Annotated in this window: 91 protein-coding genes, 4 pseudogenes and 1 riboswitch (2 of these 96 only partly in view); of the genes and pseudogenes, 62 read left to right on the top strand and 33 right to left on the bottom strand. The window is 71.6% G+C overall.

Annotated elements, in window-relative coordinates:
• Positions 1-669, bottom strand: the 5' portion of a protein-coding gene (locus SACTE_RS01915; protein WP_014044336.1) for an SAM-dependent methyltransferase. The gene continues 117 nt to the left of window position 1, outside the view; only the first 669 of its 786 coding nucleotides appear in the window; it begins with the start codon at positions 667-669; its stop codon lies off the left edge, out of view.
• Between the two features lie 361 nt (positions 670-1,030).
• Between SACTE_RS01915 and SACTE_RS01910 the strand changes: the two genes are divergently transcribed.
• The 12 genes from SACTE_RS01910 to SACTE_RS01855 all read left to right on the top strand — a co-directional run bounded on the left by SACTE_RS01910 (position 1,031) and on the right by SACTE_RS01855 (position 11,217).
• Complete coding sequence (locus SACTE_RS01910) at positions 1,031-1,792, top strand: DeoR/GlpR family DNA-binding transcription regulator (protein ID WP_014044335.1); 762 nt, start codon at positions 1,031-1,033, stop codon at positions 1,790-1,792.
• A gap of 125 nt (positions 1,793-1,917) precedes the next feature.
• Positions 1,918-3,276: a sugar ABC transporter substrate-binding protein gene (locus SACTE_RS01905; RefSeq protein ID WP_014044334.1), complete on the top strand. Its 1,359-nt coding sequence runs from the start codon at positions 1,918-1,920 to the stop codon at positions 3,274-3,276.
• A complete protein-coding gene (locus SACTE_RS01900; RefSeq protein WP_014044333.1) occupies positions 3,273-4,235 on the top strand; it encodes a sugar ABC transporter permease in 963 nt (320 codons plus the stop codon). The genes SACTE_RS01905 and SACTE_RS01900 overlap by 4 nt, the downstream gene beginning before the upstream one ends.
• Positions 4,232-5,110, top strand: coding sequence for a carbohydrate ABC transporter permease (locus SACTE_RS01895; protein WP_014044332.1), 879 nt, complete (start codon positions 4,232-4,234; stop codon positions 5,108-5,110). The genes SACTE_RS01900 and SACTE_RS01895 overlap by 4 nt, the downstream gene beginning before the upstream one ends.
• Positions 5,110-6,099 (top strand): zinc-dependent alcohol dehydrogenase family protein, encoded by a 990-nt coding sequence (locus tag SACTE_RS01890; protein WP_014044331.1) that lies wholly within the window; start codon positions 5,110-5,112, stop codon positions 6,097-6,099. The genes SACTE_RS01895 and SACTE_RS01890 overlap by 1 nt, the downstream gene beginning before the upstream one ends.
• The gene (locus SACTE_RS01885; RefSeq protein WP_014044330.1) at positions 6,096-7,010 is read left to right on the top strand and encodes a PfkB family carbohydrate kinase; all 915 of its coding nucleotides are present in this window, start codon (positions 6,096-6,098) and stop codon (positions 7,008-7,010) included. The genes SACTE_RS01890 and SACTE_RS01885 overlap by 4 nt, the downstream gene beginning before the upstream one ends.
• A 340-nt stretch (positions 7,011-7,350) precedes the next feature.
• A complete protein-coding gene (locus SACTE_RS01880; protein WP_026359056.1) occupies positions 7,351-7,857 on the top strand; it encodes a SpoIIE family protein phosphatase in 507 nt (168 codons plus the stop codon).
• A gap of 148 nt (positions 7,858-8,005) precedes the next feature.
• Entirely contained in the window at positions 8,006-8,431 is a 426-nt protein-coding gene (locus SACTE_RS01875; RefSeq protein WP_014044329.1) for a DUF6221 family protein, read from the top strand.
• 100 nt (positions 8,432-8,531) lie between these two features.
• Entirely contained in the window at positions 8,532-8,858 is a 327-nt protein-coding gene (locus tag SACTE_RS01870) for a hypothetical protein (protein ID WP_226995140.1), read from the top strand.
• Positions 8,859-8,961: 103 nt separating this feature from the next.
• A complete protein-coding gene (locus SACTE_RS01865; RefSeq protein ID WP_014044327.1) occupies positions 8,962-9,459 on the top strand; it encodes a peptidylprolyl isomerase in 498 nt (165 codons plus the stop codon).
• A gap of 236 nt (positions 9,460-9,695) precedes the next feature.
• Positions 9,696-10,490 carry an SDR family oxidoreductase gene (locus SACTE_RS01860; RefSeq protein WP_014044326.1) on the top strand — a complete coding sequence of 265 codons (795 nt, stop codon included), beginning with the start codon at positions 9,696-9,698 and terminating at the stop codon, positions 10,488-10,490.
• 25 nt (positions 10,491-10,515) lie between these two features.
• Positions 10,516-11,217: a ribonuclease H gene (locus SACTE_RS01855; RefSeq protein WP_014044325.1), complete on the top strand. Its 702-nt coding sequence runs from the start codon at positions 10,516-10,518 to the stop codon at positions 11,215-11,217.
• Positions 11,218-11,233: 16 nt separating this feature from the next.
• On the opposite strand, the gene SACTE_RS01850 is transcribed toward SACTE_RS01855, so the two are convergent.
• Positions 11,234-11,755: an ATP-binding protein gene (locus SACTE_RS01850; protein WP_309251013.1), complete on the bottom strand. Its 522-nt coding sequence runs from the start codon at positions 11,753-11,755 to the stop codon at positions 11,234-11,236.
• Positions 11,756-11,902: 147 nt separating this feature from the next.
• Between SACTE_RS01850 and SACTE_RS01845 the strand changes: the two genes are divergently transcribed.
• The 4 genes from SACTE_RS01845 (at position 11,903) to SACTE_RS01830 (ending at position 15,422) form a co-directional block, all read left to right on the top strand.
• Positions 11,903-12,751, top strand: coding sequence for a helix-turn-helix transcriptional regulator (locus SACTE_RS01845; protein ID WP_014044323.1), 849 nt, complete (start codon positions 11,903-11,905; stop codon positions 12,749-12,751).
• A 96-nt stretch (positions 12,752-12,847) separates the two neighbouring features.
• On the top strand, positions 12,848-13,102 hold the full coding sequence (locus SACTE_RS01840; RefSeq protein ID WP_014044322.1) for a WhiB family transcriptional regulator: 255 nt from the start codon (positions 12,848-12,850) through the stop codon (positions 13,100-13,102).
• Between the two features lie 41 nt (positions 13,103-13,143).
• A complete protein-coding gene (locus SACTE_RS01835; protein WP_014044321.1) occupies positions 13,144-13,494 on the top strand; it encodes a YkvA family protein in 351 nt (116 codons plus the stop codon).
• A 26-nt stretch (positions 13,495-13,520) separates the two neighbouring features.
• A complete protein-coding gene (locus SACTE_RS01830) occupies positions 13,521-15,422 on the top strand; it encodes a rhamnogalacturonan lyase (protein WP_014044320.1) in 1,902 nt (633 codons plus the stop codon).
• A gap of 20 nt (positions 15,423-15,442) precedes the next feature.
• Here the strand turns inward: SACTE_RS01830 and SACTE_RS01825 are convergent, their stop codons facing one another.
• Positions 15,443-16,174, bottom strand: a complete 732-nt coding sequence (locus SACTE_RS01825; protein WP_014044319.1) for a VOC family protein — start codon at positions 16,172-16,174, stop codon at positions 15,443-15,445.
• 212 nt (positions 16,175-16,386) lie between these two features.
• On the opposite strand from SACTE_RS01825, the gene SACTE_RS01820 reads away from it, so the two are divergent.
• A complete protein-coding gene (locus tag SACTE_RS01820) occupies positions 16,387-18,825 on the top strand; it encodes a GH92 family glycosyl hydrolase (RefSeq protein WP_014044318.1) in 2,439 nt (812 codons plus the stop codon).
• 235 nt (positions 18,826-19,060) lie between these two features.
• Positions 19,061-22,336, top strand: coding sequence for a LamG-like jellyroll fold domain-containing protein (locus tag SACTE_RS01815; protein WP_014044317.1), 3,276 nt, complete (start codon positions 19,061-19,063; stop codon positions 22,334-22,336).
• An 80-nt stretch (positions 22,337-22,416) separates the two neighbouring features.
• On the opposite strand, the gene SACTE_RS01810 is transcribed toward SACTE_RS01815, so the two are convergent.
• Positions 22,417-23,436: a LacI family DNA-binding transcriptional regulator gene (locus SACTE_RS01810; RefSeq protein ID WP_014044316.1), complete on the bottom strand. Its 1,020-nt coding sequence runs from the start codon at positions 23,434-23,436 to the stop codon at positions 22,417-22,419.
• A gap of 185 nt (positions 23,437-23,621) precedes the next feature.
• Here SACTE_RS01810 and SACTE_RS01805 point away from each other — a divergent pair, with 185 nt between their 5' ends.
• Positions 23,622-24,461, top strand: coding sequence for a phytanoyl-CoA dioxygenase family protein (locus SACTE_RS01805; RefSeq protein WP_014044315.1), 840 nt, complete (start codon positions 23,622-23,624; stop codon positions 24,459-24,461).
• Positions 24,462-24,534: 73 nt separating this feature from the next.
• Here the strand turns inward: SACTE_RS01805 and SACTE_RS01800 are convergent, their stop codons facing one another.
• A complete protein-coding gene (locus SACTE_RS01800; RefSeq protein WP_014044314.1) occupies positions 24,535-26,886 on the bottom strand; it encodes a glycoside hydrolase family 2 in 2,352 nt (783 codons plus the stop codon).
• Positions 26,887-26,918: 32 nt separating this feature from the next.
• Positions 26,919-29,360 carry an RICIN domain-containing protein gene (locus SACTE_RS01795; protein ID WP_014044313.1) on the bottom strand — a complete coding sequence of 814 codons (2,442 nt, stop codon included), beginning with the start codon at positions 29,358-29,360 and terminating at the stop codon, positions 26,919-26,921.
• 464 nt (positions 29,361-29,824) lie between these two features.
• Here SACTE_RS01795 and SACTE_RS01790 point away from each other — a divergent pair, with 464 nt between their 5' ends.
• From SACTE_RS01790 to SACTE_RS01765, 6 genes are all read left to right on the top strand, one after another.
• Entirely contained in the window at positions 29,825-30,910 is a 1,086-nt protein-coding gene (locus SACTE_RS01790) for an ABC transporter substrate-binding protein (RefSeq protein WP_014044312.1), read from the top strand.
• 108 nt (positions 30,911-31,018) lie between these two features.
• Positions 31,019-32,698: a sugar ABC transporter ATP-binding protein gene (locus SACTE_RS01785; protein WP_014044311.1), complete on the top strand. Its 1,680-nt coding sequence runs from the start codon at positions 31,019-31,021 to the stop codon at positions 32,696-32,698.
• Positions 32,695-33,711, top strand: a complete 1,017-nt coding sequence (locus tag SACTE_RS01780; protein WP_014044310.1) for an ABC transporter permease — start codon at positions 32,695-32,697, stop codon at positions 33,709-33,711. The genes SACTE_RS01785 and SACTE_RS01780 overlap by 4 nt, the downstream gene beginning before the upstream one ends.
• A complete protein-coding gene (locus tag SACTE_RS01775; RefSeq protein WP_014044309.1) occupies positions 33,708-34,772 on the top strand; it encodes an ABC transporter permease in 1,065 nt (354 codons plus the stop codon). The genes SACTE_RS01780 and SACTE_RS01775 overlap by 4 nt, the downstream gene beginning before the upstream one ends.
• 57 nt (positions 34,773-34,829) lie before the next feature.
• Positions 34,830-35,867, top strand: coding sequence for a LacI family DNA-binding transcriptional regulator (locus SACTE_RS01770; RefSeq protein WP_014044308.1), 1,038 nt, complete (start codon positions 34,830-34,832; stop codon positions 35,865-35,867).
• Complete coding sequence (locus SACTE_RS01765) at positions 35,867-36,943, top strand: aldose epimerase family protein (RefSeq protein ID WP_014044307.1); 1,077 nt, start codon at positions 35,867-35,869, stop codon at positions 36,941-36,943. Before SACTE_RS01770 ends, SACTE_RS01765 begins: the two co-directional genes overlap by 1 nt.
• A gap of 371 nt (positions 36,944-37,314) precedes the next feature.
• Here the strand turns inward: SACTE_RS01765 and SACTE_RS01760 are convergent, their stop codons facing one another.
• Positions 37,315-38,328 carry a LacI family DNA-binding transcriptional regulator gene (locus SACTE_RS01760; RefSeq protein WP_014044306.1) on the bottom strand — a complete coding sequence of 338 codons (1,014 nt, stop codon included), beginning with the start codon at positions 38,326-38,328 and terminating at the stop codon, positions 37,315-37,317.
• Positions 38,329-38,780: 452 nt separating this feature from the next.
• Here SACTE_RS01760 and SACTE_RS01755 point away from each other — a divergent pair, with 452 nt between their 5' ends.
• The 4 genes from SACTE_RS01755 (at position 38,781) to SACTE_RS01740 (ending at position 44,298) form a co-directional block, all read left to right on the top strand.
• Positions 38,781-39,701 (top strand): sugar ABC transporter permease, encoded by a 921-nt coding sequence (locus SACTE_RS01755; RefSeq protein WP_014044305.1) that lies wholly within the window; start codon positions 38,781-38,783, stop codon positions 39,699-39,701.
• 3 nt (positions 39,702-39,704) lie between these two features.
• Positions 39,705-40,643 (top strand): carbohydrate ABC transporter permease, encoded by a 939-nt coding sequence (locus SACTE_RS01750; protein ID WP_014044304.1) that lies wholly within the window; start codon positions 39,705-39,707, stop codon positions 40,641-40,643.
• A gap of 153 nt (positions 40,644-40,796) precedes the next feature.
• The gene (locus tag SACTE_RS01745) at positions 40,797-42,137 is read left to right on the top strand and encodes a sugar ABC transporter substrate-binding protein (RefSeq protein ID WP_014044303.1); all 1,341 of its coding nucleotides are present in this window, start codon (positions 40,797-40,799) and stop codon (positions 42,135-42,137) included.
• Between the two features lie 88 nt (positions 42,138-42,225).
• The gene (locus SACTE_RS01740) at positions 42,226-44,298 is read left to right on the top strand and encodes a beta-galactosidase (protein ID WP_014044302.1); all 2,073 of its coding nucleotides are present in this window, start codon (positions 42,226-42,228) and stop codon (positions 44,296-44,298) included.
• Positions 44,299-44,347: 49 nt separating this feature from the next.
• Here SACTE_RS01740 and SACTE_RS01735 read toward each other — a convergent pair whose 3' ends face one another.
• A complete protein-coding gene (locus SACTE_RS01735; RefSeq protein WP_014044301.1) occupies positions 44,348-47,545 on the bottom strand; it encodes an alpha-L-rhamnosidase in 3,198 nt (1,065 codons plus the stop codon).
• Between the two features lie 348 nt (positions 47,546-47,893).
• Here SACTE_RS01735 and SACTE_RS01730 point away from each other — a divergent pair, with 348 nt between their 5' ends.
• The 11 genes from SACTE_RS01730 to SACTE_RS01680 all read left to right on the top strand — a co-directional run bounded on the left by SACTE_RS01730 (position 47,894) and on the right by SACTE_RS01680 (position 63,873).
• Positions 47,894-49,078, top strand: a complete 1,185-nt coding sequence (locus SACTE_RS01730; protein WP_014044300.1) for a S8 family peptidase — start codon at positions 47,894-47,896, stop codon at positions 49,076-49,078.
• 379 nt (positions 49,079-49,457) lie between these two features.
• The gene (locus SACTE_RS01725; RefSeq protein WP_050986356.1) at positions 49,458-53,747 is read left to right on the top strand and encodes a discoidin domain-containing protein; all 4,290 of its coding nucleotides are present in this window, start codon (positions 49,458-49,460) and stop codon (positions 53,745-53,747) included.
• Between the two features lie 119 nt (positions 53,748-53,866).
• Positions 53,867-54,862 (top strand): LacI family DNA-binding transcriptional regulator, encoded by a 996-nt coding sequence (locus SACTE_RS01720; protein WP_014044298.1) that lies wholly within the window; start codon positions 53,867-53,869, stop codon positions 54,860-54,862.
• Between the two features lie 190 nt (positions 54,863-55,052).
• Positions 55,053-56,477, top strand: a complete 1,425-nt coding sequence (locus SACTE_RS01715; protein WP_014044297.1) for an extracellular solute-binding protein — start codon at positions 55,053-55,055, stop codon at positions 56,475-56,477.
• 89 nt (positions 56,478-56,566) lie between these two features.
• Positions 56,567-57,529 carry a sugar ABC transporter permease gene (locus tag SACTE_RS01710; RefSeq protein WP_014044296.1) on the top strand — a complete coding sequence of 321 codons (963 nt, stop codon included), beginning with the start codon at positions 56,567-56,569 and terminating at the stop codon, positions 57,527-57,529.
• Positions 57,530-57,544: 15 nt separating this feature from the next.
• On the top strand, positions 57,545-58,504 hold the full coding sequence (locus SACTE_RS01705) for a carbohydrate ABC transporter permease (protein ID WP_014044295.1): 960 nt from the start codon (positions 57,545-57,547) through the stop codon (positions 58,502-58,504).
• A 117-nt stretch (positions 58,505-58,621) separates the two neighbouring features.
• Positions 58,622-60,250 carry a glycoside hydrolase family 13 protein gene (locus SACTE_RS01700; protein WP_014044294.1) on the top strand — a complete coding sequence of 543 codons (1,629 nt, stop codon included), beginning with the start codon at positions 58,622-58,624 and terminating at the stop codon, positions 60,248-60,250.
• Between the two features lie 545 nt (positions 60,251-60,795).
• Complete coding sequence (locus SACTE_RS01695; protein ID WP_014044293.1) at positions 60,796-61,803, top strand: glycoside hydrolase family 11 protein; 1,008 nt, start codon at positions 60,796-60,798, stop codon at positions 61,801-61,803.
• A gap of 81 nt (positions 61,804-61,884) precedes the next feature.
• The gene (locus SACTE_RS01690) at positions 61,885-62,871 is read left to right on the top strand and encodes a polysaccharide deacetylase family protein (protein ID WP_014044292.1); all 987 of its coding nucleotides are present in this window, start codon (positions 61,885-61,887) and stop codon (positions 62,869-62,871) included.
• A 95-nt stretch (positions 62,872-62,966) separates the two neighbouring features.
• A complete protein-coding gene (locus SACTE_RS01685; RefSeq protein WP_019992917.1) occupies positions 62,967-63,284 on the top strand; it encodes a cupin in 318 nt (105 codons plus the stop codon).
• Positions 63,285-63,351: 67 nt separating this feature from the next.
• A complete protein-coding gene (locus tag SACTE_RS01680) occupies positions 63,352-63,873 on the top strand; it encodes a GNAT family N-acetyltransferase (protein WP_014044290.1) in 522 nt (173 codons plus the stop codon).
• A gap of 40 nt (positions 63,874-63,913) precedes the next feature.
• Here SACTE_RS01680 and SACTE_RS01675 read toward each other — a convergent pair.
• The 3 genes and pseudogenes from SACTE_RS01675 to SACTE_RS34805 all read right to left on the bottom strand — a co-directional run.
• A pseudogene (locus tag SACTE_RS01675) lies at positions 63,914-64,326 on the bottom strand (transposase); the annotation flags it as partial.
• 273 nt (positions 64,327-64,599) lie between these two features.
• Entirely contained in the window at positions 64,600-65,142 is a 543-nt protein-coding gene (locus SACTE_RS01670) for a hypothetical protein (protein ID WP_226995139.1), read from the bottom strand.
• Positions 65,143-65,568: 426 nt separating this feature from the next.
• Positions 65,569-65,694, bottom strand: a pseudogene (locus tag SACTE_RS34805) (ATP-binding protein); the annotation flags it as partial.
• 39 nt (positions 65,695-65,733) lie between these two features.
• Here SACTE_RS34805 and SACTE_RS01665 point away from each other — a divergent pair.
• From SACTE_RS01665 to SACTE_RS01635, 8 genes are all read left to right on the top strand, one after another.
• Positions 65,734-66,378 carry a GNAT family N-acetyltransferase gene (locus SACTE_RS01665; RefSeq protein ID WP_014044287.1) on the top strand — a complete coding sequence of 215 codons (645 nt, stop codon included), beginning with the start codon at positions 65,734-65,736 and terminating at the stop codon, positions 66,376-66,378.
• 55 nt (positions 66,379-66,433) lie between these two features.
• Positions 66,434-67,315: an ABC transporter substrate-binding protein gene (locus SACTE_RS01660; RefSeq protein ID WP_026359057.1), complete on the top strand. Its 882-nt coding sequence runs from the start codon at positions 66,434-66,436 to the stop codon at positions 67,313-67,315.
• Positions 67,316-67,549: 234 nt separating this feature from the next.
• Positions 67,550-67,816, top strand: a complete 267-nt coding sequence (locus tag SACTE_RS01655; RefSeq protein ID WP_014044285.1) for a type B 50S ribosomal protein L31 — start codon at positions 67,550-67,552, stop codon at positions 67,814-67,816.
• 303 nt (positions 67,817-68,119) lie between these two features.
• The gene (locus SACTE_RS01650; protein ID WP_019992920.1) at positions 68,120-69,979 is read left to right on the top strand and encodes an acyl-CoA dehydrogenase; all 1,860 of its coding nucleotides are present in this window, start codon (positions 68,120-68,122) and stop codon (positions 69,977-69,979) included.
• Positions 69,976-70,146, top strand: a complete 171-nt coding sequence (locus SACTE_RS34490) for a hypothetical protein (protein WP_019992921.1) — start codon at positions 69,976-69,978, stop codon at positions 70,144-70,146. The genes SACTE_RS01650 and SACTE_RS34490 overlap by 4 nt, the downstream gene beginning before the upstream one ends.
• 112 nt (positions 70,147-70,258) lie before the next feature.
• A riboswitch (cobalamin riboswitch) is annotated at positions 70,259-70,445 on the top strand.
• A 56-nt stretch (positions 70,446-70,501) separates the two neighbouring features.
• A complete protein-coding gene (locus SACTE_RS01645; RefSeq protein WP_014044284.1) occupies positions 70,502-71,551 on the top strand; it encodes an ABC transporter substrate-binding protein in 1,050 nt (349 codons plus the stop codon).
• 50 nt (positions 71,552-71,601) lie between these two features.
• Positions 71,602-72,624 (top strand): iron chelate uptake ABC transporter family permease subunit, encoded by a 1,023-nt coding sequence (locus tag SACTE_RS01640; RefSeq protein ID WP_226995209.1) that lies wholly within the window; start codon positions 71,602-71,604, stop codon positions 72,622-72,624.
• Entirely contained in the window at positions 72,621-73,436 is an 816-nt protein-coding gene (locus tag SACTE_RS01635) for an ABC transporter ATP-binding protein (RefSeq protein ID WP_014044282.1), read from the top strand. Before SACTE_RS01640 ends, SACTE_RS01635 begins: the two co-directional genes overlap by 4 nt.
• Before the next feature lie 97 nt (positions 73,437-73,533).
• On the opposite strand, the gene SACTE_RS01630 is transcribed toward SACTE_RS01635, so the two are convergent.
• On the bottom strand, positions 73,534-74,493 hold the full coding sequence (locus SACTE_RS01630) for a PRC and DUF2382 domain-containing protein (protein WP_014044281.1): 960 nt from the start codon (positions 74,491-74,493) through the stop codon (positions 73,534-73,536).
• Between the two features lie 278 nt (positions 74,494-74,771).
• Here SACTE_RS01630 and SACTE_RS01625 point away from each other — a divergent pair, with 278 nt between their 5' ends.
• Both SACTE_RS01625 and SACTE_RS01620 read left to right on the top strand, forming a co-directional pair.
• Entirely contained in the window at positions 74,772-75,491 is a 720-nt protein-coding gene (locus tag SACTE_RS01625) for an adenosylcobinamide amidohydrolase (protein ID WP_014044280.1), read from the top strand.
• A gap of 142 nt (positions 75,492-75,633) precedes the next feature.
• On the top strand, positions 75,634-76,530 hold the full coding sequence (locus SACTE_RS01620) for an NAD(P)-dependent oxidoreductase (RefSeq protein ID WP_014044279.1): 897 nt from the start codon (positions 75,634-75,636) through the stop codon (positions 76,528-76,530).
• A 24-nt stretch (positions 76,531-76,554) separates the two neighbouring features.
• Here the strand turns inward: SACTE_RS01620 and SACTE_RS01615 are convergent, their stop codons facing one another.
• A complete protein-coding gene (locus tag SACTE_RS01615; protein WP_014044278.1) occupies positions 76,555-77,814 on the bottom strand; it encodes a sulfite oxidase in 1,260 nt (419 codons plus the stop codon).
• 392 nt (positions 77,815-78,206) lie between these two features.
• Positions 78,207-79,079, bottom strand: coding sequence for an RNA polymerase sigma factor SigF (locus SACTE_RS01610; protein ID WP_014044277.1), 873 nt, complete (start codon positions 79,077-79,079; stop codon positions 78,207-78,209).
• Between the two features lie 619 nt (positions 79,080-79,698).
• Between SACTE_RS01610 and SACTE_RS01605 the strand changes: the two genes are divergently transcribed.
• From SACTE_RS01605 to abc-f, 3 genes are all read left to right on the top strand, one after another.
• Positions 79,699-80,487, top strand: coding sequence for a GNAT family N-acetyltransferase (locus SACTE_RS01605; RefSeq protein ID WP_014044276.1), 789 nt, complete (start codon positions 79,699-79,701; stop codon positions 80,485-80,487).
• A 23-nt stretch (positions 80,488-80,510) separates the two neighbouring features.
• Positions 80,511-81,704 carry a PP2C family protein-serine/threonine phosphatase gene (locus tag SACTE_RS01600; RefSeq protein ID WP_019992922.1) on the top strand — a complete coding sequence of 398 codons (1,194 nt, stop codon included), beginning with the start codon at positions 80,511-80,513 and terminating at the stop codon, positions 81,702-81,704.
• A gap of 258 nt (positions 81,705-81,962) precedes the next feature.
• Positions 81,963-83,648, top strand: coding sequence for a ribosomal protection-like ABC-F family protein (gene abc-f, locus SACTE_RS01595; RefSeq protein ID WP_014044274.1), 1,686 nt, complete (start codon positions 81,963-81,965; stop codon positions 83,646-83,648).
• On the opposite strand, the gene SACTE_RS01590 is transcribed toward abc-f, so the two are convergent.
• The 11 genes and pseudogenes from SACTE_RS01590 to SACTE_RS01545 all read right to left on the bottom strand — a co-directional run bounded on the left by SACTE_RS01590 (position 83,612) and on the right by SACTE_RS01545 (position 92,326).
• On the bottom strand, positions 83,612-84,118 hold the full coding sequence (locus SACTE_RS01590) for an NUDIX domain-containing protein (RefSeq protein WP_014044273.1): 507 nt from the start codon (positions 84,116-84,118) through the stop codon (positions 83,612-83,614). The genes abc-f and SACTE_RS01590 overlap by 37 nt on opposite strands.
• A gap of 38 nt (positions 84,119-84,156) precedes the next feature.
• Positions 84,157-85,557 carry a nucleobase:cation symporter-2 family protein gene (locus SACTE_RS01585; RefSeq protein ID WP_014044272.1) on the bottom strand — a complete coding sequence of 467 codons (1,401 nt, stop codon included), beginning with the start codon at positions 85,555-85,557 and terminating at the stop codon, positions 84,157-84,159.
• 231 nt (positions 85,558-85,788) lie between these two features.
• Positions 85,789-86,199 carry a PTS fructose transporter subunit IIA gene (locus SACTE_RS01580; RefSeq protein WP_014044271.1) on the bottom strand — a complete coding sequence of 137 codons (411 nt, stop codon included), beginning with the start codon at positions 86,197-86,199 and terminating at the stop codon, positions 85,789-85,791.
• Positions 86,196-86,813: a dihydroxyacetone kinase subunit DhaL gene (gene dhaL, locus SACTE_RS01575; RefSeq protein ID WP_014044270.1), complete on the bottom strand. Its 618-nt coding sequence runs from the start codon at positions 86,811-86,813 to the stop codon at positions 86,196-86,198. The genes SACTE_RS01580 and dhaL overlap by 4 nt, the downstream gene beginning before the upstream one ends.
• Before the next feature lie 32 nt (positions 86,814-86,845).
• Positions 86,846-87,838: a dihydroxyacetone kinase subunit DhaK gene (gene dhaK / locus SACTE_RS01570; protein ID WP_026359059.1), complete on the bottom strand. Its 993-nt coding sequence runs from the start codon at positions 87,836-87,838 to the stop codon at positions 86,846-86,848.
• A gap of 179 nt (positions 87,839-88,017) precedes the next feature.
• Entirely contained in the window at positions 88,018-88,866 is an 849-nt protein-coding gene (locus SACTE_RS01565; protein WP_014044268.1) for a cytochrome c oxidase assembly protein, read from the bottom strand.
• Positions 88,866-89,420, bottom strand: coding sequence for a DUF2243 domain-containing protein (locus SACTE_RS01560; RefSeq protein ID WP_014044267.1), 555 nt, complete (start codon positions 89,418-89,420; stop codon positions 88,866-88,868). Before SACTE_RS01560 ends, SACTE_RS01565 begins: the two co-directional genes overlap by 1 nt.
• Before the next feature lie 153 nt (positions 89,421-89,573).
• Positions 89,574-90,128, bottom strand: a complete 555-nt coding sequence (locus tag SACTE_RS01555) for a CGNR zinc finger domain-containing protein (protein WP_014044266.1) — start codon at positions 90,126-90,128, stop codon at positions 89,574-89,576.
• Between the two features lies 1 nt (position 90,129).
• A pseudogene (locus tag SACTE_RS34800) lies at positions 90,130-90,610 on the bottom strand (ATP-binding cassette domain-containing protein); the annotation flags it as partial.
• A gap of 330 nt (positions 90,611-90,940) precedes the next feature.
• Positions 90,941-91,132, bottom strand: coding sequence for a hypothetical protein (locus SACTE_RS01550; RefSeq protein WP_014044265.1), 192 nt, complete (start codon positions 91,130-91,132; stop codon positions 90,941-90,943).
• 112 nt (positions 91,133-91,244) lie between these two features.
• Positions 91,245-92,326 (bottom strand): annotated as a pseudogene (locus SACTE_RS01545) (alpha/beta hydrolase).
• 293 nt (positions 92,327-92,619) lie between these two features.
• On the opposite strand from SACTE_RS01545, the gene SACTE_RS01540 reads away from it, so the two are divergent.
• Complete coding sequence (locus tag SACTE_RS01540; protein WP_014044263.1) at positions 92,620-93,123, top strand: cupin domain-containing protein; 504 nt, start codon at positions 92,620-92,622, stop codon at positions 93,121-93,123.
• 278 nt (positions 93,124-93,401) lie between these two features.
• Here the strand turns inward: SACTE_RS01540 and SACTE_RS01535 are convergent, their stop codons facing one another.
• Positions 93,402-93,986, bottom strand: a complete 585-nt coding sequence (locus SACTE_RS01535; RefSeq protein WP_014044262.1) for a TerD family protein — start codon at positions 93,984-93,986, stop codon at positions 93,402-93,404.
• A gap of 472 nt (positions 93,987-94,458) precedes the next feature.
• Here SACTE_RS01535 and SACTE_RS01530 point away from each other — a divergent pair, with 472 nt between their 5' ends.
• Entirely contained in the window at positions 94,459-96,654 is a 2,196-nt protein-coding gene (locus SACTE_RS01530; protein WP_014044261.1) for a discoidin domain-containing protein, read from the top strand.
• A 298-nt stretch (positions 96,655-96,952) separates the two neighbouring features.
• A complete protein-coding gene (locus tag SACTE_RS01525) occupies positions 96,953-99,073 on the top strand; it encodes a discoidin domain-containing protein (RefSeq protein ID WP_019992925.1) in 2,121 nt (706 codons plus the stop codon).
• Positions 99,074-99,126: 53 nt separating this feature from the next.
• On the opposite strand, the gene SACTE_RS01520 is transcribed toward SACTE_RS01525, so the two are convergent.
• Positions 99,127-100,449 (bottom strand): ROK family protein, encoded by a 1,323-nt coding sequence (locus tag SACTE_RS01520; RefSeq protein ID WP_014044259.1) that lies wholly within the window; start codon positions 100,447-100,449, stop codon positions 99,127-99,129.
• Between the two features lie 188 nt (positions 100,450-100,637).
• Here SACTE_RS01520 and SACTE_RS01515 point away from each other — a divergent pair, with 188 nt between their 5' ends.
• From SACTE_RS01515 to SACTE_RS01500, 4 genes are read left to right on the top strand one after another with little or no spacing between them, the layout of a single operon-like run.
• Positions 100,638-101,954, top strand: a complete 1,317-nt coding sequence (locus tag SACTE_RS01515) for a sugar ABC transporter substrate-binding protein (protein WP_014044258.1) — start codon at positions 100,638-100,640, stop codon at positions 101,952-101,954.
• Positions 101,955-101,968: 14 nt separating this feature from the next.
• Entirely contained in the window at positions 101,969-102,967 is a 999-nt protein-coding gene (locus SACTE_RS01510) for a sugar ABC transporter permease (RefSeq protein ID WP_014044257.1), read from the top strand.
• A 28-nt stretch (positions 102,968-102,995) separates the two neighbouring features.
• Positions 102,996-103,835 (top strand): carbohydrate ABC transporter permease, encoded by an 840-nt coding sequence (locus SACTE_RS01505; RefSeq protein WP_019992927.1) that lies wholly within the window; start codon positions 102,996-102,998, stop codon positions 103,833-103,835.
• A 57-nt stretch (positions 103,836-103,892) separates the two neighbouring features.
• Complete coding sequence (locus SACTE_RS01500) at positions 103,893-105,248, top strand: GH1 family beta-glucosidase (protein ID WP_014044255.1); 1,356 nt, start codon at positions 103,893-103,895, stop codon at positions 105,246-105,248.
• Positions 105,249-105,303: 55 nt separating this feature from the next.
• Here the strand turns inward: SACTE_RS01500 and SACTE_RS01495 are convergent, their stop codons facing one another.
• Positions 105,304-106,767: a hypothetical protein gene (locus SACTE_RS01495; RefSeq protein WP_014044254.1), complete on the bottom strand. Its 1,464-nt coding sequence runs from the start codon at positions 106,765-106,767 to the stop codon at positions 105,304-105,306.
• Positions 106,768-107,265: 498 nt separating this feature from the next.
• On the opposite strand from SACTE_RS01495, the gene SACTE_RS01490 reads away from it, so the two are divergent.
• On the top strand, positions 107,266-108,909 hold the full coding sequence (locus SACTE_RS01490; protein WP_014044253.1) for a ubiquinol-cytochrome c reductase cytochrome b subunit: 1,644 nt from the start codon (positions 107,266-107,268) through the stop codon (positions 108,907-108,909).
• A gap of 13 nt (positions 108,910-108,922) precedes the next feature.
• On the opposite strand, the gene SACTE_RS01485 is transcribed toward SACTE_RS01490, so the two are convergent.
• From SACTE_RS01485 to SACTE_RS01475, 3 genes are all read right to left on the bottom strand, one after another.
• Positions 108,923-109,312, bottom strand: a complete 390-nt coding sequence (locus SACTE_RS01485) for a cytochrome c oxidase subunit 4 (RefSeq protein WP_014044252.1) — start codon at positions 109,310-109,312, stop codon at positions 108,923-108,925.
• Complete coding sequence (gene ctaD / locus SACTE_RS01480) at positions 109,309-111,003, bottom strand: cytochrome c oxidase subunit I (protein ID WP_019992929.1); 1,695 nt, start codon at positions 111,001-111,003, stop codon at positions 109,309-109,311. The genes SACTE_RS01485 and ctaD overlap by 4 nt, the downstream gene beginning before the upstream one ends.
• A gap of 266 nt (positions 111,004-111,269) precedes the next feature.
• The gene (locus tag SACTE_RS01475; RefSeq protein WP_014044250.1) at positions 111,270-111,464 is read right to left on the bottom strand and encodes a DUF2795 domain-containing protein; all 195 of its coding nucleotides are present in this window, start codon (positions 111,462-111,464) and stop codon (positions 111,270-111,272) included.
• Positions 111,465-111,864: 400 nt separating this feature from the next.
• Between SACTE_RS01475 and SACTE_RS01470 the strand changes: the two genes are divergently transcribed.
• Positions 111,865-113,682, top strand: coding sequence for a thiamine pyrophosphate-requiring protein (locus SACTE_RS01470; RefSeq protein ID WP_014044249.1), 1,818 nt, complete (start codon positions 111,865-111,867; stop codon positions 113,680-113,682).
• Positions 113,683-113,821: 139 nt separating this feature from the next.
• On the opposite strand, the gene SACTE_RS01465 is transcribed toward SACTE_RS01470, so the two are convergent.
• Positions 113,822-115,024 carry a glycosyl hydrolase gene (locus SACTE_RS01465; RefSeq protein ID WP_014044248.1) on the bottom strand — a complete coding sequence of 401 codons (1,203 nt, stop codon included), beginning with the start codon at positions 115,022-115,024 and terminating at the stop codon, positions 113,822-113,824.
• Between the two features lie 109 nt (positions 115,025-115,133).
• Positions 115,134-115,343, bottom strand: the end of a protein-coding gene (locus SACTE_RS01460) for a cytochrome P450 (protein WP_014044247.1). Its footprint extends 1,089 nt past the window's final position; 210 of the gene's 1,299 nt are visible here — the last part of the coding sequence; its start codon lies beyond the right edge, outside the window; it ends in the stop codon at positions 115,134-115,136.

The raw sequence follows: 115,343 nt of genomic DNA, 5'->3' as shown, positions 1-115,343 counted from the left end.
GAAGAAGCGGGCGAACTCGGCGCGGGTGCGCAGCGCCAGCCGGATGCCGCCCTTGCCGTACTCCTCCGTCCCCTGCTCGCCCCGCTCCGGGTTCACGTCCGACGCGCCCTGGGACAGGGCCACCCAGCTGCCGGGCGCCAGCGTTGCGGTCAGGGTGCGCACGATGCCGTACGGGTCCTCGTCGTCGGGCAGGAAGTGCAGCAGCCCCAGGAGCGACAGGGCGACGGGGCGGCCGAAGTCCAGGGTCCGGCGGGCGGCCTCGATGATCGTGCCGGGCGCGCGCACATCGGCGTGGACGTAGTCGGTGGCTCCCTCCGGGCGGCTGACCAGCAGGGCCTCGGCGTGCCGCAGGACGATCGGGTCGTTGTCGCAGTAGACGACCCGTGACGCCGGGACGATCTCCTGGGCGATCTGGTGGAGGTTCGGGGCCGTCGGGATGCCCGTACCGATGTCGAGGAACTGGTCCACGCCCTCGCCCGCCAGCCACGCGGTCGCCCGGTTCATGAACGCCCGCTGCTGGAACGCCCCGGTCCTCGCCTCGGCCGGCAGGTGCTCGGCTACCGCCTGGTCCACCGGGTAGTTGTCCTTGCCGCCCAGGAGCGCGTCGTAGACACGGGCCGGATGCGGCTTGCCGGTGTCGATCGGCGGCTGAGGTATCCCGGTCTTCATTACCGAACTCCGTTGCGGAAGTGGCGAATCGAAGCGTTACGCCCGCGAAGTCTGCCACAGCGCGCGCTTCGGCAAGAGCGGACACCGGCCACCCTCGTGCCCGTACCGGGCGGGCACCCGTGACCGCGAACCGGGCACCGAACGGGCAGGATACCGGCCGGAACAGGCGGTGCCCATGGTGCCCCGTCCACCGGAAAGCCCGTTGACCAGCGAGGTCCCCTCGGGCGGAACGGGCACGAACGGGCACAGTCCGTGGAGCGAAGGAGGTGGTCGAACACCCGTTACTGCTTGTACAAACTATGCGAGGGCCCGAACGGACACCGGACCCTGGCGAATTCGCACCTAGCACAGGGATGGTGTCGTGGGCACCGAGGAACGCCGGCGGGGAATTCTCGAGACGGCCCGACGGGACGGTTCGGTCGACGTGAACAGGCTGGCCGACGAGTTCCAGGTGGCCAAGGAGACCATCAGGCGTGATCTGCACACCCTCGAGGAACACGGCCTCGTACGCCGTACCCACGGCGGTGCGTACCCCGTGGAGAGCGCGGGCTTCGAGACCACCCTCGCGATGCGCACCACACGCCACGTACCGCAGAAGTCCCGGATCGCGGCGGCCGCCGCGGACCTGCTCCAGGACGCCGAGACGGTCTTCGTCGACGAGGGCTACACCCCGCAGCTCATCGCCGAGGCCCTGCCCCGGGACCGGCCGCTGACCGTGGTCACCGCGTCCCTGGCCGTGGCGACGGTCCTCGCGGACGCGGAGAAGACCGCCGTGCTCCTGCTCGGCGGACGGGTGCGCAGCAGCACGATGGCGACGGTCGACCACTGGACCACCCGCATGCTCGCCGACTTCGTCATCGACCTGGCGTTCGTCGGCGCGAACGGCATCTCCCGGCGGTACGGGCTCACCACCCCGGACCCGGCCGTCAGCGAGGTCAAGGCGCAGGCCATGCGCAGCGCCCGCCGCCGCGTCTTCGCCGGCGTCCACACGAAGTTCGGAGCGGTGAGCTTCTGCCGCTTCGCCGGGGTCGGCGACTTCGAGGCCGTCGTCACCGACACCGGGCTGCCCGCGGCCGAGGCCCAGCGCTACTCCCTCCTCGGCCCCAACGTCATCCGCGTCTGAACCACGAAGGACCCGCCCCCGACCTCCGCCGAGGAGGCCGGGGGCAGCCCCGCCGTGCCCGGAACCCACCGGACACGCGCCACGGGCACCGAAGGACGAGCCGCTACGACCGATCAGGAGAATCCATGCCCCACCAGCAACGACGCCGTGGAACCCGCGTGCGTGCGGTCGCGGGCACAGCAGCGATGGCACTTCTGGCAGCCGGGTGCGCCGGAGCCGGCGGCACCTCCTTCGGAGGAGGTGACGCGCTGAACGTACTGATGGTGAACAACCCGCAGATGCTCCAGTTGCAGAAGCTCACCGCGGAGCACTTCACCCGGGAGACCGGCATCAAGGTGAACTTCACCGTGCTCCCGGAGAACGACGTCCGCGACAAGATCAGCCAGGACTTCTCCAACCAGGCGGGTCAGTACGACGTCGGCACCATCAGCAACTTCGAGGTGCCCTTCTTCGCGAAGAACGACTGGCTGCACGCGCTGGACGACTACGCCGAGCAGGACGCCGACTTCGACCAGGAGGACATCCTCAAGCCCCTGCGGGACGCGCTCACCGCCGAGGGCAAGCTCTACGCCGAGCCCTTCTACGGCGAGTCGTCGTTCCTCATGTACCGCAAGGACGTCTTCGACGCCAAGGGCCTCACCATGCCCGATCACCCCACCTGGCAGCAGGTGGCCGGTCTCGCGGCACAGGCCGACGGTGCCGAGCCCGGCATGAAGGGCATCTGCCTGCGCGGACTGCCGGGCTGGGGCGAACTCATGGCCCCGCTCACCACCGTCGTCAACACCATGGGCGGCACTTGGTTCACCAAGGACTGGGAAGCGCGGCTCACCGCACCGGAGTTCAAGGAGGCCACCCGGTTCTACGTCGACCTCGTGCGCAAGCACGGGGAGCGCGGCGCCTCCCAGTCCGGGTACGCCGAGTGCCTCAACAACATGACGCAGGGCAAGACCGCCATGTGGTACGACGCCACGGCGGGCGCCGGATCGCTGGAGGCCTCCGGCTCCCCGGTGAAGGGCAAGATCGGTTACGTGCCCGCGCCGGTCGAGAAGACCAAGAGCTCCGGCTGGCTCTACACCTGGGCCTGGGGCATCCAGAAGGCCTCCAGGAAGGCCGACGACGCCTGGACGTTCGTCTCCTGGGCGTCGAGCAAGGAGTACGAGGAGCTCGTCGGCGAGACCAGCGGCTGGTCCGACGTACCCGCCGGCAAACGCGCCTCCACCTACGACAACCCCGCCTATCGCGAGGAGGCGGGCGCCTTCGCCGACGTCACCGAACAGGCCATCGCCGGTGCCGACTCGCTGAACCCGGGCACCCAGCCGCGCCCCGTCGCGGGCATCCAGTTCGTCGGCATCCCCGAGTTCACCGATCTCGGCACCAAGGTCGCCCAGGAGATCAGCGCCGCCATCGCCGGCCGCCAGTCCGTCGACAAGGCGCTCGCCACCTCCCAGAAGCTGGCCGAGCAGGTCGCCAAGGAGTACCGATGACCACAGCAGTCGGCACCACACCCGTCTCCACGCCCCAGCCACCCGCACCCGCGCCCCGCAAGGGCGGAGGCAAGGCCTGGGCCACCCGGGCGCCGCTCCTGCCCGCCCTGGTCTTCCTGATCGTCGTCACCCAGCTGCCGTTCGTGGCGACCCTGGTGATCTCGCTCTTCGACTGGAACTCCCTCAACCCCGACAAGCGCAGCTTCAACGGGCTCGGCAACTACGCCTCCGTCTTCACCGACGCCGCGCTGCGCGACTCGGTCGTCACCACGGTGCTGCTCACCGCGGGCGTCGTCATCGCCACGGTGGTCCTGGGGCTCGCCCTGGCACTCCTCCTGGACCGGACGTTCTTCGGCCGGGGCATGGTCCGCACGCTCCTGATCACGCCGTTCCTGCTCGTCCCCGTCTCCGCCGCACTGCTGTGGAAGCACGCCCTCTACAACCCGGAGTACGGGCTCTTCAACGGCGCCCTGAGCTGGATCGGCGACCTCTTCGGGGACACCTCGCCCAGCCAGCCCGACTGGATAGCCGACATGCCGCTGCTCGCGGTCATCGCCGCACTGGTCTGGCAGTGGACGCCGTTCATGATGCTGATCCTGCTCGCCGGACTCCAGAGCCGGCCCGCCGAGGTGATCGAGGCCGCGCGCCTCGACGGGGCGAGCGCCTGGCAGACCTTCCGCTACCTGACCCTGCCCCACCTGCGCCGGTACCTCGAACTCGGCGTCCTGCTCGGGGCCGTCTACATCGTGCAGAACTTCGACGCGGTGTTCACCCTCACCGCGGGCGGGCTCGGCACCGCCAACCTTCCGTACACGATCTACCAGACCTTCTACCAAGCCCACGAATACGGACTGGCGTCCGCCGCGGGAGTCGTCGTCGTGATCGGCACGATCATCATCGCCACCTTCGCGCTCCGGGTCGTCTCGTCCCTCTTCAGTGAGGAGGCGAACCGCGCATGACCGCCACCACCGCTCCCGCGTCCTCCCCGGCCGTGCCCCGCGCCGCGCGCAGGGCCAAGCGGCGCTCCACCGCACTGGGCCTGCTCGCCTGGGCGGCCGGGCTCGCCTTCTGCCTGCCCGCGCTGTGGATGTTCCTGACCTCGCTGCACGCCGAGTCGGACGCCGCCACCAACCCGCCCTCCCTCTTCGCACCGCTCACCCTCGACGGCTACCGGGCCTTCTTCGGCGCCGACACCGGCGTGACCCCCTGGCCGCCCCTGCTCAACTCCCTGGGCGCGTCCTTCTTCTCCACGCTCCTGGTGCTCCTGCTGGCGCTCCCGGCGGCGTACGCCCTCTCCATCCGGCGCGTGCGCAAGTGGACCGACGTGCTGTTCTTCTTCCTCTCCACGAAGATGCTGCCCGTCGTCGCGGGGCTGCTGCCCATCTACCTCTTCGCCAAGAACACGGGGATGCTGGACAACATCTGGCTCCTGGTCCTGCTCTACACCTCGATGAACCTGCCGATCGCGGTCTGGATGCTCCAGTCCTTCCTCGCGGACGTGCCCGTCTCCGTCATCGAGGCCGCCCAGGTCGACGGGGCCCGGCTGCCGACCGTCCTGGCCCGGGTGGTCGCCCCGATGGCAGCCCCCGGCATCGCCGCCACCGCGCTGATCTGCTTCATCTTCAGCTGGAACGAACTTCTCTTCGCCCGGGTGCTCACCGGCGTCGTCGCCCAGACGGCACCCGTCTTCCTCACCGGATTCGTCACCAGTCAGGGGCTGTTCCTCGCCCAGCTGTGCGCCGCGTCCGTCGTCGTGTCCCTGCCGGTGCTCGCCGCCGGCTACGCCGCCCAGGACAAACTCGTCCAGGGCCTCTCTCTTGGAGCAGTGAAATAATGCGGGCAGCGATCGTCGAAGCCCCCGGCAAGGTCTCCGTCACCACCGTCGCGGACCCCACCCCCGGCCCCCGCGAGGTCGTGGTGTCCGTCGCCTCCTGCGGGCTGTGCGGTACCGATCTGCACATCCTGCAGGGTGAGTTCGCCCCCACCCTGCCCATCGTCCCGGGGCACGAGTTCGCCGGCGAGATCGTGGGCATCGGCCGTGACGTCACGGAGCTGGCCGTCGGCGACCGGGTCGCCGTCGATCCGTCCCTGCACTGCCACGAGTGCCGCTACTGCCGCATCGGGCGGGGCAACCTCTGCGAGCGCTGGGCCGCCATCGGCGTCACCGTCGCCGGCGGCGCCGCGGAGTTCGCCGTGGCGCCCGTCGCCAACTGCGTCAAACTGCCCGAGCACATCGACGTCAAGGACGCCGCGCTCATCGAGCCGCTGTCCTGCGCGGTGCGGGGCTACGACGTCCTCAGCAGCACCCTCGGCGCCGAGGTGCTGATCTACGGCTCCGGCACGATGGGCCTCATGATGCTGGAGCTCGCCAAGCGCACCGGCGCGGCCTCCGTGGACGTGCTGGACGTCAACCCCGACCGCCTCGGCACCGCGGGCCTCCTCGGCTGCTCCCGGTCGGCGGCGGGCGCCGAGGAGCTGGAGCAGCCCGGCGGCTGGGACGTCGTCATCGACGCGACCGGCAACGCGGCCGCCATCCAGGACGGCCTGGGCCGTGTCGCCAAGGGCGGCACCTTCCTCCAGTTCGGGGTCGCCGACTACGCGACGACCGCGGTCATCGAGCCGTACCGCATCTACAACCAGGAGATCACCATCACCGGCTCGATGGCGGTGCTGCACAGCTACGAACGCGCCGCCGCGCTCTTCGCCACCGGTGTGCTCGACCCGTCGGTGTTCATCAGCGACCGGCTGCCGCTGGAGCAGTACCCGCAGGCCATCGACCGCTTCAAGGCGGGCATCGGGCGCAAGATCGTGGTCCAGCCGTGACGGGCGGCTCCGGCTCGGTCCTCGTCGTGGGCGAGGCCCTCGTCGACCTCGTCCCGAAGGACGGGGACGGTGACGTACGGGCCGCCCAGTTCGGCGGCGCGCCGGCCAACGTCGCCGTCGCCCTGGCCCGGCTCGGCACGCCGACCGTGTTCGCGGGCGGCCTCGGCGGCGACGGCTTCGCCCGCAGCGTCCAGGCACGGCTGCTGGCGGCCGGGGTCGGCCTCGATCTCTGCGCGCGCTCGGACCTGCCCACCGCGCTGGCCGTCGCCGACCCGGGCGCCGACGGCACGGGATACCACTTCCACCTCCAGGACACGGCGACGTTCCGGCTGCCGGACCTCTCGGCGCACGCCGCCGGGTTCGGCGCCGTGTACGTCGGCGGGCTCGCCGCCGTGGTGGACCCCGCGGCGAAGGCCGTGCGGGCGACGGCGCTCGCCGCCGCCGAGCGGTCCCTCCTCGTGGTGGACCCCAACGTCCGCCTGGACCGCACCCTGGACCCGGAGCGGGGCCGGGCGGCGCTGCGGAGACTCTGCGGCCTCGCGCACGTCGTCAAGGCGAGCGACGAGGATCTGGAGCGGCTGTGGCCCGAGGCCGCACCGGAGGACACCTGCCGGTCGCTGGCGGACGGCGGGCGGCTGGTCGTCCTGACCAGAGGCGCCCGGGGAAGTACGGCCTGGACCGAGGGCGCCCCGCCGGTGTCCGTCCCGGCCGTCCCCGTCGAGGTCGTCAACACGATCGGCGCGGGCGACGCCTTCGTCGCGGGTCTGCTCAACGCCATGGCCGCCCGGGGCGCCTTCACCGCACGGCCGGCCCCCCAGGAGCTGCGAGCCATGCTGGCCTTCGCCTCCGAGGTCGCCGCGTCGGTGTGTGCCCACGCGGGCACCGAGCCCTCGGTACCCGTGCGCGGCTGACGCACGAGGCCCACCGGGCGAAGGGTGGACGTGCGCGCCGGAGCGCGGCTGCGCACCCTGTCTGTGCGACCCCGAGACCGGACGGCAGCCGCGCCCCCGACGGGCTGTCCCCGGTGGCGGCTCGCGCGGTGATGAGCGCGGTGGATGCCGTCGGCGGATACGTCGGCGGCGTCCACCTGCGCTCCGGGAGCCCGGGATCCTGCTGATGGCGGTGCCCGCCGGGCTGCCGGGCCGACTGACGCGCCCCTGGTGGCGTCAACCCGCTCCTTTCCGGTCGCGGAGGCCTACCGCTCCGGCCGGCCGGTGTACCTAGGTGACGCCGAGGAGGCCATGCGCCGCCGTGGTCACCGAGGAGCTGCTGCCCGCGTTCGGCGGCCGGCAGCTCGCCATCTGCCTCCAGCGCGAGCGGCGCCTCCACCTCGCCCGGGAGACCGAGTCCATGGAGAAGCCGGCCGGGGCCTGCCCGGGCACCCCCATGGACACCGGCGTGGGGGCCCGCGCCTTCCCGGCCTCGACCCCGGGCAGTTCGCCAGCTGCTGCCACGTGCTGCTCGACCCCGGCAGCGGGCGGAGTCGAGCTCGGCGTCGACCCGAAGGCGTCGTACCCGCCCACCGAGCTGTGCCTCGCCCCGGGGGACGTGCTCGCGCCGTTCACCGACGGTCTGGTGGAACAGGCCGGGGAGTACATCGACGAGGGCACCGAACGGCTGCGCACGACCTTGGCCGGGGTGGGCGGGACGCCGCTCGCCGAGGCGGTCGGCCGGGTCGTCGCACAGGTGGGCCAGGACGAGAACCGCCCCGACGACATCGCGCTGCTGCCGGCCGCACGCCCCGCCGTACCGGGCTGACGCGGACGTGGCGGCACACGGACGGTGTCCGGTCCCGAGTGCGTCCGAGACACGCTCGTGAGGCATTCTCTGCTGGTCGGGCAGCGGCCCGCCGCCGGTGCGCGTATATCGTCGTGCCTGCCTGTGACGGAGAAGGGTTCGCAACCAGATGGCAGACAACTCGGACCTGCTGGCTTTCGTACGCGCGCGCCTCGCCGACGAGGAGCGCGTGGCGCAGGAGGCCGGAGGGGACGGATGGCGGTGCCCCGCAGAGGTACCCGGCGAGGTGCACGACCGGACCGGAGGCATCGCCTTCGTCGTGCGGTCCCGCGGCTACGACCGCCACATCGCCCTCCAGGACCCGGCGCGCACACTCCAGCGCATCGAGACGAACCGGGTCCTGCTGGACGAGTACGAGGAGATCGCGTCCCTGGACACGGACCGGCCGCGGCAGGACTTCTCCTCGGGCCGGGCAGTGGGGCTGGGATTCGTCGTCCGGCAGATGGCCGCCGAGCACGCCGGCCACCCCGACTACCGGGTGAAGTGGCTGCCCCGGTTCTCCCACTGGGGCCCGTCCGGCGACCCGGAGGACTGACCACCGCGCCGCCGTCGGGCGCCGGATGAGTATCCGGCCGCGGGCAGGCTGAGTACGTCGACCGGTCCCGTGCGGACCGGCCGCTGGTCGAATGGGACGCATGGCCCGTGAAGCAGAGCGGCATCCCCGCGTCCAGAACCTCACCTCCGCCGGCACGGCGCTCGCCGTGACCCTGCTGCCGCTGGCCGTGGGCGTCCTGCTCGCCAGGGCGGTGCCGGTCGACCCGATGGCATCCGTGAACGCCCTGGTCACCGGAGGGGGGCAGCGTGCCCGGATCGCGCCCTCGCGCCTCGTCCTGCGGGCCCGCACGCGTGCGCTGCTCGCCCGCGGCGGGACCGCGGGGGTCCAGAAGGGCGCGGTCCCGTTCGTACGGCGGGTCCGTGTGGTCCGGCCGGGGGCGAGCAGCGGCGGCGGGGCCGCCACCTGAGAGCTCCCGCGCGCGGCGGCGGAGCCCCGCGGCAGCGCGGCGGGGAGCCGCGTCGGGCGGGGTCCGTGCACGGGGAAGCGGCCGGTGATGTCAGGATGGACCCATGACCATCAAGGCGTATTTCGACATCACCATCGACGACAAGCCCGCCGGGCGGATCGTGTTCAACCTGTTCGACGACGTAGCACCCAAGACCGCGGAGAACTTCCGCGCGCTGGCCACCGGTGAGAAGGGCTTCGGCTACGCCGGATCCCCGTTCCACCGTGTCATCCCGGACTTCATGCTCCAGGGCGGCGACTTCACCCGCGGCAACGGCACCGGCGGCAAGAGCATCTACGGTGAGAAGTTCGCCGACGAGAACTTCACGCTGAAGCACACCAAGCCCGGCCTGCTGTCGATGGCCAACGCGGGCCCGAACACCAACGGTTCGCAGTTCTTCATCACCACCGTCGCCACCCCGTGGCTGGACGGCAAGCACGTCGTCTTCGGTGAGGTCGCCGACGAGGACAGCCTGGCGCTCGTCCGCAAGATCGAGTCCTACGGCTCCCAGTCGGGCCAGACCAAGGCACCGATCGCCGTCTCCGCGTCCGGCGTTCTCTGAGCGATCCGCTCCGAGCGACCCGCGACACCCGCCGCGGGGCCCCCTTGCCGGGGCCCCGCGGCGTCGGCGTCCACGGGCTCCACGCGTGTGCTCCGCGCGGCCCGGGGCACGCGGACCGAGGGGCTTCGGAGCCTCGGCCCGCGCGACGACGGTGCGGCGGAGAGCGCGTCGGCCCCCGGACTGCCAGGGTGGAGGACGACACCCGCACCGTGGACGTGGGACGAAAGGACCGTCGTATGCGCATCGATCTGGCCGGCAGGACCGCGGTCGTCACCGGCTCATCCCAGGGCATCGGCCTCGCCGTCGCCACCGGGCTCGCCGAGGCGGGGGCCCGGGTCGTACTGACCGGGCGCGGCAGGGAGCGGCTGGACGCCGCGGCCGACGGGCTGCGCGGGAACGTGCCCGGCGCCGACGTCCTCGCGGTTGCCTGCGACCTGACCACGGAGCGTGGTGAGGAGCAGCTGTACGAGGCCGTTCCGGCCGTGGACGTCCTCGTCAACAACCTCGGCGTCTTCGCCTCCCGTCCGCCTCTGGAGATCACGGACGAGGAGTGGCGCACCTACTTCGAGACGAACGTGCTCAGCGCGGTCCGGCTGATCCGCCGCTACCTTCCCGGCATGACGGATCGCGGCTGGGGCCGGGTGCTGAACGTCGCGAGCGACTCCGCGATCGGGATCCCCGCCGAGATGATCCACTACGGGATGTCGAAGACGGCGCTGCTGGCCGTCTCGCGCGGCTTCGCCAAGGAGGCCGCGGGCACCGGGGTGACGGTGAACTCGGTGATCGCCGGACCCACCCACACCGGCGGCGTCGAGGACTTCGTCCGGGAGCTGGTCGGGGACGACCTGCCCTGGGACGAGGCCCAGCGCGAGTTCATGCGCCGCCACCGCCCGCAGTCCCTGGTGCAGCGGCTCATCGAGCCCGAGGAGATCGCGCACATGATCGTCTACCTCAGCTCGCCGCAGGCGTCCGCCACCACGGGGGCCGCGGTGCGCGTGGACGGCGGCTACATCGACTCGATCGTGCCCTGACCCGCCGGGCTGGCATGATCGGGGCATGGAAGACCGCATCATCGCCGCGTGTGACGGCGCATCCAAGGGAAATCCGGGACCGGCCGCCTGGGCGTGGGTCGTGGCCGACGCGCAGGGGCGCCCGCAGCGCTGGGAGGCGGGGCCGCTCGGCAGCGCCACCAACAACATCGCCGAACTCACCGCGCTGCGGGAACTGCTGGCGTCCACCGACCCGACGGTGCCGGTCGAGGTGCGCATGGACTCCCAGTACGCGATGAACGCCGTCACCAAGTGGCTGCCCGGCTGGAAGCGCAACGGGTGGAAGACGTCGGGCGGCAAGCCGGTGGCCAACCGGGAGCTGGTGGTCGAGATCGACGGCCTGCTCGACGGCCGAGGCGTCAGCTTCCGCTACGTGCCGGCGCACCAGGTCGACGGCGACCCGCTCAACGCGCTCGCCGACCAGGCCGCGAGCGAGGCGGCCGTCTCGCAGCAGGCGGCCGGGACGGCGTACGGCTCGCCGGAGCCGGTGCCGGCGCCCGCGCGGGCGACCAAAGGCCGCCCGGCGAAGAGCCGGGCAGCGACCGCTCCGGGAGCCTCCGGTGCGGGCAGGGCCGCGCGTGCCGGGGCGACGATCCGCGCGAAGTTCGCGGGCCGGTGCCACTGCGGGAAGCCGTACGCGGCCAAGGACATGATCGCGAAGAACCCCAACGGCTGGGGTCACCCCGAGTGCCGGACGGCGCCCGTCTGATCCGCCGGGCCGGCCTTCACAGGTCGGCCCAGACCAGCCGCCCGGACAGGCTGGTGCGCGTCCCCCAGCGGACCGCCAGGGCGTCCACCAGCATCAGGCCCCGGCCGTCCTCGGAGAGGGAGGCGAGGTCGAAGGCGTCCACGTCCGCGGGGACGTGCGCGCCGTCGGCGGACAGGCGCCCCGGTGCCTCGGGCGTCCCGCCCCGGACCAGTCGCCCGGAGGGCGTCTCCGGACGGCGGGGGAGTGGCGCGCGGGGCCCCGGAGGGGCGGCACCGGCGTCCACGGAGCGCGACGGCGAGGGCACACGCGCCCGCCCGCGGTTCCACACGCAGACGCGCACCCCGTCGGCCGACCGCAGGAGACGGCACCTGATCCGCCGCCCCGCCGTGTGCTGCACCGCGTTCGTGACCAGTTCCGTCACGACCAGGGCGGCCGTCTCGACGCGGTCACCGGGTTCGCCCCAGCCCCGCATCGCCTCCTGCGCGCGGTGCCTCGCTTCGGGGACGCCTTCGGGGAGGCGGGGGACCCACCAGGTCAGTGCGCTCCGGCCGCCGGCGTCCCCCGGGGCGCGCCGAGCACACGTGGCTATTTCCGACATGTATGTACTCTCGGTGCAAAGCGCACACTTTGCAAGCGACAGAATGCTCCAGCTCCTCCGATTCCGCACCACCGGGAAGGCACCCGCATGAGGCCCCGATCCGGCCCCACGGTCGAGCACCGTGTCCTTGCCGCGCGGCTGCGCACACTGCGCGAACGCGCGGGTGTGAGCCTCCAGGCGGCGGCCCGCGCCCTGGACGCGCACCCGGCGACCGTACGGCGCATCGAACGCGCCGAGACCGGGCTGGACGCCCGCCAGGTGCGCACCCTCCTGGACCGTTACGGAGTCCCCGCCGCCGAGGCCGAACCGATCATGACGGGCCTGGGCGCCGCCAATCTGCCCGGCTGGTGGCACGACTGGCGGGACGCCATGGAGTCCTGGCAGCAGGAGGTCATCGGCATCGAGTCGTCCGCGAGCCTGGTGCGGACCTGGCACCCCGCCCTCGTACCCGAGCTGCTGCGCACCTCCGCCTACGCGGCGGCCCTCTGCCGGACCCGGTACCCCGCCGACACCCCCGCCCGGCGGGACCGGCGCGTGGAACTGCTCGGGCAGCGGCAGCGGCGCCTGGCGGAACGGGGCGCCACGCTGTGGGCCCTGCTGCCGGCCGCCGCCCTGCACACCCGGGTCGGCGACGCCGGGGTGATGGCCGAGCAGCGGGCGATGCTGGCCGAGGCCGCGGACCGGCCGCACCTCACCGTCCAGATCGTGCCCCTCGACGCCCCTCCGCACCCCATGACCGCGGTGCCGCCGCTGCACCTGCTGCGTGTACCCGTCCCGGAGGTCGGCGACCGCGCCGTCCTGGAGACCCCCGGCGGCCGGGCGGACGTCGTCGACGATCCCGCCACCGTCATGGAGCACCGCATCCGGCTCGACGGCGCGTGCGCCGCCGCCCCGCACCCCGGCGCGCCCCTGCCCTACGACCCGCCCGCGCCGTGAGTCCCGTGGCCCACGATGGTTTCGACGGCCCGATGACGGTCACCCGCACTGTGTACGACGTCCGGCACGACTTCGGCACACAGGATGTGAGAGACCATGGACAACTGGCGCATGCACGCGGCCTGCCGCGACGAGGACCCCGACCTCTTCTTCCCCATCGGCACCACCGGCCCCGCCCTCGTGCAGGCCGAGGAGGCCAAGGCCGTCTGCCGGACCTGCCCCGTCCGGGAGCAGTGCCTGGAATGGGCCCTGGAGAACGGCCAGGACTCCGGCGTCTGGGGCGGCCTCGGCGAGACGGAGCGCAGGGCCCTCAAGCGCCGCTCCCGCCGACAGGCCAGGAGCCACGGATGAGACCTGCGGGCCACAGAGACCGGACGGGAGGACGATGAGGCATGGACAACACCACGGTCTGGCTTCTTCTCGGCGCGCTCCTCGCCCTGCTCATGGCGGGCACCGCCGTCGTCCTCCTCGTCCGCGTCCTCAGGGCCAGGAAGCTGCTCGTCGACGCGGGGATCCCGCTCCGTGACAAGGCGCTGGTCTGGGCGGCGGTGATCTACACGGTCTCCCCGGTGGACCTGCTGCCGGACCCCGTCTACCTCGACGACATCGGCTTCCTGCTGCTCGCCCTGCGCTCGCTGCACGGCGCCGCGCGGGCGGCCGGAGTCGGTACCCGCTCCGCCGCCGGCGAAAAGCGGAATGCGGCGGCAACCTTTCGGCGACCGGGAGCGACTGACGGGGCGTAACCCGCCCCCGGCAGAAGGTGCCTCTCGTGGAGCCCGTGCTTCCCCACCCCGAACCCCCCTCGCGCCGCCGGCGCCGCCTCACCCGCCGCCGAGCGCTGATCGGCTCCCTCGCCGCCGCAGTGCTCGCCGCCACCGCGATCGTCACCCTCGGCCCCGCCTCACAGGCCGCCACCGCACGCCAGGCCGAGGCGCTGGACCGCGGCGTCGTGAGCGTCCACACCGACAGCGGGAACCTCGTCAGCTGGCGCTGGCTGGGCACCGACCCCGACAACGTGGCGTTCAACGTCTACCGGGCCGGTACCAAGGTCAACTCCTCGCCGGTCACCGCGTCGACCAACTACTTCCACGCGGACGCCCCCGCCACCGCCGACTACACCGTGCGCGCGGTCGTGAACGGCGTCGAGCAGGCCGACTCCGTGCACGCGGTCCAGTTCCGCGCGGGCTACAAGGACGTGCCCATCAGCCCGCCCGCGGGCGGCACCACCCCCGACGGGGTCGCCTACACCTACGAGGCCAACGACGCGTCCGTCGGCGATCTCGACGGCGACGGCGCCCTCGACTTCGTACTGAAGTGGCAGCCCACCAACGCCAAGGACAACTCGCAGTCCGGCTACACCGGCAACACGGTCCTCGACGGCATCAGACTCGACGGCACCCGGCTCTGGCGGATCGACCTCGGGCGCAACATCCGCTCCGGGGCGCACTACACGCAGTTCCAGGTGTACGACTACGACGGCGACGGCAGGGCCGAAGTGGCCGTGAAGACCGCCGACGGCAGCGTCGACGGCACCGGCAAGGTCATCGGCAGCGCCTCCGCCGACCACCGCAACTCCTCCGGTTACATCCTGTCCGGACCGGAGTACCTGACGATGTTCAACGGCCTCACCGGTGCGGCGATGGGCACCGTCGACTACGTCCCCGCACGCGGCACCGTCTCCTCGTGGGGCGACTCGTACGGCAACCGGGTCGACCGCTTCCTGGCCGGCACCGCCTATCTGGACGGCTCCCGGCCGTCGCTGATCATGGCGCGCGGCTACTACACCCGCAGCGTCGTCGCCGCCTGGGACTGGCGGGGCGGCGCCTTCACACGCCGCTGGACCTTCGACACCAACAGCTCGACCAACACCGGCAAGGGATACGACGGCCAGGGCAACCACCAGCTCTCGGTGGCCGACGTCGACGGCGACGGCAAGGACGAGATCGTGTACGGCGCGATGGCCGTGGACGACAACGGCAGCGCCCTGTGGACCACGAGGAACGGCCACGGCGACGCCCAGCACGTCGGCGACCTCGACCCGTCACGGCCCGGCCTGGAAGAGTTCAAGGTCGACGAGGACAGCTCGAAGCCGTCCTCCTGGATGGCCGACGCGAAGACCGGGCAGATCCTGTGGTCCACCCCGGCCGCCGGCGACAACGGGCGCGGGGTGTCCGGTGACATCTGGGCCGGAAGCCCCGGCGCCGAGTCCTGGTCGTCCGCCGTCTCCGGCGTACGCGACCCGAAGGGGACCGTGGTCAGCAGCCGCAAGCCCTCCAGTACCAACTTCCTGGCCTGGTGGGACGGCGACACCACCCGCGAGCTCCTCGACGGCACCCACATCGACAAGTACGGCACATCCGGCGACACCCGCCAGCTGACCGCGGCCTCGGTCCACTCCAACAACGGCACCAAGGCCACCCCGTCGCTCTCCGGCGACATACTCGGCGACTGGCGCGAGGAAGTGGTCTGGCCGACCACCAACAACACCGCGCTGAGGATCTACTCCACGCCGTACGAGACCGGCACGAAGATCACCACGCTGCTCCACGACACCCAGTACCGCACGGCGCTGGCCTGGCAGAACACCGCGTACAACCAGCCGCCGCACCCCAGCTTCGCCATCGGCAGCGGGGCGCCCACCGCGCCCCGGCCGGCCGTCACCACGCCGTAGCCGTCCCGGGACCGGCGACCCTACTCGCCGGTCTCCGGGTCACGCCGGGTGAGGCAGTAGACGCCGCCCGCGGGGTCCCGCATCACCAGCCAGGCGGGGCCCCGGCGGACGAACGCGGCGCCGTGGTCCTCGTGCCACCTCCGGCCGGCGTCGAGGTCCGGACAGGCCACGTCCAGGTGGGCCGACGCGGGACGCGGCGCGGTCAGGCGCTGGACGATCAGACGGACCGGCAGGTCGAGGGCCGGACGCAGTACCTGGAACTCCGCGCGCTCCCCGGGAGCCGAGTCCCAGCCGGTCAGCTCCGACCAGAAGGCGACCTCGGACTCGAACGCGTCCGGCGCCACGTCCAGGCTGAGCTGATCCGCCCGGCCGCGTACCCCGCCGGGGCCGGTGACCACCGGCGGCCTGGTCCGCTGGCCGCGCCAGGGCACCAGACAGAACGGCATACCGCCCGGCGAGCGCAGCACCGTCAGCTCCGGCCGGCGGGACTCGACGAGGGCGCCCAGTCCGGTCGCCCGCGAGGTCACGGCGGCCATGTCCTCCACCGCGAAGTCCGGGTGCGCCCCGCCCGCCCCGCCGACGGCCTGCGTGGCCAGGCACGCGTCGGCCCCCTCGGCGAGCAGCGTGGTGAACTCGCCACGCTCGCCCCACGGGGCGGAAGCGCGTGTCCCCGTGACGGCGGCCCAGAAGGCCGTCGCCCGCCCGGCGGCCGCGGCGGGCCGGTCGACGAAGGCGTACGTCCAGCGAATCACGGTGCTCTCCACGGTCCGGGGAGTCCTGGCCTCCCATCGTGTCAGGCGGTCTGCTCCGCGACCCCGTTCACCACTCGTTCACCGGGCGCCCGGCTCCGGGGCATTCCCCCGCACGCCCCGGCGATCTACGCTCGGCCGTACACGGTCAAGCACGGCGGAGCCGGTCCCGCCGCTGCTCCGACAACGTTGTCAACCAGGAGGAGTACCGCGACATGCCACCCAGACGCCCCGCTCTCCGGAGGCTCGCCACCCGAGCCGCCGCCGTAGCCCTCGCCGGCGCCCTCGCCGGCGCCGTCACCCCGCCGGCCGCCCAGGCCGCCGCCCCGCAGGTCACCCGCCCCACGGCGTACGTGGATCCGCTGATCGGCACCGCGAACGGGGGGAACACCTTCCCGGGCGCCGTCCTCCCGTACGGCATGATGGCCTGGTCACCGACCAGCACCACCGGCGACCAGACCGGCACCGGTGCGGCCAACGGCTACGAGTACGGGGCGACCCGGCTGCGGGGGCTGAGCCTCACCCATGTCAACGGCGCGGGGTGCAACCCGGGCGCCGCCGGTGACGTGCCGATCATGCCGTTCGTCGGGGACGTCACCTCGTCCCCGTCCGCCGACACCAAGGACGCCGTCTACGCGGCCGACTTCTCGCACGACGACGAGCGGGCCGTCCCCGGCCGCTACACGCTCGGCCTGGACTCCGGCGCCGGTGTCGACCTCGCGGTGAGCGAGCGCGCCGGGGTGGCCGACTTCCGCTTCCCGAAGGACCAGCCGGCCAATCTGCTCTTCCGGGTCTCCAACTCCCTCAACGGCAGCGAGGACGCCGAGATCCACATCGACACCGCCCACCGCAAGGTGACCGGCTCGGTGCTCACCGGCGCGTTCTGCGGCCGGCGTGCCAACGGCGGTACGAACAACCGCAAGAGCTACTACCGGCTCCACTTCAGCGCCACCTTCGACCGTGCCTTCAGCTCCACCGGCACCTGGAAGGACAGCACCCTCGCGCCGGGATCCACCCGCGCGAGCGGCGGCGAGGGCTACGCCACCGGAGCGGACCGGGCGGGACGCGGCTCGGGCGGCTGGGTCGGCTTCGACACCTCCTCGGACGAGGACGTGCGGATGCGGATCGGCATCTCCTACGTCAGCCAGGCCGGGGCCGAGGCCAACCTCCGCCAGGAGATAGCCCCGAGGGCGGGCGTGGACGACGTCGCACGCGCCGGGGCGCGTGCCTGGGACCGCGAACTGGGGTCCGTGCGCGTCGGCGGCGGCAGCGAGGCGCAGCGCACCACGTTCTACACCGCGCTGTACCACGCGCTCATGCAGCCCAACCTGATCAGCGACCGCGACGGCCGCTACCCCGGCATGGACGGGGCGGCGCACCGCCTGACCCGCGGTCAGCAGGCCCAGTACAGCAACTTCTCCGGCTGGGACCAGTACCGGGCGCAGATCCAGCTCCTCGCGCTCCTCAAACCGGAGATCGCCGGGGACTTCGCGCAGTCGCTGTACAACTTCGCCCGGCAGAACGGCGGCGTCTGGGACCGCTGGGTGCACGTCAACGGCGCGACCCACGTGATGACGGGCGACCCGTCGGCGGCGACACTGGCCACCTTCTACGCGATGGGTGTACGGAACTTCGACTACGAGGGCGCCTTCGAGTCCCTGGCCAGGCAGGCCACCGTCCCGCACCCCGACGGGCTGTCGGACGCCGGGTGCCCGGGCCAGTGCACCGGCCAGCGGCCCAACCTCGCGCAGTACCTGGAGTCCCACTACGCCGCCCAGGACGTCTGCCACTGCTGGGGCGGCGCCGCCGAGACGCTGGAGGACGCCGTGGCCGACGCGGCGCTGGGCCGCTGGGCCCGGCTGCTGGGCCGGGACGACGAGGCCGCCGCCTTCGAGGAGCGCGGCCGCTGGTGGCGTAACGTCTTCAACCCCGAGGCCACCGACGGCTCCGGCACCACCGGCTACGTCCAGGCCCGCAAGCTCGACGGTTCCTGGGTGACACCGTTCAGCCCCGGCAGCGAGAACGGCTTCGCGCAGGGCACCAGCGCCACCTACACCTGGATGGTCCCCCACGACGTGCAGGGGCTGGCCGAGGCGATGGGTGGCCGGGACGTCGCGGCCGGGCGGCTGGACGCCTTCTTCCACAAGCCGGACGGGTCCTGGTCGGTGAAGGGCGGCGACGCCCTGCGCTACGACCCCACCAACGAGCCGGGCATCCACGCCCCGTGGCTGTACAACGCGCTGGGCCGACCGTGGAAGACCCAGGAGACCGTGCGGGAGATCGTGGACACGGTGTACGGCACCGGCCCGCGCGGTCTGCCCGGCAACGACGACCTCGGCACCATGTCCGCCTGGTACGTCTTCTCCGCGCTCGGCCTCTTCCCGCAGTCGCCCGGCAGCGCCACCATGCTGCTCGGCGCGCCGCTCTTCCCGTCCGCGGTGCTGGAGCGTCCGCGGGGGAAGGACATCACCATCAGTGCCCCGGCGGCCGACGCGACACATTCGTACATCGACGCCGTCCGGGTCGGCGGGCGCCCGAGCGACCGGTCCTGGACGGATGCCTCCCTGGTCACCCGGGGAGGGTCGCTGAGCTACCGGCTCGCGGACCGGCCCAACCTCCGATGGGCCACCGGACCTGCGGGTCTGCCGCGGTAACCATCCCGTGGCGCCTGTCCCGGGCGCCGGTGCGCGGATGCCGTCCGCGCACCGGCGCCCGGTGCGCCAGGGCGGGGCGCCGGAAGGGAGGGTGGACGGCCGACGCTTTTCTATCGTTGAAAATTCTCCGTGCACGACCGTTGTCAGGTGTTTGGGGCTGTGGCTCAATGTTCGACTATGTGCAGTGCCTCGCGGTCAGGGGCACTACGGCTTCTTCGATGAGGACGACGCCTTGATGCGACAACCAGCCCGTCACCGCACCCTGCTGAGAACGCTTGTCTGTACGGCAGCCCTGCTGCTGCCCGTCGGGGCCACGCTGGTCCCGGCCGCCGCCGCCCCCGCCCCTGAGTCCGCGAGCGCCGCCGGTGCGGCCTTCGGGGCGAAGAACCCCGCCACCGAGGTGCACGGCCTGAAGGGCGAGTACTTCTCCATGTCGGCGCCCGGCGCCCGCGACTTCGCCGAACTCGGCGGCGTGGCGCTCGACCCCGACATCAACTTCCCCGGCCTGACCGGTGAGTTCCAGTCGACCACGGGGAAGACCGAGCACACCACCGCCCGCTGGACCGGCCGGATCGAGGCCCCGGAGACCGGGGACTACACGTTCTACGCCACCGGTGACAACGGCTTCCGGCTCTTCATCGACGGCAAGGCCGTCATCGACCACTGGGAGCCGGACTGGGACAAGGAGCAGACCAGCGCGCCCCTCACGCTGAAGGCGGGCGAACAGCACGACTTCAAGCTGGAGATGTTCCAGGACACCGGCGGGGCCAACATGTTCCTGCGCTGGTCGAGCCCGAAGCTCGCCAAGCAGATCGTGCCCGAGTCGGCGTTCACCCCGCCCGCCGACTTCGAGGTCTACCCGGTCGGTCTGCGGCTGGGCGAGGACGGGCGCAAGCTGCGCGCCACCTTCGACGGCCCCGTCCGTGACATCCGGGGCGTCGCGGACCACCTCACCGTCGAGGCCGACACCACGCCGATGCCCGTGAAGTCGGTCACGCAGGCCCCGGGTGACTCCAGGACGCTGCTCGTCACCCTGGGCGAGGCCGTCCAGAAGGACCAGCGGGTCCGCTTCGCGTACGACGGCGAGGGCGGCCTGAAGGCGGGCGGCGAGAAGGTCCCCGAGATCACCCGCCGCGCCGAGAACCGCTCCACCCAGCGCCTGCTCACCCCCTGGGGCGAGAAGGTGAACGCCAAGAAGCCGCTGCCCGAGTACCCGCGTCCGCAGCAGGTGCGCGACCGGTGGCAGAACCTCAACGGACCGTGGGAGTTCGCCGGGGCGAAGGCGGGCGAGAAGCCGGCCTTCGGCAAGAAGCTCGGCGAGCGCATCACCGTGCCCTACCCCGTGGAGTCCCAGCTCTCCGGGATCGAGCGCCACGAAGACCACATGTTCTACCGCAAGCTCGTCACCGTCCCCAAGGGCTGGAAGGTCGGCAAGCGCGACGGCGAGCGCCTGAAGCTCAACTTCGGCGCCGTCGACTACCAGGCGACGGTCTGGGTCAACGGCAAGCAGGTCGCCACGCACACCGGCGGCTACACCGCCTTCAGCGCCGACATCACCGACGCGCTCAAGGGCAGCGGCTCCCAGGAGATCGTCGTCGCGGTCACCGACACCACCGGCGACGACCAGCCCACCGGCAAGCAGTCCGCGAACCCCAGCGGCATCTTCTACACCGCCTCGTCCGGCATCTGGCAGACCGTCTGGATGGAGCCCGTCGCCCCCGCCGCCGTCGACTCCCTGACGACCACCCCCGACATCGACAAGGGCCGGCTCGCCCTGACCGTCAACTCCGAGGACGCCTCGAAGTCCGCCCGGATCACCGCCGTCGCCCGCGACAAGAAGGGCAAGGTCGTCGGCAAGGTCACCGGTGCGGCCAACCGCGAGCTCAGCCTGCCGGTCGCGAAGCAGCACCTGTGGACACCGGACGACCCGTACCTCTACGACCTGGAGGTCACGCTCCAGGACGGCCGCTCGAAGGACACCGTCGACAGCTACTTCGGGATGCGCTCCTTCGGCGTCGCCGAGGTCGGCGGTTACCAGAAGCTGGTGCTCAACGGGAAGCCGTTCTTCTCCCTCGCCCAGCTCGACCAGGGGTTCTACCCCGACGGCCTCAACACGGCGCCCAGCGACGCGGCCCTCGTCTTCGACCTGAAGGCGCAGAAGGACCTCGGCTTCAACTCCGTGCGCAAGCACATCAAGGTGGAGCCCGCCCGCTGGTACTACCACGCCGACAAGCTCGGACTGCTGGTCTGGCAGGACTTCGTCTCCGGGAACATCACCGGCGAGAAGGGCCAGAAGGCCTTCCTCGACCAGGGCGCCGAGATGATGGAGCAGCTGCACAACTATCCCTCGATCGGAGCCTGGATCGTCTTCAACGAGGGCTGGGGCGAGTGGGACCGCACCGAGACCGGGAAGATCACCGAGCAGGTCCAGGCCGCGGACCCGTCCCGGGTGGTCAACGCCCACAGCGGTGTCAACTGCTGCAACTCCAAGGGTGACTCCGGCAAGGGCGACATCATCGACCACCACGACTACAACAACACCGACCCGGCCTTCCCGGACGACAAGCGCGCCGCGATGGACGGGGAGCACGGCGGCTTCACCCTGCGGATGCCCGGACACATGTGGCCGGGCGCGCCCACCGCGATCTACAGCGGTGTGGCCGACAAGGACGCCCTGACCGCCAAGTACGTCGAGAACACCCGCACGTACTACCTGGAGGCGGCCGGCGCCGAACTCTCCGGCTCCATCTACACCCAGGTGACCGACCTGGAGAACGAGCTCAACGGCCTCTGGACGTACGACCGCCGTGAGATCAAGGTCGACCCGGCCAAGGTGCGCAAGATCAACCGCGAGGTCATCGCCGCCGGTGCCGCGGCCGGTGAGCGCGACGCCCTCAAGGGCGGCGGCTCCTGGTCCCTCGACGAGAACAAGGGCACCAAGGCCGCCGACAGCGGCCCGAACCGCAAGCACCTCACCCTGACCGAAGGGACGTCCTGGACGCCGGGCGTGCACGGCTCGGCGCTGAAGTTCGACGGCGCGGGCCGGTACGCCCAGACCGACGGGCCGGTCGTCGACACCACCGGCGACTACACCGTCTCGGCCTGGGCCTCGCTCGACGCCCTTCCGGGCAACTACGCCACCGTCGTCAGCCAGGACGGCCGGCGCCAGGAGAACCCCTTCTACCTCCAGTACGGGCAGGGCGCGTTCGCCTTCTCCACCCCCGGCGCCCACCGGGCCCGGCTGGAGATCACGCCCGAACTCGGCCGCTGGTACCACCTCGTCGGCGTCCGCAGCGGTGACCGGATCAAGCTCTACGTCGACGGCGCCCTCGCCGCGACCGAGACCGCCGGGTCCGCCGACGTCAGCAGCGGCCCGCTCTCCGTGGGCCGCGCCAAGTGGTCGGGTGGGAACACCGACTTCTGGAACGGATCCATTGATCAGGTGCGGGTCTACGACAAGGCGCTCACCGACCAGGAGGTGAAGACGCTCCACGACGGCGAGAAGCCGTAGGGCCCCCGGCCCAGGACCGCTCCCGGCGGCGCGCGTACGGACCGCGCCGCCGGGAGTTCCGGCCGCCCGGACACCGACGCTCACACGGGGGTGGCCGCGCCCCCGGTGCTCTCCCGCACCAGCAGACGGTGCGGAACGACGATCCGCCGGCCCGGCAGCGTGTCCAGCCGGCCGAGGACGCGCTCGGCCAGACACTGCACCGCCCGCTCGGCGATCTGCTCACGGTCGGGGGCGACGGTGCTGAGGGACGGGGTGCAGAACCGGCCGTCCTCGATGTCGTCGAACCCCATCAGCGACAGCTCCCGCGGCACGTGGACCCCCTGCTCGGCGGCCGCCCGCAGGGCCCCCAGGGCGAGTTCGTCACTGAAGCAGAACACCGCGTCGGGCCGCCCGGCCGTCGCGAGCAGCTCACGCATGGCCCGCGCTCCCTCCGCCCTGTGCAGATCGGTCACCTCCACCTCGGCCACCGGAGACAGACCGGCCTCGGCGAGCCCCTGCCGGAACCCCTCGGCGCGCAGCTCCGCCGTCCCGTGACCCAGCCCGGACTGCAGGCCGACGGCGGCGATCCGGCGGCGGCCGGCGGCCGTCAGATGCCGAGCGGCGGCCCGGGCGGCCGCCACGTTGTCCAGGGCGACGTGGTCGATCGAGCCGTGCGGTTCCAGCTCCCCGAGGACGACCAGCGGCAGGCCCCCCGCCAGCGAGGCGAGTTCGGCCGGGGAGGTCGACCACGGGCTGATGATCATCCCGTCGACCTGATGGCCCTGTGAGCCGTCCAGCAGCCGCCGCTCCAGCTCCGGCCGCCCTCCGGTCCGCTCCAGGAGGACCGTCCAGCCGCGCTGCTGGGCCGCGTCGATCAGATGACCGGCCAGCGCGCCGAAGTAGGGGGAGTGGATCTCGGGTACGGCCACGCCGACGAGCCCGGTGCGGCCCTGCCGCAGGTTGCGGGCGGCGAGATTGGGGCGGTAGCCCAGCTCCTCCACCGCGGCCATGACCCGGGCGCGGGTCGCCGGCGCGACGGTCGCGGTGTTGCTCACGACGTTGGAGACGGTCCGCACGGAGACGCCGGCCAGCGCGGCGACGTCCTTGAGTCTCGCAGCCATGGTGGATGTGCTCCCGTCCTTCTTCGGGATGCACCGTAACAGCCGCTGCGCACAGCAGGCCGCGCTCCCTCTTGCCACGTTGATTGCAACGTTGCAATATGGGCGCTGCGGGTGCCGGGACGAGGCGAGGTCCCCCTCTCCGGAGCCGGCCCGCCCCCGCGCCCACTCCTGGAAGGACTGTGACCATGCACGACTCCGCGACCGTTCCCGTCACCACCGCACACATCGAGACCGCCGTGCGCGACCTCCACACGGCCGGGATCACCGCGTGCCGTGGCGCGTTCGAGCCCGAGTGGGCCGACCGGATGCGCGAGGACATCGAGGCGGCCTTCGCCGAGGCACGCGGCCGGGAGGGCGGCGCGGTCGGGCGGGGCCCCCACCGGTACTACGTGGAGATCCACCCCGAGCAGCTGGGCGGCTTCGTGGAACTCGTCGACCATCCCTGGGTGCGGGCGGTCAGCGAAGCGGTCCTGGGGCCCGACTACCGCATCGTCGAGCTGGGCTTCGACATACCGCTGGCCGGTGCGGTGAACCAGCCCTGGCACCGGGACTTCCCGATGCCGGAGGAGACCCGCCGGGAGCGCCGGCTGACCTCCCTCGCCTTCAACCTGACAGCCGTCGACACCCGGGAGGACATGGGCCCGCTCGAGATCGCGCCCGGCACCCAGTGGGACGACGACGCGCGCTTCGGCCACGCGATGTTCCCGCCCCGCGAGGACTACCCGCGCTACGCCGCGCTCGCCGAGCGGAAGTACCCGCGGCGGGGTGACGTCTCGGCCCGCTCGGCGCTCACGATCCACCGGGGGACGGCCAACCACTCGCCCGACCCGCGGCCGGTCCTGGTCCTCGGCGTCGACGCGCCGGGCGCCGGGAACGACGGCCACCACGACATGGCGGTCACCCGGGCGTTCCGGTCGTCCCTGCCCGACCGGGTCCGGGCGCATCTGCACTGCCCGGTGGTGGAGGAACTGACCCCCATCGTCCAGAAGCACACGATCGAGGGCCTGGTCATGGGAGACGCCTGAAAACGCGGGACGCAGGCGGGAGCCCGGTGGCGGCCCGCTGTGCGCGGGGCCGCCACCGGGCCCGGGGTGGGTCTCAGGGCGCCCAGGGCGCTTCCACGGCCCAGGTGGTGTCCTCCGTGAACAGGGCCTGCTCGTCCCACGCGTGCGTGCCGCCGGGTGTGGCCAGCCATACCTCGGAGCCGATGTGACGCAGGTAGCTGCCCGGCAGGTTCGCGCTGGTCAGCCGTACGCCACCGGAACCGGCGACCGCGCACCAGGTCGCGTCCGCCTTGAAGAGGGCCGAGCCGTCGTTCGCGTCGCGGCGGACCCGGAAGTCCTTGTGGCGCAGATACTCACCGGGGTAGTTGCGCGACTCGAAGGAGTAGCAGGAGCCGTTGGCCAGCCCCGTCACGACCTTCCAGGTGGCGTCGCTCTTGAGGACGGCCGGACTGCTGCCGTCGACGACCGCGGTGAAGGCCAGCTGGTCGTAGTGGCGCACGTACTTGTCCGTGTGCCCGGGGGTGGTGACCCGGAGCGACCTGTACTGGCCGGTGGGCAGGGTGACCGGCGGTGCGGGGTTCTCCGACGCCTGGACGAGGGCCTGGTTGGCCGCCCTCACCCGGGCGGTGTCCACCTTGACCACCTGGCGGTCGTAGGTGAGCAGGCCGTTCACCTCGTTCTCGACATCGGTGATCTCCGTGTAGACCGAGGCCGAGAGCCCGGCGGGCAGCTGGCCTACGCGGATGGCGTCGATGAGCCCGGTGAACCGGTTGTTCAGGGCCGCGGTGCTCGCCTGGTCCTCGTAGCTGAAGCCGTTGCCCGGGGACCACTCGTGGCCCGGTACCTTGTAGCCGAGACCGCCGAACTCGCCGAGGACGGCGGCCCTGGTGGAGGTCGGGGCGGTGTTGCCGGGGCCGACGTAGACGTGGTTGTCGACCACGTCCCCGTTGCCACCGTCCACGGAACCGCAGCAGTTGACCCCGCTCATGTTGTTCACCAGCCGCGACGGGTCGTACGCCTTCACCTCGTTCGCGATCCGGGCCTGGTCGTACTGCCCCCAGCCCTCGTTCTGGTCGACCCACATGACCAGGGAGGGTGAGCTGCGGTGCTGGTCGATGACCGCGTGGTACTCGGCCTCCCACTGGGTGCGGGCCGGGCCGTCGGGCGTCTTGCCGGTGTCCATCGCCGGCATGTCCTGCCAGACCAGCAGGCCCAGTCTGTCCGCCCAGTAGAACCAGCGCTGCGGCTCGACCTTGATGTGCTTGCGGACCATGTTGAACCCCAGGTCCTTGTGGGCCTGGAGGTCGTACCTGAGCGCGGCGTCGGTCGGCGCCGTGTAGATGCCGTCGGGCCAGTAGCCCTGGTCGAGGGTGCCGGTCTGGAAGACGAACTTCCCGTTGAGGACGGGGCGCAGGACGTTGTCGACCTCGGCGACCGCGATGGACCGCATGCCCGCGTAGCCGCCCACCGTGTCCACGGCGGTCGTACCGTCCAGGAGTTCGGCGCGCACGTCGTACAGGAAGGGGTCGTCCGGGCTCCACAGGCGGGCGTTCGGGACGGGAACGGCAGTCTCCGCTCCCGGCGCCCCGGTCGCCGTGCCCACCACCGTGCCGCCGCTGGAGACGGTGATCCGGGCGGTGCGGCCGGCCGCACCGGCCGCCTGCACCTTGACGCGCAGGGTGCTGTCGCCGAGGTTCGGCGTCATGTCCAGGCGGGTGATGTGCGCGGCGGCGACCGGCTCCAGCCAGACGGTCTGCCAGATGCCGGAGGCCGCCGTGTAGAAGATTCCGCCGCCCGGGTGCGGGTCCACGTCGTTGATCCGCTGCTTGCCCACGGCCTGGCCGCCGGTCTGCGTCGGGTCGTACACCGAGACCACGACGGTGTTCGTGCCGCCGTTCAGCTGGGGCGTGATGTCGTACGAGAACGCGTCGAACCCGCCCTTGTGCGCGCCGACCTGGGTGCCGTTGACCCAGACAGTGGTCTGCCAGTCGGACGCGCCGAAGTTGAGCACCGTACGGCGGCCGTTCCAGTCGGACGGCACGGTGAAGGTGCGCTTGTACCAGAGCTTGTCGTTCTCGGTGATCTTCCGCTTGACGCCCGACAGGGCGGACTCGGCGACGAACGGGACCCGGATCTGCTCGGTGAACGCCGCCGGCTGACCGGCGTCCCGGCCCGTCACCGCGAAGTCCCAGATGCCGTTGAGGTTGGACCAGTCGGGGCGGGTGAGCTGCGGGCGCGGGTACTCGGGCAGCGGCTTGTCGACCGGGACCTGGTTCGTCCAGGGCGTGGTCATGGGGGAGGGCTTGGGCGACCAGGCGGCGGGGGCGGCCTGGGAGGCGGAGGCGCCGGCGCCGACCAGGGCGGTGGCGACGAGGGCCAGCAGCCCAGAAACGGCGGTCAGCCGTCTTGACCAGGGCCTGCGGCCGGGCGCGTGTGCGGGATTCATCGAACGGACTCCTTTGTCGGGTGACGAGCTGGTCACAGCAGCTTCCAGAGGTGGTCGTCCGTGCCGGAATCGGCGAATTGCACGACGTGGGCGCTGTCGGCGGTGGACATGAGGTCGACGCCGAGGACCTTGTCGGAGTGGCGGTTGAGGATGCGGTACCAGCCGTCGGCGTCGGGGACGAGGCGCCAGAGGTGGTCGGCGGTCCCGTTGTCGGTGAACTGCACGACGTGGGCGCTGTCGGCGGTGGACATGAGGTCGACGCCGAGGACCTTGTCGGAGTGGCGGTTGAGGATGCGGTACCAGCCGTCGGCGTCGGGGACGAGGCGCCAGAGGTGGTCGGCGGTCCCGTTGTCGGTGAACTGCACGACGTGGGCGCTGTCGGCGGTGGACATCAGGTCGACGCCGAGGACCTTGCCCGAGTGCCGGTTGCCGATCCGGTACCAGCGGTCGGCGAGCCACGCCGTGCCCCGCGGGTCCGCCGTGGGAAAGGAGGAGACGCGCAGCCGGGCCGCCCCCATCGGCACCAGCGTGACGTCCTCGACCGGCTCGGTGCTGCGCGCCGGGGAGGCCTGGAGCGGTGCGACCACGTGCTCGTCGTCGGCCGTCCACTCCGGGATCCTGCGGGCCCTGGCCGTCATGCTCAACGGGGTGCCGCCCAGCGTGAACGGGTTGGAGCCCACCGCCCGTTCGGTGCGGGGCCGGAAGGAGGCGGCCGGGTCGCGGGCGTCGAGCACGAGCCCGTAGTTCCACGGCCCGGTCGCGTGCACCTCGTACTCGGGGAACCGGTCGGTGCCGCCGATGCGCCGGTACTCCTCGCCGATCCGCAGGGAGTACGTCAGCGGGCCGCGGTCGACGCTCACCGAGCCGTGGTTGCCCTCCCAGGTGCGTACGGTGGTCCGCTGCGGGAAGCGCAGGACGACCCGGTCACCGTCCGCCCAGGTGCGCTCGATCCGGGTGAAGGCGGGGCCGGCGGGCGCGTCCACCCGGCTGCCGTCGACCTCGACGACCGGGTCGGCGCACCAGGCGGGGATCCGCAGCACGAGCGGGAAGCGGAGCGGCCCCGGTGCGCTCAGGGTCAGGGCGACCGTGTCCGTGAACGGGTAGTCCGTCTCCTCGGTGAAGGTGACCTCCGTGCCGTCGGCGACCTTCGCCGTGACCTCGCAGGCCGCGTACATCGCGGCGGCGAGCCCGCCGTCCGGGGTGGCCAGCCACAGCTCCTCGGTGAAGTAGGGCCAGCCCATGCCGTAGTTGTGCGGGCAGCAGCGGTACTGGTCGACGCCGGGGAGGTACGCCTGCATGGCGAAGCCGTTCTGGAACTGGCGCCGCCTCTTGGGCGCGTTGTCCAGGTCGACGCTGTTGGCGCTGGTGATGTAGTGGACCGCCCTGCCCGAGGGGTCCAGCGAGGCGGGCAGCGAGTTGAAGGCGAGCTCCTCGCAGCGGTCAGCCCACAGCGGGTCGCCGGTGATCCGGGTGAGCAGCTGATGGCTCGCCATGAACTCGACGATGCCGCAGGTCTCGAAGCCCTGCCGGGGGTCGCCGCGGCCGTCGCGGACGTTCTCGTCCCCGGCGAAGCCGCCGCCCGGGAACTGCCCGTAGGGGGTCATCGCCCTGGCGTACGTCCCGTAGGTGTCGCGGGTGTCCTGGGCGTAGCCGCTGCGCAGGGCGTACTGGGCGGGTTCACGGAAGCCCTGGGCGATGTTGACGTTGTGCGGGTCGACCAGGTTGTCGCCCCAGTCGGCGCCGTACCGGTGGATGGTGTCGGCGAGATCCAGCAGAAACGTCTCGCCGGTCCGGTTGAACAGCCAGAAGACGCTGTCCAGTCCGTCGCCCCAGCGCAGGGCGATCCAGCTGGTGTCGAAGGCCCCGCGCCCCTGCACGCTCATGAAGCGGAAGAACCGGCTGAGGAACGGGACGATCCGGGCGTCGCCGGTGTACTCCTGCCAGGAGCGCAGCGCCTGGACGAGCGGCAGGAACGGCCAGAAGTCGGGGCCGCCGTTCAGTGACGTGCGCAGGGACTTCGGGCCGAAGAACCCGTCGGGCTGCTGGGTGGCGAGGACCGCGTCCATCCAGCGGCGGGTGGCCGCCAGCGCCGTCGCGTCCCCGGTGACGATCGCCAGGTCGGTGTACCCCCGCAACCAGTAAGGGAGTTCCTCCCAGCCGTCGTTGTCCGGGTGCACCCAGCCGGAGGTGGTGAAGTCGAGGAAGTGCGAGAACTCCTCGTACCGGCCGCAGAGTCCGTCGAGCTGGAGCCGGAGCTGTCCCGCCAGCCAGCCGCGGGCGGTGACCCGGCCGGGGGGCAGTCGCAGGAACGCCGTCGGGTGCAGGGGCGCGGCGTTGGGGGAGTAGTGGCCGCCGCGCGCGGCGAGGGCGGTGTGCCCGGAGGCGGTCGCCGTGGTGGCCCAGCGGCCGCCCGCGGTGGCCGTCGCGGCGGTGAGCAGGGCGCCGGTGAGGAGCTGTCGTCGGTTCAGGGGCATCGTGGGGGGCTCCGCTTCTGCCTGGCGGGAGGGGGATGCGACCGGCCGGAGTGCTCCGGCGCATGACGAGGGCCGCCGCCGCGCAGGGGGTGCGGGGACACGACAGCAGGCTTGCAACGTTGGAAAACTGGCGTCGGCGGTATGACAGCACGCCGTCAAGTCCCTGTCCATAGGAGGCGCGACAGCTGGTGCGAAGTGATCCCGGTGCCGGGGGCCGCCCGGCGCGACACATTTTGGAAACGCGGCGACAACTCTCTTGCCGCCCGTGCCGACCCGCCTATATAACGTTGTAAACCGAGCCGCCGAGAGGCCGCACAGGCCCTCATGACCGCCGTTCGCGCAGCTCGCGACGGGGTCGTGAGGGGCGCAGCGCCATCTGCCGCCGAGCGGCCGATGCACCGTCCAGCCATGCCCGACCGCACGCCGACCGGCGTGCCGTCATCCCGCCAAGGAGCGTCCCGCGCATGATGACCCAGCGTCGATCCCGTACCCTCGCCGCGGCCTGTTTGCTCGCCGCCACCGCCACGCTGGCCGCTTCCGGCTGCTCCAAGTCGGAGACGTCGGACAACGCCGGCGGTGACAGCAGCCAGGGGGCCCAGGCGGCCGAGACCCCCGAGTCCAGCTCCGGCTCCGGCTGCTCGCTGACGACCTACGGCGCCCCGAAGCTGGACCTGAAGAACGCGATCGTCGGCTTCTCCCAGTCGGAGAAGGAGGCCAACCCGTTCCGCATCGCCGAGACGCAGTCCATCAAGGACGAGGCGAAGAAGATCGGCGTCAAGAAGCTCCTCACCACCAACGCCCAGTCGCAGCTGTCCAAGCAGATCAGCGACATCCAGGACATGCTGTCCCAGGGCGCCCAGTTCCTGATCATCGCGCCGCTCAACTCCGACGGTCTGGAGCCCGCGCTGAAGGCGGCCGCGGCCAAGAAGGTCCCCGTCCTGACCGTCGACCGCAAGGTCAACTCCACGGCCTGCAAGGACTACGTGGCCTTCCTCGGCTCCGACTTCGTCGAGCAGGGCAAGCGGGCCGCCGACGCGATGATCAAGGCGACGGACGGCAAGGCCAAGGTCGCCATCCTCCTCGGCGCCTCCGGCAACAACGTCACCACCGACCGCACCAAGGGCTTCGTCGACCAGATCAAGGCCGAGGCCCCCGGGATCGAGATCGTCGCCCAGCAGACCGGTGAGTTCGCCCGCGACAAGGGCCAGCAGGTCATGGAGCAGCTCCTCCAGTCCAAGCCCGACATCGACGCCGTCTACGCGGAGAACGACGAGATGGGTCTCGGCGCCGTCACCGCGATCAAGTCCCTCGGCAAGAAGCCCGGCAAGGACGTCAAGGTCGTCTCGGTCGACGGCACCCGCAACGCCGTCCAGGCCCTGGTCAACGGCGAGTACAACGCGGTGATCGAGTCCAACCCGCGCTTCGGCCCGCTGGCCTTCGCCACCGCCCAGAAGTTCTACGGCGGCGAGGAGATCCCCGAGAACGTCATCATCACCGACCGCGCCTACGACGAGACCAACGCCAAGGAATCGCTCGGCGGGGCGTTCTGACCCGATCCACCGACGGCCCCGGCCGCCGTGGCGCCCGCACCGGCCCACGGCGGCCCCCGGGCCGCCCGCCCCTACGAACAGTGGAACAGCGGAAGGCCGAGACCACTCATGGCACCACCCGAAGCAGAACCTCAGCCCCCGGAGGCGGCCGTCGGGCCCGAGCGCTCCGCCGTGCTCGAAGCCCGTTCGGTGAGCAAGCGTTTCCCCGGTGTCGTCGCCCTCGACGACGTCTCCTTCTCCCTGCGCCCGGGTGAGACCCATGCGCTGGTCGGCGAGAACGGTGCGGGCAAGTCCACCCTCATCAAGGTGCTGACCGGCGTGTACCGGCCCGACGGGGGAGAGCTGCGGATGTCGGGCGAACCGGTCCGGTTCGCCCGGCCGTTCGAGGCCCAGCAGGCTGGGATCTCCACCATCTACCAGGAGGTCAACCTCGTCCCGCTGATGAGCGCGGCGCGGAACATCTTCCTGGGCCGCGAGCCCAGGAACCGCCTGGGCCTCATCGACTTCGCCCGGATGTACCGCGAGGCCACCGAACTGCTCGACGGCTTCGGCGTACGCGTGGACCCGCGCCGCCCGCTGCACACCCTCGGGATCGGCACCCAGCAGATGGTCGCCCTGGCCCGGGCCGTCTCGGTCAACGCCCAGGTCGTCATCATGGACGAGCCCACCTCGTCGCTGGAACCGCGCGAGGTGGAGACCCTGTTCCGGGTCATCGACAACCTGCGCGCCCAGGGCATCGCCGTGCTCTACGTCAGCCACCGCATGGACGAGCTCTACCGCGTCTGCGAGCGCGTCACCGTGCTCCGCGACGGCCGGCACATCCACACCGGCGACCTGGCCGACCTCGACCGGATGCAGCTCGTGTCGATGATGCTCGGCCGCGACCTGGCCGAGGTCCGCCGGGAGGGCGTCACCAGCTTCACGGCGGAGGGACACGAGGCGGCCCGTACACCGGTGCTCACCGCCACGGCGCTCTCCAGCCGCCACCAGCTCCACGACGTGTCCCTGTCGCTGTACGCGGGCGAGGTGCTCGGCCTCGGCGGGCTCCTCGGCTCCGGGCGCAGCGAGACGGCGAAGGCCCTGTCCGGCGCGCTGCCACTGGACTCGGGCGAACTCACCGTCGACGGAACCCCGTTGAAGCGCCTCACGCCGGCCGCCGCGATCCGGGCCGGAATCAGCCTGCTGCCCGAGGACCGCAAGGCGGAGGGGATCGTTCCCGGACTGTCCGTACGCGAGAACATCGTGCTGGCCGCCATGCCGCGGCTCTCCCGCGCCGGTGTCGTCTCCCGCGCCAGGCAGGACCGGATCGTCGACATCTTCATGAAACGCCTGCGGATCAAGGCGTCCAGCCCCGAGCAGAAGGTCGGCGAGCTCTCCGGCGGCAACCAGCAGAAGGTCCTGCTGGCCCGCTGGCTCTGCCTGGAACCCAAGGTACTGCTGCTGGACGAGCCGACCCGCGGCATCGACGTCGGCGCCAAGGCCGAGGTCCAGAGCCTCATCGACGACCTCGCCCGGGAGGGCCTGGCCGTGCTCCTCATCTCCTCCGACATCGAGGAGCTGATCGAGGGCGCCGACCGGATCGTCGTCCTGCGCGGCGGTGCCGTCGCGGGCGAGCTGGAGGGCGACGAGGTGGACGAGAGCCGGCTGCTCGAAGTACTCGCCGACCACACTCCCGCCCCGGACCCCGGCCCCGCGTCCGGCGGGCACGACGACCCCGTACCACCCGGCGCCGAGGCCGCCCCCGCGCGGCAGGACGTGGCCCCGGCCGCTGAGGAGGACCCCCGATGACCCAGGCCGCCGTCTCCCCCTCCCCGGGCCCCGCGCGGCCCGAGGACCCCGCGAAGCCCGACCGGCCCGCCTCCCCGCTGGCCCGGCTGCGCGACCCCGCCTGGTACCAGGAGTACGGCGTCTACGTGGCCGTGGCGGTGGTACTGCTCTTCAACGCCCTGTTCACCGACCACTTCATGACCGCCGACAACTTCCGCACCCAGCTCGTCCAGGTCGCCCCCATCGTCATCGTGGCGCTCGGCATGGCCCTGGTCATCGGCACCGAGGGTGTGGACCTGTCCGTCGGCTCGACCATGGCCCTGGCCGCCGCCTTCCTCCCGCTCTACCTCGGATACGGGCTGGTGCCCGCCCTGGTCGTCGCCCTCCTGGCGGGCGCGGTGGTCGGCGCGGTCAACGGAGCCCTGGTCTCGCTCGTCGGGCTGCAACCCATCGTGGCCACCCTCGCCCTCTTCGTCGGCGGACGCGGACTGGCCCTGGTCATGGCCGACGGCCAGCTCAAGCAGATCGTCAACCCCGACCTGCTGTCGCTGGGCACCGGCTCCTTCCTCGGTGTCCCGCTGGTCGTCTGGATCGCCGGACTGCTCGCCGTCGCCGTCGCCTTCCTGGTCCAGCGCACCACGTTCGGCCGGCAGATCGTCGCCGTCGGCGGCAACCGCTCCGCCGCCGCGCTCGCCGGACTGCCCGTCAAGCGGGTGCTGATCGGGGTGTACGTCCTGTGCGGCGTCCTCGCCGCGCTCGCCGGGATCCTCGCCACCGCACGGCTCACCGCGAGCGACCCGTCCTCGCTCGGCACCCTCATGGAGCTCTCCGCCATCACCGCGGTCGTCGTGGGCGGCACGCCGCTCAACGGCGGCTCCGTCCGGGTGCTGGGCACCGTGGCCGGAGCCCTGCTGATGCAGCTGCTGCGCGCCACGCTCGTCAAGCACGACCTGCCCGACTCCACCGCACAGATCGCCCAGGCGGCCATCATCGTCGCCGCCGTCTACGTCGCCCGGGAGCGTCGGTCCCGATGAACGAAACCACACCCGCCCCCGCCGTCCGGGCCCCGGCCCGGCGTACACCCGCCGCGCAGCCCGGCGGCGGACCCAAGACCCGCCCCGCCGACACCTCCCGCCCGACCGGCAGACAACGCGCGGCCGAACTCCTCCAGCGCCAGGGCGTGCTGGCGGTCCTGCTGATCGTCGTGATCGCCGCCTCCTTCATCTACCCGACGTTCGCCTCGCTGGACAACGCCCGCGGCGTGACCATCCAGGCGTCCTTCCTCGCCGTCGTCGCCCTCGGCATGACCCTGGTCATCATCACCGGCGGCATCGACCTCTCGGTGGGCTCCGTCTTCGCCCTCGGCGGCGTACTCGCGGCCTGGGCCTCGCAGTACGGCTTCCTGGCGGCGCTGCTCGTCCCCCTCGTGGTGTGCGGCGCGATCGGCCTGCTCAACGGGCTCCTGATCGCGCGGGGCAACATGGCCCCCTTCATCATCACGCTCGCCACCCTGCTGGGCGCCCGCGGACTGCTCCTCGCCCTCACCGACGAGGGCGCCACCACCTACCTCGTCCCGAAGGACTCCGCCTTCGGCGAGCTGGGGCAGGGCAGCGTCTGGGGCTTCGGCTACCCGATCATCATCGCCCTGGTGCTGTTCGGGGCCGGCGGACTCGTCCTTCAGCGCACCTCGTTCGGGCAGACGCTGTTCGCCGTCGGCGGCAGCAGCGACGCGGCCACCCTGATGGGCCTGCCCGTCGCCCGTACGAAGATCCTCGTCTACACCCTCAGCGGCCTGCTGGCCGGACTCGCCGGCGCCCTCAACGCCGCCCGGCTGTCCTCCGGCGTCACCATCATCGGCGTCGGCATGGAACTCGACGCGATCTCCGCCGTCGTCATCGGCGGCACCCTCCTCATCGGCGGCGCGGGCTCGATCAGCGGCACGCTCTGGGGCGTCCTGCTGCTGGCCGTCATCCAGAACCTGATCAACCAGATCGGCTCGCTCAACTCCTCGTACCAGTCGGTCGTCAGCGGAGGTTTCCTTATCGTTGTCGTGGTGGCCCAGCGTTACCTGGCGCGCAGTCGCAGAACCACGTGACGAACGCGGCCGCCGTGCGGAGCCGAACCACCGAGTCAAGCCGAACCAAGGAGTGCCGTGGGCGTCAGCCTCAAGGACGTTGCGCAACGGGCGGGCGTGTCCATCAAGACCGTGTCCAACGTGGTCAACAACTACCAGCACGTCACACCCGCCATGCGGGCCAAGGTGCAGCGGGCCATCGACGAGCTCGGCTACCGGCCGAACCTCACCGCACGCCACCTGCGCAAAGGCCGCACCGGCATCATCGCCCTCGCCGTACCCGAGTTCGGCAACCCGTACTTCGCCGAGCTCGCCGGTGAGGTCGTCGACGCGGCCGCCCGGCACGACTACACCGTCCTGGTCGATCACACCGCCGGCCTCAGGGAGAAGGAACTCCTGGTCAGCCAGGGCTTCCGGTCCCATGTGATCGACGGCCTCATCCTCAGCCCCATCCATCTGGAGACCGAGGACCTGATGGCCCGCACCGAGACGGCGCCCCTGGTGCTGCTCGGCGAGCGCGAGTACGAGGCCCCCTACGACCACATCGCCATCGACAACGTGGCCGCCTCCCGTGAGGCCGTACGCCACCTCCTGGGCCTCGGCCACCGGCGCATCGCCTTCCTCGGCTCGCGCACCGGACGTGAACGCCAGCCGGCGCACCTGCGGTTGCGGGGCTGGCGCGAGGAACTCGCCGCCGCCGGCCTCGAACCCGACGAGTCCCTGGTCGTCGTCACCGACGGCTACGGCCGTGAGGACGGCGCCACCGGCATGGCGGCCCTCCTGGACCGGGGCGAGCGGCCCGACGCCGTGTTCGCGTACAACGACCTCATCGCCATCGGCGCGATGCGGACCCTCACCGAACGCGGGTACCGCATCCCCGAGGACATCGCCGTCGTCGGCTTCGACGACATCGAGGAGAGCCGCTACACCACCACCACACTCACCACCATCTCGCCGGACAAGGAGGCCATCGCCCGCCTCGCCGTCGACAGCCTCGTCGAACGGCTCTCCGGCGAGGCCGCCGCCGAACCCCGCAGACCGCGCCCCGGCTACCGTCTCGTCGTCCGCGAATCCACCACGCCCCGGCCCCGATCCGGCCATACCGAGGACCACTGATGCCGCGCCCCACCGTGCACCGCACCCCCTTCGGCTCCGCCCACGGAACCGAGACCCACCTGTGGACCCTCGACAGCGGGGCGGGGGTCCGGGCCGAGATACTCACCTACGGAGCCACGCTGCACCGCCTCACCGTCCCCGACACCTCGGGGACCGCCGGAGGCGTCGTACGGTCGCTCACCGGCATCGACGACTACACGGCGAAGCACCCCTACTTCGGGGCCGTCGTCGGGCGCTACGCCAACCGCATCGCGCACGGCCGCTTCACCCTGGACGGCACCGAGCACCACGTCCCCGCCAACGACCGGGGCCACGCCCTGCACGGCGGCCCCGACGGCTTCCACACCAAGGTGTGGGAGGCCACCGGTGACCACACGGACGACACCGCGTCCGTCCGGCTCACCCTGCACAGTCCCCACGGCGACATGGGCTTCCCCGGCGCGCTGGACACCACCGTCACCTACACCCTGGACACGGCCGGCACGCTCGCCGTCGACTACGAGTCCGTCACCGACCGCGCCACCGTCGTCAGCCTCACCAACCACGCCTACTTCGACCTGGCCGGCTACGGCGACGTCCTCGGCCACCGTCTCCAGGTCGACGCCGACGCCTATCTGCCGGTGGACGGCGACGGCATCCCGCTCGGAGCGCCGGCCGGTGTCCAGGGCACGCCCTTCGACCTCACCGAGCCCCGCGTGCTCGGGGAACGGCTCGGCCGGGAGGACGGACAACTGCGCGCGGCGGGTGGCTTCGACCACTGCTGGGTGCTGCGCGAGCCCACGGGGGCGGATGGCCTGCGCCGTGCCGCCCGGCTCACCGCGCCGGACGAGAGCCGCGTCCTGGAGGTGTGGACGACCCAGCCGGGCATCCAGGTGTACACCGCCAACCAGCTCGACGGCGCCTTCACCGACGGCACCGGCCGCCGCCACGAACGGCACGGCTCCCTCTGCCTGGAGACCCAGCACCTGCCCGACGCGCCCAACCGGCCGGACTTCCCCTCGACCGTCCTGCGGCCCGGCGAGACGGCCCGCAGCCGGACGGAACTGCGCTTCCCGCACCTGCCGGGGCGTGGCTGACGGCTCCTTCACCGGGGGGCCCGCGCGGGGACGCGGGGTCCGTCCTCAAGCGCAGGACGGGCTGGGGCGGCGCCGTCACGCGCAGTGCGCCTGCCCTCGGGGCCGGTCATGTGGCGGTGCGCCCGCCGTGGCGGGTGCACCGTCGCCTGGGGCGCGCGCCCGCCGTGGGCGGGGGCCCTCCGGAGTGTCTCCTCGCGTGACGAACGTGCGGGGTGCCGTCGGGGAGCCCCGTAAGGCGTTCGTCACCCTGCGGGGGCCCTCCTGCGGGCCCGCGGACCGGCTGTCGGGCGGCTGCGGGTGGTGGCGGTGGGGTTGTGCGGCCGGTCCGCGGGTGCGGGTGAGACAGGTGGGAAGCCGTCGAGGCGGCCGTCTCAGCGCGGTGGCGGGGCCGTGCTCGACCGGACGACCAGGCGGGTCGGGACCAGCGTCGTGCCGCGTTCCGCCGCCTCGTTGCGGATCTGCCGCAGGACACCGTCCACACACAGCCGGCCGATCTCCGCGAAGTCCTGGTGGACGGTGGTCAGCGGCGGGAAGAACGACGCGGAGTCGGCGATGTCGTCGAACCCCACGACGCTGACGTCCTCGGGGACGCGCCTGCCGCGCTCGTGCAGAGCGCGCAGAACACCCAGCGCCATCTGGTCGTTGGCCGCGAAGACCGCGGTGACGGAGGGATCGGCCGCCAGCGTGAGACCGGCCTCGTAGCCGGAGACCGCCGACCAGTCGCCGTCCACCGGAGGCGGAACGGGGCGTCCCGCCTCCTCCAGGGTCTGCCGCCAGGCCACGGCACGGCGCTGTGCGGCGAACGACTCCGCCGGGCCGGCCACGTGCGCCACCGTGTGGTGCCCGAGGTCCAGCAGGTGCTGTACGGCTGCCCTGGCACCGCCGGACTGGTCGGTGTCCACGACGCTGTAGCGGTCGCCCGCGTCGGAATCGGCCACCACGACATGGGTGTTCGGCGGCAGGGAGATGGCGGCGTCCAGGAGGTGGACTTCCATGATCACGATCATACCGTCCACGACCTGCTCGCCGAGCACGGTGACGGCACCCCTGACCCCCGTGCTGGTGGGGGTCGCCACGGGCAGCAGGGTGATGGCGTATCCCTCGTCCGCGGCGGAGGCCGAAATGGCTTCCAGAGTGCGGACGTTGCCGGTCGTGGCCAGGGTGAACAGGACGACGCCGAGGGTGCGGAACCTGCCGCTCTTGAGCGCCCGCGCCGCGCTGTTGGGCCGGTAGTTCAGCTCCTTCATGGCGGACAGGACGCGCCGGCGGGTCTCCTCCGAGACCATGGAGTGCCCGTTGGACACGCGGGAGACCGTCTGCGAGGAGACACCGGCAAGGCGGGCGACGTCGGCCATGGAGGCTTCCCTGCGGGATGGCCGTTCCATGGCTGGTTCCTGTCCGTGCACTGTGCCTCCGTCGTGGTGTGGTGAGCCTTTCGCCGCGTGCGCAGGGCGCCGTCCCGGCCGCGGGCCGTCTTCCACCGCGGTCGTCCGGGGGTGTGTCGATCGGTTCCCGCCCTGTCGCCGCACCGCGTGCGGCTCGTGCCGGGGCGCCGGCGAGGGCTCGGACCACCGGCATTTCTACCACTATCGGACGCTCCACGCCGACCGGCCCGGGCGGCGTCACCCGGGAGGGGGCGAGGCCGGGCGGTGGAGGGCGCAACTCTTCGGCGGGCGGAGGGAATCCTCGCCTTGACGGTGCGCCGAGCAGACGTGTAAACATCACTTCACCGATTGCTGTTTACGTAAACATCGGTTCTCAAGCACAGCGCCTCCACGATGTCCGGTGTCTCCCTCCGGCCGGGGCCATGCTCAACGCCGGACCAGTAGGAGTACCCATGACGGCCGTTACGCCGCTCACGACCGGACGCCGCCCACCAGCCGGAGGCTCCCGTTCCCGGCGCGGACGGATCGGGTGGCTCTTCGTCGGTCCGTTCATGGCCGTGTTCGCCCTGGTCTTCCTCGCACCGATCGCCTACTCGCTGTACCTCAGCTTCTTCCGGGACCAGCTGGTCGGCGGCACCTCGTTCGTGGGCCTGGACAACTTCCAGCGGGCTTTCGAGGACGACCAGTTCTGGGCGGCCGTGGGCCGGGTGGTCCTCTTCCTCGCGGTGCAGGTGCCCGTCATGCTCGGGCTCGCGCTGCTCGTGGCCCTGGCGCTCGACAGCGGCAGGCTCTACGGGAAGAGCTTCTTCCGGATCTCCGTCTTCCTCCCGTACGCCGTACCCGCCGTCGTCGCCACCCTGATGTGGGGCTTCATCTACGGCACCCGCTTCGGGCTGGTCGGGAACATCAACGACGCCCTCGGCGTGTCCCTGCCCGACCCGCTCTCACCCTCCCTGGTGCTGGCCAGCATCGGCAACATCGTCACCTGGGAGTTCATCGGCTACAACATGCTGATCTTCTACTCGGCGCTGCGTGTCGTCCCCAAGTCCCTCTACGAGGCGGCCGAGATCGACGGCGCCGGGCAGTGGCGGATCATCACCGCCGTGAAGATCCCCGCGATCCGCGGGGCCCTGGTGATCGCGACGATCTTCTCCGTGATCGGCAGCTTCCAGCTGTTCAACGAGCCCAGCATCCTGAAGAGCCTGGCGCCGAACGCGATCACGACCTACTTCACGCCCAACCTCTACACCTTCACGCTGTCCTTCTCCGGCCGACAGCAGAACTACGCGGCCACCGTCTCCCTCGTCATGGGCGTCGTCACGATGATCATCGCCTACGCGGTCCAGCTGCGCGGCATGCGAAAGGAGGCGTGAGCGATGACCGCACCCTCGTTCACCGCCGAGCCGACCCGGCGTACCACCCACCGCGCCCCGGCGTCCCGGCGTGCCCCCCGCAGGCGCCATTCGCCCGACCGGCCGCGCCGCAGCGTCCTGCTCACCGTGCTCATGGGCCTGACCGCGCTCTACGCGCTCCTGCCGCTGGTCTGGCTCGTCATCAACGCCTCGAAGACGCAGAAGAACCTCCTGGACTCCTTCGGCCTCTGGTTCAGCGGGGACTTCGCCCTCTGGGACAACATCTCCCAGACCCTCACCTACGACGACGGCATCTTCGTCCGCTGGTTCCTCAACACCCTGCTGTACGTGGTGGTGGGAGCCGGCGGAGCCACCTTCCTCGCTGTCCTGGGCGGCTACGGCCTGGCCAAGTTCGACTTCGCGGGCAAGCGCGCGGTGTTCGCCACCGTCATCGGCGCGGTGGCCGTGCCCGCGACCGCGCTGGCGGTGCCCACCTTCCTCATGTTCAGCAAGATGGGCCTCACCAACACGCCGTGGTCCGTCATCATCCCGTCCCTCATATCCCCGTTCGGGCTCTACCTGATGTGGGTGTTCGCCGCCGAGGCCGTCCCCACCGAACTCCTGGAGGCGGCCAGGGTGGACGGCTCCGGCGAGCTGCGGACGTTCTTCCGCGTCGCGCTCCCGCTGCTGGCGCCGGGCATCGTCACCGTCCTGCTGTTCACCATGGTGCAGACGTGGAACAACTACTTCCTGCCGCTCATCATGATCAAGGACCCGGACTGGTACCCGCTGACGCTGGGGCTGAACGCCTGGAACGAGCAGGCCTCCACCGCCGGCGGCCAGCCCGTCTTCAACCTGGTCATCACGGGGTCACTGCTGACGATCGTGCCGCTCGTCCTCGCCTTCCTGCTGCTCCAGCGCTACTGGCAGTCCGGACTGGCGGCGGGCAGCGTCAAGGGATGATCCCGTCCCCGGCCACCCAATCTCCGCGCTGCGAGACCGGGTTAGCCCGGCGCTCGGCCGGTGCGGTGTTCCACCCTCTCCACCTTCCGCACCCTGTGGCGCGGACGCTCGACGGTTCGTGCACCACCCTCACCACAACGGAGTGAAAACGATATGAGAACCATGACCAGACGCGCGATGCGTGGCGTCGGCCTGCTGTGCGCGGCCGCGCTGAGCCTCACCGCGTGCGGGTCCTCCGAGGAAGCCGCTTCGGACAAGGCCGTATCGGGAAGTGATCTGCGGGCGGCCCTCAAGGAGGGTGGCTCGATCACGGTGTGGGCTTGGGAACCGACGCTGAAGCAGGTCGTCAGCGACTTCCAGAAGGAGTACCCGAAGGTCAAGGTGAAGCTGGTCAACGCCGGTACCGGCAACGACCAGTACACCGCCCTGCAGAACGCCGTGCAGGCCGGATCCGGGGTCCCGGACGTCGCGCAGGTCGAGTACTACGCCCTCGGGCAGTTCGCCCTCGGCAAGTCCCTGGAGGACCTGAGCCGCTACGGCGCGGACAAGTTCAAGGACGACTACTCGCCGGGCCCGTGGAACGCGGTCACCGTCGACGAAGCCGTGTACGCGCTGCCCATGGACTCCGGTCCGATGGCGCTCTTCTACAACAAGAAGGTCCTGGACAAGCACCAGATCGCCGTCCCCACCACCTGGGACGAGTACCTGGAGGCGGCCCGCGCCCTGCACGCGGCGGACCCGAAGGCCTACATAGCCAACGACACCGGCGACGCCGGGTTCACGACCAGCATGATCTGGCAGGCCGGCGGGACCCCGTTCAAGAACCGCGACACCAACATCACGGTCGACCTCACCAACGACAAGGGCGTCACCACCTACACCAAGGTCTGGCAGAAGCTCATCGACGAGAAGCTGCTGGCGCCCATCAGCTCCTGGAGCGACGAGTGGTACAAGGGTCTGGCGGACGGCACCATCGCCACCCTCGCCACCGGCGCCTGGATGCCCGCCAACTTCGTCTCCGGCGTCGAGTCGGCCTCCGGTGACTGGCGCGCCGCCGCCCTCCCGCAGTGGAAGAAGGGCGACGAGGTCAGCTCCGAGAACGGCGGCAGCTCCCTCGCGGTGATGAAGGCGAGCAAGAACAAGGACCTGGCGTACGCGTTCAACGAGTACGCCAACCACTCGGAGGGCGTCCAGGCCCGCATCGAGGCCGGAGCCTTCCCCGCCACCACGGCGGACCTGGCCTCCCCGACGTTCCTCGACACCACCTTCCCGTACTTCGGTGGCCAGAAGGCGAACGAGATCTTCGCCCGGTCGGCCGCCCAGGTGCCCGAGGACTGGTCCTACCTGCCCTACCAGGTGTACGCCAACTCCATCTTCAACGACTCCGTCGGCAAGGCCTACGTCTCCGACACCAAGCTGGCCGACGGCCTGAAGGAGTGGCAGAAGGCCGCCGTCGACTACGGCACAGAACAGGGCTTCGACGTCAACAAGTGACGTCCCGCCACTGAACCGGCACAGGGCGGTCGCCCGCGGGCGACCGCCCTGTGCCGTACTCGCAACCCCCGTATCCGAGAGGATCATCATGACCCCCGCCTCCGAGCGCCGCTGGCTGCGCCCGCCCTCCGACGACCGCCCGGCGAGCTTCGCCTACGGGGCCGACTACAACCCGGAGCAGTGGCCCCGCGAGGTGTGGAAGGAAGACGTCCGGCTGATGCGCGAGGCCGGTGTCACCGTCGTCTCCGTCGCGATCTTCTCCTGGGCCCGTCTCCAGCCGGCCGAGGACCGCTGGGACTTCGCCTGGCTGGACGAGGTGCTCGACCTGCTCCACGACAACGGCATCGCCGTGGACCTCGCCACCGCCACCGCCTCGCCGCCGCCCTGGCTCACCACCCTGCACCCGGAGATCCTCCCGGTCACCCGCACCGGCGAGACCCTCTCCCAGGGAGCGCGACAGCACTGGCGGCCCACCTCACCGGTCTTCCGCGCGTACGCCCTGCGGCTGGTGGAGGCCATGGCGACCCGTTACGCGGACCACCCCGCCCTGGTCGCCTGGCACATCTCCAACGAGCTCGGCTGCCACAACATCTACGACTACTCCGACGACGCCGCCCAGGCCTTCCGCGACTGGCTGCGCACCCGCTACGGCACGCTCGACGAGCTCAACCGGGCCTGGGCCACCTCCTTCTGGTCGCAGTACTACGGTCAGTGGGAGCAGATCCAGCCGCCGCGCCTCGCCGCGAGCCACGCCAACCCCACCCAGCAGCTCGACTTCAAGCGCTTCTCGTCCGACGCGCTCAAGGACTACCTCCGGGCCGAACGCGACGTCCTGCGCCGCATCACCCCCGACGTCCCCGTCACCACCAACTTCATGGTGATGGGCGAGACCAAGGGCATGAACTACCCGGACTGGGCGGACGAGATCGACTTCGTCTCCAACGACCACTACGCGCACCCCGGCCCCCAGCGACTGGACGAACTCTCCTTCTCCGCCGCGCTCACCCACTCCATCGCCCACGGCAGGCCGTGGTTCCTGATGGAGCACTCCACCAGCGCGGTCAACTGGCAGACCGTCAACGTCGCCAAGACCGAGGGCGAACTCGCCCGCGACTCCCTGGTCCACGTCGCCCACGGAGCCGACGCGGTCTGCTTCTTCCAGTGGCGCCAGTCCGCCGCCGGCGCCGAGAAGTACCACTCCGCGATGGTGCCCCACGCCGGCCCGGACAGCGAGGTCTTCCGCGCGGTGACGGCCCTCGGCCGGACGCTGCGGGAGCTCACCCCGGTCACCGGTTCCGTACGGGAGCCGGCCAGGGCCGCGCTGGTGTACGACTGGGACTCCTGGTGGGCCGTCGAGCGCGACTCCCAGCCGACCTCCCTGCTGCGCTACCGGCAGGAGGCGCTCGACTGGTACTCCGCCTTCCTGGCCCTGGGCGTCCGGGTGGACGTCGTCACCACGGCGGCCGACCTCACCGGCTACGACTTCGTCGCCGCCCCCGTCCTGCACGTCGTCCCGAAGGACCTCGCCGACCGGCTCGACGCCTATGTGCGCGGCGGCGGCCACCTCGCCACCACCTACTACTCGGGTGTCGTCGACGAGAACGACCACGTCCACCTCGGCGGCTACCCGGGGGCGCTGCGCGACCTGCTGGGCATCCGCATCGAGGAGTTCGGCCCCCTGCTCGAAGACGCGGACGTACGCCTCGACAACGGCCTGACCGGCACCCTGTGGACCGACCGGATCGAGGTGACCGATCCCGAGGTCACGGTCCTCGCACGCTACGAGACCGGGGACCAGGCGGGGCGCCCCGCCCTGACCCGGCGTGTCCCGGCGGACGGCGGCTCCGCCTCCTACCTGTCGACCCGGCTCGGCAGCCAGGGGCTGACCGGTGTGCTGGAGACCCTGCTGTCCGGCGCCGGAGTGGTCAGCGAACTGCCCGCCGGCGCGCGGGGACGGGTGGAGGCGACCGTACGGACGGACGGCACCCACGCCTACTGGTTCCTTGTCAACCGCACGGACGAGCCCGTCGAGTTCGACGCGGTGGACGGTGAGGCCCTGACCGGCCCCGCACCGGCCGGCGGCGGTCTGGTCCTGCCGCCGCGTGAGGTCGCCGTCCTGCGCGTGGAGGCCGGGGCGACGCCCTTCCTCTCCGGCGTGTAGCACCGCGTGCGCCCCGGGGGACGAGACGTCCCCCGGGGCACGCCGGGCGTCAGGCCGGCGCGGTGAAGCGGTGGATGCCCGAGCCGGCCGCGAAGACCGCGCACCCGTCCTCCCGCCGCAGGAACACGGCGGTGCCCCGGACGGAGCTCCTCCCGTCACCGCCCGGCACCCACACCTCGGCCGTCGTGTTGGCGGGCAGGACCACCCGAAGCGCGAAGCCGCCCCCGTCCGAGGTCCAGCGGGTGGTGACCGGCCCGTACAGGGAGTCGAACCGGGCCTCGGCCCGGTGCACCCCGCCCCCCGGACGCGGACGCACCCGGATCTCGCGGAAGCCGGGCGCCGCCGGGGCGATGCCCGCGATGTTCGCGTACATCCACTCGCCCACCGACCCGTAGGCGTAGTGGTTGAAGGAGTTCATCCCGGCGTCCTGGAAACCGCCGTCCGGCCGCACGGAGTCCCAGCGCTCCCACATCGTGGTGGCACCCCGGTCGATCTGGTACCCCCAGCTCGGGAACGTCCGCCGCGTCAGCAGCCGGTAGGCGACGTCCGTGTGCCCGGTGTCGGTCAGCACCGGCAGCAGGCGCGGTGTGCCGAGGAACCCCGTCGACAGGTGCCAGTCCTTCGCCTCGATCAGCGCGACCAGCCTGTCCGCAGCCGGTGCGCGGTCGCCCGGCTCCAGCAGGTCCATCGACAGGGCCAGGACGTACGCGGTCTGCGTGTCGCCCTTCACCCGCCCGCCGTCGCCCACGTACGCCGCCCGGAACGCGTCGCGCACCCGGCCGGACAGCGTGCGGTAGGGCCCGGGGTCCTTGCCCAGCACCTCGGCGGTCCGGGCCGTGAGGTCGGCGCTGTGGGCGAAGTACGCCGTGCCGATGACGTCCTTGGGTGTCTCGTCCTCGATGTTGAGCCAGTCCCCGTACCCATCGGCCGGCCGCAGGAGACCGTCGCTGTGCGCCTGGAGGTACTCCAGCCAGGCCACCATCGACGACCAGGACTGCTCCAGCACCCGCACGTCCCCGTACGCCTGGTACAGGGCCCACGGGACCGTCACCCCGGCGTCGCCCCAGCCGGCCGCCCCGCTGCCGACGCCCGGGAGGTCCGGGGCGACGTTCGGGAAGGCGCCGTCGGCCAGCTGGTCGTCGCGCAGGTCCTGGAGCCACTTGCCGAGGAAGCGGGCCGACTCCATCGTGTACGCGGCGGTGGGCGCGAAGACGTTGATGTCGCCGGTCCAGCCGAGGCGTTCGTCGCGCGCGGGCGTGTCGGTCGGGACGGAGAGGAAGTTGCCGCGCTGCCCCCAGGTGATGTTGCTGTGGAGCCGGTCGAGCATGGGGACGTCGGTCGAGAAGGCCATGGTGAACGGCGCCGAGGTGTGGATGACCCGGCCCACCACCGCGTCCGGCCCGGGGCGGCCCGGAAAGCCCGTCACCTCGACGTAGCGGAAACCGTGGAAGGTGAAGCGGGGCTCGTACGTCTCCGGTCCGCCGCCCCTGAGCGTGTAGGTGTCGGTGGCCCGTGCGGTGCGCAGGTTGGCCGTGTAGAGGGTGCCGTCCGGGTTCAGCACCTCGGCGTGGCGCAGCCGCACCGTCGTGCCCGCCGGCCCCGAGACAAGGAGCCGTACCGTGCCCACCATGTTCTGTCCGAGGTCGAACACGTAGACCCCGGGCTCGGGTTCGGTCACCTCGCGGGCCGTCAGCTCGCGCTCGACACGGCAGGCCCCGTCCACCGCGGCGACCGGCACGGCCGTGACCCCTTCCACCGCTTCTGCCGCGAGCCACCCCGACGCGTCGAATCCGGCGCGGCTCCAGCCGTCGGTCTCCAGCCGGGCGTCGTACTCCTCGCCTGCCATGAGGTCGGTGGCGGTGACGGGCCCGGTCGCGGCGGCCCAGCCGGTGCCCGACAGCACCCGCTCGATCGACCCGTCGGTGAAGGTGACCTCCAACTGGGCCAGTACGGCCGGACGTTCGCCGTACTGGTGCGGTCCGAACCAGGCGATGTTCCCGGCGTACCACCCCGGCGCGAGGGTGACCCCGAGAGCGTTGCCGCCGGACCGAAGCAGTGCCGTCACGTCGTACGTCTGGTACTGGACGCGCTTGCGGTAGTCGGTCCAGCCGGGCGCGAGCCGGTCCTCGCCGACACGTGCGCCGTTCAGGAACACCTCGTACAGGCCGAGCGCGGTCGAGTACAGCCGGGCCCGCGCGACGCGCTTGCGGCCCAGCCGGAATTCCGTGCGCAGCTGGGTGGCGGGGGAGAGGGCCGCCCGTACCTCGCCCCAGGGGCCGGAACCCCACGGGGCGAGGACCGCTGCGGCGGGCCAGCCGGTGTCGTCGTAGCCGCCGGACGCCCAGTCCCCGTCCGGCTCCCGGTCGGTGGCCCGCCATCCGGTTCCCGTGGCGAGTGTGACCGCACCGTCGGCGGTGGTCAGCTCCAGCGCCCCGAGCAGACCGGCCGGGCCGTCCACCGCGTTGGTGGCCGTCACGGCGACGACCCGGGAGCCGGGGGAGAGGTGCGCCGTCACGTCCACCACCACGGGACGACGCCAGTTCTCCGCGGGGCCGTCGGGCTCGGTACGGGCCACCTGGACACCGTCGACCAGGGCGGTGAAGCCGTCGTCGGCGGTCATGACCAGGCGGGCGCGGGTGACGCCCTCGGGGATCTCCACCCGGCCGCGGAACCACCGGGTGGCCGCCGGAGCGCCCACGGCCGGATCGCCCTCCGGGAACCAGATCCAGGAGGCCGCCTCCAGGGAGGGTGAGGAGGTCAGCGCGGCGGGCGCGCCGATCCACCCCGCCGACCAGTCGGCCTCGTCCAGGAGCCCGGTCTCCCACCAGGACGGCTCGCTCCAGGCCGAGACGCGTCCGTCCTGGTCCCACACGCGCACCGACCAGTGGTAGCGCGTACGGGAGACCAGCGCCGGGCCCGCGTACGGGACCAGCACCGACGTCGGGGACACGACCTTGCCGCTGTCCCAGACGTCGGGGCGGGCCAGGCGGTCCGGCGAGGTGGCGACCCGCACCTGGTAGGCGGACTGGCCGTGGTCCGGGTGGTCCGAGGCGAGGGGCCAGCTCAGCCGGGGGCGGGAGACGTCGAGGCCGAGCGGGCGGCGTACGTACTCCACGGTCGGCCCGGTGACGCGGAGCCGACCGGCCGCGGTGTCGGCCGGGGCGGCGGCGCGGGCGGCGGGCGAGGAGACCGCGGCGAGGGCGGCGGTGGCGGCGGTGGTGCTGAGCAGTCGTCTTCTGCTGATCACAACTCGGCTCCGTAAGGTCGCGTTCATGAATCGTTTCAGCTCACCGGGACGCTAGGGCTGTGACCTGTCCCTGTCAATGCTGGACGCGCTATCGATGCCGGACTCGGGGGCGTTGAAGAAACCCGCGTGCGAGTCATTGACGGTTCTGCGGCGGGGGTGCTTGAGTGCCTCGGCGAGTGCTGTGAAACCTTTCACGCGATGGGCCGAATGGCCGCGCGAGGCGCCGATCGTTGCGCTGTCCGGATGACGCGGCTCAAGGCCTTCCCCGGATATGGACGAAACGTCAGGTGTTCGCACCTCACGGACCTGCCGGTCCGTGCACGGATCCTCCACACCAAGGGAGAACGCATGCGCCTGCGCGCCCGCTGGGCACCAGCCGTTCTACTGCTGATCGCCCCCCTGATCGGCACCACCCCGGCCACGGCCGACACCGGCGAGGTCCTGGTGCCGGTGCAGCGGTCGACCCGGGCGGTCCCCGGTCAGTACATCGTCACCGTCTCCAAGGACGAGACACCCGGCGCCACGGCCGAACGTCTCGGCGTCACCCCTCTGTTCACGTACAGCAAGGTCCTGCACGGTTTCGCCGCCGAGCTCACCCCGGCACAGCTGAAGAAGGTGCGCGGGGCCACCGGGGTCCAGACGGTCGAGGAGAACAGCGAGGCATCCGTCTCCCCGCCCGCCGTGCAGCCGTCGGCCGCCTCCCGTGTCGCGGCCGCCAGTTGGGGCCTGGACCGGATCGACCAGCGGGCCCTGCCGCTGGACGGCGCCTACGAGGCACCCGGGGCCGGGCAGGGGGTGACCGCGTACATCCTGGACACCGGCATCGAGTCGGCGCACAGCGAGTTCGGCGGCCGGGTGGGCACCGGCTACGACGCCATCGGCGACGGCCGTGACGGCGAGGACTGCAACGGGCACGGCACCCATGTCGCCGGCACGGTGGCCGGTTCCACCTACGGCGTCGCCCGCTCCGCCTCGCTCGTACCGGTCCGGGTGCTCGACTGCGAGGGCTCGGGAAGCTGGGCCGGCATCATCGCCGGGCTGGACTGGATCGCCAACAACGCCCAGCAGCCCGCCGTGGTCAACGCCTCCCTCGGCGGGCCCTCGTCCTCGGCCGTCGACGACGCGTTCGACGCGCTGGTGAAGCAGGGCACCCTGCCGGTCGTCGCGGCGGGCAACGAGAACCAGGACGCCTGCGACGTCTCCCCGGCGGGTGCCGACGGCACGGTCTCCGTGGGTGCGAGCGACGGCCAGGACCGGCAGGCGTCGTTCAGCAACTGGGGCACCTGCGTGGCCCTGTACGCGCCCGGCACGGAGATCGTCTCCGCCAAGCTCGGCGGCGGTTCCACGGCACTCGACGGGACGTCCATGGCGGCCCCGCACGTCACCGGCGCCGTCGCCCTCTACAAGGAGGCGAACCCCGCCGCGACGCCCCAGGAGATCGAGGACTGGCTCGTCGGGGGCGCGACCCCCGACGTCCTGACCAACCTGGGAACGGGCTCGCCCGACCGCCTGCTGTACGCCGGCGCTCTCTGAGCGGACCCCGGCACCGCCCGAGCGGGGTCCGCGTCTCGCGGGCCCCGCTCCGTGCCGTGCCTCCGGAACAGCGGCTTTCCGCGCCCTTTCACTTCTGTGCAAGTGGCTTGCGTAGCTTTGCGGCCTCTTTCGTCCCGGCTGGACCTCCCTGTCTCGGCACAAGTGCCCTTCTGTCGAAGCACCTTGTTCGCGGACGCCGTGCCTCTGTGAGTCCCGGCTTTCTGTCGCACCTGTGGACTCCCTCGCTCTTCTCTGCAATTCTCTGACCGCACTACGCAAAAGACAGCTCAGTCACATGCAGAAATCGTTGTCGCAGAGCTGTCCGGACAGAGCCGCAACCCTCGGTGCCTTCCGTGCCGAGGCCGAAGATCGGGGATCTATGAGAGCCCAACGCTGGAGACGGCGGGCCGTTTCGGCAGCCGTAGCCACCAGTCTTCTGATGATCGGATGGCCGTCGCTGACCGCCGCGGCGGCCGACGGCCCCAGCATCGCCGCGGGCCGGGCCGCGGCGGCGAGCAGCGCCGGCAGCGCGTACGGCGCGCGGAACGTGACGGACGGCAGCCAGTCGACGTACTGGGAGGGGGCCGGAAGCTCGCTGCCCCAGTGGGTGCAGACCGATCTCGGCGCCGCCGCCCGGGTCGACGCCGTGACGCTGAAGCTGCCCGCCGGATGGAAGAGCAGGCGGCAGACCCTCTCCGTCCAGGGCAGTGCCGACGGCACCAGCTTCTCGACGCTGAAGACCTCGGCGACGTACAGCTTCAGTCCCGGATCGTCGAACACGGTGACGATCCCCTTCCCCGCGACGAAGGCCCGCTTCGTGCGGGTGAACGTCACGGCGAACACGGCGGGGCGCAACGCACAGCTCTCCGAGCTGGAGGTCCACGAGGCGCGGGAGTCCTCGGCGAACCTCGCCGCGGGCAAGACCCTCACGGCGAGCAGCCACACCGAGACGTACGTCCCGGCCCAGGCCAACGACGGGAACCGGGCCAGCTACTGGGAGAGCCGCAACAACGCCCTCCCGCAGTGGCTCCAGGCGGACCTCGGCTCCTCGGTCCGGGTCGACCGGGTCGTCCTGCGGCTGCCCGACGGCTGGCCCCAGCGGAGCCAGACCCTGAAGATCCAGGGCAGTACCGACGGTTCGGGTTTCACCGACCTCACCGCGTCCCAGGCGTACACCTTCGGCGCCGCCAACGGGCAGTCCGCCACGATCTCCTTCGACGCCACCACCACCCGTTACGTCCGGGTCCTCGTCACCGCCAACTCGGGCCAGCCGGCCGCCCAGGTCTCCGAACTGGAGATCTACGGCCCCGAGACCGGCGACACCCAGGCGCCGACCGCGCCGTCCGGCCTGGCGTTCACCGAGCCGGCCACCGGACAGGTCAAGCTGACCTGGAAGGCGTCCTCGGACGACACCGGCGTCACCGGGTACGACATCTACGCCGGCGGAACACTGCTGGCCGGCGTGGCGGGCGACGTCACCACCTACACCGACACCCGGCGGGCCGACGAGACGGTCACCTACCACGTCCGGGCCCGGGACGCGGCGGGCAACCAGTCCGCCGACAGCAACACCGTCACCCGCAAGGGCGCCTCCGGCGACACCCAGGCGCCCACGGCCCCGTCCGGCCTGGCGTTCACCGAGCCGGCCGCCGGGCAGATCAAGCTCACCTGGCAGGCGTCCTCGGACGACAAGGGTGTCACCGGGTACGACGTCTACGCCGACAACGTGCTCCGCAAGAGCGTGGCCGGTGACGTCACCACCTACACCGACACCCAGCCCGCGGGCACCACGGTCAGCTACGTCGTCCGGGCCAAGGACGCGGCGGGCAACATATCCGCGCCCAGCAACACCGTGACCCGCAACGGCTCGACGGGCACCGCCTCCAACCTGGCCGTGTCGAAGCCGATCACCGCCTCGTCGGTGGTCCACACCTTCGTCGCGGCCAACGCCAACGACAACTCGCTCACCACCTACTGGGAGGGTGCGGGCGGCAGCTACCCCAACACCCTCACGGTGAAGCTGGGAGCCAACGCCGACACCCAGAGCGTCGTGGTCAAGCTGAACCCCGACAGCAGCTGGGGCGCGCGCACCCAGAACATCCAGGTGCTCGGACGCGAGCAGGACGCCACGGCCTTCACCGGCCTGGCCGCCGCCAAGGACTACCGGTTCGACCCGGCGAGCGGGAACACGGTGACCATCCCGGTCACCGCCCGGGTCGCCGACGTCCAGCTGAAGTTCACCTCCAACACCGGGTCAGGCGCCGGTCAGGTCGCCGAGTTCCAGGTGCTGGGCACCCCCGCGCCCAACCCGAACCTCCAGGTCTCGGCCGTCAGCGCCTCGCCCGCCGCCCCGGTGGAGTCGGACGACATCACCCTGTCGGCGACCGTACGCAACACGGGCGCGGTCGCCGCTCCGGCGAGCAAGCTCGACTTCGAGCTGGGCGGCTCCAAGGTGGCCACCGTCTCCGTGGGCACCCTCGCCCCCGGCGCCTCCACCCAGGTCAGCGCCGGTATTGGAGCGCGCGACGCGGGCAGCTACACGCTCGGCGCGGTCGCCGACCCGGACAACGCCGTCATCGAGCAGAACGAGACCGACAACCGCTTCACCGCCGCCGCCCCGCTGGTCGTGAAGCCGGTCTCCAGCTCCGACCTCGTCGCGAGCGCGGTCACCACCTCGCCGTCCGCCCCGGCCGCCGGGGACACCGTGGCCTTCTCGGTCGCGGTGAAGAACCAGGGCACCGTGGCCTCCGCGAGCGGCAGCCACGGCATCACCCTGAGCCTCCTCGACGCCAAGGGCGCCACGGTGAAGACCCTCACCGGCGCGCACAACGGCGCCATCGCGGCCGGTGCCACGACCGCCCCGGTCCAGCTCGGCAGCTGGACCGCGGTCAACGGCTCGTACACGGTGAAGGTCCAGCTCGCCGACGACGCCAACGAGCTGCCGGTCAAGCGGGAGAACAACACCAGTACCCAGGCCCTGTTCGTCGGACGCGGCGCCAACATGCCGTACGACATGTACGAGGCGGAGGACGGGGTCACCGGCGGTGGCGCCAAGGTCGTCGGCCCGAACAGGACCGTGGGCGACGTCGCCGGCGAGGCCTCCGGCCGCAAGGCCGTCACCCTCGACGCCACCGGCCAGTACGTCGAGTTCACCACCAGGGCCTCCACGAACACCCTGGTCACCCGCTTCTCCATCCCCGACGCACCGGGCGGCGGGGGCATCGACTCGAAGCTGAACGTCTACGTGGACGGCACCTTCCTCAAGGCCGTCGACCTCACCTCCAAGTACGCCTGGCTCTACGGCAACGAGACCGCGCCCGGCAACTCCCCGGGCGCCGGAGCGCCCCGCCACATCTACGACGAGGCCAACCTCGTGCTGGGCCGCACCGTCCCGGCGGGCAGCAGGATCCGGCTGCAGAAGGACGCGGCCAACACCAGCACCTACGCGATCGACTTCGTCAGCCTGGAGCAGGTCACCCAGGTGCCGAACCCCGACCCGGCCACCTACACCGTGCCGGCCGGATTCACCCACCAGGACGTCCAGAACGCCTTGGACAAGGTCCGCATGGACACCACCGGAACCCTCAAGGGCGTCTACCTGCCCGCCGGCGACTACCAGACGGCGAGCAAGTTCCAGGTCTACGGCAAGGCCGTGAAGGTCGTCGGCGCGGGACCCTGGTTCACCCGGTTCCACGCCCCGTCCACCCAGGACAACACCGACATCGGCTTCCGCGCGGAGGCCAGTGCGAAGGGCTCGTCCTTCGCGAACTTCGCGTACTTCGGCAACTACACCTCCCGTATCGACGGGCCCGGCAAGGTGTTCGACTTCTCCAACGTGTCGGACATCGTCATCGACAACATCTGGAACGAGCACATGGTGTGCCTCTACTGGGGCGCCAACACCGACAACGTCACCATCAAGAACTCCCGGATCCGCGACATGTTCGCCGACGGCATCAACATGACGAACGGATCCACCGACAACCTCGTCACCAACAACGAGGCACGGGCCACCGGAGACGACAGCTTCGCCCTGTTCTCGGCGATCGACGCCGGCGGCGCGGACATGAAGAACAACGTCTACGAGAACCTGACCTCGATCCTCACCTGGCGGGCGGCAGGTGTGGCCGTGTACGGCGGCTACGACAACACCTTCCGCAACATCCACATCGCCGACACCCTGGTGTACTCCGGCATCACGGTCAGCTCGCTGGACTTCGGCTACCCGATGAACGGCTTCGGGACCGGGCCGACGGCCATCGAGAACGTGTCGGTCGTGCGCTCCGGCGGCCACTTCTGGGGCTCGCAGACCTTTCCCGGCATCTGGCTGTTCTCCGCCTCCAAGGTGTTCCAGGGCATCCGCATCTCGCACGTGGACATCGTGGACCCGACGTACAGCGGGATCATGTTCCAGACCAACTACGTGGGCGGACAGCCGCAGTTCCCGATCAAGGACACCGTGCTCACGGACATCTCGATCACCGGTGCGCGCAAGAGCGGCGACGCGTTCGACGCGAAGTCCGGGTTCGGGCTCTGGGCCAACGAGATGCCCGAGGCGGGCCAGGGGCCGGCGGTCGGTGAGGTCACCTTCAACGGCCTGAAGTTCAAGGACAACGCCCAGGACATCAGGAACACCACCTCCACCTTCAAGATCGACGTCAAACCGTAGGGAGGCCCGGCACGCCGGACAGCGGGGGTGCCCCACGACATCGTGGGGCACCCCTCTGTGCGTACAGAGTTTGCAGTCATACGTCGGTAGCTTGCAAGGATTGCGCTAGCGTTGCCGTCATGACGCGACGACTTGCCCAGGTGGCGCAGAAGGTAGGGGTCAGCGAGGCCACGGTGAGCCGGGTGCTCAACGACAGGCCAGGGGTTTCGCGGACCACCCGCGAATCGGTGCTGACCGCACTCGACGTCCTCGGCTACGAGCGGCCCACCCAGCTGCGCGGCGAGCGGGCCCGGCTCGTCGGGCTGGTCCTGCCCGAGCTGCAGAACCCGATCTTCCCGGCCTTCGCCGAGGTGATCGGCGGTTCCCTCGCCCAGCAGGGGCTCACCCCCGTGCTGTGCACGCAGACCAAGGGCGGTGTCTCCGAGGCCGACTACGTCGAGCTGCTCCTCCAGCAGCAGGTCTCCGGCGTCGTCTTCGCCGGAGGGCTCTTCGCCCAGGCCGACGAACCCCACGACCACTACCGCCGGCTCGCCGACCGCCGGATCCCGGTCGTGCTGATCAACGCGTCCATCGAGGGCCTGGACTTCCCCTGTGTGTCGTGCGACGACGCCGTCGCGATCGAACAGGCGTGGCGCCATCTGGAGTCGCTGGGCCACGAGCGCATCGGGCTGGTCCTCGGTCCCTCCGACCACGCGCCGTCCCGGCGCAAGCTCGCCGCCGCGCGGGCCGTCGCGGGAGCGCTCCCGGCCGAGCACGTCGAGCGCTCCTTGTTCTCGCTGGAGGGCGGCCAGGCCGCGGCCTCGCGGCTGCTGGAGCGCGGGGTCACCGGGATCGTCTGCGCGAGCGACCCGCTGGCGCTCGGCGCCGTACGCGCCGCACGCCGGCGCGGCCTCGTGGTGCCCCGAGACGTCTCCGTCGTCGGCTTCGACGACTCCGCCTTCATGAACTGCACCGAACCGCCGCTGACCACCGTGCGGCAGCCCATCGAGGCGATGGGGCGGGCGGCCGTCGAACTGCTCTCCGCGCTCATCCAGAGCGGCGCCGTGCCGCCCGGCGAACTCCTCTTCGAGCCCGAGCTCGTGGTCCGCGGCTCGACCGCGCAGGTGCGCCGCTGAGGGGCCTGTCGGCAACGCCCCCGAGGCCGCGGGGCGGACGCACGTCACGCGCCGGATACGGAAGGATGTCAAGCATTTACGAAATCTGCGCGAGATATTGCGTTCACATGTCGGCGGTGGTTGAGTAAGCCGCGCCCCGGCGGAGAGTTCGCCGAGGGCCTTCCATGCTCATGCCCGAAGGGGACCACCGATGAGAAGTGCTGGGTTCCGCCGTTCTCGCACACGCAGAGCCTCCGCGGCCGCGCTCGTCACCGCACTCGCCCTGACTGCCCTTGCCTCCTGTGGCACGAGCAGCAGCGGCAACGGGGACGACGGCAGCGGTTCCGACAGCGGATCGTCCGATCCCACGGCGCCACTGGACCCGAAGGCCGAGGTGACGCTGTCGATCGACTGCATGCCGCCGGCCGCCAAGGCCGCGGAGCTGCGGGAGTGGAACGAGGACATCAAGGCGTTCAACGCGAAGTACCCGAACGTCAAGATCAACGGGAAGTCCACCCCGGGCCAGTGCCTGGAGCCCCCGCGCTTCACGGCCATGCTCAAGGGCAAGTCGCAGCCCGACGTCTTCTACGCCTACTTCACCGACCTCCAGCAGGTGCTGGACAACGACGGCGCCCAGGACATCTCCGCGTACGTCACCGAGAAGACCGTCCCCGCCCTGAAGGACATCCAGCCCCAGGTGCTCGACGTGGCCCGTAAGGACGGCAAGCTCTACGCCCTGCCGACCAGCAACTACACCATGGGCCTGATGATCAACCGCAAGCTGTTCACCGAGGCCGGCCTGAACCCCGACACGCCGCCCGCCACCTGGGAGGAGGTGCGTGCCGCGAGCAAGAAGATCGCGGCGCTCGGCAAGGGCGTGGCGGGCTTCGGCGAGTACAGCGCGGGCAACAACGGCGGCTGGCACTTCGCCGCGACCCAGTACGCCCTCGGCGGCGACGTGGTCGACGCGAGCGGCAAGAAGGCCGCCTTCAACGACGCCAAGGGCAAGCAGGTCCTCCAGCAGCTGCACGACATGCGCTGGGAGGACGACAGCATGGGCAAGACCCAGCTGCTGAAGTGGGGCGACCTCCAGAAGCAGATCGCCAGCGACAAGCTCGGCATGTTCCTCGCCGCACCCGACGACATCGCCTACATGGTGCAGCAACTCGGCGCGAAGTACGAGAACTTCGGCATGGGTCCGATCCCCGGCGGCCAGGGGACCCTCTTCGGCGGCAACAACTACATGATCAAGAAGGGCAGTTCGCCCGACAAGATCAAGGCCGCCGTGGCCTGGCTGAACTTCAAGAACCTCACCCCCGGCAAGGGACAGTTCGACTGGGCCCGCACCAAGGCCGACAAGCTGCCCGTCGGGCTGCCGCAGCCGAACTTCTTCACCGGTGAGAGCAAGACCCAGGACGACGCCGCACGCGCCGCCAACGCGACGATGCCGGTCGAGAACTTCAAGGCGTTCATGGACAACCCGGTCCCGGGCAAGGCCGAGCCGCCGAAGGCACAGGAGATCTACAAGGTCCTCGACGTGGCGATGTCCGCCGTCCTGACCAACAAGGACGCCGACATCGACAGGCTGCTCGCCACCGCGGAGCAGCAGGTCAACCAGGTTCTCGCGAACCAGTGACGGATCCGCGGGGCCGGGTCGCCCGGACCCTGCCCCGCGATCTCGACCGTCCGACCCGCGACTGATTGCACCGGCACCGAGGAGACACCATGTCGGCCCCCACCCTGTCCACGACGAGCAAGGCGAGCCCGCCGCCGCGTGGACACCACCGCCCGGCCGGGCCGGACTCCCCCCGACAGGAGTTCGTGCGCGCCCTGCGCCGCAACATCTCCGCGCACGGCTTCCTGATCGGCGCGGTCCTCTGCTTCTCGTTCTTCTCCTGGTATCCGATGGTCAGGGAGTTCATCCTGGCCTTCCAGAAGACCGAGGACGGACGCACCACCTGGGCCGGCTGGTCCAACCTGAGTTACGTCTTCAACGACCCGGCCTTCTGGCAGGCCTGGCGCAACACCCTGCTCTTCACCGTCCTGGCCCTCCTGCTCGGCTTCGCGGTCCCGTTCGTCGTCGCCGTCGTACTCAACGAGTTCCGGCACGCCCAGGGGTATCTGCGGCTGCTGGTCTACCTGCCGGTCATGCTGCCGCCGGTCGCCTCCGTCCTGCTCTTCAAGTACTTCTACGACCCCGGCTACGGACTCTTCAACCGCATCCTGGAACTCCTCCACCTGCCCGCCCAGCAATGGCTCCAGGACCCCGACATCTCGATGCTCTCCGTGGTCATCGCGTCCACCTGGATGAACATGGGCGGGGCCACCCTGATCTACCTCGCCGCCCTCCAGGGCATACAGGGGGAGCTGTACGAGGCGGCGGAGCTCGACGGCGCGGGACTGCTGCGCAAGATCTGGCACGTCACCATCCCGCAGACCAGACTCATCCTGTCGCTGCTGCTCCTCATGCAGATCATCGCGACGATGCAGGTCTTCACCGAGCCCTTCCTGCTGACGAACGGAGCGGGCCCCGAGGGCTCCACCACGACGGTCGTCTACCTGATCTACCAATACGCCTTCAACTTCAACAACTACGGCAGCGCGGCGGCCCTCGGACTCGTCCTGCTCGTCGTACTCGCGGGATTCTCCGCGGTGTACGTACGCCTCAGCCGCAGCAGCGAAGACTAGGACGGGAGCACGACGATGGCATCGAACACGCTTGTCTCCCGGCGGGGGACCGAAAAGGCGCGCGACGTCCGGCGCAGGCGCGGCCGCGAGTCGGACCCGGGCCGTCAGCGGACCCTGATCTCACCGGCCCAACTGGGCCGCCGCCGCGGCAGAACGGTCTACTGGATCGTCTTCGCCCTGGTCGTGACCGCCTTCACCGTCGCCTTCCTCGGCCCCCTGTACTGGATGGTCACCGGTGGTCTCAAGACCACGCAGGAAGTCGTGCAGAGCCCGCCCACGGCGTTCCCCAGCTCGATCCACACGGAGAACTACTCCCAGGCGTGGAACGTGATGGACCTGTCCAAGCTGCTCTTCAACACCCTGTACTACGCCTTCGGCGCACTGGCCTTCCAACTGGTCCTCGACGTGGCCGCCGCCTACTCCCTCTCCAAGCTGCGGCCCGTCTTCGGCAAGGTCATCCTCGGCATGATGCTCGCCACCCTGATGATCCCGGCGACCGTCCTCGTCGTGCCGCAGTACCTGACCGTGCTCGACGTGCCGATCTTCGAGCGCAACCTGCTCAACTCGCCCTGGGCGATCTGGCTCCCCTCGGTCACCAACGCCTTCAACATCTTCCTGCTGAAGCGGTTCTTCGACTCGATCCCGCGCGAGCTGCTGGACGCCGCGGCCATCGACGGCGCCTCCCCGCTGCGCACCCTGCGCTCGGTGGTGCTGCCGATCTCCCGGCCGATTCTCGGCGTCGTCTCCATCTTCGCGGTGGTCGGGGTCTGGAAGGACTTCCTCTGGCCGATGCTCACCCTGCCCGACCCCGGCAAGCAGACGCTCAACGTGGGCATCTACTCACTGGCCAGCGGTGTGCCGGAGAACGTCCTGATCGCCGCGCTCACCATCGCGTCGGTCCCGACCCTGCTGATCTTCCTGATCTTCCAGCGCAACATCGTGAGCGGCCTCACCGCGGGCGGCCTCAAGGGCTGAGGCCCCGACCGCCGTGCGCAACCGTCTCGTCCTCAGCACTCCGCCGCCGGCCCCACCACCACACGCCCCGCGTCGGGCCCGGCGGCGGAGTACCACCTGCCCGAAAGGAACGCACACGTGGCAGCCAACCGTCCGACCGAGACCACCGCATCCTGGTGGCGCGACGCCGTCATCTACCAGATCTACGTACGCAGCTTCGCCGACGGCGACGGGGACGGCACCGGAGACCTCGCGGGAGTCCGGGCCCGACTGCCCTACCTCGTCGAGCTGGGCGTGGACGCCCTGTGGTTCACCCCCTGGTACCTCTCGCCGCTCGCCGACGGGGGCTACGACGTCGCCGACTACCGGAACATCGACCCCGCGTTCGGCACCCTGGCCGAGGCCGAGAAGCTGATCGCCGAGGCCCGTGAACTGGGCATCCGGACCATCATCGACATCGTCCCCAACCATGTGTCCGACCGGCACGCCTGGTTCCGCGCCGCGCTGGCGGCCGCCCCCGGCAGCCCGGAACGCGACCTCTTCCACTTCCGCCCCGGACGCGGCGAGCACGGCGAGATCCCGCCCAACGACTGGGTCTCCGAATTCGGCGGGACGCCCTGGACCCGCCTCGACGACGGCCAGTGGTACCTCCACCTCTTCGCCCCCGAGCAGCCCGACCTCAACTGGGCGCACCCGGCGGTCCGCCAGGAACACGAGGACGTCCTGCGGTTCTGGTTCGAACGGGGGGTGGCGGGCGTACGCATCGACTCGGCGGCCCTGCTCGCCAAGGATCCCGCCCTGCCGGACTTCACCGAGGGCGCCGGTCCGCACCCGTACGTCGACCGCGACGAACTCCACGACATCTACCGCTCCTGGCGGGCCGTCGCCGACGAGTACGACGGCGTCTTCGTCGGCGAGGTCTGGCTTCCGGACTCCGAGCGCTTCGCCCGCTACCTGCGCCCCGACGAACTGCACACCGCCTTCAACTTCAACTTCCTGGCCTGCCCGTGGGACGCCGGGCTGCTGCGCTCCGCCATCGACGACACCCTCGCCGAGCACGCCCCCGTCGGCGCCCCCGCCACCTGGGTGCTGTGCAACCACGACGTGACCCGGACCGTCACCCGGTACGGCCGTGAGGACACCGGCTTCGACTTCTCGGCCAAGGTGTTCGGCACCCCGACCGACCTGGAGCTCGGCACCCGCAGGGCCCGTGCCGCCGCCCTGCTCTCCCTGGCCCTGCCCGGCGCCGTGTACATCTACCAGGGCGAGGAGCTGGGCCTTCCCGAGGCCGACATCCCCCGGGACCGCATCCAGGACCCGATGCATCTGCGGTCGGGCGGCGTCGACCCGGGCCGCGACGGCTGCCGGGTGCCGCTGCCGTGGTCCGCCGGGGAGCCGTACGCCGGATTCGGGTCCACCGCCGAACCGTGGCTGCCCCAGCCGCAGTCCTGGCCGTCGTACGCGGCGGACGCCCAGAGCGGCGACGCAACGTCCATGCTCACCCTGTACCGCGAGGCCCTCAGGCTGCGCCGCGGCGAACCGGGATTCGCCGCCACCGTCGAGGAGACGTCCGGCGGCCGCCTGAACTGGCTGCCCTCGGCCCCCGGAGTCCTGGCCTTCACCCGGACCGACCGCCTGCTCTGCGTCGTCAACCTGTCGGACGGTGCGGTGGAACTCCCGGACCACACGGAGGTGCTGCTGACCAGCGGCCCGCTGGACGGCTCCGGCCTGCTGCCCGGTGACACGGCGGCCTGGCTGCGACGCTGACGCGACCACCGGGGCCGGCCCGCACCGGCCGCGCCACGGAACGAGGACCGGCCGCCACGGGGGGCCGGTCCTCTGTCATGTCCGCCCCCGGACCGGACGGATCAGTCGGACGCCGCCGACCGTCCGCATCATTCGTCGAAGCGTCGAAACATTCGGAATGCAGTCTCCGGTGATCGGCTCTCCGGCGGGAACACGACTTCCGGTCAAGAGGTCACAGCTCCGCGTATGTGATGCTCCACCAGGGGCGATGCCTACGGTTCAAAGAACGGCACGCGCGAAGATTTCGCTTCGGTTACCGAAACTATTGACACTTGATGGGGTCAGGTCAACACTGTTCGCCGTCGACAGACCTCAACCGCTGTCGGCCCGGGAAGTCACCGCGACCCGGTTCCCGGCCGTCGAGCGCACGACGGCCGGGCCGCGCCCTACCGCGGCACCTGACCCCGACGCGCGTCGGGGTCGACTCCTGGATGCGGGACCGGCCCTGCCACGATCCCGCCGAGCCACCCGCCCCGCCGTCACTCCTCGGAGGAGGAAGTACGCACATGAACCCACTCGTGTACACGGAGCGCCGCAGACGCGGCCGGCTCACCTCGCTGGCCGGCAGCGTCTGCGCCCTGGTACTGGCCGCCGCGGCCGCGATGCTGCTGCCCGGCACGGCCAGTGCCGACACGGTCGTCACGACGAACCAGACCGGCAACAACAACGGCTACTACTACTCGTTCTGGACCGACGGCGGCGGCCAGGTCTCCATGAACCTGGCCTCCGGCGGCAGCTACAGCACCTCGTGGACGAACACCGGCAACTTCGTCGCCGGCAAGGGCTGGAGCACGGGCGGCCGTAAGAGCGTCACCTACTCGGGCACCTTCAACCCGTCCGGCAACGCCTACCTGACGCTGTACGGATGGTCGACGAACCCGCTCGTCGAGTACTACATCGTGGACAACTGGGGCACCTACCGGCCCACCGGTACGTTCAAGGGCACGGTCTCCAGCGACGGCGGCACGTACGACATCTACGAGACCACCCGCACCAACGCCCCCTCCATCGAGGGTACGAAGACCTTCAAGCAGTTCTGGAGCGTCCGGCAGTCGAAGCGGACCGGCGGCACCATCACCACCGGCAACCACTTCGACGCCTGGGCCCGCAACGGCATGAACCTCGGCACCATGAACTACATGATCCTCGCCACCGAGGGCTACCAGAGCAGCGGCAGCTCCAACATCACGGTGAGCGAGGGCGGATCCGGTGGTGGCGGCGACAACGGTGGAGGGGGCGGTGGCGGTGGCGGGTGCACCGCCACGTTGTCGGCGGGTGAGAAGTGGGGTGACCGGTACAACCTGAACGTGGCGGTGAGCGGCTCCAGCAACTGGACGGTGACGATGAACGTGCCGTCGGCGGAGAAGGTGCTGTCGACCTGGAACATCAGCGCGAGTTATCCGAGCTCCCAGGTCCTGGTCGCCAAGCCGAACGGGAGCGGGAACAACTGGGGTGCGACGATCCAGGCCAACGGCAACTGGACGTGGCCGACCGTCTCCTGCACCACGAGCTGACCCCCCGAAACCGCTGAACCGCTCCGTGCCGGCCGACCGCGGTCCCGTCGGCACGGAGCGGCACGAGGAGGACTCACCCGCATGAGCATCACACCCCGTCCCTCCCTGCGCGCCATGGTCACCGGTCTCGCCGTCGCCGCGTCCGCCCTGGCGGGCGGCGCCGTCACCGCCGCACCGGCCCGGGCCGCCGCTTGCAACGGCTACGTCGGGCTCACCTTCGACGACGGACCGTCGGCGGCCCAGACCCCGGCCCTGCTGTCCGCGCTCAAGCAGAACGGCCTGCGGGCCACCATGTTCAACCAGGGCAACTACGCCGCCTCCAACCCCGCCCAGGTCAAGGCCCAGGTCGACGCCGGCATGTGGGTCGGCAACCACAGCTACAGCCACCCGCACCTGACCCAGCAGAGCCAGGCGCAGATGGACTCCGAGATCTCCCGGACCCAGCAGGCCATCGCCGCCGGAGGCGGCGGCACACCGAAACTGTTCCGCCCGCCGTACGGCGAGACCAACGCCACGCTGCGGTCGGTCGAGGCGAAGTACGGTCTCACCGAGGTCATCTGGGACGTCGACTCGCAGGACTGGAACGGCGCGAGCACCGACGCGATCGTGCAGGCGGTCTCCCGGCTCACCGCCGGTCAGGTCATCCTGATGCACGAGTGGCCCGCCAACACCCTCGCCGCGATCCCGCGCATCGCCCAGACCCTGTCCGCCAAGGGGTTGTGTTCCGGCATGATCTCCCCGCAGACCGGCCGCGCCGTCGCTCCCGACGGCGGCGGCAACGGTGGAGGGGGCGGTGGCGGTGGCGGGTGCACCGCGACGTTGTCGGCGGGTGAGAAGTGGGGTGACCGGTACAACCTGAACGTGGCGGTGAGCGGCTCCAGCAACTGGACGGTGACGATGAACGTGCCGTCGGGCGAGAGGGTCATGACGACCTGGAACGTCAGCGCGAGTTATCCGAGCGCGCAGGTCCTGGTCGCCAAGCCGAACGGGAGCGGGAACAACTGGGGTGCGACGATCCAGGCCAACGGCAACTGGACCTGGCCGACCGTCTCCTGCACCACGAGCTGACCCGAGCGGGACGAAGCCCCACCGCACGTGTGGCGCGGCGGCCGATGCCGCCGCGCCTCGCCGTGTCCGGCGGGAGGCTGCGGCACAGTGGACGTATGGATGATCTCAACGCCCTCGCCGACGAACACCTGACCCTGGCCCGCGCCAACCCGCACGGACGCAGCGCGCACCTGCTGCTGCGTCAGGCACCGCTGCGCCAGACGGTGATCGCGCTCACCTCGGGATCCGCCCTCGACGAGCACAACGCCCCTCCGGCCGCCTCGCTGCTCGTCCTCCGGGGCTCGGTCAGGCTCACCGCGGGGTCCGGGGACGTGGAGCTGACCGCGGGCACCCTGCACCCCGTCCCGCGGGAGCGGCACGGGGTGCTCGCCCTGGAGGACGCGGTGGTGCTGCTGACGGCGGTCAACGACTAGGCCGTGTACCGGAAGTGATCTTCGTAGCTGCTGGGGAGGGTAGTCCCTGTCGTGTGATGCTGGCGTCATGGCTGATCATCGCGAGGTTGTCGTAGTTCGCTGGCCGGGTCAGACCGCTTCGGTCGAGGACGGTTTGGCCGCGTTGCTGGCGGCGTACCACCTTCGGACCGAAGCAGAGAAGGGGGAGGCGGTTGCCGAGGCGAGCGATCTGCCGGACCGGTACCGGGCGGAGATCACCGACCCGTGGACGGCGTTCGCCGCCGACGCCGTACTGGTGGCTCTCCAGGGCGACACCGCCGTCGGGTGCCTGGTGGTGACCGCCCCGTCCGAGGGACGGTCGGAGATCAAACGGCTCTGGACCGACCCTGTCTTCCGCGGCCGGGGCGTCGCCTCGGCCCTGCTCGGCGCCGCGTTCGCCCATGCCGCCGAGAACGGAGTGGAGACCGTCCGACTCTCGGTGTGGGAATGGCGGAGCGATGCCATTGCCCTGTACGAACGGCTCGGCTTCACGGTCACCAAGTCGTGGGAGGAGCGAAAGCAGCTGGTGTGCATGCACCGCGCTGTCCGAGTCGTCACAGCCACGCGTTGATGGACGCGACAAGGACGGTCGCCTCGTATCGGACTGCGAGTTTGTCGTATCGCGTAGCGACGGCGCGGTGCCTCTTGAGACGGTTGATCCCGCACTCGACCGCATGACGCTCACGGTGGTCAGCCTTGTCGAACTTCGGCGGCCGACCGCCGCGGGTGCCGAGCTTGCGCCGGTTGCGCGCCTGGTCGGTCTTGTCCGGGATGGTGCAGCGGATCCCGCGGCGGCGCAGGTAGGCGCGATTCTCGCGGGAGGCGTACGCCTTGTCGGCTCGCACGCGATCGGGGCGGACGCGTGGCCGGCCCGGCCCGATGCGGGGCACGCGGACTTTCTCCAGCACTGGTTCGAACTGCGGCGAGTCTCCGCGCTGCCCGGCCGTGATCACGACCGACATGGGCTTTGGCCCTGCTCGACGGCCAGGTGCAGCTTGGTGGTGAACCCACCGTGCGAACGTCCAGCCCGTGTTCACCGGGCTCGGTGAACACGGATCAAGCACCAGGACCGGGCTTACCGTGATCTACGCCGCGCCGACAACGTTCTGACCCGCAACAGCTAGTAGTGCGGCGTCTGGTATGTCGCGGTGACAGGTGGGGCAGGCGCCGGTCCACGTCGCGAGGAGTATCTGCGGTTCGCGGACGACTCGGTAGAGGCGCAGGCCGGCGCCGTCTCTTTGGGGATCGGTTCAGTCGCTGCAGGGTGCAGAAGGCGTGGGCGAAGCACGTACCGCACTCAGATGTCGGTGAGGAGAAAATCCCCGTTCTGGACCGGGTAGGTCGTGAGGATGAGCGTGTGAGGGCCGAAGAGGCGGAGTGGCTGCATGGAGCGCCGCTGGCTACGAGGCATAAGGAACGTGTTGGATTCGCGGTCCCAGTCCTGCCCGGTCTCGATAAGGATGTCGTAGGTCCCGGCACGCAAGTCGTAAAGCTGTGCACGAGTGGATGCGGGAATGCGGATGACGAGATAAGGATCGGCTCGCCCCAAGGCCACCCGGTCGCTGTAGGACGATAACGTGCACTTGGTGTCTTCAGCGCCGGTATCGATAACGAGGTGCTGGTGGCCCCCAACCGTCGGGGGGACGATCATCTCCGGAGTGGGCCGCTCGTACTCGGGTTCACCCTGCCGGGGCGGGAAATGAGCTGGTGGGTGGGCGTCCGGGCGCGCTGCCGAAGGGCCGTGTGCCTGTTCCCATGGCCGCTGCTCCCTCGCCGGGGAGCCACCGCCGCCGAGTTCTCGGAACAGGAAGACCGCGGCAACGACCACGGAAACGAGCATTAACAGAGCGTAAGAATGCATGCCTTGCACCATTCCTGAGCGGTTCAACGATCAGGCATCACAGTCCCATCGCTTATCCTCCCTCAACGGAGCCGCGGCGGTCGAGGGTTCGGACCAGGCTCCTGTTGCTGAGGTTGAACGGCTGGTGTCGTAGGGGGTGACGGCTGGCCGGTGGTCGCGGTGTCACCGGAGTCATACGGTATCCACAAGGGGGCGGGCTGACCGCCGAACGGCAGCAGTTCCGCGAAGAGTTACGGCTCCAGGCGGCCGAGCGGTTCGCCCGGGGCGAGGGCAGCTCCGCGCGTCCATCGAGGATCTGACCGCCCGCCTCGGCGAACTCCGACGCGGAGAGCGAGAACCCGCGCATCACCCGCAAGGCCGTCCTGAACCTCCCGGTACCCAAGCCCGCCGACGATCCGCCGTGGTCACGGGGCCGGAGTCCCATATCACGATGTCCAGCAGCTCACCGGCGGCTTCGAGGTCGAGCAGGCAGGGGCCGGGGGCGTGCCTGCAGACGTTCGTGGCCAGCTCGCTCACGGCCAGCTGCAAAACCCGTTGTGGGAGCGCTCCCAGTAGGGTCAGGATGGCCCGATGAACCAGACCGCGCATGTGCGTCCCTACCGTCCGGACGACCGTGAGGCCCTGGCGGGCATCTGTGTCCGCACGGCCGACAACGGCGGGGACTCCAGCCATCTGTACCCCGACCCCGGGCTGATGCCGGCGCTGTTCGCCGCTCCCTACGCCCACCTCGAACCCGAGCTGACCTTCGTCCTCGACGACGGGACGGGGAGGGCGGTCGGGTACGTCCTGGGCACGGCGGACACCCGGCGGTTCGTGGACGCGTTCCGTGAGCACTGGATCGGGCGGGTGACGGAGCGTTTCCCCGAGCCGACGGGCTCGCCCGGCACGCTCACCGAGGAGATGACCGCACTCCTGTACCGCCCCGAGCGCATGGTCCTCCCCGAACTGGACTCGTATCCCGCCCATTTGCACATCGACCTGCTTCCGCCATGGCAACGCAGGGGATTCGGCCGGAAGTTGATGGACGCCTTCCTGGGTGCCCTGCGGGACAAGGGAGTCGCGGCCGTGCATCTGTCCATGCTGACGGCCAACACCCCGGCCAGGGCCTTCTACGACCGACTCGGCTTCCACGAGATCGCGGTCCCCGACCCCGGGCCGCTCACGTATCTGGGGCGCTCGACGCAGGGGTGTGGCGGGGGAGAGGTGGGCAGGTAGTGAGTGCCGATCCCGGGCGAGGGCCGGGACGGCCCACGCGGAGGGATGAGTGACAGTGACGGAACAGAGCGTATGGAGGTTCACGGACGACCGGAGGCAGTTGACGACGGCACAGCGACGGCCGACGCGGGTGCTGGCCTATGTCCAGGCCGGAGCGACCCTCTGGGACTACGGGATACGCCCGGAGGGGATATTCGGCTCCGGCCACGACGGGGCCGCCCCCGACCGGGCCAAGACCGGGACACTGCCGCTGGACGCCGTGGACTACCGCGGTGCGGGTGACGCCTTGGACGTGGACACGCTGCTGAGGGGTGACCCGGACCTCGTGGTCGCCGTCAGCTACGGCCACGGTCAGATCTACGGGCTGGACCCGGACACCGCGAAACACCTGGAGGAGCGGGTCCCGGTCGTCGTCGTCGACGTCGGGCAGGCGCGCACCCTGGACCGGGTCGCCGAGCGGTTCGCGGAGCTGGCGCTGGCGCTGGGCGGCACCCGCGACCCCGGCGCGGACGGGGAGCTGGCAGCCGCCCGCCGGCGGCTGCGCGACGTCGTGGGCGCCCGACCGGACCGGCCGAGAGTGGTGGCGCTGTCACCCGCCGGCCCGGAACAGGTCCACATCGCCCGCCCCCCGATGTGGCCCGAGCTCCGGGTCCTGGCGGAGCTCGGGGTCGCCCTGGTCGCCCCGGAGGAAGGGCCCGGGGCCAACTGGTCCACCGACGGCTGGGACCGGGCGGCGGCCCTGAGCCCCGGCATCGTCCTGACGGACATCCGGTCGAACGCGGTCCCGCTCGACGGGATCGACGACCCGGCCTGGGCGGCGGCCCGCCAGGGGGCGCGCATCGTGCCGTGGAACCCGGAGCCCCTGTGCAGCCCGCAGGCACTGGCGCGCTTCCTGCTGCTGGTGGCCGACGCGGTGGAGGCGGCCGGGGCGGCCTGACGGTCCCCCGGCACGACCGCACGTCGACGACTCCCGCCGTGTACCGGCCGGCACGGGGGAGCCGTCGGCGTCGCCCGGCCACCACCGGGGGGAGAACCGCGACGGTCGCGCACCGCACCCGAGCCCGAAAGCCGAGCCGGCCCGCTGCTCCGTACGGATGTCCCGGATCGCGCGGTCCGCCGCCGTTGGCGAGGCTGGCCGGAGCGACCCCGTCCCCCAGGAGCAGGAGCAGGCATGCAGCAGGACAAGCACCCGGCGTACCGTCCGGTGGTCTTCCGTGACCGTTCCGCCGGCTACGCCTTTCTGACCCGGTCCACCGCGTCCAGCGAGCAGACCATCGACTGGGACGACGGCAACAGCTACCCCGTCATCGACGTGGAGATCTCCGCCGAGAGCCACCCCTTCTTCACCGGCAAGGCGCGGGTGGTCGACACCGAGGGGCAGGTCGCGAAGTTCGAGCGCCGGTACGGCGAGGAAGGGCGCGGGGGCGACGCCCCCTGACCTGTACGGCAGCCGCCGATCGCCGGGGGCGGAAGCGGCGTTCCCCGCCCGCGGGGCACGGTGCGGCGGCAGGGCGTCCGCAGACCACGGTCGGTCCGGACACCCTGCCGCCACTGCACCTCGTCCCGGCCCGGGGCCGGGCGCCCACCGACGGCAGCGGCTCGCCCATCCCTGCCGCCGTGACGGTCTCCCGGGCCGGCGCCCCGCCACCGGACGCGCGTGAGCTCGCGGCGGCGCCGAACAGCCCGCCCGCGCCCGGCCGCTGACGGTGTCCTCGCCCCCACCCCGATCGTTCATCACTGCATGACCGTGACCCTTACCCCGACCGCTCCACCGTCCACCGTCGAACTGCTGACCGGAGTCCTCCTCGGCAGCGGATACCGTCGCGAACACGGGTTCTGGCAGCGGCTGATCAGCACAGAACCGTTCCGCCGCCCGGCCGGCAAGACCCCCGAGGAGCGACTGGCCCTCGCCTACGAGCGCCTCCGCGTCCTCAACCGCTCCCTCGACAGCGGGGCGCGCCTCGCCGCCGACCCCCGTGCCCTGGCCGCCCTGCACGAGTGGATGGGCCCGGTGGACCCCGCGCTCGCCACCGTGGCGGGCATCCACTACAACCTGTTCCTCGGCAGCCTGCTCGACCACGACCCCGTCGGCAGCCGTGACCTGTCCGAGTACCTGACGATGCGGCGCATCGGCACCTTCCTCTGCACGGAGGTGGCGCACGGCAACGACGCGGCCTCCATGGAGACCACCGCCACCTACGACCGCGCACGCGACGGCTTCGTCCTGCACACGCCGCACGCCGGGGCGCAGAAGTTCATGCCCAACACCGGCCGGGCCGGCGGTCCGAAGGCCGGGCTGGTCGCCGCCCGTCTGATGGACGACGGGACCGACCACGGCGTCCGCCTCTTCCTGGTGCCGCTGACGGACGACGAACAGCCCCTGCCCGGCGTCCGGGTCCGCCCGCTGCCGGCCAGGATGGGCAGTCCCGTCGACCACTGCCTGACCTCGTTCGACGGACTGTTCGTCGGGCGGGACGCGCTGCTCGGCACCCACGACGGCTCCGGCGCGCAGAAGGACCCCGGCCGCATGCGCGCCGAGCGCCGCCGCCACTTCCTGTCCTCGATCGGACGGGTGGTCCCCGGCAGGGTCTCGATGAGCGCCTGTGCGGCGGGCTCCGCCCGGGCCGCGCTCGCCGTCGCCGTCCGCTACGGGGGACACCGGACGATCTCCGGGGCCCGGGGCACACGGCAGGTACCGGTCAACGCCCACCGGACCCACCACGGCCCGCTGGCCTCGGCCCTGGCGACCGTCTTCGCGATGAGCCTGCTCCACCGCCGCGCGCTGGACCGCTGGGAGGTCTGCACGGAGGCCGGCCGCGACGAGGCGGAACGGCTGGTTGCGGTTGCCAAGGCGTGGATCACCTGGCAGGCCCGCTCGGTCATCGTCCAGAGCCGCGAACGCTGCGGGGCACAGGCGCTGCTGGAGAACAACGGCATGAGCGAACTGGTCACCGGGATCGAAGGCGCCATCACCGCCGAGGGCGACAACATCGCGCTGTACGCCAAGGCGGCGGGCGAACTGCTCGTCGCCGCCCGGCCCGCCCCGGACACGGACTCACGCGACCCCGGGACGGGTGACCTGGGAGACCCCCGCTTCCTGCACGGGCTCCTCGTCGCGGTCGAGGACATCTGGCTGACGAGGGCCGGGGAGCGGGCGTTGCGGTTGCCCGACGCGGACCGGCTCGCCCGCTGGAACGCGGCAGCCGGCCCCGCCCTGCGCGGCGTCGAGGCCCACGCGTACCGGCAGGCCGCCGAGGCCTACGCCGAGGCCCGCGCCGCACTGCCGCACGGAGCGGCCCGGGACCGTCTGGCCGAGCTGGAGCGGCTGTTCACCGTCGAGTGGGTGGCCCGCAACAGCGGCGACCTGCTGGCCGCCGGGCTGCTGGACGCCGATCAGGTCGCGGCCCTGCCCGAGGTCACCGAGGATCTGATCGCACGGGTGGCCACGCACGCGCCGCAGCTGGTGGAGGCGTTCGCCCTGCCGCGCGAGCTGCTCGCCGACTGGCCGATCGCGGGGCCCGACTACGCCGACGCGTACGACGACCCGGACGCGCCCTGGCACATGGCACCGGCCTCGCCGGCCCGGGAGGGCGCCGTATGAGCGCAACTCCCGGGCCCGGCAGGGCGGGCATGCGCGAGACCCTGGAGGTCATCGGCCTGCGGGCCGTCCTGCTGGCGTACTGGGGCACGACGTCCGTGCTCACGCGCCGGTGCCGGCCGCGCCCACACCGAGGCGAATCGGTTCATCAGGCGCAGCGCATGCCCTGAGGCCGCCGGCCGGGACGGAGCCCTGACGGCCCGTCCCGGCCGAGCCGCCTACCGGCGCAGTCCACGCGCGGGAAGGCCCCGCACCGGGCCCGCAGGCCGTCCACCCGCTGCGTGATAGCTTGCAGAGGCCAGTCACACTCCACCTGGAGTCAGGGAATCCGGTGCGAATCCGGAGCTGACGCGCAGCGGTGAGGGGGACGGGCGGGGCCACGGCCACTGGGACGCCTTCGGGGCCCCGGGAAGGCGTCCCGTCCGGGTGAACCCGAGTCCGAAGACCTGCTGGTACCGCTTCCGCCCCGGAAGCGGCACACCGTAGCGGGCTTCGCGGAAGAGCCCCGAGACGCCGAGGGATCCCGTGCAGTCCATAGCCCGTGCCGTACGCCTGACCACCCTGCTCACCGCCGCGGCCGTCCTGCTGACCGCCTGCGGCGGCACCGGCGGCAGCACCGCGGACACCGGCGCGGCGGACGGCGCCGCCGCCGGCTACCCGGTGACGCTGAAGAACTGCGGGCGTACGGTCACCGTCGACGCGGCCCCGAGCCGTGCCGTCTCCCTCGACCAGGGATCGACCGAGATCCTGCTCTCCCTGGGCCTCGCCGACCGGCTCGCCGCCACCGCGACCTGGACCGACCCCGTGATGAAGGGCCTGGAGAAGGCCAACTCCCAGGTGCCGCGCATCGCGGAGAACCGGCCCTCCTCCGAGAAGGTCCTCGACCAGGAACCCGACTTCGTCAGTGCCTCGTTCGAATCCACCCTCGGCAAGGGCGGTGTCGCGCCCCGTGAGCAGTTCGAGGAGCTGGGCGTCCCGACGTACGTCTCACCCGCCGACTGCACCGCCAAGGACAACAGCGGCAGCGGAGACGGCTCCCGTACGAAGCCGCTGACCATGGACAGCGTCTACCAGGAAGTGACGGACCTGGCGCGGGTGTTCGGCGTCCAGGAGCGCGGCGAGAAGCTGGTCGCCGACCTCCGGGCCCGGATCGACGAGGCCACCGCGGACGTCGACGCGTCCGACACCACGCTGCTGTACTGGTTCGCCAACGCCGAGTCCCCCTACCTCGCGGGCTGCTGCGGCGCCCCCGGCATCATCACCGACGAACTGGGCGCGAAGAACGTCTTCGACGACACCTACGAGGAGTGGCCCCAGATCAACTGGGAGACCGTCGCCGACCGCAACCCCGACGTCCTGGTCATCGGCGACCTGACGCGCAGGTCGCAGACCGCCGAAGGCGCCGAGAAGAAGATCGAGTTCCTGGAGTCCAACCCCGCCACCAAGAACATGGACGCCGTCCGCGGCAAGCGGTACGTCCTGCTCAGCGGCCAGGCGATGAACCCGTCGATCCGGACCGTGGAAGGCGTCGAGCGCGTCGCCGCCGGGCTGCGTTCGTTCGGGCTCACCCGGTGACGGGCACCAGGACCGTCCCCGTTCCGAGCAAGGCGCCGGTACCCCGGGCCATCGGTGTCCGGGTGCTGCGGGACGGGCTGCTGTGGACCGTCGGGGCGGCCCTGCTCGTCCTGTCCGTCGCGGTCGCCGTGACGATCGGGCCCGCGCGCATCTCCGTCCCGGACGTCTGGTCCACCGTCGCCGCCCACCTGGGGCCAGGCGAGTCCCGGCTGACACCGATCCGCGACGGCATCATCTGGAACCTGCGCATGCCGCGCACCCTGCTCGCCGCGGTCTGCGGTGCCGGGCTGGCGGTCTGCGGGACGGTGATGCAGTCCCTGCTGCGCAACCCGCTCGCCGACCCGTTCGTCCTGGGCGTCTCCTCCGGGGCGTCGACCGGGGCGGTCGCGGTCGTCGTGCTCGGGGCCGGCGGGGGAGCGGTGTCGGTCTCGGCGGGAGCCTTCGCCGGCGCGCTCTGCTCGTTCGCCCTCGTCCTGCTGCTCAGCCACACCCTCGGCGGCACCACCGACCGGGTCGTGCTCTCCGGGGTCGCGGCCATGCAGCTCTTCTCCGCGCTCACCTCCTTCGTCGTGATGACCGCGGCCGACGCCGAGCAGACCCGGGGCGTGCTGTTCTGGCTGCTCGGCTCGCTGAGCGGCGTCGGCTGGACCGATGTGTGGGTCTGCGCCGCCGTCCTCGCGGTGACCCTGCTGATCTGTCTCGGTCACGCCCGTACGCTCGACGCGTTCGCCTTCGGGCAGGAGGCGGCCGCCTCGCTCGGCGTCCACGTCGGCCGTACCCGCGTCGTACTGCTGTGCACCACGGCGCTGCTGACCGCGGCGCTGGTCAGCTCCGCCGGTGCCATCGGCTTCGTCGGCCTCGTCCTGCCGCACGCCGCCCGCGCACTGACGGGCTCGGGCCACCGCCGGCTGCTGCCCATCACCGCGCTCGCCGGGGCGGTGTTCCTGGTCTGGGTCGACACCCTGGCCCGGACCGTGCTCGACCCCCAGGAGGTGCCGGTCGGTGTGGTCACCGCCCTCATCGGGGTCCCCGCCTTCGTCCTGGTCCTGTACCGCACCCGGAGGAACCCATGACAGCCGCCGACGGCGAGGGCCTGAGCGCCGCGCGGGTGAAGAGGGAGGCGGGCGGCCGGCTCGTCCTCGACGGTGTGGACATGGCACCGCCGCCCGGCGCCACCGTCGGGCTGATCGGCCCCAACGGCTCCGGAAAGTCCACCCTGCTGCGGATCATGGCGGGGGTCCTCGCCCCGCACTCCGGGGTGGTCACCCTCGACGGCCGTACGCTCGCCGAGACCGGCCGTCGCACGGTCGCCCGGCGGGTGGCCGTGGTCGACCAGCACGCCGCCACCCAGGTGGAGATGAACGTGCTGGACGTCGTACGCCTCGGCCGCATCCCGCACCGCCGCGCCTGGTCGGCCTCCGGTCCCGAGGACGAGCACGCCGTGCGCGAGGCGCTGGAGCGCACCGGACTGGCCGACCGCGCCGGCCAGTCCTGGCACACCCTCTCCGGCGGGGAGCGCCAGCGGGTGCAGATCGCCCGCGCCCTCGCCCAGCAGCCGCGTGAACTCCTCCTGGACGAGCCGACGAACCACCTGGACATCCAGCACCAGCTGGAGCTGCTGGCCCTGGTCGCGGCCCTGCCCGTCACCGCGGTCATCGCGCTGCACGACCTCAACATGGCCGCGATGTTCTGCGACCGGATCACCGTCATGGCCCACGGGAAGGTGGTCGCCGCCGGGCCCCCGGCCCAGGTGCTCACCGAGGAACTCATCGCGGAGGTCTACCGGGTGCGGGCGGTGGTCACCCCGGACGGGCCCGACGGCCGCCCCTCGGTCCGCTTCCTTCCGGGAGACGCGCGGCCCGCCCCGGCGGCCCGGATCTCCTGACGGCCGTCGCGAGGAGCACGGCGAAGGGGCGGGCCCGGAGACTCCGGGTCCGCCCCTCGCATGTGCTCATGCGGCCTGTCGCCGCTCCGGGAGGGGGTCAGCGACGACGTCCCTGGCCGAACTCGCCGCCCATGTCCTTGCCGCTGCCCGCTTCCTTGCCGTCCGCGTAGTCGATCTTCTCCTTGCGGAGCTCGGCGGAGACTTCCTTCTGCTCGGTGACCTTGTTGGTCTCGAGGCGGACCCGTTCCACCGGGACGGCCTCCTTGCGGACGGTGGCGCGCTCGGCGTGCAGGGTGACCTCGACATCCTGGTCGCCGAGGTCCGACGTGCCGGCCGTCCTCTCGCCCGGCTTCAGCGGCTCGCGCACCACGCGTACCTCTTCGTGGGACACGGGCACCGTCCGCGTGACCTCCTCGGTCACGACGTACTTGTGCAGCCGGGCCCTGCCGCTCTCGTACTCCTCCGTCCCGACGGTGAGCTGCTCCTCGGAGCGGGTCATCTCGTCCCGGCCACCGGCACCGGCCGCGGACCGTTCGGCCCCGGCCCCGGCGAGCGGCCGCGACGCGTCCGTGTCCCGGTGCCCGCCCATGCCGCCCGGGGTGGCCGCCCTGCCGGTCTGCCCGGCGCGTGCGGTCCCCGCCGCCCCGGCCGCTCCGGCCGCGGCTCCCGTGCCGGCGGCGCCCGCGGCCCCGGTTCCGGAGGTGGTGCGCGCGTCACCGCCGCGGCCGGTGGTCTTCCTGGTCAGGCCGTAGTGGCGATACAGCTCCTCCTCCTCCGCGACGGACAGATGCGCGTCGGCGTCCACCCGGGGGGCTTCCTTGACGCTGTCCTTCGGATGCGAGACGTGCAGGTCCGAGCCCACGCGGCGGGCCCCGGCAAGCGGCACGAAACTCTCCTTCATGCCGAACATGCCGGTCTTGACCGTGATCCAGTCCGGCTTGCCGGTGTCGTCGTCGACGTACACCCGCCCGACGGTGCCGACCTTCTCGCCGTCACTGTCGAAGACGGTCAGACCGTCGAGTTCTCCGGAATCCGTGAAACCGTCAGCGGCTCCCATGGCCGATACCTCCTCGTCCGGGCGCGTCCTGTGGCTGGCTCCAACAGGGGAGGCGCGTCCGTACTCCATCGCGCCTCGCCCGGTTGGACGCTGCAACTTCCCGGCACCCGCGACGGGGGCCCCGAACGTCGCGGGACCGGCGGGTGGCCCCGCGGGACGCGGGTGACGGCTGTCTCGCCACGTTACGCCGAACGGGTGAGCGCCCCCTGCGGGCGGCGCCGGGGACGCGGTCCGGGCGGAGGGTCGGCGGGGCCGGACCCGGGCGCGGGGCGCCACGTATGATCGACGCGCCGTCGCCGACCGTCGGAACGGCCCGCCGACGGGGGTGCACCATCGAGTCCGTACGTGTCGACCTGCCCGGACAGCGCGGGGAGCTCCTGGCCCGGCGGGAGAGGGGCCAGGGCCTCCACCACCTGGTCTGGCGACTGGGCCCGGGCTGGCGGGTGTGCAGCAGCGCCGTCCTCGGCGGCGGGATCGGGCCCCGCGCCTGGATCCTCAACGCACAGGTCCCGGGCGGATACCCACGGCTGGACCCCGACCGGCACCTCGCGGAGATCGCCGCGGCGGAGGGGCTGTCCGGTGCCGGTGCCGGACTGATGACGGCCGCCGACGTCACGGCGTACACCACCGGGCACGACGGTGGGGTGACGGCCACCGTCACCAGCGGGCTCGGGGTACGGGGCTGGGCCGCCGCCCCCGTGGAGGGCGAGGACGGGCCGCCGCCGCCCGGCACGGTCAACATCGTCGTCACCCTGCCCGTGGCCCTCTCCGACGCCGCACTGGTCAACGCGGTGGCGACCGCCACGGAGGCGAAGGTCCAAGCGCTCCTGGACGCCGGACTCGACTGTTCCGGCACACCCACGGACGCGGTGTGCGTCGCCGCACCCGCGCCGGGGACGGACACCGGCGAACTCTTCGCCGGACCGCGCTCGCGCTGGGGCGCACGCCTGGCGAGAGCCGTGCACCACGCCGTCCTCACCGGGGCGGGGCAGTCCTGAGACCGGGGGTGCCCGAGGGCGGGACCGAACGGCACCCCGGCGGCCGCTGCCGCACTCTGGAGAGAACCGAGTCCGGCACCACGCCCGGCGCCCGCCGCGCCGCGCACCAGCCGCCGGGCCCACCGACGAAGGGAACGAGCCCATGACCACCGCCTCCTCGGCCGACGCCGTCCCCGGAAAGCCGGCCGTCGCGGTCCTCGGCACCGGGATCATGGGATCCGGAATGGCCCACAGCCTGCTCAGGGCCGGGCTGCCCGTCCGGGCCTGGAACCGGACCCGGTCCAAGGCCGAGCCCCTGGCCACGGCCGGAGCCACCGTGACGGACACGGCCGAGGAAGCCGTACGCGGCGCCGACGTCGTCCTCACCATGCTCAACGACCGACGCGCCGTCACCGAGACCCTCACCGCCGCCACCGGAGGCCTGCGGCCCGGACAGATCTGGCTGCAGAGCTCCACCGTCGGCCTCGACGCCGCCACCGACCTGGCCCACCGCGCCGCCGGGCTGGGCCTGGTGTACCTCGACGCCCCGGTCTCCGGCACCAGACAGCCCGCCGAGCAGGGCACGCTGACGGTCTTCGTCTCGGGGCCCTCCGCCGCCCGGGCGACGGTCGGGCCCGTCCTGGAGGCGATCGGGCAGCGCACCGTGTGGGTCGGCGAGGACCCGGGGGCGGCCACCCGCCTCAAGCTGGTCGCCAACACCTGGGTGATCAACCTCGTCAACAGCGCCGCGGAATGCCTGAACCTCTCCGAGGGGCTCGGCATCGACCCGCAGCTGTTCCTGGACGCGATGAAGGGCGGCCCGCTGGACACCCCGTACCTCCAGGGCAAGTCCGCCGCGGTGCTCAACGGCGACCTCACCCCGAGCTTCGCCCTGTCCACGGCGCTCAAGGACTCCCGGCTGATCCTGGAGGCCGCCGAGGCGGCCGGGGTGAGGCTGGACCTGGTCGCCGCCTCCGCCGAGCGGTTCGCCCGTGCCGAGGACGCCGGACACGGCGACCAGGACATGATCGCCACCTACTACGCGGGGCGCGGCGCCTGACGGACCGGCAGCCGGGCCGGCACGTCAGATGACCGTCACGGGATGACGCACCACGGCGTCGAAGAGGTAGCCCTGCGTGTTGTACGCCGCCGTGTCCGGCTGGCGGCGGCCCGAGCGGTCCGTCGCCCGGGCGAGCAGCACGGCGGGCCCCGGCTCCTCGGGGACCCAGTCCACCGACCAGCGCACCCGGCTGCCGGCGCGGGGCTCGTCGCGCAGCCGCGCCGGACGCCAGTGGGTGCCGCCGTCCGTGCTGACCGCGACCGAACGCACCGGCGCGCCGCCCGACCAGGACCGGCCGGTGAGCCGGTGCCCGCGCCGGGCGGCGAACGCGGCGCCCGGCTCCAGCTCGAAGGCGCTCTTGAGTGTCTGCCGGCTCAGCGGCGCACTGCCCTCGGGCGGATGGCCGGGCCCGAACAGACGGTAGAGGCCGGTGTTCCACGGGGTCAGCAGCGGCTCGTCGCTCACCTCGATGTCACCCACCCACTTGATGTGGGCGACGCCGACCCAGGACGGCACGATCAGCCGCACCGGAGCGCCGTGGTCGGGCGGCAGCGGCTCGCCGTTCATCTCGTAGGCCAGCAGCACGTCGTCCATCGCCTTGGCGACGGGCAGCGGCCTGCGGACCCGGCCGAGGTTCGTCCCGTCGCTGATCACCTCGTCGTCCAGCCCGCGCGGCAGTACGTCGACGGCGTGCCGGCCGATGCCCGCCCGGCGCAGCACGTCGGACAGGCGCACCCCGCGCCAGCGGGCCGCCCCGACGGCACCGAGCGTCCACGCGGTGCCGCTGACCTCCTGGCCCTGCTGCGAGGCGAAGAAGCTGCGGCCGTTGCCCGCGCACTCGACGAACGCGGTCCGGGAGGTGGACGGCAGCGCGCGCAGGGCGGCGTACGTGAAGTCCACCGGGCCATCCGTCAGGCCGTCTCCCCAGACCGTCAGCTTCCAGGACGCCCTGTCGACGGACGGTGTCGCGGTGTGGTTGCGGACGAAGAAGCGGTCGGCGGGGGTGAGGAGTCCGGTGTCCCGCAGTGACGCGAAGTTCGTCTCGGCGTTCGTCCCGCGCACCGTGAACAGCTCCGGCGGCAGCGGCTTCACCACGCCGGGCAGGGAGCCGGCGGCGCGGGCCGGGGAGGCGCCGGCCGGGACCAGTGGGGCGGCCACCGAGGCCGCCGCGACCAGCCTCATCAGGTCGCGGCGGGCGATTCCGGCCGACCTCGCGCGGCCCCGGGACCACTGCCCGAGCCGCATCCGGTCGTACGCGGCTTCGGACGACGGCAGAGGACTCATGAACGCTCCTGGGGACCGGGGAGGACGGGGCCGGGCTTCAGGCCGCCGGGGCCGACCGTGACGACGCCGCGGGACGGAGGGCGGTGCGACCGGTCATGCGGGAGGCTCGCAGCGGCCGTACGGGGCGTCAACACCCGCCCGGACGGGCCGGGACGCGTGTGTCCCACAGCCGTGCGGCGGCTTCCCGCCACCGCCGGACAGCGGCGGACGCGATGCGACCTGGGGGTTCACCGGGTCCGGCGGAGCAGCGGTCCGGGAAAGGGTTGCGCGGGGCGGGCCGCTCGCGCACCGGCGCACGCCGTACATGATTTCATCCGGCCGCAACACGGGCGGCCCGCGGGCCGGTCCGGGCGCGACCACGGACTCTGGAGGCGGGCCGGGCGCTGGGGACGTCAGTCCTCGGTGAACATCCCGGCGCGCAGCTTGCGGAGCGTCCGGCCGAGCAGCCGGGACACATGCATCTGGGAGATCCCCAGCTCGTCCCCGATCTGAGCCTGTGTCAGCTCCTGGCCGAACCGCATCTCTATGATGCGGCGCTCCCGTGCGTCGAGATCCTCCAGCAGCGGCGCCAGGGCGTGGAGGTTCTCCACCGTCTCCATCGCCGGGTCGGGCTCGCCCAGCACATCGGCGAAGGTGCGCCCGCCCGTCGCGCGGCCCGCGGGGTCGCCCGCTTCCGCGGGCATGTCGAGTGAGCCCGCCGTGTAGCCGTTGGCCGCGACGATCCCGTCCGTGACCTCCTGCTCGTCGAGGCCGAGGTGGGCGGCGAGCTCCTGGACCGTGGGGTCCCGGTCCAGGCCGACGGCGAGCGTCTCCTTCGCCCGGGCGAGGTCCACCCGCAGTTCCTGGAGCCGTCGCGGTACATGGACGGACCATGTGGTGTCGCGGAAGAAGCGCTTGATCTCACCCACGATGTACGGCACGGCGAACGAGGTGAACTCGACCTCGCGGGCCAGGTCGAACCGGTCGATCGCCTTGATCAGGCCGACGGTGCCGACCTGGACGATGTCCTCCATGTCGCCGCTGCCCCGGCTGCGGAAGCGGCCGGCCGCGAACCGCACCAGGGAGAGGTTCATCTCGATGAGCGTGTTCCTGGCGTACTGGTGCTCCGGCGTGCCCTCGTCGAGCAGCTGGAGCCGGTCGAAGAACAGCTTCGACAACTGCCGTGCGTCCCGCGGCGCGACCTGTCCCGCGTCCTCGATCCACGGCAGGTCTCCTGCGGCGCCCGCCCGTTCCGCAGCGGCGGTCCGTGCCGTGTGCGCCGTCATCTCGTCACGCTCCCGGATCGTAGGCGTTGAGGTGACATGCACCTGCCCGGAATATGACAACTCATGTGTGGCAAAGAGGAATCGGGACATCTGGCGTCCGCTGACGGCCGGTATGCGTCGCCGTCGCCCCAGGTGCCCGAGGGCCGGGCACGGGTCCGCACGCAGAAGACCGCCCCACCGGTACGGGGGAGCCCGGTGGGGCGGCCATGTCCAGGGTGCCACAGTGGGCGGGGCGTTGGGGCCGGATCGCGGCAGAGCCCGGTACCGGCGGGCCGGACGCGCCCCGCGGACGGGCGTGGCGGACGGGACGCGGGCCCCACGTCCGGCCGACGGCCCGGCGAGGGCGCCCACGAAGCCTGACCCGCCACGATCCCGCCCCTCAAGCCCGCGGAGCTACGCGCGAACGCCGGTCGACCCGACGCATGGAACCGCCGACGGAACCGGCCCGCCGCAACGCCCCGTCGACCGGCCTCGGGAATACGCGCGGACCCGACGCGCTTTCCGCTGCTGTCGTCCGTCCCGCGACCGAGCCCACGAGGGAGACCATGCCCATGCGCCGCCAGTCCGATTCCCGCCTGCCCGGCGACGGCCGGCCCACCGCGCCCGGGGAGGACGCGGCATGACCGCCCCGCACCCCGCCGTGCCCTCGGCCACCCCCGGCCTCGGCCACCCGCTGGACAACCCGGTCCGCAGCTCGCTGACCGGACCCCACGCCCACTTCGCCGAACGACGCGGCCGCGTCCTGCGCTACCGGCCGGACATCACGCCCTGGGCCGCCCTGCCGGACGCGCCCGGCGCCGAGGACTGGGCCGACGCCGCGGCGCTGGCGGGCCCGGGCGGCGGCGTCACCCTGACGGCCTTCCGCGAGCCGCCGCCCGCCGGCTGGGAGATCGTCTTCCACGCGGACGGCGTACAGATGGTGGACGACGGCATGGACACCGGGCCCGACGCCGAAGCGGTCCTGCTCGGTCCCCGCGACGTCCCGGACATGCTGGAACTCGTCGCCCGCACCCGTCCGGGCCCCTTCCTGCCCGGCACCGTCGAGCTCGGCACCTATCTCGGCGTCCGCCGCGAGGGAGTGCTGGTCGCGATGGCGGGGGAGCGGTTGCACCCGCCGGGCTGGACCGAGATCAGCGGTGTCTGCACGGACGAGTCCGTACGCGGCCAGGGGCTGGCGACGCGGCTCATCCGCGCCGTCGCCCACGGGATCAGGGAGCGGGGCGAGACGCCCTTCCTGCACGCCGCCTCGTCCAACACCGGGGCCGTCCGCCTCTACGAGTCCTTGGGCTTCCGGCTGCGACGCCGTACCGCGTTCCTCTCCGCGCTGGTTCCCGGCCGGCCGGGGCGGCCCGTCGACGCCAGGACCCCGGCCCGGGAGGCGGGTAGGTTGGAACAACTGGGCCAATAGCGACATAGTGCGGGAGGCAAGCCGTGGTCATGGGACTCCGGCGCCCGGCGGCGCGCAGGCCGGCGCTCCCGGGGACCGATCCGGGCGAGGCGGCGGCGGGCGCCGCCCGCATCGGCAACCGGGCACTCGCCCTGTGGCTCCTGCTGCTGACCGCCGGGGTCGTCCTCCTCGACAGCCTCACCGGTACCGACCTGCCGCTGATCCCCCTCCTGGTCGTCCTGCCCGCGCTGGCGTCGGTGTTCTGCACGGTGCGTCAGACGGTCGGTGTGGCCTGCTGGGTCACCCTGGTGGTCGTCGGCTCGCGCATCGCGGCGACCGGCGCCTTCTGGGACGTCTTCTTCCTCATCGGCTTCACCGTCCTCGCCTGCGCCCTGGGCGTCGTCGCCTGTGCCGCGCGGATCCGGCACGCCACGGAGGTGGCCCGGCTGCGCTCCGCGGCCGTCGCACTCCAGCGGCAGATCCTCCGTCCGCTCCCGGTCGTCACCCGGCAGCTCCGGGCGCAGGGGATCTACGAACCGATCGAGGAGGACCGCTTCGTCGGCGGCGACATCTACGAGGTCGTGCAGTCGCCCCACGGGACCCGCGTGATCATCGGCGACGTGCAGGGCAAGGGGCTCCCCGCGATCGGCGCCGGGTTCGCCGCGCTCGGAGCCTTCCGGGAAGCGGCCTTCCGGGAGGGCGACCTCACGGCGGTCGCGGCGGCGCTGGAGGACGCCGTCGTCCGGCACAACGCCTTCACCGCCGAGACGGGCGAGACCGAACGCTTCGTCACCGCCCTGCTGCTCGGGTTCGACGGCGGCGACCGGGTGGCCGCCGTGAACTGCGGACACCTCCTGCCCCGGATGCTGCACGACGGGACCGCGACCAAGGTGGCCCTGCGGCTGGTCTCCGTACCGCTCGGCATGGCGGAGCTGAGCGGCGAGGCGCGTGCCGCGGAGACGTTCGGCTTCCCGCTCGGCGCGGCCCTGGTGGTGTTCACCGACGGCGTGACCGAGGCACGCGACGCCACCGGCGCCTTCTACCCGCTCGACGAGCGCCTCGGCCGATGGGCGCGGGACGAACCGCGCGAGCTGCTGCGCTCGCTCCAGGCCGATCTGGAGGAGTTCTCCGGTGGTGTGCGGCGCGACGACGTCGCCGTACTCGTCCTGACCAGACGGCCGGAGGGCTGCGGAGGCCTCACGACGGGCCACGGGCCCGCCGCGGACGGGCCCGCCTGACGGATCCGCCGTGATCCCGCCCGCGCTCCGGCCGGGCGCGGTTACACTGGCCCGCATGAGCAGGCACTACTTCTTTCTCTGATCGTCGGCCAGGACGCCGCCGCGTGACGCCCGCCGTCACCGGGTGACCCACCGGGTCGCCGCTCTCGCGTGCCGCGGTCCTTCCCGCCGTCCGACGAAACCCGCCCCCGCCGCGCACCCGTGTGTGCCGTACCGGCACGTGCCGCCGAGGGCCCGTCACCTCAGGGAAAGCCACTCATGTCATCCCCGCACGACAGCGCCCAGCTGTCCATGAACGACGTCTCCAAGACCTACGGCACCCGGACCGTCCTCGACCAGGTGTCCCTCACCGTCCGCCCCGGCGAGAAGGCCGGGGTCATCGGTGAGAACGGCTCCGGGAAATCCACCCTGCTCCGTCTGATGGCAGGGGCCGAGGCCCCGGACGGCGGCGACGTCACCGTCCGCTTCCCCGGCGGTACCGGTTACCTCGCCCAGACCCTCGCCCTCGACCTCCGCCACACCGTCCAGGACGCCGTCGACGTGGCCCTCGGCGAACTCCGCGCCATGGAGAGGCTGCTCCGGGCCGCCGAGGAGGAGATGTCGGGCGCCGATCCCACCGACGCTCGGCTCACCGCCTACGGTGACCTGCTGACCGCCTACGAGGAGCGCGGAGGCTACCAGGCGGACGCCAGGACCGACGCGGCGATGTACGGCCTCGGGCTCGGCCACCTCACCCGCGACCGCGTCCTGGGCACCCTTTCCGGCGGCGAGCAGTCACGGCTCGCGCTCGCCTGCGTGCTGGCCTCGGCCCCCGACCTCCTGCTGCTCGACGAACCCACCAACCACCTCGACGCCACGGCCGTCGGCTGGCTGGAGGACCACCTACGCGCGCACCGAGGCACCCTGGTCGCCGTCACGCACGACCGCGCCTTCCTGGAGCGGATCACGACCGTGATCCTGGAGGTCGACCGCGACCTGCGCGGGGTGACGCGGTACGGCGACGGCTGGGGCGGCTACCGCACCGCGAAGGCCGCCGCACGCCGCCGCCGGGCGCAGGAGCACCAGGAATATCTGACCGAACTGGCCCGCACCGAGGAGCTCGTCGACGCGGCGGGACGGCGGCTCGCCGGCAGTGGCAAGGACCCCGGACAGGGCTTCGGCAAGCACCGCAGGTCCCACGAGGCCAAGCTGTCCGGCCAGGTCAGGGCGGCCAGGACCCGGCTGGAGGCGCTGCGCCGCGCACCCGTGCCCGCACCGCCCGAACCTCTGCGGTTCGCGGCCGACCTCGCCCTGGCCCGCGAGGGCGGGCCGGACCGGGCCCTCGGGCCGTCGGCCGAGTTCGACTCCGTCGTCGTCGGGGACCGGCTGGAGGTGCCCGCGCTGCGTATCGAGCCCGGACAGCGGCTGCTGGTCACCGGACCCAACGGCGCGGGCAAGTCCACCCTGCTGCGGGTGCTCGCCGGTGACCTCGCCCCCGACTCCGGCACCGTCCGGCGGCGCGCCAGGATCGGCTACCTCCCGCAGGAGCTGCCCGTCCGTCCCACCCGTCGCTCACTGCTCGCCACGTTCGCGGCGGGGCGTCCCGGCTTCGCCGACGAGTACGCCGACCAGCTGCTGGGCCTCGGCCTGTTCCGCCCGGAGGATCTGGACGTGCCGGTCGCCGCGCTCTCGATCGGGCAGCAGCGCAGGCTCGCCCTGGCACGGCTGGTGACCCGGCCGGCCGATCTGCTGGTCCTGGACGAGCCGACGAACCACATCGCCCTGGTCCTCGTCGAGGAACTGGAGGAAGCCCTCGCCCGGTTCCGGGGAGCCGTGGTCGTCGTCTCCCACGACCGGAGCTTCCGTGCCCGCTTCCCGGGCGACCGGCTGGAACTGCGGGCCGGCCGGCCGGTGCCGGGCACCGAGGCCTACGCACTGCCGGGCGCGCGCCCCTCGCGTACGTAGGCGCGCAGCCGTTCCACGAAGACGCGCTGGCCCACGATCAGCAGCCGGGCCGCCTCGTCCGGTGTGCACCAGGCGAACCGGTCCATCTCCGGGAACTCCCGCTGCACACCGGACCCCCGGGGCCACTCCATGGTGAACACGCCAGGGGTGACCCGCGCGGGGTCCAGGTCGCCCTCCACCGCCCAGGCCACCACGGTCTTCCCGCTGCGCTGCCGGGCCTCGCCCAGCTCCACCCAGTCGCCGTCCGGCACCGGGAGGCCCAGCTCCTCCTCGAACTCCCGGCGGGCGGCCGCGGCCGGCTCCTCACCGGGCTCGTACTCACCCTTCGGGAGCGACCAGGCGGCGTCCTCGCGGCCCGTCCAGAAGGGGCCGCCCATGTGCCCGATCAGCACCTCGACGTCCTGCTCCCCGGCCTCGTCCCGGACGGCCCGGAAGAGCAGGAGCCCTGCGCTGCGCTTGGCTGAAGACATGCCGCCAGTGTGCGGGCGCGGGGCCGGGCGGACCACCGTCACTCGCCGGTGCGGGCCGTTTCCGCCCGCTGACCGCCGTCTTCCGGGACGAGGACGCCGTCGGCGCGCGGGCCGGACGGATCCGGGGTGCCGCCCGCCCTCGACGGCAGGTGGTGGAAAAGGATGTTGAGTACCACGGCCGTCAGGCAGCCCGCGCTGATCCCGCTGTGCATCACGGTCCGGAACCAGTCGGGGAACCCGTCGTAGAGCGTCGGCACACCGACCGGCAGCACGCCCACCGCCACCGACACGGCGATGATCGTCAGATTGTCGCCGTCCCTGAGGTCCACCCGCGCCAGGGTCCGCAGACCGCTCGCGGCGACCGTCCCGAACATCACCAGACCCGCGCCGCCCAGCACCGGAGCCGGGATCGCCGCCACCACGGCCCCCAGCTTGGGCAGCAGCCCCAACAGGACGAGGATCCCGCCCGCGGCGGCGACCACCCAGCGGCTGCGGACCCGGGTCATGCCGACGAGCCCCACGTTCTGCGCGAACGCGGTGTACGGGAACGTGTTGAACACACCGCCGAGCACGGTGGACAGGCCGTCCGCCCGCAGACCGTCCGACAGCGTGCGGGCATCGACCTTCCGTCCGGTCATCTCGCCCACCGCGATGAAGTCCCCGGTCGTCTCCGTCATCGTCACCAGGGCGACCACCAGCATCGCCACGATCGCCGAGGCGTGGAACGTCGGGGCGCCGAAGTGGAAGGGCGTGCTGACGCCGAACCATCCGGCGTCGGCGACCTGGCCGAAGTCCGTGAAACCGAACGGCACCGAGACGACCAGGCCGACGGCGATCCCGACGAGGACGGCGACGCGGCGCAGGAAGGCCGGCGCGAAGCCCTGCACCGCGAGGACGACGACGAGCACGAACGCCGCGAGCGCCAGGTTCCTCGGGGCGCCGAAGTCCGGCGCCCCCGCTCCGCCGGCCACCCAGTCACCGGCCACCGGCAGCAGGGAGACACCGATGACGAGGATCACCGTGCCCGTCACGAGCGGGGGGAAGAAGCGGAGCAGCCGGCCGAACACCGGGGCCAGCAGCACGATCGCGAGTCCCGCCACGATCACGGAGCCGTAGATCGCCGGGAGCCCCCCGCCCGTCGTGCCGATCAGCACCATCGGTGAGACGGCCGCGAACGTACAGCCCTGCATGACGGGCAGCCGGACGCCGAAGCGCCAGAAGCCCACGCACTGGACGAGGGTGGCGACGCCGCATATCAGCAGGTCCGCGGTGATCAGATAGGCGAGGTCGGCCGGCGGCAGCTTCATCGCGCCGCCCACGATCAGCGGCACGGCCACCGCGCCCGCGTACATCGCGAGCACGTGCTGCAGCCCGAAGGCCGCCAGATGGCGGACCGGTGGGACGGCGTCGACGGGGTGGACGGGTGTGGTGGACACCATGGGCGCTCCCAGGACGGGCGGGTGGGACGGACCGGGAAGGCCCGACAGCACGAGACCGTAAGCGCCTTGAACAGTTTGTTGATTGCGACCGCGTTGCCGGAGTGTGACCGGGCCGCCGGACGCCGGCCGGGGCGGCGCCGGCTCGTGGGCGGCACCCGGCGCCCTCGCGCCGCCGGCCCACGGCCCGCCGCCCCGCGCCTTCCGCGGGCCTGGCGGGCCGGACACCCGGGCTCACACCTTGCGGTAGCCGTACGCGTCCGTGGCCGCCGCCTCCACCGCGTCCAGATCGCCGCCCGCCGACGCGGTCACCAGTGCCGCGACCGCGCCCTCGACGAACGGGGCGTCCACCAGCCGGGCACCGCCGGGCAGTTCGCCGTCCTCCGCGAGCATGGCCTTCACCGTCAGCACCGCGCTCCCGAGGTCCACCAGGAGCGCCACCCCGGCGCCCCGGTCGACCTCCCCGGCCGCCGCCGCGATCAGATCCGTGCTCGTGCCCAGACCACCGGCGCTCGTGCCCCCGGCCGCCGCGACGGGCGCCGTCGCACCTCCCGCTGCCAGACCTCTGGCCAGCTCGGCGACCGCCTCGGCCACCGGCCCGCTGTGCGAGACCAGCACGATCCCGACCTGCGCCTGTCCGCTCATGCCCGACCTCCGTCGCCCGTGCCGGCGGCCTCGGCGAGCGCCGCCACCAGCAGGGCGGCCGAAGCCGCCCCCGGGTCCTCATGTCCGATGCTGCGCTCGCCCAGATAGCTGGCCCGGCCCTTGCGCGCCCGCAGCGGCACGGTCGCCAGCGCACCGGCCAGGGCCGCGTCCCCGGCGGCCCCGACCGATTCGCCGAGCGCCTCGACGGCCGGGAGCAGCGCGTCGAGCATCGTCTTGTCCCCGGCCTTCGCCCCGCCCAGCTGGGCCACGGCCGCGACCCCCGCCCCGAACGCCTCGGCCAGCTCGTCCAGGCTCACCTCGGCCGCGTCGCCGAGCGCCTTTCCGGTACGCCGCAGGAGAGTTCCGTACAGCGGCCCGGACGCCCCGCCCACCGTGGAGATGAGCTGACGCCCCGCCAGGACCAGTACCGCGCCCGGCGTCCCGGGGGACTCCTTCTCCAGCACGTCGGTCACCGCGCCGAAACCGCGCCGCATGTTGCTCCCGTGGTCGGCGTCCCCGATCGCGGAGTCGAGACCGGTCAGACGGTCCGCCTCCCGGTCGACGGCCGATGCCGTCGCGGTCATCCAGCGGCGGAAGAAGTCGGTGTCGAGCACATGGTCTCCTGTTCGTCGGACGGGTACGTGCCTCATCGGCCCCAACGGAGCGCGGGCGTCCGCACCGGGGCGTCCCAGAGGCGCAGCATCTCCTCGTCGGCCTGGCACAGCGTCACCGAGCAGCCGGCCATGTCGAGTGACGTCACATAGTTGCCGACCAGCGTACGAGCCACCGGGACGCCCCGCTCGGACAGCACCCGCCGCACCTCGGCGTTGAATCCGTACAGCTCCAGCAGCGGCGTCGCGCCCATCCCGTTCACCAGCGCCAGCACCGGTCCGGTCGGGCGCAGATCGTCCAGTACCGCGTGGACGGCGACGTCGGCGATCTCCCCGGACGTCATCATCGGACGCCGCTCACGTCCGGGCTCACCATGGATGCCGATCCCCAACTCCAGCTCCCCGGGCGGGAGGTCGAAGGTCGGGCTGCCCTTGGCGGGCGTGGTGACCGCGCCGAGCGCCACCCCGAAGCTCCGGGACGACTCGTTCACCCGGCGCGCCACCGCCTCCACCTGCTCCAGGGGCGCGCCCTCGTCGGCGAGGGCACCCGCGATCTTCTCGACGAACAGGGTCGCCCCGGTCCCGCGGCGCCCGGCCGTGAACGTGCTGTCGGCCACCGCCACGTCGTCGTCGACCAGCACCCGGGCGACGCGGACGCCCTCGTCCTCGGCGAGTTCGGCGGCCATGTCGAAGTTCAGCACGTCGCCCGTGTAGTTCTTGACGACGAACAGCACCCCGGCCCCGCTGTCGACCGCGGCGGCGGCGCGCACCATCTGGTCGGGTACGGGAGAGGTGAAGACCTCACCCGGGCAGGCGGCGGACAGCATCCCGGGCCCGACGAACCCCGCGTGCAGCGGTTCGTGCCCGGACCCACCGCCGGAGACGAGCCCCACCTTTCCGGCCACCGGCGCGTCGCGCCGTACGACCAGGCGGTTCTCCACGTCCACGGTGAGGTCGGGGTGGGCGGCGGCGATGCCGCGGAGGGCGTCCGCGACCACGGTCTCGGGCACGTTGATGAGCATGCGCAACGGAATCCTCCAGCGAGTCGGACTGCTGATCCTGCGGGTCCGGGCCGGTCCCCGCAGCCATGGCCACCAGGTCGGGGGAACAGCCACCGGCACCCTGTGCATGGTGCCGACCCGGCACCGCGAGCGCAACGGCTCGGGGGGGCGTCGCGCCCGCGCCGTGAGCCGTGCGGGCGGCGGGGTCAGCCGGTGGACGTCCCGGCCGCGGACACCGGTACGGGTCCGGTGGCGGCCGGGCGCCGCCGGCGGACCGGCCGCCAGGTCGTGACGAGGGCAGCGGCCAGGAGGAGTTCGGCGATGTCCCCGCCGTAGTACATGATCTCCGCCCCACCCCTGACCTCGGGGACCGGAGCGTGTACGTCGATCAGGAAGCCGCCGTACATCAGCTGGGAGACCGTGGCGTGCGCGGCGACAGCGACACCCAGGACCACCAGCCGGGCCGGGACCCCGGGCCTCGACGGCGCGGGGTCGGGACCGGCGATCACCCAGGCGAACAGGCACCCCGAGAGCAGGAAATGCGCGTGCACGCCCCAGTGGAGCACCGGCTGCCCCATGGTCGCGTTGAACAGCGGGGTGAAGTACAGCACCGCCAGGGTCCCGGTGCTCAGCAGCAGAGCCGGGACCGGACGGGCGACCAGGCGCACGGGGCGGCTGTGCAGCAGGGCGGTCAGACGCCGGGCCCGGGCGGCGGGCAGCGTCCGCAGCAGCAGGGTGACGGGGGCGCCCAGTACGAGGGCGAGGGGCGCGTACATGCCGATGAGCAGGTGCTGGACCATGTGCCCGCGGAAGTCGCCGTGCGCGAAGGAGGCGACGGGCGGCAGCAGGGCCACGGCCAGCAGGGTGCACCCGCCCAGGAAGCTCACCGTCCGCCACCGTGTCCACCCGGGCACCGGTCGGTGCGCCCGCGCCCGGCGGGCGAGCAGCAGGTACCCGACCGCGAGCAGGGCCACGGCCGACGCGGGCAACAACGCCTCCCAGACGTCGCCGCCTCCGGTACCGCCGTCGTGCGGGTGGTGCGTGCCGCCTTCCATCAGGGCCGCTCCCCGCGCGGTCCGGCGGTGTCGGGGGCCAACGGCCGGCCACCGCGCTGCAGGAGGTAGCCGCCGATCAGGAACAGGAGTCCCAGGAGCAGGAAGCCCATGTCCCACCAGATCTGCTGGTCACCGGCGTAGACGTGGTGGATCCCGAGGATCTGGTGGTCCAGCAGGCCCTCGACGAGGTTGAAGAGGCCCCAGCCGGCGAGGATCCAGCCCCACAGCACGCGGGAGGTCCACACGCGCCGACGGTGGTGCGTCACCCGCGCGTAGAGGATGCCCAGTCCCAGGAGTACCGCCATCCAGCACACCGCGTGGAAGATGCCGTCCCAGACGGTGTTCATCTCCAGACCGGAGACGGTGTTCGGCGAGTAGTACTTCACCCCGATCCGGTCGTCGTTCGTGCTCGACAGCATGTGGTGCCACTGGAGCAGCTGGTGCAGCAGGATGCCGTCGACGAATCCGCCCAGCCCCACCCCCAGCACGATGCCCGGCAATCGGATGCTCCTGGGGGCGGCGATCCCGCGTACCCCGTCCGTGCTGGTGGCCATGGCGCGTCCTCTCCGTCGCGGTGCGAAAACCGGATCGAACAGCACATGTGCCCGCTCCGCGCCCCGCATGTCACGGAAATGGGCGCCCGTTCCGCCGTGCGGTGCCGCCAAGCGGTGGCACCCGGCGCGGCTGCGCGGCCCGGGAGCCGGTCCTCAGGCGGTTCGCACGTCCTTCTTGCGGGCCCGGTAGGCGGCGGCTTTGATCCGGTTGCCGCACGACTCCATGCCGCACCACTGCCGACGGGTGCCCCGGGAACGGTCGATGTAGACACGGGTGCACTCGGGGTTCCCGCACTCCTTGAGCAGCGGCACGTCCGGCCCGCTCAGCAGCTCGACGGCCAGCCGCGCCACCGTGGACAGCGCCTCCTCGGGAGTCGCCTCGGTCCGCCGCCCGGACGGTGTCAGCTGCGGTACCGCGGACGGCCTGCGCGCCGCGTGGTTCAGGACGGCCAGAGCCGTGTCGTCGTAGCCGGCGCCGAGCCTGCGGGCCGTGACCAGCTGGTAGACCGCCTCCCGCACGGTCGTCGCCTGCTCGACGTCGGACTCCCGGGCGGGCGTGACCGCGTCGACGACCCCCGACTCGACGTACCAGGCGTTGAGCCGCTCCGGTGACGGGAACATCTCGAACCGGGCCGACCGGCGGGCGCGCAGCGTCGCCGCGAAGTCGAGGGCCGGATTGCCGCAGACGAATACATGATCGAGGCTCACGTCACCATCCTGACGGGTGACTGTCACCCCTGACAAGCACCGTCACCGTCCGACCGGTGAGGTCGCTCTCCGTCCGCCCGGCCCGGAGCCGCAGCCGGCGGCCCTGCCGGCGGTCGTGACTGGCCAGGACGACGGCGCCCGGCCCGGTGCCCAGGGCGGCCTCCCACTCGTCGCAGAGGCGGGGCGACAGATGGTTCGTCGGCTCGTCGAGCAGTAGCAGGTGGGGTGGGCGGGCCCCCCAGGTGTGCCAGGGCGAGCCCGCGGCGCTGACCCACCGACAGGTACCCGGCGGGCTTGTCCGGGTCGGTTTCGCCGAGCAGTTCCAGGGTGCGCAGCGGCACCGCTTCCGCGCGCTCGGCTCCGAGCGACGCCTCGTAGACGTCACGGACCGTGCGGTGGGGCCGTTCGATCACCGTGTCCTGGGCCAGGATCCCCACCGTGAGCCCGAGGCGCCTGACCACATCGCCGTCGGCCGGGAGGCCGTCGGCGAAGCACCTTCAGCGGGGTCGCGCAGGGCGTCGGCGACCGTGGCGGAGACGTCGAAAGGCATCTCCTGGTGGAGATGCCCGAGACCGTCGGGCCGTACGACGCGGCCACCGTCGGTGCCGCCCGGACATGGTGAAAAGGGGGGACGGAACAGCCACATCGGCGATGCGCGTGGCATCGGCCGGTGGCCCGGGGGCTCCGGAGTCACCCGGAGATGTCGTCGTCCGCCACCGTGTCTTGACCTCCTCGGCCTGAGTATGGCGCCTGCGAGTACCAGCGGGCGGACGGCCCTCACGGGGTCCTCCCGCCGTTTCGGCACCCGTGGATCACAGCCCCAGGTCGGCCGCCACGCAGGAGAAGGACAGCCAGGAGCCCTCGGGGTCGTACGCGCTCGCGAGGTCCCTCGGCGTGCTGGTCCGCTCCTCCACCATGTCCTCGTACGGGACGCGGTCGGGCAGCCTGCCGAACCGCTCGTGCCGTGCCGCGACAGCGGTGTCCACCGTGTTCTCGGATCGCATGTCCGACCTCCGTCCCGGTCCGGGCGGACCGCTCTTCGCCCGTCGCTGTTCCCTTTTCAGATTCATACCCCCCGCGTCACCTGTCAAGCTGGTGACGGAAGCGCGGAGTGGTTCACAAGCGGTCCACGTCGATCACCGCCTGGGCGAAGGCGCCGGGCGCCTCCTGCGGCAGGTTGTGACCGATGCCCGGCAGTGTGCGGTGCTCGTACGGACCGGTGAACCGGTCCCGGTAGGACGCCCCGCCGTCCGGCGCGGTGAAGGGGTCCAGCTCCGCGTCCAGCGTGATGGTCGGCACCGTGATGACCGGGCGGGCGGCGAGCCGCTTCTCGTAGGCGTCGTAGCGCCGCTCACCCTCGGCCAGGCCGAGGGTGAGCGGTAGTTGTGGATCACGACGGCGGCGTGGTCGGGGTTCTCGAAGGCGGCGGCCGTACGCTCGAAGGTGGCGTCGTCGAAGTCCCAGGTGGGGGAGACGGTCTCCCAGACGAGCCTGGTCAGGTCACGCCGGTGGTCGCAGTCCTCCATGGCGAGCCGGCCGCGCTCCGTCGAGAAGTAGTACTGGTACCACCAGGCGTACTCCGCCTTCGGGGCGAGCGGCCGCAGGTTGGCCTCCAGGCTGGTGATCAGGTAACCGCTCACCGAGACCAGGGCCTTGCAGCGGTCGGGCCGGAGCGCCGCGATGATGTCGGCCGTCCGCGACCCCCAGTCGAAGCCCGCGAGCACGGCCTCGTCGATCGCCAGGGCGTCCATCAGGGCGATGATGTCCAGGGCGATGGCCGACTGCTGGGCGTTGCGGAAGGTCCGGCGGGAGAGGAAGCGGGTCGTGCCGTGGCCCCGCAGGTACGGAACGATCACACGGTAGCCCTGGGCCGCCAGCCGCGGGGCAACGTCGACGAAGCTGTGGATGTCGTAGGGCCAGCCGTGCAGGCAGATGACCACCGGTCCGTGGGCGGGGCCCACCTCGGCGTGACCGACGTCCAGCAGGCCCGCCCTGACCTGCTTCGTCCTGCCGAACGAGGTGTGGGTGCCCGCAGGCGTGACGGGCTCCGCCGTGCCTTTCTCCCCGGTGCCCGGCGCGGTGTCGTCCGCGGACCTCGTGGGGGCGGCGGCGGAGGGGGCCGCGAGGCCGACCAGTGAGGCCCCCGCCAGGCCGGTGCCCAGGCCCAGGGTCCGGGTGAATGCGCGCCTGTCGATCACGTCAAGCCCTCCGTGTGTGCCGGTGTGCGGATGCCGAACCGCGTCCGCGCCGCGCGGTCGTGGCCGTCGGCCGCCGTGTCGTGCGGTGCGGGCGGCATGACTGTGACACAGTGGGCGTCACCGGCCAAGCAGGTGACGTCGTGTCGGCTGGCGGACCGTCACGCAGCGGGGAGTCGGGGCGTCCGGCGATGTGCCGCGGCCCCGCGGACCGTGCGGCGCCGCGTGGATGGCCCAGAAGAATCGGCGTCAAGTGGCCCTGGGGATTGGGCAAATGGGCTCGTAGAGTCGTCGTCATGACCGAGAACACAGCCAGCACGTTTCCCCCGGTACTCACCCGCCACGCGCACGCCGAGACCTGCGCCGATCCGAGCAGCGTGATGACGCTGCTGGGGGAGGCGGGCGGAGCGGACAGCGGCTTTACGAGCTACCGGTCCACCTTCGCCGAAGGGGCGGCGGGGGCGCCGGCCCACTTCCACACCAAGGCCACCGAGTTGTTCTTCGTACTCGGTGGAGCGCTGCGCGTCCTGGTCGGCGAGGAGGTGACCGTCCTGCGCGAGGGCGACTTCCTGGCGGTGCCGCCGCACACGCCGCACGCCTTCGCCGCCGCCCCCGGCTCCACGGCCGACGTCCTGTTCACCTTCGACCGTCCCATGGACCGCTTCGCGTATCTGCGGCTGCTCGGCAGGGTGATGCGGGGGGAGGCGGACCCGAAGGAGATCGCCGCGTCGGCCGAGCGCTTCGACAACCATTACGTGGAGAGCGCCGTCTGGCGCGCCGCCCTGGAGACCGCCTCCTGACGGCGGCGGCGAGGGTCCGGTCGGCGCGACGCCGGTGACCCGGTGCGGTGCCCGTGATCCGGCGCGGGCGCCGGCGTCGCGTGCCCGCGAGGCGCGTCTCTTGGACGCCGCCTTCTCGGGGCCCGAGTGGTGTGGGTGGCCCACGCCCGTTCACGGGCGCGCGGGTTCCCGGCGCCGGGGCGGGAACGGCGCGGGGCGGAGACGGCGCGGGCCCGGCGATCCGCTGTCGGACGCCGGGCCCGGGGTGCCGGCCGCGAGGCGGACCGGACGGCCGGCGGCTACTTGCTGACGGCGAAACGCATCAGGGCCTGCTCGCTGCCCTGCTTGATCTTGCCCGTGGCGTTGATGACCTCCAGCTTCCAGGTGCTGCCGACGCGGAACGCCTTCGCCACGGCGCATCCGTTGTCGGACGTGAGCAGGCTGGGCCAGATGTCGGCGACCTGCTGCGAGCTACCGCCGGTGGCGTCGTACACCTTGAAACTGATGTTGCGCGCCTTCTGGAAGGAACTGCCCTTCTTGTAGGCGGCGGCGACGAACACGATCGACGTGATGTTCGACGGGACCTTGGCGAAGTCGACCGTCACGGTCTCGTCGTCCCCGTCACCGCGGCCCGTCTGGTTGTCGCCGCTGTGGACGACCGAGCCGTTGCCCATCGGGTCGAGCGAGTCGAGCCCCGCCAGACGCACCGGGTCCTCGCCCTGCATCGCGATGGCGATCAGGTCGAGGTCGGTACCGGTCTTGCGGCGCAGTGCGCCTATCACCCCACCGCTGCTGCCGGCGGTGGGGTCCCAGGACGCACCGATGGACAGGTGCGTCACTCCGTCGAGGTCCGCCGGGCCGTCTTCCTTCTTGAGCGTGATCATGCGCAAATCTTCCTTCAAACGATGATGCGACACACAGAGTGTGCCTGGCCTCGCCGCCCTTGTGTGCATCCGGTGTGTCCGGATGTCGTTCCTGTGTCCGGCGCCGCCCGCCGTCCCGCCCCGACTTCCGGGCGACGAGGGTCGTTTCGGGGCGCGGGTGTCACTCCTGACGTCGGCATCCAGGCACAAGGACGGTTCCATCCGCCATCGTGCGGTAAGCCCTCTTCGGGACGCCTCCGCGGGCGGGCGACAGGGGGCAGGGGTGCCGTCGAGGCGGAGGTGCCCGCCACCCCGCGGCGCCCACCGACCTGCCAGGGAGGGGCGGTTCGGCGCCCACCCGGCCAACTTCCCCTTAATGAAAGACAAAAGAAAAGTGGTGTCAGACTTCTTGACCGCGTGAGCGGTGCGCGGCAGGGTTCCGGAGAGCGCTCTCCAGCGCCCACCCCCTTCCGGACTCTTTCTAGGAGCCCCCATGCCCGCAGTCGGCATACCCCCCACCACGTCACCGCCACCAAGACCCGTGCGCAAGGGCCTCGTCGGCGTGATGGTCACCGCACTGGCCGCAGCCCTCCTCGCCCTGACCCCCGCCACGCACGCCGAGGCCGCACCCACGCTGCTCTCCCAGGGCAAGCAGGCGACGGCGTCCAGCCAGGAGAACGGCGGCACCCCGGCCTCCGCCGCCGTGGACGGCGACCCCGGGACGCGCTGGTCCAGCGCGGCGGCCGACCCCCAGTGGATCCGGGTCGACCTCGGTGCCCCGGCCGCCCTCGACCGGGTCGAACTGAGCTGGGAGACGGCCTACGCGAAGGCCTACCGGATCGAGCTGTCGTCCAACGGCAACGACTGGTCGACCGCCTACTCCACGACCACCGGGACCGGCGGGAACGAGACGCTCGGCATCTCCGGCACCGCACGCTACGTCCGTGTGCTCGGGACCACCCGGGCCACCGGATACGGCTACTCCCTCTGGGAGTTCAAGGTCTTCGGCACCACGAACGGCGGCGGCACCGGCCCGATCCAGGGCGGCGGCGACCTCGGCCCCAACGTGCACGTCTTCGACCCGTCCACCCCGGGCATCCAGGCCAAGCTGGACCAGGTGTTCCAGCAGCAGGAGTCGGCCCAGTTCGGCACCGGCAGGCACGCCTTCTTCTTCAAGCCGGGGACGTACAACAACCTCAACGCGCAGATCGGCTTCTACACCCAGATCGCCGGTCTCGGCCTCAGGCCCGACGACACCACCATCAACGGTGACGTGACCGTCGACGCCGGCTGGTTCAACGGCAACGCCACCCAGAACTTTTGGCGCGCCGCCGAGAACCTGGCGCTGAACCCGGTCAACGGCACCAACCGCTGGGCCGTCTCGCAGGCCGCCTCCTTCCGCCGGATGCACGTCAAGGGCGGCCTCAACCTCGCCCCCGACGGATACGGCTGGGCCAGCGGCGGCTACATCGCCGACAGCAAGATCGACGGCACCGTGGGCCCCTACTCCCAGCAGCAGTGGTACACCCGCGACAGCTCCGTCGGCGGCTGGACCAACGGCGTCTGGAACATGACGTTCTCCGGAGTCGAGGGCGCCCCGGCGACCTCCTTCCCCAACCCCCCGTACACCACGCTCGACACCACCCCCGTCTCGCGTGAGAAGCCGTTCCTCTACCTGGACGGCAACGACTACAAGGTCTTCGTGCCCGCCAAGCGCACCAACGCGCGCGGCACCACCTGGGCCAACGGCACCCCGCAGGGCCAGTCGATCCCGCTGAGCCAGTTCTACGTGGTCAAGCCCGGCGCCACCGCCGCCACCATCAACGCCGCCCTGGAGCAGGGCCTGCACCTGCTCTTCACGCCCGGCGTCTACCACGTGGACCGCACCATCAACGTGAACCGGGCCGACACGGTCGTCCTGGGCCTCGGTCTCGCCACGATCATCCCCGACAACGGGGTGACGGCCATGAAGGTCGCCGACGTCGACGGTGTGAAGCTCGCCGGCTTCCTCATCGACGCCGGACCGGTCAACTCCCCGACCCTGCTGGAGGTCGGCGGCCAGGGCGCGTCCGCGGACCACGCGGCCAACCCCACCACCGTCCAGGACGTCTACGTCCGCGTCGGCGGCGCGGGCCCCGGCAAGGCGACCACCAGCATCGTCGTCAACAGCGACGACGTCATCATCGACCACACCTGGGTGTGGCGTGCCGACCACGGCGCGGGCGTCGGCTGGGAGACCAACCGGGCCGACTACGGCGTGCGCGTCAACGGTGACGACGTGCTGGCCACCGGCCTGTTCGTCGAGCACTTCAACAAGTTCGACGTGGAGTGGTACGGCGAGCGCGGCAGGACGATCTTCTACCAGAACGAGAAGGCGTACGACGCCCCGAACCAGGCCGCCATCCAGAACGGCTCCACCAAGGGATACGCCGCCTACCGCGTCGACGACTCGGTGAACACCCACGAGGCGTGGGGGCTGGGCAGCTACTGCAACTTCACCTCCGACCCGTCGATCCGTCAGGAGCACGGCTTCCAGGCACCGGTGAAGCCCGGGGTCAAGTTCCACAGCCTGCTCGTGGTCTCCCTCGGCGGGATGGGCCATTACGAGCACGTGATCAACGGCACCGGAGCGTCCACGGTCCCGGCCGGCACCTCCACCGTGCCGTCCACCCTGGTCTCCTTCCCCTGATCGGCCCCCGCCCCCGCCGGCCCGTCCGGCGGGGGCGGGGACAGCAACGCCTCCGGCCCGGGTGCCTTCCCCGCGGCCCGGACCGGAGGAAACCCGCACCCGTGGTGCACGTCAGGGCGGCCCGTCGGCGGGCGGACCGCCCCGACGGCGCCCCGACGGCCGCTGAACCCCTCACCGCGGCCCGGCCGTCCGCATCCCGACCTGCCAGGAGCAGACTGTGTCGCATCCCCTCACGCCCCTCTCCCCGAAACCCCTCGCACGCCGAGCCCCGGTACGCCGACGCGCCGGCGTCCCCCTGATGGCCCTCGGCGCGCTGATCGCGTCGTCGCTCACCTTCGCCGCCTCCCCGTCGGCCGGGGCCGCCGAGACCCTGCTGTCGCAGGGCAGGACGGCGACCGCCTCCTCCCAGGAGGGCGACGCGTACTCCGCGTCCGCCGCGGTCGACGGAGACCTCACCGGCACCCGCTGGGCCAGCGCGTGGAGCGACCCGCAGTGGATCCAGGTCGACCTCGGCAGCGTCCAGGACCTCAGCCGGGTCGTCCTCACCTGGGAGGCCGCCCGCGCACAGGCCTACCAGATCCAGGCCTCCGACAACGGCACGGACTGGCGCACCCTGAAGACCGTCACCGACAGCGACGGCGGCACCGACGACCTGGCCGTCTCCGGCTCCGGCCGCTACGTCCGCATGCTCGGCACCGCACGGGCGGGCGGCTACGGCTACTCGCTCTGGGAGTTCCAGGTCTACGGAGGCGGCGGCGGGACCGCGCCGCCGGCCGCCGGGGGCGCGGTCGCCGTCACCGGCTCGCAGGGCAACTGGCAGCTCACCGTCGACGGCGAGCCGTACCAGGTCAAGGGGCTCACCTGGGGCCCGTCCGTCGCCGACGCGGCGCGCTACCTGCCCGACCTGAGGTCCATGGGCGTGAACACCATCCGCACCTGGGGCACCGACGGTTCCAGCAAGCCCCTCCTCGACGAGGCCGCGGCCAACGGCATCAAGGTCGTCAGCGGCTTCTGGCTCCAGCCCGGCGGCGGCCCCGGCAGCGGCGGCTGCGTCAACTACGTGACCGACACCGCGTACAAGAACGACTCGCTCACCGAGTTCGCCAAGTGGGTCGACGCCTACAAGAGCCACCCCGGCGTCCTGATGTGGAACGTCGGCAACGAATCCGTCCTCGGCCTTCAGAACTGCTACAGCGGTGAGGAACTGGAGAGGCAGCGCGACGCGTACACCGGCTTCGTCAACGACGTGGCCAAGAAGATCCACACCATCGACCCCGACCACCCGGTCACCTCGACCGACGCCTGGACGGGTGCCTGGCCGTACTACAAGCGCAACGCCCCCGACCTCGACCTGTACTCGATGAACTCCTACGGCGACGTCTGCAACGTGCGCGGCGCCTGGGAGGAGGGCGGCTACACCAAGCCCTACATCATCACCGAGGGCGGGCCGGCCGGTGAGTGGGAGGTGCCCGACGACGCGAACGGCGTACCCGACGAACCCACCGACGTGCAGAAGGCCGAGGGCTACACCAAGGCCTGGGGCTGCGTCACCGGACACCAGGGCGTGGCACTCGGGGCGACGCTCTTCCACTACGGCGTGGAGCACGACTTCGGCGGTGTCTGGTTCAACCTGGTACCGGACGGGTTGAAGCGGCTGTCGTACTACGCGGTGAAGAAGGCGTACGCCGGATCGACGAGCGGGGACAACACCCCGCCCGTCATCTCGGGCATGACGGTCAGCCCCGCCTCGTCCGCGCCCGCCGGCAAGGAGTTCACCGTCCGCGCCGACGTACGGGACCCGGACGGCGACCCGGTGACGTACAAGGTCTTCCTCAGCGGCAACTACGCCAGCGGCGACAAGGGCCTCGTCGAGGCGAAGTGGCGCTCCACCGGCAACGGCACCTTCGCCGTCACCGCACCCGAGAAGCTCGGGGTGTGGAAGGTGTACATCCAGGCCGAGGACGGCCACGGCAACGCCGGCATCGAGACCAAGTCGGTCAAGGTCGTCGCGCCCCCGGTCGACGGCACCAACGTCGCGCTGAACAGGCCCACCACGGCCTCCTCCTTCCAGGAGTCCTACGGTGACTGCCCCTGCGCGCCGGGCCTGGCGACCGACGGCCGGGCGGACACCCGCTGGGCCAGCGACTGGAGCGACCCGCAGTGGATCCAGGTGGACCTGGGCGCCCCCACCGCCTTCCGCACCCTCCAGCTGGTCTGGGACCCCGCCTACGCCAAGGCGTACGAGGTCCGGGTCTCCGACAACGGCACCGACTGGCGCACCGTGCACACGACCACCGCGGGTGACGGCGACATCGACACGCTCGACGTCGCGGCCACGGCCCGCTACGTGCGCCTCCAGCTGACGGCCCGCGGGACGGAGTGGGGGTACTCGCTCCACGAGTTCGGCATCTACAGCTGATCCCCCGGGGCCGCCCGCGAGGGCGCCCCGGAGCGCCGGGGGCGTGCGCCGCATCACTGCGCCGCACGCCCCCGCAGTGCCGTCCGCCAGGCCGGGGCCGTCTCCCGCGGCCCCGCCTCCACCTGGCGCCCGCCGCGGGCGAAGAAGCCGGCGAGCGGCAGGGCGGCCGCCCCGACGGTGACCGCGTCGGGCCCCAGCATGCCCAGCCCGATGCGCACATGGGCGGCCGGGTGGTCGAGCGCGTAGGACGTCGCGTACGCCCGTACGGAGTCCAGGAAGCGGGCACCGAGCTGGAGACCGGCCCATCCGCCGACGAGGATGCGTTCGGGCTGGAAGAGGTTGATCAGGTCGGAGAAGCCCGCGCCCAGGTACTCCGCGGTCTCCTCCAGGACCGCCAGGGCCGTCGCGTCGGGCTCGGCACCGGTGCCGTCCGCCGAGTTCTCCGGGTAGGCGGCGGCGAGCATCGCCGTCAGCGCCGTCTCCTCGTCGGCGTCCGCGAGCGGCCGTCCGCCCGCCTCCCGCCACCGCTCCAGCAGCGCCTCCGCTCCCGCGTACGCCTCCAGGCAGCCCAGCGCCCCGCAACGGCAGCGCCGGCCCCGCACCCGCACGGTCAGATGGCCCCACTCCACCGCCCGGCCCTGACCCAGGTCGTCGGTGACGACACAGGCGCCGACGCCCGACCCGAACAGCACCACCACGGCGCTCCGGGCGCCACGCCCCGCGCCGAACCACATCTCGGCCTGGCCGAGCGTCCGGGCGCCGTTGTCGATGTAGTACGGCACGTCCTCGGGCAGCCGTACGGACTCGCGCAGCAGGCGCTCCAGCGGCACCGCGTTCCAGCCGATGGTCTGGCCGTGCACCACCGCGCCCTCACCGGGTGCCTCGGCGACGATGCCGGGCACGCCGATGCCGACGCCGAGCAGCCGGTCCGTCGCGATTCGGGCCCTGTCCAGGACCTCGGCGACCCCGGTGCGCAGATGCTCCACCACGACGCCGACGTCGTAGCGGTCGACACGGCGCGGGCCGTCGGCCGCCAACGGCTTCTCGACCCGGGCGAGTTCGGTGAGGGTGAGATCGAGGAGCTCGATCCGTACCCGGGTCTCACCGATGTCGATGCCGATCATGTAGTGACTGTCGGGGCGGACGCGCAGCAGGGTGCGCGGGCGCCCGCCGGCGGAGTCGATGCTTCCGGCCTCCTCGACGAGACCCTCGGCGACGAGTTCGGCCACGACGTTGCTGACGGAGCCGGAGCTCAGCCCGGTCGCCGGGCCGAGCGCGAAGCGGCTCGACGGGCCGTCGAAATACAACCGTTGCAATACGGCGGCGCGGTTCTCCCGCCGCAGGTCACGCACCGTACGGCCGCTGCGCACTTCCACCCTGCCCCCTCTTCGTGAAGCTCCAGACCGCAACGTACCGCTGCGAACCCCCTTGACGCGACCTTCGCTTGAGGTTTAACTCACATCCTAAATTAAGCCGTAGGGGTTTCGGGGTCCGCTCGCAGGGGCGTTGCTCGGGTCCTCGCCCCCGGTGCACATCCGTCCACTTTCGAAAGGCCCCCGCTGTCATGCGCAGAATCAGAGCCGCGGCCGTCGGCACCGTCACCCTCTCGCTCGTCCTCACCGCGGCCGCCTGCGGCGGCGGGTCCTCCGGCGCGGGCGGGTCCAACGAACAGCCGAAGACCCTCACGTACTGGGCCTCGAACCAGGGCGCCAGCCTCGAGGTGGACAAGAAGGTCCTCCAGCCGGAACTCGACAAGTTCGAGAAGGAGACCGGCATCAAGGTCAAGCTGGAGGTGGTGCCCTGGGGTGACCTGCTGAACCGCATCCTCACCGCGACCACGTCCGGTCAGGGCCCCGACGTCCTGAACATCGGCAACACCTGGAGCGCCTCCCTGCAGGCCAGCGGTGCGCTGCTGCCCTGGGACGCGAAGAACTTCGACGCGATCGGCGGCAAGGACCGCTTCGTCGACTCCGCACTCGGCTCCACCGGCGTCGAGGGCAAGGATCCGGCCGCCGTCCCGCTGTACTCCATGGCCTACGCGCTCTACTACAACAAGAAGATGTTCGCCGACGCCGGCATCAAGCAGCCGCCCACCACCTGGGACGAGCTCGTCACGACCGGCAAGAAGCTGTCCAAGGACGGCAAGTGGGCGCTCGGCGCCGAGGGGTCGAACCTCTCCAACAACATCCACCAGATCTTCGTGCTCGGCAAGCAGCACGGGGCGGACTTCTTCACCGCGGACGGCAAGGCGGACTTCACGTCCGACGGAGCGGTCGCCGCCGTCAAGCAGTACGTCGACCTGATGGCCAAGGACAAGATCATCGCGCCCGGCAACGCCGAGTACGCGCAGAACCAGTCCCTCAGCGACTTCGCCAAGGACAAGACGGCGATGGTCCTGTGGCAGACCGCGTCCGCCACCTTCAAGTCCCAGGGCATGGAGGAGTCGGAGTGGGGCATCGCGCCCGCACCCGTCCAGTCGGGCAAGCCCGGCCAGGGCACCGGGACGAACTCCATGGTCGCCGGCATCAACATGGCCGTCTTCAACAACACCAAGAACGTCGACGGCGCCAAGAAGTTCGTCAAGTTCATGACCAGCGACCAGGAGCAGATCCTCCTCAACAAGGCATACGGCTCCATCCCGCCGGTCAAGGCCGCCCAGGAGGACGAGGCGTTCAGCACCTTCGCGCTGTCGCCGCTGCGCGAGGCCCTCGCCACCAGCGCCGCCGCCCTCCCGCAGGTCCCCGAGGAGTCTCAGTTCGAGACGGTCGTCGGCACCGCGGTCAAGGAGCTCTTCGCGGACGCCGCCGCCGGCCGCCCGGTGACGACCGAGTCCGTCAAGGCCAAGCTCGAAAAGGCCCAGCAGCAGATGCCCAAGAAGTGAGCACGGACACCACCATGACCACCACCGCCGCCGCCCCCGCGACAGGCGAGCGGACAGCACGGAAGAACGACCCCGGAGCGGCGCCGCGCAGACGCCGCTCCGGGCGGCTGCGCCGCATCGGGCTGCCGTACCTGCTGCTGCTCCCCGCTCTCCTCCTCGAACTGCTGGTCCACCTGGTACCGATGATCATCGGGATCGTCGTCAGCTTCCGGGAGCTCACGCAGTTCTACATCCGCGACTGGACCACCTCACCGTGGGCCGGCTTCGACAACTACTCCGTCTCGGTCGACTTCGACGCGCCCGTGGGCGAGGCGCTGCTCCACTCGTTCCTCGTCACCTGCCTCTTCACCGTGCTGTCGGTGGGCCTGTGCTGGCTGCTCGGCACCGCCGCCGCCGTCTTCATGCAGGAGACCTTCCGCGGCCGGGGCTTCCTGCGCACGCTCTTCCTCGTGCCGTACGCGCTCCCCGTCTACGCCGCCGTCATCACCTGGGCGTTCATGTTCCAGCGCGACAACGGCATCATCAACCACGTCATCCACGACCAACTGGGACTCACGGACAGCCCGCCGTTCTGGCTGCTGGGCGACAACAGCTTCATCACCCTGCTCGTCGTATCGGTGTGGAAGGGCTGGCCGTTCGCCTTCCTCATCATGATGGCCGGACTCCAGAACATCCCCCGGGACATCTACGAGGCCGCGGCGCTCGACGGCGCCGGGGTGTGGCAGCAGATCCGCCGCATCACCCTGCCGTCCCTGCGCCCCGTCAACCAGGTCCTCGTCCTGGTCCTGTTCCTGTGGACGTTCAACGACTTCAACACGCCGTTCGTCCTCTTCGGCAAGTCGGCACCCGCGGCGGCGGACCTGATCTCCATCCACATCTACCAGTCCTCCTTCCAGACCTGGAACTTCGGCACCGGCTCCGCGATGTCCGTCCTGCTGCTGCTGTTCCTGCTCGTCGTGACGGGCCTCTACCTCCTGTTCACGTCCCGAGGAAAGAAGGCCAGCGATGGCTAGCCCCGCCCACCGGCCGTCCCGCTCGCCGATGGCACCGCCGCAGTCCTTCCTGTGGAGCCGGCGGATCTTCCTGACGCTGCTGACCGTCTTCGTCCTGCTGCCGGTCTTCGTCATGGTCACCAGCTCGCTCAAGCCGCTGGAGGACGTGACCGGGAAGTTCCAGTGGATCCCTTCCGGCCTGACGATCCGCCCCTACTTCGACATCTGGGACACCGTCCCGCTCGCCCACTACTTCATGAACTCGCTCGTCGTGGCCGGATCGGCGACCGTCTGCTCCGTGGTGATCGCGGTGTTCGCCGCCTACGCCGTCAGCCGCTACAACTTCCGCGGCAAGCGCGTGTTCACCGTCACCGTGCTGTCCACACAGATGTTCCCCGGCATCCTCTTCCTGCTGCCGCTGTTCCTCATCTACGTCAACATCGGCAACGCCACCGGCATCGCGCTGTTCGGCTCCCGCGGCGGCCTCATCCTCACCTACCTCACCTTCTCCCTCCCCTTCTCCATCTGGATGCTGATCGGGTACTTCGACTCGGTACCGCGTGACCTGGACGAGGCGGCGAAGGTGGACGGCTGCGGACCGCTCGGCGCGCTGTTCCGGGTCATCGTGCCCGCCGCGATCCCGGGCATCGTCGCCGTCGCCGTCTATGCCTTCATGACCGCCTGGGGCGAGGTCCTCTTCGCCTCCGTCATGACCAACGACGCCACCCGCACCCTGGCCGTCGGCCTGCAGGGCTACTCCACGCAGAACGACGTGTACTGGAACCAGATCATGGCGGCCTCCCTGGTGGTGAGCCTGCCCGTCGTCGCGGGATTCCTGCTGCTCCAGCGCTACCTCGTCACCGGCCTCACCGCCGGCGCCGTCAAGTAGCCCCGCGGCGGGCGCCCAGCCTTCCCCCACCCGCTGAACAGACCTGTGAGGTACCCAGTGTCCGAACCGATAGACCTCGCCGCCTTCCCCCGGGACTTCGTCTGGGGCACCGCGACTGCCGCGTACCAGATCGAGGGGGCCGTGGGCGAGGACGGCCGTTCCCCCTCCATCTGGGACACGTTCTCGCACACCCCCGGCAAGACCGAGAACGGCGACCACGGCGACGAGGCCTGCGACCACTACCACCGGTGGCCCGAGGACATCGCGCTGATGAAACGCCTGGGTACCGGGGCCTACCGCATGTCGACCGCCTGGCCCCGCGTCCTGCCCGCCGGCGACGGCCCCGTCAACGCCCCGGGCCTCGACTTCTACGACCGGCTGGTGGACGGCCTCCTGGAAGCCGGCATCACCCCGAACATCACCCTCTACCACTGGGACCTCCCCCAGACACTCCAGGACCGGGGCGGTTGGACGGTCCGCGACACCGCCGAGCACCTCGCCGCGTACGCCTCCGTGGTGGCCACCCGCCTCGGCGACCGCGTCCATCGCTGGGCCACCCTCAACGAACCGCTGTGCTCCGGCTGGATCGGCCACCTGGAGGGCCGGATGGCCCCCGGCCTCACCGATCTGACCGCGGCCGTCCGCGCCTCGTACCACCTGCTGCTCGGACACGGCCTCGCCACCCAGGCCGTCCGGGCCGCCGTCCCAGGCGCCCAGATCGGGCTGGTCACCAACCACTCCACCGTCGACGCCGCGTCCTCCCGTCCCGAGGACATCGCGGCGGCCACCCGCATGGACGGCCACACCAACCGCTGGTGGCTCGACCCGGTCTACGGCCGGGGTTTCCCCGCCGACATGCGCGAGCTGTACGGGGTCGAACTGCCCGAACGCGACGGCGACCTGGACACCATCGCCACCCCGCTGGACTGGCACGGCCTGAACTACTACTTCCCGGTCACCGTCGCCGACGACCCGAACGGCCCGGTCCCGCACGCCCGGGAGGTCGGCGTGGCCGGTGTGGAGCGCACCGGCATGGACTGGCAGATCGACGCGGGCGGCCTGGAGGCGCTGCTGATGCGCCTCACCGACGACTACGGCGTACGCCGCCTGTACGTCACCGAGAACGGCTCGGCCTTCCCCGACACCGTCGGCCCCGACGGCACCGTGGACGACCCCGAGCGCACCCGCTACCTGGAACAGCACTTGGCGGCCTGCGCCCGAGCCGTCCGCAAGGGGGCACCTCTGGAGGGCTACTACGCCTGGTCACTGCTGGACAACTTCGAATGGGCCTACGGCTACGACAAGCGCTTCGGCCTGGTCCACGTCGACTACCCGACGCAGAAGCGCACCGTGAAGACCAGCGGCCACCGGTACGCGGACATCATCCGCGCCCACCGCGAACTGCACGCCTGACATCCGCGCGCACGGCGGGCCGGAAGGGGGAACCCTCCGGCCCGCCGCGCCGCGTTCACCCCGCGGTGATGCGTAGGATCCCGGTCACGGTGCCCTGGAGATATGCCCCGTCCCGGGTGATCGTCCCCGCCATCTGCAAGGTGTCGTACAGCGACCCCACCCCGACCCGGGCGGAGCGGACGATCTGCCCGCTGTCCGGGTCGATCTGCGCGTAGCGGAACGGGTCGAGCAGGCTGGTGCCCTTGGTCCCGGGGATGAGCGGGTCGCGCACCACGGTGTGGAGCAGCCCGTCGGCCGTCGACAGCTTCGGCACGGCGGCCGAACGCACGGTGGTGTCCCACACGAGCGAGCACCCCGTGCCGTCCTCCCGCACGTCCACCCGGGTCAGTCCGCCGGCGAAGGCGGCTGAGGACGGCACGCTGTCGCCCGCGCCCTCGGGGACCGCCGGGTACGGGTAGCCGTAGGTGCCCGCCACGAAGACGCTGCGGCCGGCACCCACCGGGGAGTTCTCGCTGCCCGGTCCGTTCGCCGCCCGGAGCACCGGGACCGAGCAGACGTCCGAGCCGTCCCGGGTGCGGTACACCTTCAGGTTCACCGTGGTGTCGGCGTTGTCGACGACGGTGACGTACTCCGTGCCCGTCCCCGGCCCGAAGAACGTCGGGGTCGATCCGCTGCCCCAGCTCAGCAGTCCGGGCTTGCGGGCGGAGCCGCGGTCGTACGCCTTGCGCCAGACGATCCGCGGGCCGCCGTCGTCCGCGGTGAGCAGGTACGTCGCGTGGGTGGTCGTGACGGCGGTGCCCTCGGGGGCGGTGGAGATGCTGTTGGCGACGCGTTCGCCCGCGGGCAGGGCCAGTGCCCGGACGGTGCCGGTGGTGTCGTCCGCGGTGCCGACGATCCCCCCGCCGGTCGCGAACCAGACCCGACCGTCCCAGTCCGGCGAGAGACCGGTCACCGCGTCGCCCTCGGGTATCGCGGAGGCGAGGGAGAGCCGCCGGTCGACCGACAGCCGCCAGTCGCCCCGGTCGTCGCGCCGGTGCCCGACCCGCAGCAGGCTGCGGCTGCCGTCCGCGACGACCAGCCGGTCCTCGTGGTCGATGTAGGCGTAGACACCACCCAGCAGCGAGCCCTTGGTGAGCTTCAGCGAGGTCAGGGAGGAGCCGTCGGCCGGATCGAGCAGGTGCACGGTGGGTACCTGGCCGAGGATCGGGGTGCACAGGGCCACCGGATACCCGTCGGCCCCCACCAGGACCGTGGGGCACGCCGAGGCGAGGGCCGTACGCGTGGAGGCGAGGGTGCCGGCCCCCGGGCCCGCCAGCGGCGTCGTGTCGGAGGACGCCGTGTCCCCGTGCATGGTGGCGGTACCGGCGGGGCCCGCGTAGGGGTGGTGCGGGGCTGCCGGGCCGAACGCGGCGGGCGGGGCCGCCGAGGCGGAGCCTGCGCACCCGAGGACGAGGGCGGCGAGGAGTGCGCCGACGGGTTTCCACCGCGGGGTCCGGCGACGGCCGGGGGAGAGGGACACGGGAGGTTCCTTTCGGGAACGGTGCGGAGTGAGGGGCGTGGGCGGTGCGCGCGGGGGGAGCGCCCGGTGAGCGGCGCCGGATCACGGCTGACCGCACGTCAGGGCAGGAGAGGCCACGGGCGGCGAGGTGGCCGGAAGCGTGAGCCGGTGTCCGGGACGGCGAGCGGTGGCTGCCGCGGACGGCAGGAGCGGCCCAGGGACGGCCGAAGGACGTGGTTCCCTCCGCGACGGAGAGGCGAAGAGGTCAGCCCACGCGGAGACAGAGGGCGCCGGCGGTACGCACGAGATCGACGTGGCGTCGTCGCGTGAGGTCCTGGCGACACTTCATGCGGCGATCCAAGCAGCACGCCCGACACCCGGTCAAGAGCGTCACCGGCGTCGCCGCCAAGGCTGACGGGCCGCCAGACGCAGGGGCGGGCGCCGTGATCGTCCACGCCCCGCGGGGTAGGGCTTACCTCGCACGTGACGGCGGACGACTTGACGGCAGGGAGCGCACCGGTGCTGCTGGCGAAGGAGAGGGCCCGCGCGAGGAGGAGCAGGAGACGGCACACGGCGAAGGGGGCGGTGGGTGCCCTGGACGCCAGGCTGCCGCTCGCCGAGGCGGGGCGGGCACTGCTGCGCAAGGCCTTCCCCGACCACTGGTCGTTCCTGCTCGGCGAACTGGCGCTCTACAGCTTCCTCGTCCTCCTGCTGACGGGCGTCCACCTGACGATGTTCTTCGAACCCTCGATGAACGAAGTGGTCTACGACGGTTCGCACGGTCCGCTGCGCGGCCTGCGGATGTCCGAGGCCTACGCCTCCACCCTGCGCATCAGCTTCGACGTACGGGGTGGACTGCTGGTCCGTCAGATCCACCACTGGAGTGCACTGGTCTTCGTCGCCTCGATCGGCGCGCACCTGTTGAGGGTCTTCCTCACCGGCGCGTTCCGCAGGCCGCGCGAGCTCAACTGGGCCGTGGGCGTCACGATGTTCCTCCTCGCCCTGCTGGAGGGCTTCGCCGGCTACTCGCTCCCCGACGATCTGCTGTCCGGCACCGGTCTGCGCACCGCCCAGGGCATCATGCTGTCGGTGCCCGTCGTCGGCAGCTACCTGAGCTTCTTCGTCTTCGGCGGCGAGTTCCCCGCGGACGACATCGTCTCCCGCCTCTACCCCGTACACATCCTGCTCGTCCCGGGACTGCTGCTGGGCCTCATCAGCCTGCACCTCCTGCTCGTCGTGCACCTGAAACACACCCAGTGGGCGGCCCCGGGCAGGACCGGGCGCAACGTCGTGGGCAAGCCCTTCCACCCCCAGTACACGGCGAAGTCGGGCGGTCTGTTCTTCCTGGTCTTCGGTGTCCTGACGCTGCTGGCCGCAGTCGCGCAGATCAACCCCGTCTGGGACTACGGCCCCTACCGCCCCGACCAGGTCTCCACCGGGTCCCAGCCCGACTGGTACGTCGGCTTCCTGGAAGGCGCGCTGCGGCTGATGCCGGGGGTGGAGACCCGGCTGTGGGGCCACACCCTGATCTGGAACCCGCTCGTGCCCGGGGTGATCCTGCCGGGCGCCCTCTTCCTCGTGCTGTACGCCTATCCCTTCTTCGAGCGCTGGATCACCCGGGGCTCCGGCGAGCACCACCTGTGCGACCGGCCGCGCGACCGGCCGGTCCGCACCGGCCTGGGTGTCGCCGCGCTGACGGCGTACGCGGTGCTGCTGCTCGCCGGCGGACAGGACGTGCTCGGGTACGTCTTCGACGTGCCCGTCCACGCACTGACCTGGACGTTCCGCGTCGCCTTGTTCGTGCTCCCGGTGGCCGCCTTCCTGGTGACCGGGCGGCTCTGCCTCGCCGCCCAGGCACGGGACAGGGACCTGCTGGAGGAGGGCGAGGAGACCGGCGAGGTACGCCAGTCGGTCGAGGGCGGCTACCACCCCGGTCACCGGCGACTGCCCGCCGGGAAGCGGTACGTGCTGACGGCCAGGGACCTGCCCCGGCCGCTGGAGCCGCGCACCACCGGGCGGGACCCGGCTCCCGCCCGCCTCGCCGACCGGCTCCGGGTCTCCCTGAGCCGCTGGTACTACCGGGACGCGGTGCGGCCCCCGGCGACCGAGAAGCAGCGGCGGGAGACGGCCGAGATCCTGGCCGGGCCCGACCGGCCCGGCTGAACGGGCGCGCGGCTCAGCCCGAGCGGTCCGCGTTCTGGAAGACGAAGCCGTAGACACCGGGGACGAGGACGCCGGCCCCGATCAGGAAGAGCCACAGCCCCTCGACGGTGCCCAGACCGAGCAGAGCGGTACCGGCGGCGGTGAGGACGGGGAAGTAGCTCCGGGCGGGGAAGTACGCGCGCCTGCCGCCCACCTCCCGCACCTGGGCGTCCTTGCGGTCCTCGGGGCGGCGGCCGACGCTCGCGTAGCCCCACCAGAGGAAGCCGGCGATCAGCGCGGACATCAGGAACGACACCAGCAGCGCGGCGATGCCCGCGGGGTCGGTGGAGAACGCGGCGTAGACCGAGCCGGTCACCGCGAAGAAGAGCGCCACGCCCGTGAACAGCCAGGCCTCGCCCCTCATCCGGTCACCTGCCGGGTGGTGTCGGGGTCCGGAGTGGAGTGGTGGCCCGCCGCCCCGCTCGGGTGGGCGGATCCGACCCGTACCTCGGGGTGGTGCAGGTCGAAGGCGGGGGAGTCGCTCCGGATCCGGGGCAGCGCGTGGAAGTTGTGCCGGGGCGGCGGACAACTGGTGGCCCACTCCAGGGAACGGCCCCAGCCCCAGGGGTCGTCGGTCGTCACCCTTACGCCGTGCCGGTGGGTCTTCCAGAGGTTGTACAGGAACGGCAACGTGGACAGGCCCAGCAGGAACGCCCCGACGGAGGAGATCGTGTTGAGGGCGGTGAACCCGTCGGCGGCCAGATAGTCGGCATACCGGCGCGGCATCCCCTGCTCACCGAGCCAGTGCTGGACGAGGAAGGTGAGCTGGAAGCCCACGAACAGGGTCCAGAAGTGCATCTTCCCGAGCCGCTCGTCGAGCATCCGCCCGGTGAACTTGGGCCACCAGAAGTAGAACCCCGCGAACGTGGCGAAGACGATCGTGCCGAAGAGCACGTAGTGCAGATGCGCGACGACGAAGTAGCTGTCCGTCAGATGGAAGTCCAGCGGCGGCGAGGCCACCAGCACCCCCGTCAGTCCGCCGAGCAGGAAGGTGACGAGGAAACCGACGGACCACAGCATCGGCGTCTCGAACGACAGGGAGCCGTGCCACATGGTCCCGATCCAGTTGAAGAACTTCACACCCGTGGGGACGGCGATCAGGAACGACATCAGCGAGAAGAACGGCAGCAGCACCGACCCCGTGGCGAACATGTGGTGAGCCCAGACGGTCGCCGACAGACCCGTGATGGCGATCGTGGCGCCGACCAGCCCGACGTAGCCGAAGACCGGCTTCCGGCTGAACACCGGGATGATCTCGCTGACCACCCCGAAGAACGGCAGGGCCACGATGTACACCTCGGGATGGCCGAAGAACCAGAACAGGTGCTGCCACAACAGCGCCCCGCCGTTGGACGCGTCGAAGATGTGCGCACCGAACTTCCTGTCCGCCTCCAGCGCGAGGAGCGCGGCCGTCAGCACGGGGAAGGCCAGCAGTGCCAGGATGGACGTGAACAGCACGTTCCAGGTGAAGATCGGCATGCGGAACAGGGTCATACCGGGAGCGCGCAGGCAGACGATGGTGGTGATGAAGTTGACCGACCCCAGGATGGTGCTCAGTCCGGAGACCACGAGCCCCATCACCCAGAGGTCGGCGCCGGAACCGGGGGAGTGGAGCGGCCCGTTCAGCGGCGCGTACGCGAACCAGCCGAAGGACGCCGCCCCGTTCGCGGTGAGGAAGCCCGAGACGACCAGCAGACCGCCGAAGAGGTAGGCCCAGTAGGTGAAGGCGTTCAGCCGGGGGAAGGCCACATCGGGGGCGCCGATCTGCAACGGCATGATCGCGTTGGCGAAGCCGGTGAAGGTCGGGGTCGCGAACAGCAGCATCATGATCGTGCCGTGCACGGTGAACAGCTGGTTGTACTGCTCGGGGGAGACGATCTGCATGCCCGGACGGGCCAGTTCGGCACGCATCAGCATCGCCAGCAGGCCGGCGAACAGGAAGAAGGCGAACGACGTGACCAGGTACATGTTGCCGATCACCTTGTGATCGGTCGTCGACAGCAGATCCAGCAGCCTCGACCCCTGAGCGACCCGCCGACGGGTCGCCGCCTCCACTGGTGCGGCTTCCGGCCGCTCGCGCACCGACACCGTTCGCCCTTCCCGGAAATGGGCCCGTCACGGGCCCGGTCGTCCCTGTACGGCCAACCCTCCCATTCCGGGGAACCGTGGCAGGGACCCGGAACGGCGCGCCGTGCGCCCCTCCGCGCACCGGCACGGTTCCCCCGTCCGTCGGCGATCCGCCGCCTGGTGCCCCGGGGCTTCGCAGGCCGGGGGCCGGCCGGTGCCCGGCCGGGCCGCGGGAACGACGCCGGGACCGCGGGTTACCGGCCTTCCTGGCTCACTTCCTTGTTGACGTCGGCGGGCGAGTCGTAGCTCTTGTCCGGCAGGGCGCCCAAGGCGTCGATGACGTCATGGCCCGCGCCGTGCTGCTTCGCCTGGTCCAGGATCTGCTGCTTGTCCGCCGGGTAGCCGACGCCGCCGAGGGCCTTCTGGAGTTCGATGGGGTTCACAGTCATGTGAGTACGGATACCCAGGGTGAGTAAGTTGCCTCACCGCGTGGCGCACCGTCATGCCGATGGCCGCATTCCGCGGGGGCGGGCTCGGCCGGGGCGCCGACGTGCGGTGGGGCCCGATTCTTGGCCCGGCTTTTGCCGGTCATGCGTGTTTCCGCGCCGCGTCACGGGTCAGGCGGCGGTCAGGATGCCCGTGGGACTGCCATGGGGTTTTGTACCTGTATGAAGTCCGACTGCGTATCCGCCGCGGAAGCGGGGTGAGCCGTGGGGCCGGCCGCCGGGGCGCCCGCTCCACCGACGGGGCGAGCTACCGGCAGGTGCCGATCGGTCTCGGCGCCGAGCAACCGACCGACGGTGCGGGGCGCCCGCCCCTACCTGAGAGAGAAAGCGGAGAACTGTGTCGATGAAGGTGTCCGACTACGTACTGCAGCGGCTGCGCGAGTGGGAGGTGGACCACGTCTTCTCCTACGCGGGTGACGGCATCAACGGCCTGCTGGCCGCCTGGGGACGGGCCGAGAACAAGCCGAAGTTCGTCCAGGCCCGGCACGAGGAGATGGCCGCCTTCGAGGCCGTGGGCTACGCCAAGTTCTCCGGCAAGGTCGGGGTCTGCGCGGCGACGTCCGGCCCGGGCGCCATCCACCTGCTCAACGGCCTCTACGACGCGAAGCTGGACCACGTCCCCGTCGTGGCCATCGTCGGGCAGACCAATCGCAGCGCCATGGGCGGCTCCTACCAGCAGGAGGTCGACCTGCTGAGCCTGTACAAGGACGTGGCCTCCGACTTCTGCGAGATGGTCACCGTCCCCGAACAGCTGCCCAACGTCATCGACCGGGCCATCCGCACCGCCTACGGAAGGCGGACGGTGACGGCCGTCATCATCCCCGCGGACGTGCAGGAACTCGACTACTCGCCGCCCACGCACGCCTTCAAGATGGTGCCCTCCAGCCTCGGCCTGTCCCGCTCCGTACCCGTACCGGCGGACGACGAGCTGGACCGGGCCGCCGAGGTGCTGAACGCGGGCGAGAAGGTCGCCGTCCTGATCGGGCAGGGCGCGCGCGGCGCCCGGGCCGAGGTCGAGGCGGTGGCCGACCTGCTGGGCGCCGGCGTCGCCAAGGCACTGCTCGGCAAGGACGTCCTCCCCGACGACCTGCCGTACGTCACCGGATCGATCGGCCTGCTGGGCACCCGCCCCTCCTACGAACTCATGACGGACTGCGACACGCTGCTGGTGGTGGGATCCAACTTCCCCTACGCGCAGTTCCTGCCGGAGTTCGACCAGGCGCGCGCGGTCCAGATCGACATCGACCCGTCCATGCTCGGGCTGCGCTACCCGTTCGAGGTCAACCTGGCCGGCGACGCGCAGGCGACGCTGGCGGCCCTGCTGCCACGGCTGAAGCGGAAGAAGCACGGGGCCTGGCGCAAGAAGATCGAGAAGGACACCGCCCGCTGGTGGGACGTCATGGAACGCCGCGCCGCCGTCGAGGCCGATCCCATCAACCCGGAGCACGTCGTGCACAGCCTCGACTCGCTCCTGCCGGACGACGTCATCCTGTCCGCCGACTCCGGCTCCGCCGCCAACTGGTACGCCCGCCACCTGCGCATCCGCGGCTCGATGCGCGGCTCCCTGTCCGGCACACTCGCCACGATGGGCCCCGGCGTGCCGTACGCCATCGGCGCCAAGTTCGCCCACCCCGGCCGCCCGGCCCTCGCGATCGTCGGGGACGGCGCCATGCAGATGAACGGCATGGCCGAACTGATCACCGCCGCCAAGTACTGGCAGGAGTGGGAGGACCCGCGGCTCATCGTCGCCGTGCTGAACAACCAGGACCTCAACCAGGTCACCTGGGAGATGCGTGCCATGTCGGGCGCCCCGCAGTTCCTGCCGTCCCAGGCCATTCCGGACGTCCCGTACGCCGACTTCGCGCGGTCCGTCGGGCTCGGCGGCGTACGGGTCGAGAAGCCGGACCAGGTGGAAGCGGCATGGCGCCAGGCGCTCGCCGCCGACCGCCCCTTCGTGATCGACTTCCGCACCGACCCGGCCGTCCCGCCCATCCCGCCGCACGCCACCCGGGAGCAGGCCGAAGCGGTGGCGTCCGCCATCGTGAAGGGCGACAGCGACCGCGGAGGCATGGTCAAACAGGGCATCAAGGCGAAGATGCAGGAGTTCCTTCCCGGCCACCGGCACTCCGACAAGGAATCCGGTCCCGAACAGGACCGGTGACCTGTCCGTCCCCCTGGTGGAGGCCGTCCGGCTCGGCGCGTACCTCGCTCGCGGAGGCGGACGCCCCACCCGGTGCGGCGGCATCACCCCATGGCCGCCGGCCGCCGCACCGGGCGGTGACGAGGGGGCGCCACGCCTCTCAGGAGCCCGCGCAGAACTCGTGGTCCCGCGCCCACGGCCCGAACAGATCACTCAACGGGAGACTGACGCACCACCCGGGGGCCTCGGTCCCCGTCTCCGGTTCCGGCTCGTCCGGAACGGGGGCCTCGGACGTCCGTGTGGTCTCCGGGGTCGGGGTCGGGGCGGGGGCGGACGGCCCGCCGTCGTCCGGACCGGCGGAGAGCATCTCGCGGTAGACGCGGGAGGACTCGGGGTTCTCCGCGCACTGCCACACACCGTGCGGACAGTAGTCCGTGATGGTCTGGTACACCGGCTTGTGCCGCTCCATCCACTCCAGCATGCCGCGCATGTACCGCGGGTTGTCGCCGTTGCGGAACAGGCCCCACTCCGGGAACGAGATCGGCTTGCCGTGCTCCGCCGCGAAGTCCACCTGCTTCCGCAGCCCGTACGGCTCGTTCACCTGCTCCTCGAAGGTACGGGCCGGCGGCTGGTCGTAGGAGTCCATGCCGATGATGTCCACGACGTCGTCACCGGGATAGCACTCCGTCCACGGCACGGCGTCCCGGCCGCGGCTCGGGGCGAAGTCGAAGCGGAACTCCTGGCCGGGGACCGAGCGCATCGCGGTGACGATGCGTGTCCAGTACGCCTTCCACGCGGCCGGGTCGGGACCGCAACGGTGGGTGTACGTGGTGCCGTTCATCTCCCAGCCGAGGACGAGCACCGTGTCCGGGACACCCAGCAGGACCAGCCGCTCGGCGAGCTTGCGGAAGTGCGCGTCGAACTCCCCGCCGGCACCCCGCCGGAGCAGGGAGCGCACCTCGTCGTCCGGGACGTGGTCCTCGTTCCGCTCCAGCATCGGCGTGTTGAGGACGAACATCCGGTCTGGCGCGGCCTTGCGCCAGGCCGCCCACGAACCGAGGAAACCGGGGCGGCCCTCGATGTTCTCCCACACGTCTCCCGGCAGGTAGCTGTGCCCCACGCGCAGCTCCGTCCCGCCCAGCCAGCGCGAGAGCTCCGCCATCCGCCGTACGCCCTGGGGCCCGTAGTCCAGATAGGCGCCGACGGCGGTCGGGCCCTGGGCGACCGGTGGCAAGGACGCGTCGGCGCCCTTGCCCGCCGCGGAGTCCGCGCCGTTCCGGTCGGCGACCAGCACGCCACCGACGAGAAGGCCGAGCACAGCCGTCCCGATACCGAAGTTGATGAGACGGCGTTGTGCGGGCACGGCTCCTCCTCGAAACGTGGGCCCCCCGGCCCTGCCGACCCTATGGAGAAAGGCCCGGTGATGTGCTGCACGACGTCCGCCGGGCACGGCATTCGTGGCGTGCGGAGGATCAGACCGGCTCGTTCGGGTGAAAGAGGCCGTAGGACAGCGGGAGCGAACGGACGCGGTGGTCGAAGTTCGAGGCGACCAGCACCGGGTCGCCGGCCGCCCGCACCGGTACCGGGCGGCCGAGCAGTTCGCGGTAGAGGGCCTTCATCTCCAGACGCGCCAGATGCGCGCCCAGACAGTGGTGCGGGCCGCCGCCGCCGTACCCCAGGTG

Source organism: Streptomyces sp. SirexAA-E, from assembly GCF_000177195.2.
Taxonomy (GTDB): domain Bacteria; phylum Actinomycetota; class Actinomycetes; order Streptomycetales; family Streptomycetaceae; genus Streptomyces; species Streptomyces flavovirens.
Note: the sequence above shows the minus strand (reverse complement) of the source record. Positions and strands in the feature narration are given on the sequence as shown.

What these genes read in the sequence shown, in the direction of transcription:
- SACTE_RS01905 (WP_014044334.1), top strand. Translation starts at nt 1,918, where the DNA reads ATGCCCCACCAGCAACGACGCCGTGGAACCCGCGTGCGTGCGGTCGCG.
- SACTE_RS01900 (WP_014044333.1), top strand. Translation starts at nt 3,273, where the DNA reads ATGACCACAGCAGTCGGCACCACACCCGTCTCCACGCCCCAGCCACCC.
- SACTE_RS01895 (WP_014044332.1), top strand. Translation starts at nt 4,232, where the DNA reads ATGACCGCCACCACCGCTCCCGCGTCCTCCCCGGCCGTGCCCCGCGCC.
- SACTE_RS01890 (WP_014044331.1), top strand. Translation starts at nt 5,110, where the DNA reads ATGCGGGCAGCGATCGTCGAAGCCCCCGGCAAGGTCTCCGTCACCACC.
- SACTE_RS01875 (WP_014044329.1), top strand. Translation starts at nt 8,006, where the DNA reads ATGGCAGACAACTCGGACCTGCTGGCTTTCGTACGCGCGCGCCTCGCC.
- SACTE_RS01870 (WP_226995140.1), top strand. Translation starts at nt 8,532, where the DNA reads ATGGCCCGTGAAGCAGAGCGGCATCCCCGCGTCCAGAACCTCACCTCC.
- SACTE_RS01865 (WP_014044327.1), top strand. Translation starts at nt 8,962, where the DNA reads ATGACCATCAAGGCGTATTTCGACATCACCATCGACGACAAGCCCGCC.
- SACTE_RS01860 (WP_014044326.1), top strand. Translation starts at nt 9,696, where the DNA reads ATGCGCATCGATCTGGCCGGCAGGACCGCGGTCGTCACCGGCTCATCC.
- SACTE_RS01855 (WP_014044325.1), top strand. Translation starts at nt 10,516, where the DNA reads ATGGAAGACCGCATCATCGCCGCGTGTGACGGCGCATCCAAGGGAAAT.
- SACTE_RS01845 (WP_014044323.1), top strand. Translation starts at nt 11,903, where the DNA reads ATGAGGCCCCGATCCGGCCCCACGGTCGAGCACCGTGTCCTTGCCGCG.
- SACTE_RS01840 (WP_014044322.1), top strand. Translation starts at nt 12,848, where the DNA reads ATGGACAACTGGCGCATGCACGCGGCCTGCCGCGACGAGGACCCCGAC.
- SACTE_RS01835 (WP_014044321.1), top strand. Translation starts at nt 13,144, where the DNA reads ATGGACAACACCACGGTCTGGCTTCTTCTCGGCGCGCTCCTCGCCCTG.
- SACTE_RS01820 (WP_014044318.1), top strand. Translation starts at nt 16,387, where the DNA reads ATGCCACCCAGACGCCCCGCTCTCCGGAGGCTCGCCACCCGAGCCGCC.
- SACTE_RS01815 (WP_014044317.1), top strand. Translation starts at nt 19,061, where the DNA reads ATGCGACAACCAGCCCGTCACCGCACCCTGCTGAGAACGCTTGTCTGT.
- SACTE_RS01810 (WP_014044316.1), bottom strand. Translation starts at nt 23,436, where the DNA reads ATGGCTGCGAGACTCAAGGACGTCGCCGCGCTGGCCGGCGTCTCCGTG.
- SACTE_RS01805 (WP_014044315.1), top strand. Translation starts at nt 23,622, where the DNA reads ATGCACGACTCCGCGACCGTTCCCGTCACCACCGCACACATCGAGACC.
- SACTE_RS01800 (WP_014044314.1), bottom strand. Translation starts at nt 26,886, where the DNA reads ATGAATCCCGCACACGCGCCCGGCCGCAGGCCCTGGTCAAGACGGCTG.
- SACTE_RS01795 (WP_014044313.1), bottom strand. Translation starts at nt 29,360, where the DNA reads ATGCCCCTGAACCGACGACAGCTCCTCACCGGCGCCCTGCTCACCGCC.
- SACTE_RS01790 (WP_014044312.1), top strand. Translation starts at nt 29,825, where the DNA reads ATGATGACCCAGCGTCGATCCCGTACCCTCGCCGCGGCCTGTTTGCTC.
- SACTE_RS01785 (WP_014044311.1), top strand. Translation starts at nt 31,019, where the DNA reads ATGGCACCACCCGAAGCAGAACCTCAGCCCCCGGAGGCGGCCGTCGGG.
- SACTE_RS01780 (WP_014044310.1), top strand. Translation starts at nt 32,695, where the DNA reads ATGACCCAGGCCGCCGTCTCCCCCTCCCCGGGCCCCGCGCGGCCCGAG.
- SACTE_RS01775 (WP_014044309.1), top strand. Translation starts at nt 33,708, where the DNA reads ATGAACGAAACCACACCCGCCCCCGCCGTCCGGGCCCCGGCCCGGCGT.
- SACTE_RS01765 (WP_014044307.1), top strand. Translation starts at nt 35,867, where the DNA reads ATGCCGCGCCCCACCGTGCACCGCACCCCCTTCGGCTCCGCCCACGGA.
- SACTE_RS01760 (WP_014044306.1), bottom strand. Translation starts at nt 38,328, where the DNA reads ATGGAACGGCCATCCCGCAGGGAAGCCTCCATGGCCGACGTCGCCCGC.
- SACTE_RS01755 (WP_014044305.1), top strand. Translation starts at nt 38,781, where the DNA reads ATGACGGCCGTTACGCCGCTCACGACCGGACGCCGCCCACCAGCCGGA.
- SACTE_RS01750 (WP_014044304.1), top strand. Translation starts at nt 39,705, where the DNA reads ATGACCGCACCCTCGTTCACCGCCGAGCCGACCCGGCGTACCACCCAC.
- SACTE_RS01745 (WP_014044303.1), top strand. Translation starts at nt 40,797, where the DNA reads ATGAGAACCATGACCAGACGCGCGATGCGTGGCGTCGGCCTGCTGTGC.
- SACTE_RS01740 (WP_014044302.1), top strand. Translation starts at nt 42,226, where the DNA reads ATGACCCCCGCCTCCGAGCGCCGCTGGCTGCGCCCGCCCTCCGACGAC.
- SACTE_RS01730 (WP_014044300.1), top strand. Translation starts at nt 47,894, where the DNA reads ATGCGCCTGCGCGCCCGCTGGGCACCAGCCGTTCTACTGCTGATCGCC.
- SACTE_RS01725 (WP_050986356.1), top strand. Translation starts at nt 49,458, where the DNA reads ATGAGAGCCCAACGCTGGAGACGGCGGGCCGTTTCGGCAGCCGTAGCC.
- SACTE_RS01720 (WP_014044298.1), top strand. Translation starts at nt 53,867, where the DNA reads ATGACGCGACGACTTGCCCAGGTGGCGCAGAAGGTAGGGGTCAGCGAG.
- SACTE_RS01715 (WP_014044297.1), top strand. Translation starts at nt 55,053, where the DNA reads ATGAGAAGTGCTGGGTTCCGCCGTTCTCGCACACGCAGAGCCTCCGCG.
- SACTE_RS01710 (WP_014044296.1), top strand. Translation starts at nt 56,567, where the DNA reads ATGTCGGCCCCCACCCTGTCCACGACGAGCAAGGCGAGCCCGCCGCCG.
- SACTE_RS01705 (WP_014044295.1), top strand. Translation starts at nt 57,545, where the DNA reads ATGGCATCGAACACGCTTGTCTCCCGGCGGGGGACCGAAAAGGCGCGC.
- SACTE_RS01695 (WP_014044293.1), top strand. Translation starts at nt 60,796, where the DNA reads ATGAACCCACTCGTGTACACGGAGCGCCGCAGACGCGGCCGGCTCACC.
- SACTE_RS01690 (WP_014044292.1), top strand. Translation starts at nt 61,885, where the DNA reads ATGAGCATCACACCCCGTCCCTCCCTGCGCGCCATGGTCACCGGTCTC.
- SACTE_RS01685 (WP_019992917.1), top strand. Translation starts at nt 62,967, where the DNA reads ATGGATGATCTCAACGCCCTCGCCGACGAACACCTGACCCTGGCCCGC.
- SACTE_RS01680 (WP_014044290.1), top strand. Translation starts at nt 63,352, where the DNA reads ATGGCTGATCATCGCGAGGTTGTCGTAGTTCGCTGGCCGGGTCAGACC.
- SACTE_RS01670 (WP_226995139.1), bottom strand. Translation starts at nt 65,142, where the DNA reads ATGCTCGTTTCCGTGGTCGTTGCCGCGGTCTTCCTGTTCCGAGAACTC.
- SACTE_RS01665 (WP_014044287.1), top strand. Translation starts at nt 65,734, where the DNA reads ATGAACCAGACCGCGCATGTGCGTCCCTACCGTCCGGACGACCGTGAG.
- SACTE_RS01655 (WP_014044285.1), top strand. Translation starts at nt 67,550, where the DNA reads ATGCAGCAGGACAAGCACCCGGCGTACCGTCCGGTGGTCTTCCGTGAC.
- SACTE_RS01650 (WP_019992920.1), top strand. Translation starts at nt 68,120, where the DNA reads ATGACCGTGACCCTTACCCCGACCGCTCCACCGTCCACCGTCGAACTG.
- SACTE_RS34490 (WP_019992921.1), top strand. Translation starts at nt 69,976, where the DNA reads ATGAGCGCAACTCCCGGGCCCGGCAGGGCGGGCATGCGCGAGACCCTG.
- SACTE_RS01635 (WP_014044282.1), top strand. Translation starts at nt 72,621, where the DNA reads ATGACAGCCGCCGACGGCGAGGGCCTGAGCGCCGCGCGGGTGAAGAGG.
- SACTE_RS01630 (WP_014044281.1), bottom strand. Translation starts at nt 74,493, where the DNA reads ATGGGAGCCGCTGACGGTTTCACGGATTCCGGAGAACTCGACGGTCTG.
- SACTE_RS01625 (WP_014044280.1), top strand. Translation starts at nt 74,772, where the DNA reads ATGATCGACGCGCCGTCGCCGACCGTCGGAACGGCCCGCCGACGGGGG.
- SACTE_RS01620 (WP_014044279.1), top strand. Translation starts at nt 75,634, where the DNA reads ATGACCACCGCCTCCTCGGCCGACGCCGTCCCCGGAAAGCCGGCCGTC.
- SACTE_RS01615 (WP_014044278.1), bottom strand. Translation starts at nt 77,814, where the DNA reads ATGAGTCCTCTGCCGTCGTCCGAAGCCGCGTACGACCGGATGCGGCTC.
- SACTE_RS01610 (WP_014044277.1), bottom strand. Translation starts at nt 79,079, where the DNA reads ATGACGGCGCACACGGCACGGACCGCCGCTGCGGAACGGGCGGGCGCC.
- SACTE_RS01605 (WP_014044276.1), top strand. Translation starts at nt 79,699, where the DNA reads ATGACCGCCCCGCACCCCGCCGTGCCCTCGGCCACCCCCGGCCTCGGC.
- abc-f (WP_014044274.1), top strand. Translation starts at nt 81,963, where the DNA reads ATGTCATCCCCGCACGACAGCGCCCAGCTGTCCATGAACGACGTCTCC.
- SACTE_RS01590 (WP_014044273.1), bottom strand. Translation starts at nt 84,118, where the DNA reads ATGTCTTCAGCCAAGCGCAGCGCAGGGCTCCTGCTCTTCCGGGCCGTC.
- SACTE_RS01585 (WP_014044272.1), bottom strand. Translation starts at nt 85,557, where the DNA reads ATGGTGTCCACCACACCCGTCCACCCCGTCGACGCCGTCCCACCGGTC.
- SACTE_RS01580 (WP_014044271.1), bottom strand. Translation starts at nt 86,199, where the DNA reads ATGAGCGGACAGGCGCAGGTCGGGATCGTGCTGGTCTCGCACAGCGGG.
- SACTE_RS01565 (WP_014044268.1), bottom strand. Translation starts at nt 88,866, where the DNA reads ATGGAAGGCGGCACGCACCACCCGCACGACGGCGGTACCGGAGGCGGC.
- SACTE_RS01560 (WP_014044267.1), bottom strand. Translation starts at nt 89,420, where the DNA reads ATGGCCACCAGCACGGACGGGGTACGCGGGATCGCCGCCCCCAGGAGC.
- SACTE_RS01550 (WP_014044265.1), bottom strand. Translation starts at nt 91,132, where the DNA reads ATGCGATCCGAGAACACGGTGGACACCGCTGTCGCGGCACGGCACGAG.
- SACTE_RS01540 (WP_014044263.1), top strand. Translation starts at nt 92,620, where the DNA reads ATGACCGAGAACACAGCCAGCACGTTTCCCCCGGTACTCACCCGCCAC.
- SACTE_RS01535 (WP_014044262.1), bottom strand. Translation starts at nt 93,986, where the DNA reads ATGATCACGCTCAAGAAGGAAGACGGCCCGGCGGACCTCGACGGAGTG.
- SACTE_RS01530 (WP_014044261.1), top strand. Translation starts at nt 94,459, where the DNA reads ATGCCCGCAGTCGGCATACCCCCCACCACGTCACCGCCACCAAGACCC.
- SACTE_RS01525 (WP_019992925.1), top strand. Translation starts at nt 96,953, where the DNA reads ATGGCCCTCGGCGCGCTGATCGCGTCGTCGCTCACCTTCGCCGCCTCC.
- SACTE_RS01515 (WP_014044258.1), top strand. Translation starts at nt 100,638, where the DNA reads ATGCGCAGAATCAGAGCCGCGGCCGTCGGCACCGTCACCCTCTCGCTC.
- SACTE_RS01510 (WP_014044257.1), top strand. Translation starts at nt 101,969, where the DNA reads ATGACCACCACCGCCGCCGCCCCCGCGACAGGCGAGCGGACAGCACGG.
- SACTE_RS01505 (WP_019992927.1), top strand. Translation starts at nt 102,996, where the DNA reads ATGGCACCGCCGCAGTCCTTCCTGTGGAGCCGGCGGATCTTCCTGACG.
- SACTE_RS01485 (WP_014044252.1), bottom strand. Translation starts at nt 109,312, where the DNA reads ATGAGGGGCGAGGCCTGGCTGTTCACGGGCGTGGCGCTCTTCTTCGCG.
- SACTE_RS01475 (WP_014044250.1), bottom strand. Translation starts at nt 111,464, where the DNA reads ATGACTGTGAACCCCATCGAACTCCAGAAGGCCCTCGGCGGCGTCGGC.
- SACTE_RS01470 (WP_014044249.1), top strand. Translation starts at nt 111,865, where the DNA reads ATGAAGGTGTCCGACTACGTACTGCAGCGGCTGCGCGAGTGGGAGGTG.